This is a genomic window from Mesorhizobium sp. WSM4849 (genome assembly GCF_055811385.1).
The window spans coordinates 1-106362 of the sequence record NZ_JBVVPW010000026.1; the positions used below are offsets into that span (position 1 = coordinate 1).

Below are 106362 nucleotides of genomic sequence, written 5' to 3' on the forward strand. Positions count from 1 at the left end.
AGGCCGGGTGTGGAAGAGCGGCAACGCTTGAAGCTTACCGGTACTAATAGTTCGATCGGCTTGATCGTTCTCATTCCTTATGCCCATCGTGAAACACGATGGTCTTACCAGCGCTCACGCATGAGCGGCCCTTACGGGCCTATGCTCCGCGAGGGCGCCGGACGACCGGCGACGTGCAGTCGCACTTGCGGGCTTCGCCCGTAACGGACTGCAATGTTGCCTTGGCACAAAAACAGCTTCTCGAGCAACGTGCGCTTTGCCGACCTGGTGGTTATGGCGGAGCGGCTGCACCCGATCCCATTCCGAACTCGGCCGTGAAACGCTCCAGCGCTGATGGTACTTCGTCTCAAGACGCGGGAGAGTAGGTCGCTGCCAGGTCTGCAAAACGCACGTCGCAAAAATCCAAATCTTCTCCTTACCAACAGGCCCGCCAAACGGGAGCTCGGGCCGCGCAAGCGGCCCTTTCAGTTGGCGCAAGCTTGAATCCAGTGAGCCAAGGCTTACTTCTGAAGTTGACGCGGGGTGGAGCAGCGCCCCGTCCGCCCGCAAAGGCCGAAGGCCTCGAGGACGGACAAAACAAAAAGTCCGGGCTGCCCGGCCGGCATTCGCCGTCAAGTTGACGCGGGGTGGAGCAGCCCGGTAGCTCGTCAGGCTCATAACCTGAAGGTCACAGGTTCAAATCCTGTCCCCGCAACCAAATACACAAAACGGCCCGCCTCAGTGCGGGCCGTTTTGCGTTTGCGGCCTGGCGCGGCCAGTTTTGATCCTCGTCGGCGCCCGCAGAGGCAACTGGACAGAGAATGTCAGATCCTGTCCCGGCAATCAGTTTAACCCGCCGAACAAGAACCCGATTATCTTTTGGTGAAATCCAAGTTGAGTTATGGTGGCACTAGGGAAGAGCGCGATGCTCCGGTCAATTCTCCTCGCCACCATTCTTGCTGCCGCCACAGCGCCGGCCGCAGCCTACTCCAACGCCGCGAAATACCTGATCGCCGAACAGATCGCTTCGGCTTGCGAGGGCAATGTGGGAAAGATTGCCCCCGGCTCCGTGATCGAGCGCGATCTTACCGGCGACGGCAAGGCCGATCTCATCCTAAGCCATGAGGGCATAAGCTGTTCAGCAGGCGGGTCAACGAGCCGGAGCAGTTTTTGCGGTGCGCAGATATGCGCGGTGAACCCCTATGTGCGGCGGGGCGCGCTTCTGGAGCTCAAGACTGAAATGCTCGGGGCGCGCGTAAGCGTCGGCGAAGGGCAGGTCCCGCAAATCCGGATGCACGGGCATGGGGGCGGAGCGGCGACGCTCAAATGGGATGGGCGGGAGTTTCGGCTAAGGGGAGGCAACTGATGCGTGCTGGAATGCTCTTATGGATATGTTTCTGTTTGATTCCGCTGACATCACAGGCGGCAGCCATTCATGACGCTGCCAAGAAGGGCGATATGGCTGCCATTACGGCGGCCCTCGATGCAGGCGCAAATGTCAACGACCCTGATGGGTTTGCAACGCCGCTCTACTATGCAGTCAGCAGGCAGCATCTCGATGCGGCCAAATTGCTGATCGACCGCGGCGCAGATGTCAACGCCGGATCGAAGATAGGCGGTCCGCCCCTGAAGGTGGCCGTAGCGAAAAACAAGCTCGAACTCATCACGCTGCTGTTGGCGCATGGCGCCGACCCGAACTCAGCTGTAGGAGATCAGACTGTTCTTCACGAGGCCGTCCGGCACGGCTGCCTGGATTGCGTCAAGGCGCTGGTCGAAGCGGGCGCCGATCTCAACGCCCGAACAGCGGACTCCTTCGCCCGGACACCGCTCCATCTCGCCAGATTTAACGAATATTCCGAGATATCCGACTATCTCGTGGCGCATGGCGCCGCGCTACCTAAGCCCGCACCGATTGCCACAAACTTGGCTGCTGCCGATGTCGAGAAGGGCCGGATTTATTTCGGCAAAAATTGTGACGGGTGCCACAACAACGAACCAGGCAAGGGCAGCAAGACTGGTCCGAACTTGTGGGAGGTCGTCGGCCGCGACAAGGCATCGGTGCCGGAGTTCGGTTATTCCAAGACTTTGCGGGATTGGGAGGGCGCGTGGACTTACGAGGATCTGAACACCTTTTTCTATGATCCCGTCCTCACCACTCCCGGTGTCCGCATGGAAATTTCCGGCGTTCCCGATGAGACCGAGCGTGTTAATCTGATTGCCTATTTGCGTACGCTAAGCGACAAGCCGATCCCTCTGCCCTAAGTCCCGGCTGATGCGCGAGCGCGGCATGCAACTCGATGTGCTTCCACAGCTCCGCTTCGGTCTGCGTGACTCCAAAGAGCGTTCGCCGCGACCTCGCCGCTCCGGCCCCTTCACATGGGACCGGTCATGGCATCATTTTGGGATTGGCTAGCCCGAGTCCCCGGCGCATCGAAGAGTAGGTTAGCGCGGCTGCAGCGCAATCTGTTCGACCTGCCGCACGAGTTCGACCGTCCGGGCACCCGACGGCCGCTCTGCTTACCGGCCGCAAGGACAAGACGGTTGCGCGTCCCCGCAACCAAATATCAAAACGGCCCGCCTCGCGCGGGCCGCTTTGGCATTTGGGCCTAGCACGCTCGCCTTCCCGGCACGGAAGCAATCATGCCGTCGGGGTCAGACCGCGCCCTACCGCAGGCTTTCCAGCTCGCGGATGCGTTTGGCGCCGTCGGCCTCGAGCTGCCGGGTGACGGCGCCGATCAGCGTTTCGGCAACGACGAAAAGGGCCGCGGAGGAGTCCCAGGCCGAGGGTACGGCGGTGCGCCCGGCGATGACATGGCGGGCAAAGCGGGCGATCGGCGACAGCCACTGGTCGGTGAACAGCACGATCTGCACGCCGCGCTGATGCGCCGTCTCGGCGAAACGGACCAGGCTGTCCTGGTAGCGCCTGATGTCGAAGATCACCAGCACGTCGCGCTTGCCCATGTCGATCAGCCGGTCGCGCCAGACGCTTTCCTGTCCGGCGAGGTGAAAGACGTTGGGCTGGACGATGGCGAGGTGGGCGGCCATGTAGCGTGCCAGCGGGTCGGTGAAGCGGCCGCCGATCAGGAATGTCTTGCCGCGCCGGTCGGCAAGCTTTGCGACGATGTCGGCAAGCTGCTTGTCGGACAGATGCCTGAACGTCTCGCGCATGTTGTCGAGCGTCGCTTCCAGCATCGGCGACACCGCGCCGCCGTTCGGCGACGGCGGATTGAGCGTCCGTGACGCCGGCGACTGCAATTGCGCCGCCAGCTCGTCCTGCAGCGTCGACTGGAACTCCGGGTAATTCTGGAAGCCGAGCCGGGCGACGAAACGCAGGATCGTCGGCGAGGAGACGCCGGCGGCAGCTGAGAACTCGGCGACCGTCTTCAGGCCGATCAGCGGGTAGTTGGCGATCAGCGTGTGTGCGGCGCGACGCTCGCCTGCCGGCATCGTGCCGATGCGGTCCGAGATCAGTTCGGCAATGCTGGATATCATCTTTTCCCCACCCTGGCTGTTTTGCCGAAATCGCATTTGACCCGAAATCGCGTTGACAAAGCCGGTCAAACTGTATGAAATCATCCGCAGGGACGCAATGATGCAAAATACGTAACATACGATACAGCGCTCCCCGGGGACTGCAGACAATGGAGACAGCACGGCCCGCCAGCCTTGCATCGCCTGAAGCCGTGAGGGTGACGAACCCGGGCGGATCAAGCCCTTTCGTGCTGACCTGCGACCACGCCTCCAACTTCCTGCCGCCGGAATTCGGAACGCTCGGCCTTGCTGCCGAAGAGCTTTCCCGCCACATCGCCTGGGATCCCGGCGCGCTGCCGGTCGCCCGCCGCATGGCCGAGACGCTTGACGCGACGCTGGTCGAGACCCGCATTTCGCGCCTTGTCATCGACTGCAACCGGCCGCTGGATGCGCCGGACCTGGTGCCGCCGGTCAGCGAAACCACTGCCATACCCGGGAATGCCGGCTTGTCGGAAAAGCAGCGCGCCGCGCGCATTGCGCTGTCGTGGCAGCCCTTCCATGACGCGGTCGAGCGCATCATCGACAAAAGGCTGGCGCGCGGGCTGGAGACACGGCTGGTTTCGATCCATTCCTTCACCCCGGTTTATCATGGCAAGAGCCGGCCCTGGCATATCGGCATCATCCATGACGAGGACCGTCGGCTGGCCGCACCGCTGATCGCCGCGCTGCAGCGGCTCGCCGGCGTCACGGTCGGCATCAACGAACCCTATTCGCCGGCCGACCGCGTCTATTTCACGCTGGAACGGCACGCGCGCTCGCGGGCGCTGCCCTGCGCGATGATCGAAATCCGCAACGACGAGATCTCCGGCGCTGCCGGGCAGCGGAAATGGGCGGATCTGCTCACAGGCATTTTCACCGATCTCGGACTGGAAGAGGACCAAAAGGAGATCCGACAGCCGGCGACTGGTCATCCGGTTCAGCCGGTCAACTGACAGAGGGAAAAACAATGGCAGACGAAGCAAAAAAGCATGAAGGGGGCGTGTCCTATCACATCCCCGGTTCTGAATATTTCGAAAAACGCGGGCTGAAACGTCACGCCGGCGTCTTCTCGCTTTGGGCACTCGGCGTCGGAGCCGTCATCTCGGGCGACTTTTCAGGTTGGAACCTCGGCTTCGCCGTCGGCGGCTGGGGCGGCATGTTCATCGGGACCGTGCTGATCGCCATCATGTATCTCGGCCTGACCTATTCCATTGCCGAGATGAGCCCGGCGCTGCCACATACCGGTGGTGCCTATTCCTTCGCGCGCACGGCGTTCGGTCCGTGGGGCGGCTTCATCACCGGCATAGCGGAAAACATCGAATATGTGCTCACGCCGGCGGTCGTCGTCTATTTCATTGGCACCTACATGACGGCCATCACCGGCACCCCGGATGCCTGGCAGCCGATCTGGTGGCTCGTTGGCTATCTGGTCTTCGTCGGGTTGAACGTGCGTGGCGTCGCGCTTTCATTTGGAGTGACCGTGGTCGTCACGCTCATCGCTTTGGCGATCCTGGTTTTCTTCTTCGTCAGTGCATTGGCGTCAGGACAATTCGACTTCGCCAAGAATGCGATGAATATCGGAATCGGACCGGACGGGGCGGCAATGGCGCTGCCGGACGGGCACGGGCCGTTCCTGCCGTTCGGTCTCAGGGGCATTTTCGCGGCGATGCCGTTCGCGGTCTGGCTGTTCCTCGCCATTGAGCAATTGCCGCTTGCCGCCGAGGAATCGGTGGATCCCAAGCGCGATATGCCCAAAGGCATCATGCTCGGCATGTTCACCTTGCTCGCCACGGGTTTCCTGATCCTGATCATCAACCCGGCATTGCCCGACGGCGCGTTTGCGTACGGAACGTCCGGCGAGCCGATACTGGACGGCTTCAGGACGATCTACGGAGCGGGCTGGGCGAAAGTCCTCGCGCTGTTCGCCGTCGCCGGGCTGGTGGCGAGCTTCCACGCGATCATCTTCGCCTACGGGCGGCAGATCTATTCGCTCAGCCGCGCGGGCTATTTCCCGCATTTCCTCTCGGTGACCCATGGCGAGCACAAGACGCCCAACGTGGCGCTTGCCGCGGGATCGCTGGTCGGCTTCCTGGTGATGGTGGTGATCTGGTTCACCCAGGGCGGCGGGGCCGCTGGCACTTACATCGGCGGCACTCTTCTGAACATGGCCGTGTTCGGCGCCATGTTCTCCTATCTGCTGCAGGGGCTGACCTTCCTGCAACTGCGCCGCCGTTTCCCGCATATCGAGCGGCCCTACGAGAGCCCCTTCGGCGTGCTGGGCGCATGGCTGACCGTGATCATCGCCTTGATCACCATCGCCTTCCAGCTCACCGATCCGCTCTACCGGCAGGGCATCATCGGGGTGGCGGTCTGGTACGCGCTGGCGATCATCTATTTCGGCGCCTATGGCCGCAAAACGCTGGTCTACTCGCCGGAGGAGGAATTCGCCGTCAAGCAACGCGAAGGCGCTGCCTCTTTATAGGGTCCTTCCAACAACACGATACGACCCGGCCATATCCCACGGCCGGGTCGCCATTTTGAAATCCCAAAGTGTCCCCGAAAAGACGACGGAGTGCCAAAGGAATGGCCGGAAATTTCTCGTTCGATCAGTTGAAGAAAGCGGTCTCCAGTGGCGAGGTCGACACGGTGCTGGCCTGCATTGTCGACATGCAGGGGCGGCTGGCGGGAAAGCGGTTCCTGGCCCAGTATTTCGTCGATTCCGCCCATGACGAGACGCATGGCTGCAACTATCTCTTGGCCGCCGACATCGATATGGAACCGGTGCCCGGCTACAAGGCGGCGAGCTGGTCGAAGGGTTACGGCGACTTCGTCATGAAGCCCGATCTGTCGACGCTGCGGCGCATTCCTTGGCTGGAAAAGACGGCGCTGGTGATCTGCGACGTGCTCGACCACCACACCCATGACGACCTGCCGCATTCGCCGCGCGCCATCCTGAAGAAGCAGGTCAAGCGGCTGAGCGAGCGCGGCTATATCGGCTATTTCGCCTCCGAGCTCGAATTCTATCTGTTCAGCGAAACCTACGATTCCGCTCGCAAGAAGCATTGGCAAGGCCTCGACACGGCCTCGCCCTATATCGGCGACTACCAGATCGGCATTACCACCAAGGAAGAAGGCGTCATGCGCCGGCTGCGCAACGAGATGCAGGCGGCCGGCATTCCGATCGAGAACTCCAAGGGCGAGTGGGGACCCGGTCAGGAAGAAATCAATGTCCGCTATGCCGAGGCCCTCGAGATGGCCGACCGCCACGTCATCCTGAAGAACGGCGCCAAGGAGATCGCCGAGTCCGAAGGCAAGGCGATTTCGTTCATGGCCAAGTACAATTACGGGCTCGCCGGCAATTCCAGCCACATCCACAATTCGCTGTGGAGCGCCGACGGCGAGACGCCGCTTTTCTACGACAAGAAGGCCGACTGGACACTGTCGACGCTCGGCCAGCAATGGGCGGCGGGCCAGCTCAAATACGCCAAGGAATTCACCTGGTTTCTGGCGCCCTACGTCAACTCCTACAAGCGCTTCCAGGCCGGCACCTTCGCGCCGACCAAGATCATGTGGAGCGAGGACAACCGCACCGCCGGTTTCCGCCTGTGCGGCGAGGGCACCAAGGGCATCCGCATGGAATGCCGCATCGGGGGCGCCGACCTCAACCCCTATCTCGCCTTCGCCGCGCTGATTGCGGCCGGGCTTGCCGGCATCGACGAAAAGCTTGAACTGCAAAAACCCTTCGTCGGCGATGCCTATCAAGCCTCGCAGCTGCCGGAAATTCCGAAGACGCTGCGTGATGCCACCGAGACGCTGGCGAAATCGGAGATGCTGAAGCAGGCGCTCGGCGACGGCGTGCTCGAGCATTATGTCCATACGGCGCACTGGGAGCAGTTCGAATACGACCGCCGCATTACCGATTGGGAACTGCACAGGGGGTTTGAGCGGTACTAAACTACGCCAGCGTCGCCGTTCAGCTTTGCTGCCGGACGGGCGGGCGGCTCAAAACCGAGATTGTCATAAATTGCGAGGACCCAAGGAATGACCGAAACGGTCAAGATAAAATCTCCCGTCGATGGTTCGATCTATGCCGAACGGCCTGTGGCCACGGATCAGGCGATCAATGCAGCGGTCGAGCGTGCCAAGGCGGCGCAGGAGAAATGGGCTGAGACGCCGATCGTCGAGCGCGGCAAATACATGCTTGCCATGCTGGAAGCGCTGGTCGCCATGACCGACGAGATCGTGCCGGAGATCGCCTGGCAGATGGGTCGTCCGGTGCGCTATGGCGGCGAGTTCGGCGGCGTCAGGGAACGTACCAGCTACATGGTCGAGATCGCCGAAGCGGCACTCAAGCCGGTGATGGCCTCCGATCCCAAGGACGGGTTTCGCCGCTATGTGAAGAAGGTGCCGCTCGGCGTGGTCATGGTGATTGCGCCGTGGAACTATCCCTATCTCACCGCCGTCAACACCATCGTGCCGGCGCTGATGGCCGGCAGTGCCGTCATCCTCAAGCATGCGGCGCAGACGCTGCTGGTCGGCGAACGTTTTCAACAGGCCTTCGACAAAGCCGGCCTGCCAAAAGGCCTGTTTCAGAACCTCGTCATGAACCACGCCCAGACCGAAAAACTGCTCGGCTCGGGCAAGATCGACCATGTCAATTTCACCGGCTCGGTCGCCGGCGGCCGCGCCATCGAGAGAGCCGCGGCAGGCACCTTCATGACGCTCGGCCTCGAACTCGGCGGCAAGGACCCGGCCTATGTGCTGGCCGATGCCAAGATGGATCATGCCGTCGCCAACCTGGTCGACGGCGCCTTCTACAATTCCGGCCAGTGCTGCTGCGGCATCGAACGCGTCTATGTCCATGAGAAGGTCTATGACGAGTTCGTCGAAGGCTTCATCGCCGAAACCAAGAACTACGTCGTCGGCAACCCGCTCGATCAGGCGACGACGATGGGGCCGATGGCCCAGGCGCGCTTTGCCGACCTGATCCGCGAGCAGAAGGCCGAGGCGCTGCGCAAGGGCGCCAGGGCACACATCAACATGAAGGTGGCCAACGACGAGCAAGGCCCGCCTTACCTGGCGCCGGAAGTGCTGACCGGGGTCGACCACCAGATGAGCGTCATGCGCGAGGAGAGCTTTGGGCCGATCGTCGGCATCATGAAGGTGCGCAACGACGAAGAGGCGATCGCGCTGATGAACGACAGCCCCTACGGGCTGACGGCCTCGATCTGGACGCGCGACACCGACCATGCTGCGGCTCTCGGCGATCGCATCGAGACCGGCACCGTGTTCATGAACCGCTGCGACTATCTCGATCCGGCGCTGGTCTGGACCGGCGTCAAGGACACCGGCAAGGGCGCTGCCCTGTCGGCCATCGGCTACGACAATCTGACGAGGCCGAAGTCATATCACCTGCGTGAAGCCATCTGATTTTCTGAAAGATAAAAATGACAAAATTGATTTCCAAATGGAACTACCCGACAACCGTGCGCTTCGGCGCGGGGCGCATCAAGGAATTGCCTGATGTGCTTGATGCGACCGGCATCAAACGACCGCTCTTCGTTACCGATCCGGGGCTGGCCAAACTTCCGGTCGTCGCGTCTACGTTGAAGATCCTTGACGACGCCAAGGTACCCTATGGCGTGTTTTCCGAGGTCAAGCCGAACCCGGTGGACTCCAACCTGACCGCCGGCATTGCCGTGTTCAAGAAGGGCAAGCATGACGGCGTCATCGCCTTCGGCGGCGGCTCGGCGCTCGACCTCGGCAAGCTGATCGCCTTCCAGGCCGGCCAGGCGCGGCCGGTCTGGGATTTCGAAGATGTCGGTGACTGGTGGACGCGCGCCAACTCCGATGCGATCGCGCCGATCATCGCCGTGCCGACCACCGCCGGCACCGGATCGGAAGTTGGCCGCGCCGGCGTCATCACCAATGAAGCGACCCACACCAAGAAGGTCATCTTCCATCCGAAGCTTTTGCCGGCCATCGTCATCGCCGATCCGGAACTGTCGGTCGGCATGCCCGGCTTCATCACCGCCGGCACCGGCATGGACGCGCTTGCTCACTGCCTCGAGGCCTATTGCGCGCCGGGCTATCATCCGATGGCCGACGGCATCGCCGTCGAAGGCGTGCGGCTTGTCTTCGAGAACCTGCCGAAGGCCTTTGCCAACGGCAAGGATCTCGTCGCCCGCGCCCACATGATGAGTGCGGCCGCGATGGGCGCCGCCGCCTTCCAGAAGGGGTTGGGCGCCATCCACTCGCTGTCGCATCCGATCGGCGCGCTCTACGACACCCATCACGGCATGACCAACGCCGTGTTCATGCCTTATGTGCTGGCCTTCAACCGCGACGCCATCGAGGCGCGCATCGCCCGGCTCGCGGCTTATTGCGGCATCAAGGGCGGCTTCGACGGCTTCGCCAAGGCCGTCATCAAGCTGCGCAAGGAATTGAAGGTGCCGCACGCGCTGCCGGGCCTGATCAAGGGGCTCGAAATGGACAAGAAGCGCAAGGGCCTGATCGCCGACATGGCGGTGGTCGATCCGACCGCCGGCGGCAACCCGGTCAAGCTGACCAGGAAGGCGGCGCTGACGCTGCTCGACAACGCCATTGCCGGCACCGTCTGAGACGGTTTTTTGCGCCGAAAATTGATCTGGGAAATGAGGGCAAAGAAAGGGGAAGGGATGAAAGGTAAGACCGAAATTCGTTAGCCGGAAAAACAATCGCGGAGCGATTGCTACAGCCGGTTAAAAAGAGTTTACTTTTTCGTACTGCAGGGCGTCGCTTTCACGAAGCTTTCATCGGGCTGTCACACGAAAACGATACCGCATCGCAGGCGTCCAACGGCGTCAGTTCAACGGAGAGAACACATGTTCAAATTCACGGGAAAAGTGCTTTCCCTTACGGCCGTCGCCCTGATGGCGACCTCTGCCATCTCGTCGGCGCAGTCCATGGATGAACTGGTCGCCGCCGCCAAGGCGGAAGGCCAGCTCACCACCATCGCGCTGCCGCACAGCTGGTGCGGCTATGGCGACGTCATCGCCGGCTTCAAGGCGAAGTATCCGGAAATCACCATCAACGAGCTCAATCCCGATGCCGGTTCAGGCGACGAGATCGAGGCGATCAAGGCCAACAAGGACAACAAGGGCCCGCAGGCGCCTGATGTCATCGACGTCGGCCTGTCTTTTGGCCCGTCCGCCAAGGCAGACAGCCTGATCCAGCCCTACAAGGTGTCGACCTGGGATACGATTCCTGACAGCGCCAAGGATGCCGACGGCTACTGGTACGGCGACTACTACGGCGTGCTCGCCTTCGGCGTGAACAAGGCCGTCGTGCAGAACGCACCACAGGACTGGGCTGACCTGCAGAAGCCGGAATACGCCAACTCGGTGGCGCTCGCCGGTGACCCGCGCACGTCGAACAACGCCGTCATGTCGGTTTACGCTTCGGGCCTCGCGGCTCGCGGTACCGGCGGCCAGGACGCCGCAGCCAAGGGTCTGCAGTTCTTCAAGCAGCTCAACGATGCCGGCAACTTCGTGCCGGTCGACGGTGAAGCGGCAGCTGTCGCCCAGGGCACGACACCCATCGTGATGAACTGGGACTACAACCTGCTTGCCATGCGCGACAAGATGGCCGGCAATCCGGAAATCGAAATCGTCGTGCCAAAGGGAGCAGTGGTCGCAGGCGTCTATGTCCAGGCGATCAGCGCCTATGCACCGCATCCGAACGCCGCCAAGCTTTGGATGGAGTATCTCTATTCGGACGAAGGCCAGCTCGGCTGGCTGAAGGGCTACTGCCACCCGATCCGCTTCAATGATCTCGCCAAGAAGGGCGTGATCCCGAAGGAGATGCTGGACAAGCTGCCGGCCGCCGAAAACTACGAAAAAGCGGTTTTCCCAACCTTGGAGGAACAGAACGCTGCCAAGAAGGAAATCAGCACGAACTGGGATGCCATCGTTGGCGCCCTATGCCAGCTTCGGGAATTCCATGGCAGACTCCACAATATCCCAGACAGCCCGCGTCAGTCCTGGCGCGCCGGAGATCAGCCGCCTTCGGCTGCCACTGCATTGGTTAGGCGTAACTCCGTTCTTCGTTTTCGCCCTGGTCTTTCTGATCTTGCCCACGGTAGGGCTGATCGCGGGCGCGTTCAAAAATGCAGCCGGCGACTATACGTTCGACAACATCATAGCGTTGTCGCAACCCAAGCTCGCCGCGGCCTATTGGGTATCCATTCAGATCAGCTTTGTCTCTGCGGTCCTTGGCGCCTTGATCGGCCTGGCAATGGCGGTGGCAGTGGTTCGCGGAGGCTTGCCGCCGTGGTTACGCTCGGCAACCTTGACCTTCTCGGGCGTCGCCTCGAATTTTGCCGGCGTACCGCTGGCATTCTCGTTTATCGCGACGCTAGGTCGGCTCGGAGTGGCGACGATCCTGTTGCGAGACATTTTCGGCATTAACATCTATTCGCTCGGCTTCAGTATCTTTTCGTTTTGGGGCCTGATCCTCACCTACCTCTATTTCCAGATTCCGTTGATGATCGTCATCATCACGCCGGCGGTCGATGGGTTGAAGAAGGAATGGGGCGAAGCTGCCGCGACGCTCGGGGCAACCAATTGGCAATATTGGCGCATGGTGGTCATCCCGGTGTTATGGCCGAGTTTTCTCGGTACGACGGTCCTCCTCTTTGCCAACGCGTTCGGGGCGGTCGCGACGGCCTATGCACTGACGGGGCCGTCACTCAACATCGTGCCAATCCAGCTGTTCGCGCAGATTCGCGGCGACGTGCTTTACAATCCGAATCTAGGCTACGCACTTGCATTCGGCATGATCGTCATCACCGGCCTGGCCAACCTCTTCTATATCTTGTTCCAACGGCGAGCCGAACGGTGGCTGAAATGAAGCAAGGCAACCGCTTTTGGGCCTGGCTCGTTTTTGGCGTGGGAACCACTTATTTCGTCCTGCCGCTTGTGGCGACCTTTGAATTCTCCTTGCGTAAGCGGCGAGGGGAATACTCCTTTGACGCCTACCGCTCGGTCTTCGAAGATCCGAATTTCCAGGCGACATTTACCTATTCCGTCGTTGTGGCGGTATTCACCATCCTTTTGGGCGTGCTCCTCGTCGTGCCGACGGCTTACTGGATACGGCTGCGGCTACCGCATCTGCGGCCGGTCGTAGAGTTCATCACGCTGCTGCCGCTGGTTATCCCCGCTATCGTCATCGTCTTCGGCTACATCAGAATGTTCGGTTCGAATTCAACGCTGCCTTTTCTGGCGACAGCGCGCGGCACCGATGCTCTGCTGGTCATCGGCTATGCAGTGCTGGCGCTGCCCTATATGTACCGGGCGGTCGATACCGGTCTCAGGACCATCGACGTCAGAACGCTCACCGAAGCCGCACAAATCCTCGGCGCCGGCTGGACCACCATCATCGCCCGCATCATCCTGCCGAACGTACTGATCGCTGTCTTATCCGGCGCTTTCCTGAGTTTTGCCATCGTCATCGGCGAGTTCACCATGGCCTCGCTGCTGAATCGCCCGGCCTTCGGCCCCTATCTGCAGAACATCGGCGCCAACAGTGCCTATGAGCCGTCGGCACTGGCGCTTATTTCGTTCGCCATCACCTGGGGCTGCATGTCGCTGATCCAGATCCTGTCGCGTTTTGCGCCGCGATCGGCGAACCGGCCAAACTGATCGAAAAAGTACTGACCGAAAGAAAAGCCATGGCCGAGCCATTCCTCTCCATCCAGCAGGTTCGAAAAGCCTTCGGCGCCACCACCGTCGTCCAGGACTTCAATCTCGACGTCGAGCCGGGCGAATTCGTCTCGTTCCTCGGGCCGTCGGGCTGCGGCAAGACGACGGTGCTGCGCATGGTCGCCGGCTTCGAGGAGCCGAGCGCCGGCAAGATCGTCGTGGCCGGCAAGGACATCACCCGGCTCAAGCCCAACCAGCGCAATGTCGGCATGGTGTTCCAGGCCTACGCGCTGTTTCCGAACCTGACCGTAGCGCAGAACATCGGCTTCGGGCTGAAGGTCGCGGGCATGCCCAAGGCCGATGCCGACAGGCGCGTTGCCGAGATGCTCGACCTCATCAAGCTGCCGCAGATGGGCGACCGCTATCCCTACCAGCTCTCCGGCGGCCAGCAGCAGCGTATCGCGCTGGCGCGGGCGATTGCGCCGAAGCCGAAGCTCCTGCTGCTCGACGAGCCGCTGTCGGCGCTCGACGCCAAGGTGCGCGTGTCGCTGCGCGAGGAAATCCGCTCGATCCAGAAGAAGCTCGGCATCACCACTGTCTTCGTCACCCACGACCAGGAAGAGGCGCTGTCGATCTCCGACCGCATCGCCGTCATGTATGGCGGTAAGGCCGAGCAGGTCGGCACGCCGTTCGAGATCTACAACCGGCCGGCAACCAAGTTCGTCGCCAATTTCGTCGGCACACTGAACGTGCTCGAAGGTACCGTCACCGACGCGGCGTCGGGCAAGGTACGCGTCAACGCGCAAGAGATCTCGCTGCAGGGAAAGCTCAACGGCTCCAAGTCCGGCGACACGCTGTCGCTGGCACTGCGGCCCGAGGCGATTTCGCTCGGCCGCCATCCCGGCCGCGACGCGAGTCTTTCGGGCGAGATCACTGAAGTGCATTTCCTCGGCTCGGTGATCCGGGTTCGCGTTGGCATCGGCGGCAGCACGGTGTCGCTCGACACGTTCAACAGCCCGGCTGCCCCGCCGCCCGCCGTCGGCGAAAAGGCCGAGATTTCGTTCTCGTCGGGCGACATGCTGGTGCTGCATTAAAGCGGCAGACACCGGGATTTGGATCGCCGATCTATTCGGCGGGGCAACGGCCCCAAATGAACGGCATTCCAAGGTCGAAATCGACCTCAAGCAGGGTATTGGGTGTCATCATCAGCAATGCACTCGTCCCATTGGCATTTCTCAGAATTTGTTTGCCGTTTCCCCCTAACGTCCCGAGGACTTCCATTTGCTGTTGGATGTTCCATCGGTAGTTGTAGGACATTCCCGTTTTGAAAATATACTCTTTGTGGATCGCCTGCTTCGCCCGGGGAACGATAGGCGCGATGATTTCGAAGGAATAATCGGTCAATTTCTTGAAGGACTCTCCATACTTGAGACAGTATTTCTTCATACTGTCTTCGCTGGTCAGATCGGAATATCCAAGATCAACCCATTTCCCTTCTATGATGGAGAGCAATCTCTCATTCGTCTGCTGCGCCCAGAGTCCCATCCCTGGGTCCGGCCTCGAAGTTCCCAAAAGTTTGATCTTTGCCGCCAGCAATTCGTCGTATAGCGCGGAAGCCTTGGCGGCAGGTGAACAGAGTATCAACGCGCACAATGCTATGAATAGTCTTGGCACTGGGAGCTCCTCGCGCGGCTAAAAACCGGTATAAAGATTTGAATTCGGTGTCTGGTAGTAAACGACTGGTGTCATCGACAGGTCAAGCCGGCGGGATGAAAGGCTGCGAGATCGCCTGAAAGACAGGCAGTGCTTCCATCCGTTCGGCATGGGCGCCGAGCGCCGGGAAGGCGGCGAGCGAAGCCAGTCCGGGATGCGCCTCGCCAAGGAAGCGGAGCACGGCGGCAACCGCGATGTCGGCGTGACCGATGCGATCGCCGAACCAGTAGGTTTCAGGCTTTGTGCTGCGATCGGCTTCCAGTACAGCCATCACGCCTTCTATCTGCTTGCGGCAGCGCTCGACCCAGAGGTCGGAGACCGGCTGGTGGAGTAGCTTCTCGTAGAACAGGCTGACCGCCTTGTCGCCCAGCCCGGTTGCCAAGGCGGCGATCTTCAGCGCTTGGCGGCGCGCCGGCTCGTCGGTCGGAAACATCCTGCGATCGGCCGCTACAAGGCTGTCCAGATGGTCCAGCATGGCGTGGCTTTCGATCAGCACCTCGCCATCGTCCAGCACCAGGGTTGGCACGCGCGTCAATGGATTATAGGGCCTGATCTTGTCCGCATCGCTGAAAGTCGACCAGGGACGATGTTCAAACGGCAGGTTGTACAGGGTCAGCGCAATGCCGACGCGACGGACGAAGGGCGAGTCATATTGGCCGATGAGGATCATGACCCAAGCTTATACGCAGACAACCGCCTCAACGCATACTGCCAAGTCACGGTATACCGCCAAGTCAGGGCACCACGGCCAATCAACAGCAGCTTGTGGTTTTTGCGACTGCCAATAATCGCGCTTCGCCGCTACGATAACGCATGGCGCTTTTCGAGCTGACCCTTGTTCTCCTGCTGATCGCCGTCGCGCTGACGGCGTTGTCGCGACGGCTGGAGGTTCCTTATCCGTCCCTGCTGGCTCTGGCCGGGGTTGGGATTGCCTTCGTGCCCGGTGCACCGACCATCGAGATCGACCCGGAACTGGCTCTTGCCCTATTCATCGCGCCGGTGCTTCTCGATGCCGCCTATGACACCTCGTTGCGCGACCTGAAGCGCTACCGGCTGTCGCTGGCGCTGCTGGCGCTTGGCGCCGTTGTCTTCACCACTGGGGTCGTTGCAGTCGTGGGCTGGAAGATGGCCGGTCTGCCGATCGCGGCGGCGATCGCGCTCGGCGCCATCGTCGCACCGCCGGACGCGGTGGCGGCAAGCGCCGTGCTCGGGCAGTTCAAGGTGCCGCACCGCCTCACCGCCATCCTGCAGGGCGAGAGTTTGCTCAACGATGCCACTGCGCTGTTGATCTACCGAATCGCGGTTTCGGCTGCCATCGGCTCGGTCATGCTGAAGGACGCTGTACCTGTAATCCTGCTGTCAACGGTTGGCAGCGTTGTCGCCGGCTATCTGTTCGGCCGCTTCTCGCTGCTGACGCTCTCGCGCATCGAGGATGCGGCAAGCAGCACGGTGGTGCAGTTTGCCGGAACCTTTGCCGTCTGGATCATTGCCGACAAGCTCGGCCTTTCAGCCATTATCACCATCGTCGTCTACGCCATCACCATCGCGCGCAGGGCGCCGCGCCGCATGTCGGCCAGAAGGCGCGTCAGCACCTATTCAGTCTGGGAGTCGGCGGTGTTCGTGCTCAACGTGCTGGCTTTCGTGCTGATGGGCCTGCAGGCCCGATCGATCGTCGGCCGGCTCTCCGGCGAAGGGCAAGGCGATGCATTTCTCTTCGCCGCAACGGTACTCGTAGTCGTCATCGTCGCGCGCCTCGTCTGGGTAACGAGTTACGTTGCGATCATAAGATGGTTTGCCCGCTTCGACGGCGAAGACAAAAGGCAAGATATGCCGACGTTTCGCGGCGCCGTGCTCGTCGGTTGGTGCGGCATGCGGGGGCTGGTGACGCTGGTGGTGGCCATTGCACTGCCGGCCGACTTCCCCGGCCGCGATCCGATCGTGCTTGCCGCCTTCGCCGTCGTGCTCGGCACGCTGGTGCTGCAAGGCATGACGCTGAAGCCGCTGCTGCGCCTGCTCAACTTCGATCCAGACACGACAGTCGATCGCGAAGTGGCGCAGGCGCGTGTCGCCATCATGCAGGCCGCGCTCAACGTGCTGAGCGGCAAGACATCGAATGCCGCTGCCGCCGTGCGCGAGCAATATACGGCCCAGCGCACGATCGCCGAAAACCCTGGGAACGCGCAGGCGGCGACGGAGTATGACCGGCTGCGCCTCTATGCCATCAACAGCCAGCGCGATGCACTGGAGGAACTGCGCCGGAACGGGACGATCGGTGACGAAGCCTATCATCGCCTGGAGGAAGAGATCGACTGGTCGGAACTGGCGGCGTCGCCGGCCGGGCGGTTCCAGCCGCTGACGACCTAGGGTGTGCTGATATTCAGGTGATGTCGGCCTGACCTGAATCTGAACACACCCTGGCCGGGGAGGGAAGCTGATTGCTGACTATCCGTGCTTGGCCCATACCCACCACCGTAGCGGTCCATTGCCAGGCTGCCGCCGTACCACTACTGCCACATCGAAATTGAGCCGGGTAAGCAATGAAGCTGGTCAGCTACAACATCCAGTACGGCTTCGGCAGCGACGGCCGCTACGATCTCGCGCGCGCGGCACGCGTCGTGGCCGGCGCCGACATCATCGCCTTGCAGGAAGTGGAGCGGCACTGGCAGCGCAGCAACGATGTCGACCAGCCGGAACTTCTTTCGCGACTGCTGCCCGAATACTATTGGGTTTATGGGCCGGCCTTCGACATGGACGCCAGCGAGCGGCGTGACGGCCGCATCGTCAACCGGCGGCGGCAATTCGGCACCATGGTGCTGTCCAAGCTGCCGATCGTCTGGTCGCGCCTGCACACGCTGCCGCTGCGCCGCACCGTGCGTCCGCTCAACACCCGCAACGCAGCGCTGGAATGCATGATCCACACCCCTGCCGGTCCGGTGCGGGTGCTGTCGCTGCATCTCGCGCATATCGCCGCCGAAGAGCGGCTGGAGCAGATCGACTATCTGCTCGCCGAGCATCGCCGGGCGCCGTCCGACGGCGGCCCGTGGAGCGGCGCCGACGATGAGCCCGTGCGCAACTGGAGCAATGGCCAGCCGGAGCCGGAAAACCCGCTGGCGGCGATCTGGATGGGCGATTTCAACATGGAGCCAGGCAGCGTCGAGTACCGGCGCATCGTCGGCAGCACGCCCTATCATCGCGGTGCCGCCTATCTCGACGGTTTCGTCGATGCCGCCGCCGTCGCCGGCGAACCAACGTCGGATTTCCACACCCATGTGAAAACCATCGACGGCAGGCTGACAAAGCGCCGGCTCGATCATTGCTTCGTCGGCGGGATGTTGGCGGGACGCGTGCGCTCGGTCAGCGCCGATATCGGCGAAGTCGCTTCGGATCATTTTCCGCTGCGGGTCGACATCGACATGGAAACGCCGTTCGCGACAGGGATCGGAGGCGCATGAGCCACCGATGACCCTGTCCGTCTTCTTCGCGGTGCTTGCCGCCGCTGCCATGCACGCGATCTGGAACGCGCTGGTCAAGGTCCATCTCGACCGCTTCCTGTCGATCACGCTGATGACGCTCGGCATGGGCGCCGTGGCGCTTCTGGCGCTGCCTTTCGTCGAGGTGCCGAGGGCGGAAGTGTGGCCGTACATCATCGCCTCGGTGATCTTCCATATGGGCTATAGGACGTTTCTGATCGGCGCCTACAAGGCCGGCGATTTCGCCCAGACCTATCCACTGGCGCGCGGCACGGCGCCACTGCTGGCTGCACTTGGCGGCATGGTGGTCGTCGCCGAAGTTCCGGCGCCGCTCGCCATTCTCGGCATTGTTCTCCTGTCGGCCGGCACGCTGGTGCTGTCGTTTCGCGGCGGCGCGCGCTTAGAAAGGCTGAACCTGCGCGCGGTCGGCTTTGCGCTTGGCACCTCGATCTTCATCGCCGGCTATACGCTTTCCGACGGCAGCGGCGCGCGGCTGGCCGCGACGGCGTCCAGCTATGCCGCATGGTTGTTCGTCTGCGATGCCCTGTGGGCGCTGGTGCTGTGCCTGATCTTTCGCGGACCAAAGGCGCTGCCGGTGCTGGCGCACGACTGGAAGGCGGGCGTGTACACCGGCGTGCTCAGCGGCGCCGCCTACTGGATCGTGATGTGGGCGATGACCAAGGCGCCGATCGCCTCGGTCGCGGCGCTGCGCGAAACCTCGATCCTGTTCGCCATGATGATCTCGGTGTTTGCGCTCGGCGAGAAGATGACGGGATGGCGGGGTGCCGCCGTGCTCAGCATTGTTGCCGGCGTCGTCGCGCTGAGGCTTGGATAGGCTAAGCGCCTATCTCGAGGTCGAACACCATCAGCCCGTCGGTTCCGCCTTCAAGCGCCGCGACCAGCCGAGCGCCGGCTCGGCTGTGAGCCTCATGCGCCAGGTAGGCGTCGCGTGCGGCGGCATCGCGGAAGTCGATGGTGAAGCCGTGCGTGAAGCCGCGCGCGAACGGCTCTGGGCTGGTGTTGGCGCTGAATTCGACCTTGCCAATACCGTCGATCACCCGCCGCAGCGCCTCAAGATCGGCATGGATTGCCGCGCGCTCGGTGGCGTCGACGTCATTGCGGAATCGAACGAAAACACAGTGCCTGATCATTCTTGCGATCTCATGCCGCTTGGTTGGTGGAAAACACGGCCGGCGGCAGTGGTTCGCGGCCAAGGATCAGATCGGCGCCCTTTTCTCCGACCATGATCGTCGGCGCATTGGTGTTGGATGAGGGGATGCGCGGCATCACCGAGGCGTCGCAGACGCGCAACCCTTCGATACCACGCAGCCTGAGATCCGGCGTCACCACGCTCATCGCATCATGGCCCATACGGCAGGTGCCGACAGGGTGGTGGTCGGTCTTGGAACTGCGGCAGGCATAGTCGAACAGCTCGTCGCCGCTGGTGAGTGTCGGTCCCGGCAGCACCTCGCGCAGCACGTAAGGGGCAAGCGCCTTCTGCCGCATGATCTCGCGTGCCAGCCTGAGCCCCTTGATCGACATGTCGCGATCGTAGGGGTCGGACCAGTAATTCGGATCGATCAGCGGGCTGTCGGCCGGGTCGGCGCTGTTCAGCCGCACCGTGCCGCGCGAATGAGGGCGCAGGAAGGCCGAGTTCAGCGTCACGCCCGGATTTTTCAGTTTCTCGACACCGGCCTCGATGCCGGAGCCGAGGCCGAGATGGAGCTGGATATCGGGCGAGGCGGCGGTCGGGTCGGCGTACCAGAAGCCGCCGGTCTCGAACAGGCTGGAGGCAACCGGGCCTTTTTTCAACAGCAGGTACTGCAGGCCGGCCCACACCGTCCGGTGCAGCTTGGCGTAGTTGTCGTAGGTGTGGTCCCCGGTGCATTCGGCAATGACGAACAGGTCGAGATGATCCTGCAGGTTGGAGCCGACGCCGGGCAGGTCGTGGACTGGCGTCACGCCGACCGACTTCAGATGATCGGCCGGGCCGATGCCCGATTGCATCAAGAGCTTCGGCGAGCCGATGGCGCCTGACGAGACGATCACTTCGCGCTCGGCACGCAGGGTCGTCGGCTGGCCGCCCGGCCTGTCGACGATCTCGACACCGACGGCGCGGCCTTTCTCGACGACGATGCGCGTCACCAGCACGCCGGTCCTGACGGTCAGGTTCTTGCGCTCGCGGATCGGTCTGAGATAGGCGACCGAGGCGGAGGAGCGTCTCGCGTCCTTCTGCGTCAATTGGTAATAACCGACGCCTTGTTGGGCTATTCCGTTGAAGTCCGGATTGAAGGGTATGCCCATCTCCTGTCCGGCGCGGAAATAAGCCTCGCAGATCGGCAGCGGCGCAATCGGGTTCGACACGCCGAGCGGACCCTGGTCGCCGTGAAAATCGTTGGCGTAGCGCTGGTTGTTCTCGGCCCGCTTGAAATAGGGCAGCACGTCGCGATAGCCCCAGCCGGCAAGGCCCTCTTCCTTCTCCCAGGCGTCGTAATCGCGGGCGTTGCCGCGTGTATAGATCTGGGCGTTGATGGAGGAGCCGCCGCCGATCACCTTGGCCTGTGTGTACCGGAAGACGCGGTCCTTCATGTGCTTTTGCGGCACGGTCGACCAGCCCCAGGCGGCGATGCCCCTGGTCATCTTGGCGAAACCGGCCGGCATGTGGATCAGCGGGTGCCAGTCCTTGCCGCCGGCCTCGAGCAGCAGCACCTGATGCGACGGATCTTCGCTCAGCCGGTTGGCCAGGACGCAGCCGGCCGGGCCGGCGCCGACGATGATGTAGTCGGTCATGGCGTCACCTGTTCACAGCCTCGGCACCGACAGCGCACCGTCGACATTGATGATCGAGCCGGTCGAAAAACCGAGCTTGCCGCCGGCGAGTGCCGCCACCGCGGCCCCGACATCGGCGGCTTCGCCCCAGCGCTTCGCCGGCACCAGACCGCCGTCGATCAGCGCGTCGTATTTGGCGGTGACGCCTGATGTCATGTCGGTGCGGATGATGCCCGGCCGCACCTCGAACACGCCGATATTTTCGGCGGCGAGCCGCAACCCCAGGGTCTTTACCCACATCGAAAGTCCGGCCTTGGAGATGCAATAGTCGGCACGTTCCGGCGAGGCCATTTCGGCGCTGACCGAGGTGATGGTGATGATCGATTTTGCACGATCGGCCGGTTGGCCGACCATCGCCTTGGCAACGGCCTGGCTGAGGAAGACGGTGCCGCGCAGGTTGATGCCCAGGATCCGGTCGAAGTTCTCCGGTTTCAATTCCAGTAGGTCGCCGCGTATGACGGCGCCGATGCCGGCATTGTTGACCAGGCAGTCGATGCGGCCGAAGGCGCTTATCGCGGCATCGACCAGTGCTGCATGGCGGTCGAGATCGGCGATGTCGCCGCAATGATAGGCGAATTTCGCGCCGCGGGCGGTGATGTCAGCGGCAAGCCCGTCGCCGGCTTTTTCGGCAAGGTCCACGACAAGGATATCGAAGCCCGCATCGGCCAGCGCTTCGGCGCAAGCAAGGCCGATGCCGCGCGCGCCGCCGGTAACGATGGCTGCCGGGCGGCTCATGCGACAAGCTCCGTCTTGCGGATGTGATCGGCGACGCGCAGCGCTTGTGCTGCGATCGACAGTGCCGGATTGACCGCGGCCGAGTTCGGCAGGAAGCTAGCGTCGACGACAAACAGGTTGTGGTGGTCGAACGAGCGGCAGAACGGGTCGAGCGGCGAGGTTGCCGGATCGTCGCCCATCTTGACCGTGCCGCACTGGTGCGATGGCGTGCGCTTGTCGAAAGGCCGCGACAGGACGATCGGATAGCCGCAGGCGCGGAAATTCTCGCGCATCACCTTGGTCAGCCCGTCGAGCGACTGCATATTGGAGCGCCGCCACTGCATGACGATGTCCTTGCCGTCGACCATGAAGCGGCTTTCGGGATCGGGCAGGTCCTCGCACATCAGGTACCAGTCGACGGCGTGGCCGGCCAGGAAATCCAGCGCGAATTTGGGTGCAAGCTTGACGTTGGCCCTCAGGATATAACCGTCGATCTTACCGAGAAGCTGGACGTTACCGAGCGGCTTGCCACCCTTGCCATCGGACAGGTAGTAATCGTTGAGCATCAGCGTCTTCTGGTAGACAGATGTGTTCCTGCGGCGCGGGTCGATCGCCAGCATGGCGCTCGAATTGTGGTTCATGAAGTTGCGGCCGACCTGGTCGGAACGGTTGGCGAGGCCCTTGCCGTCGTGAGATGGCGAGCGCAGCAGGATGACCGCCGAATTGACCGCGCCGGCCGAGAGGATGACCAGCTTCGGCGTCACTTTCTTCAGCGTGCCATTCTGGCGATAGTGAACGGCGGCGATCGTCCTGGCATCCGATGCCGCTTCGAGATATTCGACATGGGCACCGGTCTCGAGCTTGATGTTCCGGTCGGTAAGTGCCGCCGCGAGCGGCCCCGTTTGGGCGTCGACCTTGCCGGTCCCGGTGTTGGGAAACGCGTCCCAGCCTGTCTTGCCGTCCTTTAGCCAGGCATCGATGTCGACGCCGAGCGGCAGCGATGCCGGGTGCAGGCCGAGCCCCTTGAGTTCGGCGCGGGCGCGGGCGATCGGCGGCTCGTCGGGCACCGGCCCGAAGGGATAGGGGATCGAGTGGAACGGCTCGGTCGGGTCTTCGCCGAGTGCGCCGCGCACGCGAAAAAGCTGCTCGGCCTTGGAATACCAAGGCTCGAATTCCTCATAGGAGAACGGCCAGGCCGGCGAGACGCCGCCATAGTGCTCCATGGCCGAAAAGTCTTCCCTGCGGTAGCGGATCAGCACCGCGCCATAGAATTTCGAATTGCCGCCGACATAGTAGTAGTTGCCGGGATTGAACGCAGCACCCCCGGCCTCGAGCCACATTTCCTTCGGCCGATAGTGGCCGTCGACGAAGATGGCGCGCGTGTCGCGCGTATGCGGCGTCGCCGGCAGCGGTTCGCCGCGCTCCAGCATCAGGATCGAGGCGCCACTGCCGGCAAGGCCGGAAGCGATCGTGGCGCCGCCGATGCCGGAGCCGATGATGACGATGTCCGGGTTTGTCATGGCTGTCAGAGGATACGGTTCTCGGTCGCCGGATCGAAGAACACCGCCTTGGTCAGGTTGAAGGCGAGCGGCGTGACCGTGCCCGGCTGGATATTGGCGTCGGCGCGCAGCCGCGCCACCACCGCCTTGCCGCCGAGATTGGTGACGGCGAAGGTATCGGAGCCGGCCGGTTCCACGACTTCGATGTGACAGTCGGCGGTGGCGATGTTCGATGCGTTGCGTTCGGCTCCTTCAGGATCGGTCAGGGCCTCGGGGCGGACGCCGAAGATTATCGGCTTGCTGTGGAATGCCGACAGACCCGTCGGCGCATCGGCCAGCGGCAGCGAGATCGGCTCGCGCGCCTCGCGCTGCAGCACCACGGAAAGCGCATTGCCATTGCCGCCGATCGTCGCCGGAATCAGATTCATCGCCGGCGAGCCCATGAAGTCGGCAACAAACAGGTTAGTCGGGTTGTTATAGATTTCGGCCGGCGTGCCGAACTGCTGCACCTCGCCGTCGCGCATCACCGCGATCTTGGTGGCCAGCGTCATCGCTTCGATCTGGTCGTGGGTGACATAGACGATTGTCGTGCCGGTGGTCGCGTGCAGCCGCTTGATCTCGATGCGCATGTCGACGCGCAGCTTGGCGTCGAGATTGGACAGCGGCTCGTCGAAGAGAAAGAGCTTGGGGTCGCGCACCAGCGCGCGGCCCATGGCGACGCGCTGGCGCTGGCCGCCGGAAAGCTGGCTCGGCTTGCGCTGCAGGAGGTGGCCGATCTGCAGCACCTTCGCCACCTTGTCGATCGCCTTCTGGCGCTCCGCTGCCGGCACGCCGCGCATCTCCATGCCGAAGGCAATGTTCCCCGCGACGGTCATGTTCGGATAGAGCGCGTAGCTCTGGAACACCATGGCGATGTCGCGTTTCGAGGGGTGGAGATCGTTGATCGTCCGTCCATCGACACGGATTTCGCCTTCGGTGATGGTTTCGAGGCCGGCGATGGTGTTGAGCAAGGTCGACTTGCCGCAGCCGGACGGGCCAACCAGCACCAGGAAGCCGCCCTTTTCGAGATCGACGTCGATGCCCTTCAGGATCTCGACCGATCCGAACCGCTTCCTCAGCCCATTAATTTCGAGAAAAGCCATTCGATTATCCTTTGACGGCGCCGGCCATCAGGCCGCGCACAAAATAGCGGCCAGCGACCACATAGACGAGAAGGGTCGGCAGTGCGGCGATCATCGCTGCCGCCATGTTGACGTTGTATTCGACGACACCGGTCGAGGTATTGACGACGTTGTTCAGCGCCACGGTCATCGGCATCGCGTCACCGGTGCCGGCATAGGCCGAGGCGAACAGGAAGTCGTTCCAGATGTTGGTGAACTGGTAGATGACGGTGACGACGAAGATCGGCATCGAATTCGGCAGCATGATGCGCCGGAAGATCTGGAAGAAGCTGGCTCCGTCGACCTGTGCCGCCTTGACCAGTTCGGTCGGGAACGCCTCGTAATAATTGCGGAAGAACAAAGTGGTGAAGCCGAGCCCATAGACGACGTGGACAAAGACCAAGTTGACTGTCGGATTGCCCAAGCCGAATGAAAATCCCGTGGCGTTTCGCAGCGTCACGCCGAAGCGGCCGAGGCTGCCGAGGATCGTTGCCATCGGCAACAGCACCGACTGGAACGGAATGAAGCAGGCAAACAGCATCAGCCCGAAGACCAGCGTGTGGCCGCGGAAGCGCCATTTGGTCAGGACATAGCCGTTGAGCGCGCCGAGCAGCGTCGAGATCAGCACCGCCGGAACCACCATCTTGATGGAATTCCAGAAATAGCCCTTGATGCCGGCGCAGGTCAGGCCGACGCAGGTCTCGCCCCACGCCTTCAGCCACGGCTCGAAGGTCGGCGCCTGCGGCAGCGCCAGCATGTTGCCGTTCTGGATCTCGTCCATCGTCTTGAACGAAGTCACCAGCATGACGAACAGCGGCATCAGGTAGAACAGCGCGAACAGCGCCAGCAGGCCGTAGATGACGATGCGGTTGACGGTCCTGGCGCTGATGCCGCCAGTGCGAGCGGGCGAGGCAATGACGCTCATCGCGGTCGCTCCCTGAGCTCGGAATAGAGATAGGGCACGATGATCGCGGTGATGGTCATCAGCATGATCACGGCGCTGGCCGAGCCGACGGCCATTTCGTTGCGCTTGAAGGTGTACTCATACATGAAGTTCGACGGCAGCCAAGCTGAGCCGCCCGGCCCGCCGCTGGTCAGTGCTACGACCAGATCGTAGGACTTGATGGCGAGGTGCGCGAGCACGATGAAGGCCGAGAGGAACACCGGCCGCAGCAGCGGGATGACGATGCGGCGATAGAGCTGGAACGTGGTTGCGCCGTCGATCTGCGCCGCCTTCATGATCTCCCCGTCGATGCCGCGAAGGCCGGCGAGGAACATCGCCATGACGAAGCCCGAGGCCTGCCAGACGCCGGCGATCACCACGGTGTAGATGACGAAATCCTTGTTCTTGATCCAATCGAAATGGAAGCTCGTCCAGCCCCACTGGTGCAGCGTTTGCTCGAGGCCGAGGCCGGGATCGAGGAACCATTTCCAGGCGACGCCGGTGACGATGAAGGATAGCGCCATCGGATAGAGATAGATCGGCCTCAACATGCCTTCGCCGCGGATCTTCTGGTCGAGCAGGATGGCCAGGAAAAGGCCGAGCGCCAGGCAGATGAAGATGTAGAGAAAGCCGAAAATGCCCATATTGGTGATCGACGTGTACCAGCTCGACGGCGGGTCGCTCTCGAAAGTCCAGCGCCATAGCCGCTGATAGGCCCGCGGCCCGGTGAGCGCATAGGACGGGAAGGTCTTGGAATTGGTGAACGACAGATAGACCGTCCACAGGATGAAGCCGTAGACGAAGACGATTGTGATCGCAAAGCTTGGCGCCAGTACGATCTTCGGCAGCGCGTCCTGCAGGCGCGAACGCATGGAGACACCCGGGCGGGCATTATGCTCCGGCGTCAGCTTGATCTGGGTCGCGACCGTAGTCATGGGCTCCTCCCTCTCGGGTCCCTTCACCGCCAGGCGGGGAAGGATAGCCCCGTCGAGACGGGGCGTGTTGGTTGATCGCCGGCGCCATTCCGACCAGAGGCCGACCATCCTGGCTTGGTGGAACCTTCCCCACCGGAGCGGGGAAGGGTCCTTTCATGCCGGTTCTTATTTGGCGTCTTCGATTGCGTTAACCAGCTGGGTCACGGCCTCGTCCGAGGTCTTGATCTGGCCGTGGACGAACTTCGAGACGACGTCCTTATAGGCATTGGCGACAGCCGGCGGCGCGCCATAGCCTTGCGCCAGCGAACCGAACAGCGTGCCGCCTTCGTTGGCGGCCTTCAGGTCGGCCATGCCCTTCTTGCCGCAAGCGTCGAAGTCGGTGTCGGGCACGTCGGTGCGGGCCGGGACCGAGCCCTTGACGACGTTGAAAGCCGACTGGAAGCTCTTCGACAAAGTGGCGGTGGCCAAGGCGGCCTGAGCGGCCTTGCGGTCCTCCGGAACGTCGAACATGCCGAACATGTCGGAGTTGTAGACCACGCTGCCGTCGGTGCCCGGGAAGCGGTAGCACAGGAAGTCGGTGCCCGGGGTCTTCTTGGCGGCGTTGAATTCGCCCTTGGCCCAGTCGCCCATGACCTGCACCAGCGCATCGCCCTTGATGACCATGGCGGTGGCAAGGTTCCAGTCGCGGCCGGAGAAGTTCGGGTCGACATAGGTGACGAGCTTGGCAAGGTTGTCGAACGACTTCTTCATCGTGTCGGACTTCAGCTGCTCCTCGTCGAGGTCGTTGAAGGCCTTCTTGTAGAACTCAGGTCCGCCGGTCGACAGCACGACCGAATCGAACATGGTGGCTTCCTGCCAGTTCTGGCCGCCGAGCGCGAGCGGGATGACGCCCGCCGCCTTGGCCTTGTCGAGCAGCGCGATGAATTCGTCGAAGGTCTTGGGCTCGGTGCCGCCGATCTTGTCCATCACCGCCTTGTTGATCCACAGCCAGTTGACGGAGTGGACGTTGACCGGAGCCGCGACCCACTTGCCGTCATAGACCGAGAATTTCTGCAGGGCGGCCGGAACGGATTTGTCCCAGCCTTCCTTTACCGCCGTCTCGGTCAGGTCGCCCATCACGCCGGCCGCGGCATAATCGAGCACGGTATAGCCGAGCATCTGGGAGGCGGTCGGGTAGTTGCCGGCCGCGACCATCGCCTTCAGCGCGGTCATGGCGGCGTCGCCGCCGCCGCCGGCCACGGGCACGTCCTTCCAGGCAAAGCCTTGCTTGGCCAGATCCTCCTTGAGCACGTTCAAGGCAGCCGCTTCGCCGCCAGACGTCCACCAATGCAGCATCTCGACTTCCTTGACGTCCTGGGCATGGGCTGCGAACGCAAGACCCGAGCCGAGAGCCGTTCCGATAAGCAATTTGCGCAACATGTACTTCCTCCCTTGTTGCAGCTACACGACCGGCGATTGTCCGCCGGGTTCTTCCCAACTCAGCCGACCCACCATCCGGTGCGCTGGCCGCGATGAAACTGGATTGTCTTTTCTTCGGTATAGTCCTCAACGGCGCGCTTGCCGAGTTCGCGTCCGAGACCGGACTGCTTGTAGCCTCCGAAAGGCAGCTCGGGATAACCTTCCATGAACGTGTTCACCCAAACGGTTCCCGAACGCGCATTCCGCGCCACCGACATGCAGGTGTCGATGCTGGCGCTCCACACGCCCGCCGATAGACCATAAGGCGTGTTGTTGGCGATGCGCAACGCCTCTTCAATCGATCCAAACGTCAGCACCGACAGCACCGGTCCAAACACTTCTTCACGCGCAATGGCCATGTCTTCGGTGACGCCGCGAAGGATGGTCGGATCGAGATATTGACCGGCACTGGAGGCGATTTGCTTGCCGCCGCTATAGATGCTGCTGCCGTCGTTTGCCGCCGCCGCCACGTAGCCGGTCACCTTGGAAAGGTGCTCGGAAGAGATCATCGCGCCGACCTTGGTGCTGATATCGAGCGGATCGCCGACGGTGACCCGTGCGGTGAGCGCCTTCACTGCGCCGAGGAAGTCGTCGGCTATCGCCTCGTGGACGATTAGCCGGCTGCCGGCGTTGCAGCATTCGCCAGCGTTGAAAAAGCCGCCGAACACCGCCGCGTCGGCGGCGGCATCGAGGTCGGCGTCTGGAAAGACGATCTGGCCGTTCTTGCCGCCGAGCTCCATCGAGACTTTCTTCAGCGAGTTCGCAGCCGACGCCATGGTCATCTTGCCGACCCGGGTGGAGCCGGTGAACGACACCATCTCGACCAGCGGATGGCTGACCATTGCGGCGCCGACATCGGCGCCCAGACCAGCGAGGATGTTGACAACGCCATCCGGCAAGCCGGCCTGCATCAGGATGTCGCCGAGCACGAAGGTGGAGGCCGAGGTCATCTCGCTCGGCTTGACCACCGCCGTGCAGCCGGCGGCGAGCGCGAACGGTAGTTTCTGGCTGACGATGAGGAAGGGAAAATTCCACGGCGTGATGATCGAGACGACGCCGATCGGTTCACGCAGCACGACGCCCAGCATGGCGTCGCCGAGGTTGGCGTAGGTTTCGCCATGGAGCGTGCGGGCAAGCGCCGCGGCATAGCGCCAGATGTCGACGGCGCCGCCGATCTCGCCGCGCGCCTGGGCGATCGGCTTGCCGGATTCCAGCGCGTCGAGCCGGGCAATCTCCTCGAGCCGCGCCTCGATCAGGTCCGCCGCCTTGAGCAGGATCGCTGCGCGCTCTGCTGCCTTCATGCGCGGCCAAGGGCCGGTCTCAAAAGCCTTGTGCGCGGCGGTCACCGCCGCCTCGACTTCGGCCGCGCCGGCTTGTGCATAGCGCGAAACGGTGAAGCCGTGGCCGGGGCTGTTGCGCTCCAGTGTGCGGCCGTCGCGCGCATCGACGAACTTGCCGTCGATTAGCAGCCGGTAGGTCTTCGGCGTCGCGGCTGCCTCGGCGGGCATGGCGATGGTGAGGGGCAAGTTCATGTGATTTCCAGGTTCCGCTCGCATTCTATGATCTTGAAAACGCTGGTTTCTGCTTGGCCTTGAAAGCGTCGACACCAGCCTTGAGATCGCCGGTCAGCGCGATGAAGCCACTGGCCAGCGCCTCTGTCGCGGCAGCACTTTCCTCGCCCTCGGCGACCGCGATCATCAGCTTGGCGGCCTGCGTTGCCAGCGGGCCGCGCTCGGAGATCTTGCCGGCCCAGGCCTTGGCCTCGATGAACGCCTTGCCCGTGTCGACCACCCGGTCGACGATGCCCAGAGCGAGTGCTTCGGCCGCCACGAACGTCTCGCCGCCGATTGCCATGCGCCGCACCGTCTGCGCGCCGAAGCGGCGCACCGCGCGCTGCGTGCCGGACCAGCCGGGCACCACGCCGATCGAGGTTTCCGGGAAGCCTAATTTCACCTGCGCCTCGGCGACCCGGAAGTCGCAGGCGACCGCCAGTTCAAGCCCGCCGCCCAGCGCATGGCCGGACAGCACGGCGATGGTCGGCTGCCGTAGCCGCGCCAGCCGGTCGAAGACGCGGTGGCCATAGCGCACCCATTGCACCTGGAAATCGGCGGCACTCATTCGCGACCACGCTTCGACGTCGCCGCCGGCGCAAAAGCCCTTGCCTTCGCCACACAGCAGCACGACGCGGACGCCGTCCGCGGCCTCGGCCGTATCGAGCGCGGCTTCCAGCGCGCGCAGCATCGGGATGTCGAGCGCGTTGAATTTCTCCGGCCGGCGAAGCGTGACGATGCCGAGGTCGCCGTCGGTTTCAAAGGTGACGAGACGCTCAGCCATGCGCGCCTCCAAGCGAGGCGCCGCCATTGAGCGACAGTCCGATCGGCCGGTCACGGTAGAGCGCGTCCGGCGTGACTTTCAGGTCGTTGGCGACGGCGAGCGGAATCTCGGCCTGCGCCAGCACGTCGCGCTGAAGATCGATACCGGGTGCCAGCTCAGTCACCATCAGCCCATCCGGCGTCAGCTTCATCACGCAGCGTTCGGTGACATAGGTGATGTCCTGTCCTTGCGCGACCGCGCGCTTGCCCGAGAAGGAGATGTGCTCGACCTCGCCGACCACTTTCTTGACCTTGCCTTCCCCGTCGATACTGATGCCGCCATCGGCCAGCGACAGCTTGGCGCCGGCATTGAAGAAGCCGGAAAACACGATCTTCTTCGCTCGCGCAGTGATGTCGACAAAGCCGCCGGCGCCGGCGGTGACATGCGGCCTCGCCGAAAGCTTCGACACGTTGACCGAGCCGTGGCGGTCGATCTGCAGGAAGGACAGCAGCGAGGCGTCGAAACCGCCGCCCTGGAAGTAGATGAACTGGTGTGGCGAAGGCATGAACGCGTCGGCGTTCGACGAGCAGCCGAACTTGAAGTCGAGCAGCGGCACGCCGCCGACCGCGCCCTGTTCGATTACCCAGGTGACCTTGCCGTGCTGGCCTTCCTCGATAAGGATGCGCGGCACGTTGGCCGAGATGCCGAAGCCGATATTGACGGCCATGCCGTCGGCAAGCTCCATCGCGACGCGCCGCGCGATCACCTTCTGGACGCTCATCTCGGCATTGCGGAAGGTCGACAGCGGCCGGAAGATCTCGCCCGAGATCGCCGGATCGTAGGGCGTCAGCGTCGTCTGCAACTGGTCGGGCGCCACCACGATATGGTCGACCAGCACACCGGGCACGCGCACGTCATGCGGCTTCAGCGTGCCGTTCTCGACGACGCGCTTGACTTGCGCGATGACGATGCCGCCATTGTTGCGAGCGGCGAGCGCCTGTTCCAGCCCACCGAGATAGGCGCCCTCATGCTCATAGGTGAGGTTGCCGCGCTCGTCGGCTGTTGTCGCCCGGATGATTGAGACGTCAGGCACGATAGAGCGGAAGTAGAGCCATTCCTCGCCGTCGAACTGCTGCACCGAAACGATCGGCTCGCCGGCCGCCGCATTCATGGCGCAGCCCTGGTGACGCGGGTCGGCGAACGTGTCGAGGCCGACCTTGGTCAGCACGCCGGGGCGCTTGGCGGCGGCTTCGCGGTGCATGTCGAACAGGATGCCGGAGGGCACGTTGTAGGCGGCGACCGAATTGTCGCCGATCATCTTCCATATCTGCGGCGGTTCCGAAGAGGACGGGCCGGACGGATAGGAGCCGCACAGCGTGCGCTTCAACAGGCCGGGCTTGGCCAGATGGTCGATACCCCTAATGCCGTACATGTCGCCGGCGGCGATTGGATGCAGCGTCGTGATGTCCTTGGGATGGCCTTCCGCTTCGAAGCGCTCACCGATGGAGGCGAGCACCGCATCCGGGCAGCCGAGGCCGCTCGACGACGACACGGAAACGACCATGCCGTCCCTGATCAGGCTGGCGGCTTGCGCTGCGGAGACGAGCTTGCTCACCCTGCGCCCCTTAGATTCGGATCGATCGGGGTTTCGGATCGATCGCGGCTGATTTGCCGGACTTGGCGGATTGCAATGCCGCCTCGGCTGATGTCAGCGACCAGACGCCGTCCTCGCCAGTGGCCGACGGCTGGCCTTCGCCACGGATTGCCGCATGGAACTGGCGCAAGGACCTGACATAGAGATCTTCGCGGTCGAAGCTCAATTCCTCCTCGCCTTTTGCCGTGCGCAGCAGCACAGAGCCGATCGGCTTCTGCGTCATCACATCTTTTGCGATCAGGGAGCCTTCGCTGCCATGCACCTCGAAGCCGGTACCGGCGAATTTGGTGGTGAAGCCCTCATGCGACTGGGCGATGATGCCCGATTTGAAGCGCCAGATGCACATGGCGCCGTCCTCCAGGCCGCCGGCGGCCATGCCAGCGGCCTGGGTGAACGCCGAAACCTCGAGCGGATCGTCATCGAGCACGAAACGCAGCGTGTCGGCATCGTGCACGGTGATGTCGAGCACGACGCCGCCGCCGGCTTCCGGCCTGGTGATGCGCCAACCCTGCAAATTCTCAGGCAGATAGACGGAGTGAAAGACGCGCGCAGCGATCGGCTTGCCGATGCGGCCGGCGGCGATGGCTTCGCGCATCGCCCGGTGCGAGCCGGCATTGCGCAAATGATGGTTGGTGCCGAGCACGACGCCGGCCGCCTTGGCGACGGCGACCATCTTGCGCGCATCGGCGCTGGTCAGCGCGAGAGGCTTTTCGCACAGCACATGTTTTCCCGCCCTGATGGCGGCTAGTGCCTGTTCGAGATGCAGTTCGTTGGTGGTCGAGATGTAGACGGCGTCGATGTCGGAGCCGAGCAATTCATCGAGTGTCGAGACGGCAAGCGGAATGCCGTTCTCCCTGGCATAGGAAGTGGCGCGCTCCGTGCTGGAACTCATCACCGCCGTGATCTCGCTGTTCGGTTGCGCGCGGATGGCATTGATCATGAATTGCCTGGCGATCGTGCTTGCGCCGATCAGTCCCCATTTGACGGTCATGCCGCGTCTCCCATTCCAGCGCGGCGATCAGGACCGCAACTGTCCCTGACGACGAGGTTGACGGCGCCGATATGATCCTCGGCGCGCGTGGTGCGCGACTGGATCATCTTCAGCATGACATGGGCGGCGCGCTCGCCCAGGCCTGCCGAATCCACCGCGACGCTGGTCAGCGCCGGCATGTAATGCTGGGCTTCGATCACGTCGTCGAAGCCGACGACGGCGAAATCCGCGCCGGGCTCGAGGCCGCGCTTGCGCAGCGCCAGCATGACGCCGAAGGCGACCGCATCGTTGAAGCACAGCGCCGCGGTCGGGGGCTCGGCCATGGCGAGGGCCGTCTCCAGGCAGGCAATGCCGCCCTTGCGGCTGGTTTCGCCTTCGACGACGAGCGTATCGCGTTTGGCGATGCCGAGCCCCTCGCAGGCCTCGCGAAAACCGCCCAGCCGCTCGTGATAGACCACCAGATCCGATGAGCCGCCGAAGAAGGCCAGCCGGCGATGCCCTTTGCCGATCAGATGGGCGGTGGCGAGCCAGGCGCCGCGATGATTGTCAGGCGCGATCACCGGGATGCGGCTTTCAGGAAGCCGTCGCATGGTGAAGACGATCGGAAGCCCCGCCGTCTCGATGCGGCGGAAAGCACCAGGGGTCGTGCCGCGCGCCGGCGACACGATCAGCCCGGCGACACCTTGCTCCATCAGCGATTTCAGCACCTCTTCCTGGCGCACCGGGTTCTCCGCCGTGTTGGCGATGAACGGCACGATGCCCGCCGACTGGAAGACACGCTCCATGCCGACCGCCATTTCGGCGAAAAACGGGTTGGTAAGGTCGTTGATGACCATGCCGATGACGTTGGAATGGGCCTTGCGCAGATTGGCGGCGCCGCGGTTGTAGACATAGCCGACATCCTCGATCGCCTTGCGAACCTTCAGCGCGGTCTCAGGCCGGATCAAGCCGCTGCCCTGCAGCACGAGCGACACCGTCGACTTGGACACGCCCGCCTCACGGGCAATGTCGAGTATCGTCGCCTTGGGCCTGCTGGCCATCCCGATCGTCCTCCGGTATTTTCTGGTCGAATTTATTGGAACGTTCTAATTCCGTGCTGCATTTGAGTCAATCAGGATTTTCTCGAATCCAGAAAGCGAGTACCCCGCAGCTGAAGGCGGTGCACTCAAAGGGCTTTGTCACTGCGAGGCAGCATTTCGGGGCATGGATTGAGAATCAAAAGGTTCTTGATTTATTGGAACGTTCCATTTATAGGCGCGATCAAAGGGAGAGACCGATGGACATTGCCTTGCCCGGGGAGGGCGGTCGCAGCACTCGCTACCGCCTTGTCGGCCAGCCGGCACAGCCGGTGATCGGCGCGCGGTTTTCGCGCATCGCATATGCCGCCGCCCATGTCGTTGCCGATCCCCTTGAGATGACCGATCCATGGGCTCATCCAGCGGTCGACTGGGAGCGCACGATGGCGTTTCGCAATCATCTGTGGCGGCTCGGCTTCCGCATCGCCGAGGCGATGGATACCGCACAGCGTGGCATGGGTTTCGACTGGACAAACGCCAGGGAATTGATCCGCCGCTCGATCGCCGAGGCGCGAACCGTCGAGGGCGCCGACCTCGCCTCAGGTGCCGGAACAGACCATCTGGCGCCAGGCGCCGTCAGGACACTCGACGATGTCATTGCGGCCTATGAGGAGCAGTTCGATTTCATCGAAGGCCTGGGCGGCACGGCGATCATGATGGCCAGCCGCGCGCTGGCGGCTGTCGCCAAGGGTCCCGACGACTATATAAGCGTCTATGATCGCATCCTGTGCCAGGCATCCGGCAAGGTCATCCTGCACTGGCTGGGCGGCATGTTCGATCCGGCGCTGAAGGGTTATTGGGGCAGCCATGATTTCGACACCGCGCTCGACACGGTCGTCGCCATCATCGAACGCCACGCCGGCAAGGTCGAGGGGATCAAGATATCGCTGCTCGATGCCGGCAAAGAGGTTGCCCTGCGCAACCGGCTGCCGGAAGGGGTCGTCATGTTCACCGGCGACGACTTTAACTACCCCGAGCTGATCGCCGGCGACGGCGAAAGACATTCGCATGCGCTGCTCGGGATTTTCGACGCCATTGCGCCGGTCGCCAATGCCGCGCTGGCGAGGCTGGCCGACGGCGACCGCGCCGGTTATGACGCGCTGATGGCGCCGACGGTATCTCTGTCGCGGAAAATCTTCGAGGCGCCGACCGAGTACTACAAGGCCGGTATCGTCCTCATGGCCTGGCTGAACGGCCACCAGGACCATTTCTCGATGATCGGCGGCATGCAGTCGGCGCGCGGCATTAGCCACTATGCGGATGTGTTCCGTCTTGCCGACCAGGCCGGATTGCTGGCCGACCCGGAACTTGCCGTCGCAAGAATGAAGAACCTGTGCGCCGTGGCGGGCGTCTGAGCGCCAACCGCAAGAAGAGCTCGCCCGAATCTCCGATTTGCCTTGTCCGGGCAAATCTGTATGCGCTATGCGTCCGACGCAGGACCATCTGGCGCGGCGACGCCAGTGGTCATAGCGACCGTTCTGCATAGGGATACGCCAATGGACTTCGACCTAAGGGGCAAGCGCGTTTTCGTGGCCGGGCATCGCGGCATGGTCGGATCGGCCATATTGCGCAGGCTGGCGGACGAGGACTGCGAGGTCCTGACCGCATCCCGCGATGAACTCGACCTGATGGACCAGGCCGGCGTGCGGCGCTGGATGGCAGACCACAGGCCGGATGCGGTGGTGATGGCGGCGGCCAAGGTCGGCGGTATCCTGGCAAACAACAGGTTGCCGGTCGATTTTCTGCAGGACAATCTCATCATGCAGACCAATGTCATCGAGAGCGCTTTTCGCAACGAGGTGCAGAAATTGCTGTTTCTCGGTTCGTCCTGCATCTATCCGAAGTTTGCGGCACAGCCGATCTCCGAGGACGCTTTGCTGACCGGTCCGCTCGAACCGACCAACGAATGGTACGCGATCGCCAAGATCGCTGGGCTGAAACTGTGCCAGGCCTATCGGCGCCAATACGGTGTCGAGTACATCTCGGCGATGCCGACCAACCTCTATGGCCCCGGCGACAATTTCGACCTCTCCACCAGCCATGTCGTACCAGCCCTTATGCGCAAGGCGCACAAGGCCAAGCGGGCCGGCGACAAAACCCTGGAGGTCTGGGGATCGGGCACGCCGATGCGCGAGTTTCTGCATGTCGACGACGCCGCCGACTCTCTGGTCTGGCTGCTGAAAAACTATGCCGGCGACAGCCACGTCAATGTCGGCTCGGGCGAAGACATCACCATTGCCGAACTGGCCCGCACCATGCTCTCCGTCGTCGGAGCCGAGGCGGTGCTCACATTCGATGCGACGAAGCCGGACGGCACGCCGCGCAAGCTGATGGACGTGTCGCGCCTGTTTGCCACGGGCTGGCGCCCGCGGTACTCGCTTCAGAGCGGATTGGAGCAGACCTATGCGTGGTTTCTCCAGCATATTGAGACAGGTGATCTCCGCCTCGGCGCAGCCTGATCTCAATCGACGCTGATTGCTGCCAGCAGACATGACGGCTTGGGCGGCCGTCTCTTGGCCGTGTCCAATGCAAAATCGCTCGCCGACACGCTTGGTTTAGCGTTTCGGATTCACCTGGAGGAGCGATGCCCCCCACCAAATTTCATGATTTCATGTCGTCGATGCGGTCGAAAAGATATTCTCTGCCGACTTCATTGAGAAGCATTGGCTGGGCAAGAAAATCGAGGCGTCCGATTTTGGCATTCTCGAAAATGCGGCATTCACGCGGTCCAGCTTGGACGCGCCCGTAAATCTGCCGGTACGAGAGACGGCGGATTGTCTGGATGGTGGGCGTGACAGGGATTGAACCTGTGACCCCTGCAATGTCAATGCAGTGCTCTCCCGCTGAGCTACACGCCCATCCGAAGCCGCGCATACACCATTTTTGCCACGGCGCGTCAATAGGAGGAAAAGGGAAAGAACGGTTCGCCTCGCCACGCCGCTGAAGGGGTGCCGAAGGCCTGCCAGAATCGGTTCAGGCCGCCTGCAGCATCTTTTCGACTTCGTTGACGAGGTCACGCAGATGGAACGGCTTCGACAGCACCTTGGCGTCTTTCGGCGCCTTGGAATCCGGATTGAGCGCAACGGCGGCGAAGCCGGTGATGAACATGACCTTGAGGTCGGGATCGATCTCGGTGGCGCGGCGGGCGAGTTCTATGCCGTCCATCTCCGGCATGACGATGTCGGTCAAGAGCAGCGAGAAAGGCTCTTCGCGCAGCCGCTCATAGGCGCTGGCACCATTGTCGAAGTCGCTGACCTGGTAGCCGGCACGCTCCAGCGCCTTGACGAGGAACCGGCGCATGTCATCGTCGTCTTCCGCCAGTAGAATGCGTGCCATCTTATCCCGTCCGAATCACCCGTCCGAGACTGCCGTGGGGCAGCCCGTTAACCATCCTGTATATGAGGAGGTGACGGTAAACATCAAGTGAACGATAAAGGCCCGATCGGCCTTTAACAAAGCGGTCCGGACGCCGAAACGCTGGACATGCGGCCGGGGAGGTGGCACCTTTCCAACCATGATGCATTGGTGTTTCCGGATTCGTTCAAATTGAAAACGGCAGCCGAGGATTTTTCGGTCGTTCCCCCCTTCGAAATCCGGTCGGGCGCCGAACAGCGCGTCCCCTTCCTCTTCAACTCGCCGCATAGCGGTCGTCACTATCCGGACCGGTTCCTGGCCATGGCAAGGCTGGACCGAAACGCCATCCGCCGCTCCGAAGATTGCTATGTCGACGAATTGTTCGGCGGCGCCGTCGCGCTCGGCGCGCCGATGCTGGCGGCAAACTTCCCGCGCGCCTATCTCGACGTCAACCGGGAGCCGTGGGAACTCGATCCGCGGATGTTCGCCGAACCCGTGCCGTCGTTCTGCAACATCCGCTCGGCGCGCGTAGCCGGCGGGCTTGGCACCGTGCCCAAGCTGGTGGGAGAGGGGCTCGAAATCTATGCCGGCCGCTTGCCGCTGGCGGAAGCTGTCGCGCGCATCGAGGCTGTCTACAAGCCTTATCACGAGACGCTAAAACGGCTTTTGACCAGGACCCATGCGCGGTTCGGCTTTGCCGTGCTGATCGATTGCCACTCGATGCCGGCGAGCATCAGGGTCGGCGACAGCGGTGTCAGGCCCGACTTCATCGTCGGCGACCGTTTCGGCATCTCCGCCTCGGCAGCGTTGACCGAGACGGCGATCGGCCTGCTGATCGGCATGGGCTACACCGTCGCCCACAACAAACCCTATGCCGGAGGCTTCATCACCGAGCATTATGGCCGCCCCGTGCGCCATCTTCATGCACTGCAGATCGAGGTCAATCGCGGGCTTTACATGAACGAGCGGACGTTCCAGAAATCCGCCGGCTTCGATGCGCTCGCCGACGATCTGGCGCAATTCTCGGCCGACCTGATGGCGATGCCCGACCACAATTTTGTCGATCTGCCGCTTGCCGCCGAATGATGCCGAAAATCGGAAGCGATTTTTACGTGGGATTCTGCGCGTGCGGGTCGGGGACGCGCGATCGGCTGGATGCTGCGCTGAAAAAAAGACCGCATCGTTTGCACGACACGGTCGAAGTCTAGGGAGGAAACGCCCAAGGAGGGCATGGACAGGAAAGCCTGTCCGAGAACAAATCTATTGTGCGATGCACAAATGTCAAGCCGTCGACCGGCGTTTTTAATTCACTATGATGTGGAAACTGAATTCGAGGGCGCCAGCGTTGCATTCGAGCAACAGTTGACGATGCGCAAAAGTTCCGCACGCCCTTGTTTTGGCGGAAAACCACAGGCAAACGACTGTTCCAGCACCGTACAACGCGGGAGAATCAGTTGGACATCAGCATCGATTTCATGCGGCGCATTGCGCATGCCGCCGCAGCCGAAACCTTGCCGCGCTTCCGCAGCCAAGGCGCGGTCGCCAACAAGGAGCAAGGCAGCTTCGACCCGGTCACCGAGGCCGACCGCGAGGCCGAGCGGGTCATCCGGGCGCTTATATCAGCGGAATATCCCGATCATGGCATCCTCGGCGAGGAGCATGGCAGCGAGAACATTTCCAGCAGGCATGTCTGGGTGATCGATCCGATCGACGGCACCCGTGCCTTCATTTCCGGCCTGCCGGTGTGGGGAACATTGGTCGGGCTGACGGTCGACGGCGATGCCGTTGCCGGCATGATGTCGCAGCCCTTCACCGGCGAGCTTTTCTATGCCAACGCGTCCGGTGCCCATTATGAAGGCCCGGGCGGACCGCGAAGGCTGACGACACGCAAGACGGCAAGCCTCGCCGAGGCGACGCTGTTCACCACCACGCCGGCACTGTTCAAGGGAGACGCGCGCCTGCGCTACGACCAGTTCGAGCAGCAGGTCCAGCTCGCCCGCTACGGCACCGACTGCTATGCCTTCGCCATGGTCGCGGCGGGAAGCGTCGACATCGTCGCCGACCCCGGTTTAAAACCCTACGATATCGTCGCGCTGATCCCAATCATCGAGAAGGCCGGCGGCGTCGTCACCACCTTCGAAGGGGGACCGGCGGAAAGAGGCGGCGACATCCTGGCTGCGGCAACGCCGGAGCTTCATGCCGCCGCGATGGCGGCGCTGCGTGGCTGAACCGGCTGGGCAACTGGCCATTACGGACCAGGGTGCCCACGGGCGATGTAGCCCACGCTCCTGACAGGAGGATGTCAGCAGCTCTCCGCTATGCAGATGATGTCACGGGAGGGATTCACATGCCAACGCTATCAACAACCAGCCAATCCGAAGATGCGCCGGCAGAAAATGCTCCAGCAGACGGCCGGGCCGATTTCGATTTCTTCTTCGGACGCTGGAACGTCAGCCATCGAAGGTTGCAGAAGCGCCTGCAAGGCGACACGAACTGGGACGTGTTTGGCGGGACGTGCGAAGTGCGCCCGATCCTTGGCGGCCTCGGCAATGTCGACGACAATGTGATTGAATTGCCCGGCGGCGCCTATCGCGCCGCCACGCTGCGGACGTTCGATCCGGCGACGAGACAATGGTCGATCTGGTGGATCGACGGCCGCAACCCGGCGACCATCGATATTCCGATGCGCGGCACCTTCGAAGCAGCTGTCGGCACGTTCCTGTGCGAAGACGTCTTCGACGGACGCCATATCCAGGTTCGCTTCCTATGGTCGCGGATCACTGAAAAATCGGCGCGCTGGGAGCAGGCTTTTTCACCGGATGGCGGCAAGACCTGGGAGACCAACTGGATCATGGATTTCGCCCGGCAGGGATAGGCCGACGATCGAGGTTGGCAGGCATTTTTCAAGCCAAGGGGCATGGACTTCAATGACTTGGAGCGCTCTTGGAGCGTCCGGAGGGAGTGCGGCACTCAATCAGGCCGTGTCGTCGCTTCCCGGGATGAAGGCATCGAAGGCGGCAAAGAACTGCTCGCGATAGAAGTCGGCTTCCTGCAATATTTCATGGCGTGCGCCATCGATCACCAGCAGCGAACCGAGGCGGAGACGTCTAGTGTAGGTTTCCACCGCCTTGGTCGAGACGACCTGGTCGGCACCGGCGGCGATCACCAGCAAGGGTACCTGGATCCTGGCCATGAAGTCGGGATCGCTGATGGCCTCGGAGGCCTGCGCCGCCGCTTTCAGCCAGCGTATCGTCGGGCCGCCGAGCGCCAGTTGCGGGTAGGTTTCGTAGATCAGCGTGTTGCGTCGATACCGCTCTGGATCTGATGTCACCATGTTGGCGGCAAACGGAATGATTCTTCTGGGCCGCGGACCCCAGGCGGCATAAAGCTTGCCAAGGCCCAGCAGACAGAACAGCGAGCACAGGCGGCGAACGGTGGTTGTCGAGACCGGCAGGTCGGGAACGGCCAGGAATGGCGCGATCAGCACCATGCGCCGTACGCGGTTCACCATCGACGGTGCGGCAAGCAGCGTAATCACCGCCCCGGCCGAATGGGCCAAGATATAATACGGCCCCCGGCAGTCGGGCAGCACGATCTCCTCGAAGAACTGTTCCAGGTCGCCGGTATAGTCGAAGAAGCTCCGGACATAGCCGCGCTCGCGGTCGCTGATCAGCCGGTCGGAACCGCCCTGGCCGCGCCAGTCGAGGGTGGCGACGCCGAAGCCGCGATCGGCAAGGTTGCGGATGGTCTCGAAATATTTTTCGATGCACTCGTTGCGGCCGGTCAAGACGACCACGGTGCCCTTCATCGGGCGGGCAACGGCGGGAAAGAGGCCGTAGCGGATCTTCTTGCCATCGCGCGTCGTAAAGAAACCACCGGCCGCATTTTCCGGTAGCGGATTGCCCGGAATTTCGCGGAAGAGGGGAATTTCGTTGAGGAGGTCCGTCATTCGGCGCTGCGTTTGTGTGTCGCTGCCTGCATGGCGCAAGCTTTGGTAGGCATAGACGCCCATGCAGCAAAAGCAAAGGAATTCCGGACGCGTTGGAAAGGCTGAACGAGGCAGCCAGCGAGTGAGGCCGAAAGCAGCTTGCGGCATGCTTCCGGCCCCCCGTCGATCCGGGAGGAAGGGACGTTACACCCGGTCGGCCCCGTTGCGGCATCTCGCACGTGACCCCGAAAATCGGACCCGATTTTCGCTGTGAATCATGCGCAATCAAAGTGTTACAGCGTCCTTTGCGTGTCCGAGAGGACGCGCGACGCCGTAACCGCCGCCTGTTCCTTGATCCTGGAAGCAGTCTAGCTCCGCTTAGCTGAACGCCCGCCGAAGCCGCGGTTCATCTGCCGTTCATCGAAAATCTTGAAATGCTTTCACGTGTTCCCCAAATGTCTGCTGCGGCCGCCAATGTCGGGGCCGCTGGCCTATTCGGAACGCCGTCACGGGTTTCGCACCGGCCACACGCAAACCTTGTTGCTCAACAGGAGAACACACTATGCGTCACGTTGATTTTTCCCCGCTCTATCGTTCGACCGTCGGTTTCGACCGGCTGTTCACCATGCTCGATTCGCTTGCGCAGCCCGAAAGCGCGCAGACCTATCCGCCCTACAACATCGAGCGCACCGGCGAGGATGCTTATCGCATCTCGATGGCGGTGGCCGGCTTCTCGGACGACGAGCTCTCGATCGAAGCTCACCGCAATGTGCTGACCGTCAAGGGTGAGCGCAAGGAAGAGGGTAATGGCGAAGGCTCCGAACTGCTCTATCGCGGTATCGCGTCACGCGCCTTCGAGCGCCGCTTCCAGCTTGCCGATCACGTCGACGTCGTCGGCGCCACGCTTAAGAATGGCCTGCTCTTCGTCGACCTCAAGCGGAACATTCCCGAGGAGCTGAAGCCCCGCAAGATCGCGATCACCGCGGCTTCGGCGAAGGCCAAGCAGATCGAGGCCAAGACCGCTGCTTGACCTCAGCAACTAAAAGCCCATCTCCTCCTAGACGAGAGCGGCGCCGAAAGGCGCCGCTTTTTGTTTGCCTGTGCCATCCAGGACCACAGGTCCTGGCTCTTTCGTGGCAAGCGGCGCTGCGTCATCCTGCGGCCTGAGCCATCTCGATCGCCGAGACCATCAAGGACGCGATGTCTGATTTTTCTTTGACGCTGACAGGCACAATCGCCACCACCTTCCTGCTGGCCGGTATCGTCAAGGGCGTCACCGGCATGGGGTTGCCGACGCTGGTGATGGGGCTGCTGGGTACGATCATGCCACCGGTCGCCGCCGCCTCGCTGCTTGTTGTTCCGTCCTTCGCGACCAATGTCTGGCAGTTGTTCGCCGGCCCGAGTTTTGCGTCGATCCTGCGCCGGCTGTGGCTGATGATGATGGGCATCTTGATCGGCACCGTGGCGGGCTCATGGCTGCTGGCCAGTGACAACGTCAAGTGGACGACCGCCGGTCTTGGTGCCGCTTTGATCGCGTATGGCGCCTACACCTTGCTGGCCCCGCCAATTGACCGTCCCGGTGCCAGCCGAGGGCTGGTCGTCACCCGCAGTCGGTTTCATCACCGGCATTGTCACGGGCGGCACGGGGGTCTTCGTGGTTCCCGCCGTCCCCTATATCCAGGCATTGGGACTGGGCAAGGATGACCTGATCCAGGCGCTCGGTCTTTCCTTTACCGTGTCGACCATTGCGCTAGCGGTCGGCCTAGCCTCGCATGGGGCGTTCCAGCTTGAGCATATCGCGATGTCTTCGCTGGCCGTTGCTCCAGCCTTGCTTGGCATGTGGCTCGGGCAGGTCCTCAGGCAACGGATCAACCCAAAAACCTTCCGGCGCTGGTTTCTGATTTTTCTGATCCTGCTCGGCTTCGAGCTTCTGGTGCGGCCCTTCCTGGCTTAGCCCTGAACGGACTACGCGCCGATCAAGGCCTCGAATTGCGCTATGTCCTCATCCGTGGTCGCGAAGCTGGTGACGAAGCGATGGATAGCCTCATTCTCGCTGAGATGGCCGTCGAAACCGTGCGGTACTCCCCATTCGTAGAATTTGGCGCCGGCGGCCTGCAACCGTTCGGCATTGTTGCGGCTGAGGATTGCGAAGACTTCATTGGCCTGGGGAAGCCAGGCGAGCCGGGCCGAAGCAGAATCCTCAATTGCTGCCGCCAGCCGAGCCGACATGGCGTTGGCGTGTCGCGCGGTTTCCAGCCACAGATTGTTGGCGAAATAGGCTTCGAACTGGGCCGAGATGAAGCGCGACTTGGAAAAGTTCTGGGCGGCGCGCTGGCGCAGCAGGCGCAAATCATGCCCCAGGTCTTGATTAAGAACCACGACTGCGTCGGCCATCCAGCAGCCGTTCTTGGTGCCGCCAAAGGAGACGATGTCGACGCCGCTCTTCCAGGTCATTTCCGCCACACTGGTGTCTATCGCGGCAATCGCGTTGGCGAAGCGCGCGCCGTCCATATGCAGAGGCAACCCGTGACGGTGGCTCACTTCGGAGATGGCTGTGATCTCGGCGACGGTGTAGACGGTGCCGACTTCAGTCGCCTGCGTGATCGTGACCGCCATCGGTTGGCCGGCGGGAGCCAGGTCTTGGGAATAGCGCATGATGGCCCGGTCGAGCGCCTGCGGATTGATGCGCCCCAATGGACCCGGCACCGGCGACATGCGCGCCCCTCCGGTGTAGAAGCCCGCCGCGCCGAATTCATCGACGGTCATATGCGCTTCGGAATGGCAGAAGGCGACGCCGCCAATTCGGTTGCACGCGCTCATGGAGAGGGCGTTGGCCGCCGTACCGGTTGCGACGAAGAACACTGCAACCTCGCGTTCGAAAATTTCGCTGAAGCGCCGATAGATGGCGCGGTCCAGGTCGCTGTCGCCGTAAGCAGTGGCAGCACCTGCGGCATGCCGGGATAAATTGGCTGAGATGTCGGGATGGGCGCCTGCCCAATTGTCGGAAGCGAAATTCATGCGTTTGCCTGTGCTGGGAAAATCGATGCACCTTGGCCGCTTTCGCATGCCGCTCGCAAGTGCCAAGCGCCGGAAAAGCGGTAAAGCCAGTGAGAGCGGAGAACCGGCGATACGATCGAAGGTTGCGTTTTGGCGTAGCTGTGCGTAATTTTCTGTCGCGAACAGCCCAAGATTGTTGTGAATCGGTCTTGTGCGCATCCCCAATTTCTGTCATAAAAATTTAGGACAGTAGTGCTGTCTTATTTTGTCGCACAAAACAGGCTGGATTGGCGTATCATTGGGCCTCTCCGGCCGTTGCCGCGAGCGACAGGTAGACAGCCCGACTCTGGCCTGTACGATTGCCGGTGCGAACCAGGCCGCCTGGTTCGGCAAGGATTTCGCAAGACGTGCCGCAAGGATGAGAGGGAAGCCCAGGCGCTTCCCGACGGAAACCAGCGCCCTGAGGGGCGCGGAACGGAGGACAGGATGATGACGGAAATGACGCCATCTGCGACGAACGGCCCGGCCGCGCAGACGAATGCGCCAGCCGTCAAAAATCCGTCCCTGACCAAGATTGGGCGAACCCATACCGGCTTCGCCGCCCACGGCCTTTACGATCCCCGCAACGAGCACGATGCCTGCGGCGTCGGCTTCATCGTCAACATGAAAGGCGTGAAGTCGCATCAGATCGTCAAGGACGGCCTTGCGGTGCTCGAAAACCTGACGCATCGCGGCGCCGTCGGCGCCGATCCGCTGATGGGCGACGGCGCCGGCGTGCTGGTGCAGCTTCCCGACCGCTTCTTCCGCGAGGAGATGGCCAGCCAGGGCGTCGAACTGCCCAAGCCCGGCCATTACGCCGTCGGCCATGTGTTCATGCCGCGCGATCCTCAGCTTCAGGCGCATATCGAAGGCATCATCGCCGAGGTGGCGCAGCTTGAAGGCCAGCCGCTGCTCGGCTTTCGCGATGTGCCGGTCGACAATTCATTGCTGTCAAAGGCACCTGATATCGCTGCTTCCGAACCGGTCCAGCGGCAGGTGTTTTTGGGTCGTGGCGCCGAGATCGAGAGCGACGATGATTACGAGCGGCGGCTCTACATCCTGCGCAAAGTCATTTCCGGTCGTATCCATGAAGAGACCAAGGGCGTCGACAATGGCTTCTACGTCGTGTCGATGTCATCGCGGACCATCGTCTACAAGGGCATGTTCCTGGCCTATCAGGTCGGCGCCTATTACAAGGATCTGACCGATCCGCGTTTCGAGACGGCGCTGATCCTCGTCCACCAGCGTTTCTCGACCAACACCTTCCCGTCGTGGAAGCTGGCGCATCCTTATCGCATGGTCGCCCATAATGGCGAGATCAATACGCTGCGCGGCAACGTCAACTGGATGGCGGCGCGGCAGGCCTCGGTCGATTCCGAATTGTTCGGCAACGACATCTCCAAGCTGTGGCCGATCTCCTATGAGGGGCAGTCGGACACCGCATGTTTCGACAACGCGCTCGAATTCCTGACGCAGGGCGGCTACTCGCTCGCCCATGCGATGATGATGCTGATCCCGGAAGCCTGGGCCGGCAACAAGTTGATGGATCAGGATCGCAAGGCCTTTTACGAATACCACGCCGCTCTGATGGAGCCGTGGGACGGACCGGCCGCAGTAGCTTTTACCGACGGCCGCCAGATCGGCGCTACGCTCGACCGCAACGGGCTGCGCCCGGCGCGCTACATCGTCACCGACGACGATCGCGTCATCATGGCTTCGGAAGCCGGCGTGCTGCCGGTGCCCGAGGAAAGGATTGTCAAGAAGTGGCGGCTGCAGCCCGGCCGCATGCTGTTGATCGACCTGGAGAAGGGCCGCATCGTTTCCGATGAGGAGATCAAGTCGGAGATCGCGACCAGGCATCCCTACAAGAGTTGGCTCGCCAACACCCAACTCATCCTTGAAGACCTGAAGCCGGTCGAGCCGCGCGCGCTGCGCAGGGACGTCAGCCTGCTCGATCGCCAGCAGGCGTTCGGCTACACCCAGGAAGACACCAAGCTGTTGATGTCGCCGATGGCAACCACCGGCCAGGAAGCGGTCGGCTCGATGGGCACCGACACGCCGATTTCGGCGATGTCGGACAGATCGAAGCTGCTCTACACCTATTTCAAGCAGAACTTCGCCCAGGTCACCAACCCGCCGATCGACCCGATCCGCGAGGAACTGGTGATGAGCCTGGTGTCCTTCATCGGGCCGAGGCCCAACATCTTCGACCTCGTCGGCAATTCGCGTCGCAAGCGGCTCGAAGTGCGCCAGCCGATCCTGACCAATGGCGATCTGGAGAAGATCCGCTCCATCGGTCACACCGAGGACCGTTTCGACACCAAGACGATCGACATCACCTATGCTTCGAACGAAGGCGCGGCCGGCATGCAGGGCGCCATCGACCGGCTGTGCGAGCGCGCTGAAGCGGCGGTCGCCGGCGGCTACAACATCATCATCCTGTCCGACCGTCAGCTCGGGCCGGACCGCATCGCCATTCCGGCACTTCTGGCCACGGCGGCGGTCCACCATCATCTGATCCGCAAGGGATTGCGCACGTCGGTGGGGCTCGTCGTCGAGTCCGGCGAGCCGCGTGAGGTGCATCATTTCTGCTGCCTTGCCGGCTACGGCGCCGAGGCGATCAACCCCTATCTCGCCTTCGACACGCTGCTCGACATGCACAAGCGCGGCGAGCTGCCGGCCGAGGTCGACGCCTACGAGGTCGTCTCCCGCTACATCAAGTCGATCGGCAAGGGCATTCTCAAGGTGATGTCGAAGATGGGCATCTCGACCTACCAGTCCTATTGCGGCGCGCAGATCTTCGACGCGATCGGGCTGAAGACCGATTTCGTGCAGAAGTATTTCACCGGCACCGCGACGCTGATCGAAGGCGTCGGGCTGGAAGAGATCGCGGCCGAGACGGTCAGCCGCCACGCCGACGGCTTCGGCAACGACCCGGTGCTGCGCAACAGTCTCGAGGTCGGCGGCGAATACATGTTCCGCATGCGCGGCGAAGCGCATATCTGGTCACCCGATGCCGTGGCCACCCTCCAGCACGCCGTGCGCCAAGGATCGTGGGAGACGTTCAAGGACTATTCCGCTCAGATCGACAGCGAGGCGGCGCGGGCGCAGAGCATTCGCGGCCTGTTCAAGATCAGGTTCGCCGAAGAAACCGGCCGCAAGAAGGTCGCGCTCGACGAGGTCATGTCGGCGGCCGATATCGTCAAGCGGTTCTCGACCGGTGCGATGTCCTTCGGCTCGATTTCCAGGGAAGCGCACACCACGCTGGCGCGCGCCATGAACACGATCGGCGGCAAGTCGAACACCGGCGAGGGCGGCGAAGAGGCCGACCGCTACCTGCCGCTGCCGGGCGGCGGCAAGAACCCCGAGCGGTCGGCGATCAAGCAGGTCGCTTCCGGGCGGTTCGGCGTGACGGCGGAATATCTGGTGAATTCCGATGTGATGCAGATCAAGGTCGCGCAAGGCGCAAAGCCCGGCGAGGGCGGTCAGCTGCCCGGCCACAAGGTCGATGCCACCATTGCCAAGGTCAGGCATTCGACGCCCGGCGTCGGCCTGATCTCGCCGCCGCCGCACCACGACATCTATTCGATCGAGGATCTGGCGCAGCTGATCTTCGATCTCAAGAACGTCAATCCGGCGGCTGATGTCTCGGTCAAGCTGGTGTCCGAAGTCGGCGTCGGCACGGTTGCGGCCGGCGTCGCCAAGGCGCGCGCCGATCACATCACCATTTCCGGCTATGACGGCGGCACCGGCGCATCGCCGCTGACCTCGCTCAAGCACGCCGGCAGCCCGTGGGAAATGGGCCTTGCCGAGACGCACCAGACGCTGGTGCTCAACGGCCTCAGGTCGCGCGTTGCGTTGCAGGTCGATGGCGGCCTGCGCACCGGTCGTGACGTCGTCATCGGTGCATTGCTTGGCGCCGACGAATTCGGCTTCTCGACCGCGCCGCTTATCGCGGCCGGCTGCATCATGATGCGCAAGTGCCATCTCAACACCTGCCCGGTCGGCGTAGCGACGCAGGATCCGGTGTTGCGCAAGCGTTTCAAGGGCACGCCGGAACACGTCATCAACTTCTTCTTCTATGTGGCGGAAGAGGTGCGGGCGCTGCTCGCCGAGATGGGCTACACCCATCTTGACCAGATCATCGGCGACACCGAACTCTTGGAGAAGCGGGCGCTGATCCAGCACTGGAAGGCGCGGGGGCTCGATTTCAGCAAGATGTTCTTCAAGCCGGATGCCCCGCATGAGGCGGTGCACTGGACCGAGCGGCAGAAGCATCCGATCGACGACGTGCTCGACCGCAGGCTGATCGAGTTGGCCAAGCCGGCGCTCGAGGCCAGGCAGCCGGTCAGCATCGAGCTGCCGATCCGCAATGTCGACCGTTCCACCGGCGCCATGCTGTCCGGTGAAGTGGCAAAGCGCTTCAAGCACAAGGGCCTGCGTGAGGACACGATCTCGGTGAAGCTCACCGGCACCGCCGGCCAGTCCTTTGGCGCCTTCCTGGCGCGGGGGGTTTCGTTCGAACTGATTGGCGCCGGCAACGACTATGTCGGCAAGGGCCTGTCGGGTGGACGCATCGTCATCCGCCCACCGGAGAACACGAAGATCGTCGCAGCGGAGTCGATTATCGTCGGCAACACGGTGCTCTACGGCGCGACCGAGGGCGAGGCCTATTTCTGCGGCGTCGCCGGCGAGCGTTTTGCAGTTCGCAATTCGGGCGTGGCCGCCGTCGTCGAAGGCGTTGGCGACCATGGCTGCGAGTACATGACCGGCGGCATTGTCGTCGTCATCGGCCAGACCGGCCGCAACTTCGCCGCCGGCATGTCGGGCGGCGTCGCCTATGTGCTCGACGAGGAAGGTGATTTCGCCGAGCGCTGCAACATGGCGATGGTCGAACTGGAACCCGTTCCCGAAGAAGACGACCTGATGGAGAAACTGCTCCATCATGGCGGCGACCTCGACCACAAAGGCCGCGTCGACGTGTCCGGCGACATGACCAGCCATGACGAGGAGCGGCTCTATCAGCTGATCTCGAACCACGTCCATTACACGGGTTCGGTGCGCGGCCGCGAGATCCTCGACAACTGGGCGACTTTCCGGCCGAAATTCCGGAAGATCATGCCGGTCGAATACCGCCGCGCGCTGATCGAAATGGAACGCATGCGCATGAGCGTGGCGGCGGAATAGGCTTTGGGAGTTGCCGGGAAGCCAGGCTTCCCGTCGGCGCCTTCATCAACAATCCTGGCCTCGGACTGAAGGTTGCCATGGCTGCCTTATGAGGTTAACGGGTGCGTCGTCGAGCGCGCCATCTGGACAGCAGGGACTGGACTATGGGCAAGGTAACAGGGTTTCTCGAGATCGACCGCCAGGTGCACAAGTACCAGCCGGCTTCCGACCGCATCCGGCATTTTCGCGAGTTCACGCTGCCGATGTCGGATAAGGAGGTCGAGAAACAGGCCGCGCGCTGTATGGATTGCGGCATTCCGTACTGCCACGGGCCGACCGGCTGCCCGGTCCACAACCAGATCCCGGACTGGAACGACCTCGTCTACAATGGCGACTGGGACAATGCGATCCGCAACCTGCACTCGACCAACAATTTCCCGGAATTCACCGGCCGCATCTGTCCGGCACCTTGCGAGGAAGCCTGCACGCTGAACCTTGAGGACATTCCGGTCGCCATCAAGACGATCGAGCAGGCGATCGCCGACAAGGCCTATGAAACCGGTCATATCCGGCCCTACCCGCCGGAAAAGAAGACCGGCAGGCGCGTCGCCGTCATTGGCTCGGGGCCGGCCGGCATGGCCGCCGCCCAGCAGCTTGGCCGCGCCGGCCACGACGTCCACGTCTTTGAGCGCGAGAGCCGGCCGGGCGGGCTGATGCGCTACGGCATCCCTGACTTCAAGATCGAGAAGCACTATATCGACCGCCGGATCGAGCAGATGCAAGGCGAGGGCGTGAGCTTCCATTGCGGCGTCAATGTCGGCGTCGACAAACCGGTAGCGGAGCTGCTCGCCGAATACGATGCGGTGCTCTATTGCGGCGGTTCGGAAACGCCGCGCCCGGCCAACATTCCCGGCGACGATCTCGACGGCGTGCATGACGCGATGCCCTATCTGGTGCAGCAGAACAAGCGCATCGGCGGCGAGCCGATCCAGTCGGTGGCGTGGCCCTCACCGCCGATCGTCGCCGGCGGCCAGCATGTCGTCGTCGTCGGCGGCGGCGACACCGCATCCGACTGCGTCGGCACCGCCTTCCGCCAGGGCGCCGTTCGTGTCACCCAGCTCGACATCCGGCCGCAGCCGCCGGAAAAGGAAGACAAGCTTTCGGTCTGGCCCTACTGGGCAACGAAGATGCGCACCTCGTCCTCGCAGGCGGAAGGCGCCGAGCGCGAGTTCCAGGTGGCGACGCTCGAATTCATCGGCGAGGACGGCGCGTTGACCGGCGTCAAATGCTGCGAGGTCGATGAAAAGCGCAAGCCGATCGCCGGCACGGATTTCGTCATCCGCGCGGATCTCGCCTTCATCGCCATCGGCTTTGCCGGGCCGGCTACCGTCGGCCCCGTGTCGGAGCTGGCTGGCCAGATGAAGGTCGCCATCGACAGCCGCCGCTCGAACAACGTCGAGGCCAATGACCGCGACTACAAGACCAGCGTCGAAAAGCTCTATGCGGCGGGCGATGTGCGCCGCGGTCAATCGCTGGTCGTCTGGGCGATCCGCGAGGGCCGTCAGGCAGCGCGTTCGATCGACGAGACGCTGATGGGATCGAGCGTGCTGCCGCGCTGAGACTGTCTCGATCGCTACTCCTGCGGCTATCTGAAGGCGCTTTCTGCCCTTCCGGTGCCCGGGGCAGGTTTACGGAGTGATCGCCGTGGTCGTTTCGGGTGCCGCCGCCGCCGCAGGCTGCTTCCTTGGCGGCCAGGAAAAATCGTCGGCGCGGCCGGGCGAAGCAGCTGATGCCTTGCCCTCGACGACGAGTTTTTCGCCGGGCCCGTCCGCCTTTGCCGGCGCTGCGGCGCCGAGAAGTTCCGAGCCGCCGTCGAGTGCCGGATCGTTGAGCAGCATCGGCACGGTGCGATCGACGGCCATGGGTGTCGGCGCCGGCGCCCCGACGGGAGCGCCGGCTGGCGCATAAGCTGCCAGTGTGCCAGGGGGAGCGGTCATTCCAAGGATCTTCATCAAGGGTTTTTCGGCATAGAAGGCGAGCTTGCGTTTGCCGGCTTTCGAGACATAGATGCCGTCGTCGGTGCGCAGGCGCACCGGCTGGCCGTTGATATCAGGCCCGCTGGTGACAAAGGCGCCGTCCTCGTCGACGAAACCGTCCCAGATGTCGATGAATTCGCCGCCGTGACTTTCGGCCGTCGAGCGGTAGATGTCGTTGAAAGCCAGCATGTCGGAGGTCATCTTCGGCGCCTTGAAGGCCGGCACGCCGACCCACAGATATGGCACCTTGGCCGACGCAATGGCCTTGCCGAACGATTCGGTGCGGCGCTCGTATTCCTTGGTCCAGGCTTCGGACCGCGGCTGTTCGCGTTCACCGTTCACGCGCATTTGCTGCCGATCGTTGGAGCCCAGCATGACGATCACGGCCGCGGGCTTTTCGGTCTCGATCAGCGACTTGATCTGTTCGGGCCAGTTGTAGAAATCGTCACGCACGAAACCCGACGAACCGTTGCTGCGGACGACGATCCTGACCTTGGTGTTTTCGGCAAAGGCGGTGTCGAGACCTTCGGCGAGGCCGCTCGCCATGAAATCGCCGACCACCAGAACGGTGCGGGCATCCGGCGCCTTCTCGACAATCGGGGTTGCCGGCTCAGCCGGCCGGCGCGGCGCGGCGCGGGGCTTTCTTGCTTTTGGCTTCCGTGGCCCGATCCTCTGAATCCGTCGCGGCTGAATCAGTCGCGGCGGTTCCACCCGCTCGCTTCGGCGCAGAAACAACAAGTCGCGCAGCGACCAGCCACGCCTTTGTTCTTCCTGCGCCATGGCCGGCGCCTGAAAGACGGCGGCAGTGCTGACGGCCAGAACGGCAATAGCCAGAATCAGGATCGGCACGCGACGAAGGATCACACGGATACGCGCAGCCGAAACCAATTACCGTCTCCATCCCTTAAGAGCGCCGGACCCTCAAATCCAACCGTGCCGCCGCTCTATCTTTTTTTGAGCATCGGATTCCCCAAAACCGGTTTGGGTCCGATGCTCCAGGTCAGCCCCTATGCGAGGCTAGTTCTGCCTGAGCCATTTGAGCACTTCCATGCTCGGATGTCCGTCCTGGGTCAAGCCAGCCTTCGCCTGGAAGGCCATGATGGCGGCTTTCGATCCCTCGCCGATCTTGCCGTCGAACTTGCCGTCATAGTAGCCGTACTGGGAAAGCCGCTGCTGAAGCTCTTGCCTCTCCTCGAAGGAGAGCTTCGTGAAAGGCCGCTTCCAGTCCTGCACAAGCCCACCATAGCCGGCGATTCCGTCGGCAAGAAGGCCAACAGCAACCGCGTATTTGTCGGCATTGTTGTACCGCTTGATGACCGAAAAATTCTTGATCATCAGGAAAGCCGGGCCGCCGCGGCCGCCTGGCACCTTCAGCGTGGCCTTCTCCGCGCTATTCTTGAACGGCTTGCCGTTGACACGCGTGACACCCAGCGCTTGCCATTGCGATAGTGACTTCGATCCGGCCGGGAACTTCTTTCCGTCGGGAAGGCTGACTTCATAGCCCCAGGTCTTGCCGGCCTGCCAGCCGTTCTTCTTGAGCAGATTGGCGGCCGTTGCCAATGCATCGGGAATCGAATTCCAGATGTCGCGCTTGCCATCGCCGTCCATATCGACCGCATAGGCCTGATAGCTGGTGGGAATGAATTGGGTATGGCCCATGGCGCCGGCCCATGAGCCGCTGAGGTGGCTTTTGTCGATGTCGCCCCTTTGCAGGATTTTCAGCGCCGCGATCAACTGAGTGCGGGCAAACTTCGATCGTCTCGAATCGGCATAGCCAAGTGTTGCCAGCGAACGCACGACATTGCGCATGACATCGTCGCGCTTGAGGATTTCGCCGTAATTCGATTCCATCGACCAGATGGCCAGCAGGATGTGACGGTCGACGCCGTATCTTGCCTCGATCCTGTCTAGCCACGGCTTCCACTTCCTTGCCATCTGCTGGCCAACAGCGACCGACTGGTCGTGGACGCGGTTGTCGAAATAGTCCCAGGCGGGCGCGGTGAATTCGGGTTGATAACGCGCTTTTTCCAGCACGACCGGGTCGGCATCGCTGATGCCCTCGAATGCCCGGTCGTAAACGGCGCCGGAAACGCCGCTCCGCACCGCGGTGGCGCGGAAACTCGCCACCCATTGCCGGAAACCGGCGTCGGCAAAAGCCGATCCGGTGGGCAACAGCAAGGCAAGCGACAGGCTGGCGGCCGCAACGAAGCTTGTGAAGCGCGTTGCGGCGTTGCGAACGGTCATCTTTTCCTCCTTCTTCATCACAGGAAGATCATTCATCGCCGAACCCGGTTAGCATTTAGTTTACCATAGGTGCCGTTGGGAACGAAAAGGCGGGTTGGTGCTTTACGGACTACAAATTTTTTTCTGACCAGCCGTTCCATAATCCTAGATTCCGGCACGAAAATGTCTCGAGGCGGGATTGCCGAACAGGCTTAGAAGCGGATAATTGACAGCATGAAGAGAGTTCGCAAGGCAGTTTTCCCGGTCGCCGGTCTCGGCACGCGTTTTCTCCCGGCCACCAAGGCCATACCCAAGGAAATGCTGACGGTCGTCGACAGGCCAGTCATCCAGTATGTGGTCGACGAGGCACGCGAAGCCGGCATCGAGCATTTCATCTTCGTGACCGGCCGCAACAAGGCGGTCATCGAGGACCATTTCGACGTCCAGTTCGAACTCTATGACACGCTCGCCCAGCGCGGCAAGGACGACGAGCTCGCCCGCCTGCAGCGGCTGCAACCCTCGCCGGGGCAGACCAGCTTCACGCGCCAGCAGGTACCGCTTGGCCTCGGCCATGCCGTCTGGTGCGCCCGCGAGCTGGTCGGCGACGAGCCCTTCGCGCTGCTTTTGCCTGACATGATCATGCAGTCGGAAAAAAGCTGCATGAAGGAGATGGTCGAGCTTTATGCCGAGACCGGCAACAACATCGTCGCGGTTCAGGAATGCGACCCCGCCGAGGCCCATAAATATGGCATCGTCGGCCGTGGCGAGGATACGCATCACGGTTTCCGCATCACCGGCATGGTGGAGAAGCCGAAGGCCGGCACGGCGCCCTCCAACCTATACATCAACGGGCGCTACATCCTGCAGCCGGAGATATTTGGGATTCTCGAGGGCCAGGAGAAGGGCGCCGGCAACGAGATCCAACTCACCGATGCGATGCTGAAGCTGGAGAAGCAACAGCCCTTCTACGGCTGCCACTACCAGGGGCGCACCTTTGATTGCGGATCGCCGGAAGGCTTTGTCGAGGCCAACGTCGCCTTCGCGCTGTGGCGCAGCGACATAAACGGCCGAATGGCGGGCGTTATCCGCAAGCTTCTCGACGAGATGAAACCGTCAGAGCAACGGGGCGCGGCGTTCTAATTTAGGTATATCGATAGTCAGCCGGCCGGGGAACGGCGGTTTTCCTGCGCTTCCGGCACTCGCATACCTCGATGTAGGCTGCGTTCAGGTGATCGAAGCCATCATTCTCGCCACCGCCTGACCCGAAAACTCGAGATACCCCAAACCTTTAACGGCTGCCTTACGGCTGCAGCTTCACCCCGACGAAGATGCTGTGGGCGGTGTAGTCGCGGCCCTCCAGGTTGCTGGTCTGTTTTTCAGTTCTGGCGCGGGTGGTCAGTCCGGCATACCGGTTCAGCCACCATGTCAGTCCGGCCTCGGCGCTCAGTATCAGATCATGGCCGTCGGACCCGACGTAGTCGCGCCAGCCCACGCCGAGAGCTGCGTTCCCGATCAGGTTGGCACGGATTTCGCGCTCGCCCGTCAGGAGGCCGGAGTAAAGGATGTCGCCGCTTTCGTCGGGGGTTGTCGTGCCCTCGACGGTCGTTTGTCCGATGAGGCCGATCGTGGTGCCGCGTTCCGGCGACCATCTGAGGTCGGCGTTCACCGTGGCACCCGAAATTGCCGGCAGCCGGTCGTCGTCGATCGCCTCCCGCAGCCAGCCGGCCGAGAATTCGCCGGCAAGCTTCTCGCCGAGGTCGAGCTCGGCGCCGGCCCGAACCCCAAGCCCCGTCGAGGATCGTTCGAACCCATTGGCGTCGACGCGCAAATCATAGACCCGGCGGCCGATTTCGACTTCGGTGAAGGGGGTGATAGCGGGGGAAATCTCGTAGCCGGTGCGCAAGGTGGCGGTATAGAGCGTCGAGTCACGGTCTTTCTGCGACAGCGTTCCGCCCGTCGAAAGCTTGGCGTCGCCGTAGATGTCGTGTTCGACTGCGCCGGTCAGGGCGAAGCGCATCTTGCCGGCATCCTTCTCGACCGCGAGGCTGCCGTTAATGCTCTGGCGCACCGGCTGCTCGACGGTGCCTTCGATGACGACCGGCGACGAAGCCGATTCCGGCGCCGCCTCGTAACCAAGGCTGGCGATAGCGCGCAGATCGTTGTCGAGGTCGACATTGAGCGTGCCGTCGACACGGCCCCGTGCCTCCTGAACCTCGTCGCCCGATATGGTCTTGAGAAAGATGCCATAGCCGTCGATGACAGCCGAATTCTCCCGCCAGTCGGAGATGGCATTGAAGCGCAGCGCCGTTTCGGACAGCAGGGCCGGTTTGCCTTCGGTGCTTGAATCGGCATTCGACGACGCCGTCAGGCCTTGCTCGAGCGTCGGCCTGATCACGAAGGAGCCGAGTTTGATGCCGGTGGCGGCGAACGGGTCGTCCTCGGCACTCTCGTCCTGACCTTCGATAGCTTCGGCGCGCTCGGCGCCCGGATCGAGCTGCTGCCTGTCGGCGGAATCAATGGTCACGGCACGGGGATTGGTGGCGTCCTGGTCAGTTTCGCCGGTGTCCGTGTCATCCGTCGTGGCTGCAGTCGCGGCGGCGGCCTCGGCGGCCAAGTCTTGATCGTTCGCGCGTTGCGTTTCGCTCGATGGCCGGCGCGGCGGGATTGGAGCGGGCGTGTCCGCAAACGCATCATCGGTGGCTTCCAGCGGATCAAAAATGCTGCCGGTCGCGGGTGCCGTGTCGTCGTCCTGCACGGCGCCCGGGCTGGCCGGCTGATAGGTCGGCGCCGGTGCATTGCCCTGGATGGCTGCGTCGGCCCGTGCCGTCTGATCCTGGGCGCTGGCCATGCTCAATTGCCTGGTTTCGCGCTGCTGGTCGTCCAGAATCGCTGATTCCGAAACCTCGCCGCGCAGCTCGGCTACCTGGGCATAGGGCTGCGCAGGCCGCAGCAAGGCGAAGACGCTGGTCGCCAACAGCAAGGCGTAGACCGCCTTGCCGTTTCGCCTTCCTTTCTTTTCATGCTGGGCCCCGGACATTGCCACCACTGCTTGCGCGGCGCCCGCGCGCCATACTTACCGAACCGTAAATAGGGATGGTTAATGGAGGGTTGAGGCGGCGTTGGTTTAAAGCCCCGCTGGATGGCAATTCCGTTGGACAGGCGCGCAGCAAAGCGCTAATCGCATCAGCCATGCATGCGGGATCCCAAGACAAGAAGCGGTTCGACGGGCAAGCTTCGATCGCCTCGGCGCTCAGAACGGTAGCGACCGAGCAGGCCGGTGTCGCGGCGCTGGCGGCCGCGCTCGAAAACGGATTGACCGAACCGTTCGCGCGCGCCGTCGACATGGTGTCGCAGATCGAGGGCCGCGTCATCGTCACCGGCGTCGGCAAGAGCGGCCATATCGGCTCAAAGATCGCCGCGACGCTCGCCTCGACCGGCACGCCGGCTTTCTTCGTCCATCCTGCCGAAGCCAATCACGGCGACCTCGGCATGATCGCCAGGGACGATGCCATCATCGCCATGTCGTGGTCGGGCGAGAGCCGGGAACTCAAGGGCATCATCGCCTATTCCAGGCGCTTCTCGATTCCGCTGATCGCGGTCACCGCCGGAGAGCGATCGGCGCTGGCGCGCGCGGCCGATGTGGTGCTTTTGCTGCCGCGTGCGCCGGAAGCCTGCCCGCATGGCTTGGCGCCGACGACATCGACGCTGCTGCAACTGGTGATCGGCGATGCGCTGGCCATCGCGTTGCTCGAAGCGCGCGGCTTCACGCCGGATCATTTCCGCACCTTCCATCCCGGCGGGCAACTTGGCGCCAATCTGACGCAGATCCGCGACATCATGCATGTCGGCGACAGGCTGCCGCTGGTGCCTTCCGGCACTGGAATGCGCGAAGCGATCCTCGAATTGTCGCGCAAGGGGTTTGGCTGCGTGGCAATAACCGCTGCGGATGGTGCGCTGATCGGCATCGTCACCGACGGCGATATCAGGCGCCACATCGGCAGCAATCTTCTGGCGATGAGTGTCGATCAGGTCATGACCAAGGAGCCGAAGACGGCCGGTCCAGATACGCTGGTGGCGACGGCGCTGCAGACGATCAACAATTCGGCCATCTCCAGCCTGATGGTTGTCGAGGGCGGACGGCCGGTCGGACTTGTCCATCTGCACGATCTGCTGCGCATCGGCGCGGCCTGAGAGCCCGTTTGGAAACTCTACTCTGGCGGCCATCTGATGGCGTTTTCTGCGCTTCCGGCCTTCGCCGGCCGAAGCACTTATGAGCGGTCGTGGCAGTTAAAGCTACGGCCGGCGTAGGCCGGTGCTCACGGACCAGCGCATGACCCCGGAAACCGATTTCGGTTTCCCGGAAAGGATCATGCGCAAATGCAAAGTGTTAGAGCGTCCTTTGCGCGTCCAATTGGACGCGCAGCGCTCTAATGTCCGCTGCGCGCCGGTTCTCGAAACCACCACCATATGACTCGCCAGAGCGAATTTCGAAACAGTCTCTGACAGAGGCTCAGGCCTGTTTGAAAAGTCGCCCGCCGAGATCGGTGGGATCGGTCCTAGACCGCCTCGACCGTCAGTTCCAGATCGGTATCGGCCGCGCCCGTCACGCGCACCTGCGTGCCGGGCGGCAGATCGGGGCCGGAGACGCGCCATAGCGTGTCGCCCAGCTTTATGCGGCCGCGGCCGTCCTTGATGGGCTCGGCCAGTGTCGCCATCCTGCCGATCATTTGTTCGCCGCGGCGGTTGAGCAGCGGCTGGTCTGTCGGGTCGTGACGCCCGCCCGCCAGTCTCTTGCCGACATAGGTTGAAACCAGCGACATCGCCAGGAAAGCGAGAACCTGGACCTGCCAAGTCCAAAAACCTGCGTCCCAGATGAGCAGGGAGACTGCACCGATCAGCAGCGCGGCGATGCCGATCCACAGCATGAAAATGCCCGGTGCGACGACCTCCATTACGAGGAGAAGGAAGCCGAGAACCATCCAGTTCCAAGGGCCGAGTTCGGAAATGATGCGGTCGAACATGGGACCGGCCTCAGCTCTCGCTCGGGCGAACTACGGGCGGGCGGGCGGCTTGCCGCGGCGTGCCGGCAGTGCCGTCGCCCCTAAAGACTTCCTTGGCGATCTCGCCGATGCCGCCGAGCGTGCCGATCAGCGACGAAGCTTCCATCGGCATCAGCACAACCTTGCTGTTTGTGGCGGAGCCGATCCTGGTCAGCGCTTCGGTGTATTTCAGCGCGACGAAGTAGTTGAGCGCCTGCACGTCGCCCTTGGAGATCGCTTCCGACACCACCTGCGTGGCGCGGGCCTCCGCCTCGGCGGAGCGTTCGCGCGCCTCGGCGTCGCGGAAGGCGGCTTCCTTGCGGCCCTCGGCTTCCAGGATCTGCGACTGCTTGAGGCCTTCGGCGTCAAGGATCTGCGCGCGCTTGTTGCGTTCGGCCATCATCTGGCGACCCATCGATTCGACGAGATTGGCCGGCGGGTTGATGTCCTTGATCTCGACACGAGTGATCTTGATGCCCCAGGGGTGCGCCGCCTCGTCGACGACGCGCAGCAGGCGTTCGTTGATGGCGTCGCGGTTCGACAAAAGCTCGTCGAGGTCCATCGAACCCATCACGGTACGGATGTTGGTCATCGTCAGGTTGAGGATGGCGTTCTCCAGCCCAGCGACCTGGTAGGCGGCCTGCGCGGCGTTGAGCACCTGGTAGAAGGCAACGCCGTCGACGGCGACGGTGGCGTTGTCGCGGGTGATGATCTCCTGGGTCGGGACATCGAGCACCTGCTCCATCATGTTCAACTTGGCGCCGATGCGATCGACGAACGGCACGATGATGTTGAGACCGGGGCTCAATGTCTTGGTATAGCGGCCAAAGCGTTCGACGGTATAATTGTAGCCTTGCGGGATTGTACGGATGCCTTTGAAAAGCACGAGCACGACAAGAGCGACAAGAACAAGAAGCGCGATATCGAAACCACTGAAATCCATTTGGCTCTCCCTCAGATGCCGAGCACATTGATGCGACGCGCGTCCACTGGACGCACAAAGTACGCTTTAACCTTTGTACCTGCGCATCGTGCTTTCCAAAAATCGAGTCCGATTTTCCGGCCGATGCAGTAGACGTTTCAACGCAACCGACTTCACCAAACACTTAAGTGTGTTTCAGAAATGTTACAATCAGGTGATCGCGGATTGTCGGTGCATAGACAGCCGGGCTTGCGGCGCTCGATTATGTCCGCTTCAGATCCAGCCCGACAGTTCGCGCCGCACCATCGCCTCGATCACCGCCATGCCCTCGGCACTGTCGTTGAGGCAGGGGATGTGTGCGAACTTCTCGCCGCCGGCATGATGGAAGGTCTCGGCCGCCTCTCTGCCGATCTCGTCCAGCGTCTCGATGCAGTCGACAGAAAAGCCCGGATTGACGATGGCGATCGATCTCACACCTTCTCCGGCTAATTTCTCGACCGTCTTGTCGGTGTAGGGCTGCAGCCATTCCTGCGCACCGAAGCGCGACTGGAATGTGGTGATCAGCCTCTTCTCATCCCAGCCGAGCTTTTCACGCAGCAGCCGGGTCGTCTCCAGGCAATGGGCCTGATAGGGGTCGCCCTTGTCGGAATAGGATTTCGGAATGCCGTGATAGGAGGCGATGACCACTTCCGGCTCGAAATCGAGGCTCGCCAGATGGCGCTCGATCGAACGGGCAAGCGCCTCGATATAAACCGGTTCGGCATAGTAGGGCGGCACGCTGCGGATTGCCGGGGCGCGGCGCATCTTCATCAGCGCGCGAAATAACTGGTCGTTGGCGGTCGCGGTGGTGGTCGCGGAATATTGCGGATAGAGCGGAAAAGACAGAATGCGGTCGCAGCCTTGCGAGACCAGCCTCTTGGCGACGCTCTCGGTCGAAGGTTTGCCGTAACGCATCGCCCAGTCGACGATAGCGTCGGGCAGGTCGCGCAGCGCCTCGGTCAGCTTTTCGCTCTGGGCGCGGGTGTAGGTGCGCAGCGGCGACTCGTTGCGCTGCCGGTTCCAGATCCTGGCATAGTTAGCGCCCGACTTCTTCGGCCGCGTGGTGAGAACCAGCCCGTAGAGGATCGGGTACCAGATCGCCTTGTTGAGCTCGATGATGCGCGGATCGGACAGGAATTCCCTGAGATAGCGCCACATCGGCCTAAACTCGGTGCCGTCGGGCGTGCCGAGATTAACCAGCATGACGCCGATCCTGCCCGCCCCGACCGGCGGCTGTCCTGCCGGCTGCGGGCCGAGGCCCTTCGCCGCCTCGGCCTTGGGATCGACAGGGTTGGAAAGCGTCATTAGGGATCTCCGGACACCGCGCGAAACTAGCGATGCCGCGCCGGTTTTCAATGCAGCGTCTGGCCGCACCTTATCTTACCTCGCCGGAAAGCAGAAAACCCGCCCGGTTCCCCGGACGGGTTTTCCAGCAACGACGGAAGAATTTAGTTTGCGGCCGGGATGGTCAAGGTTGCGCCGACGGGAAGGCGGCGCGGCTCATAGTCCTTGTTGGCGTCCGAGATCGTTTTCCACTTGGTGCCATCGCCATAGGCCTTCTCCGCCAGGTCCCAATAGGTATCGCCGGCAACGATCACATGGCTGCTTTCGGCCGGTGTTGCCTCGGCCGGCTTTGCCGGCTCGGCAGGCGCAGCCTCGGCTGGTTTGGCCGGTTCCGCCGCAGGAGCCGGTGCCGCAGGCGCCGTCTCGGCCGGTTTAGCCGGCTCGGCAGGTGCCGGCGCTGCCGGGGCGGGTTCCGCCGGGACGGCTGGCGGCGTCGTGGCGATATCGTCCGAACCGGTCGGCAGTTCGGGCATCGCGGGCTCCGCGGTTGCGGCTGGAGCCGTTTCTGCTGGTTTTGCCGGCTCGGCCGGAGCTGGCGCGGCTTCAGCCGGCTTGGCCGGTTCCTGGACCGGTTCCGCCGCGGCGGCCGTCGCGGTCTCGGTGATGCGGCCATCGAGCTTCGGCGTGTAGGGCCGATGCGCGCCGAGATAATCGGCGACCACCTGTTCGAGGCCCGGACCGTAATCATAGGCGTTCTTGGCCTTGTCGGCGAAGACCTTGTAGCCGTCGCCGCCCTGGCGCACATAGTTGTTGGTGGCGACCAGGTAATCCTTGTCCGGATTGATCGGCGTCCACGCGCCGCCTTGCATGACTTCGACCGACTTGACGCGCCCGGCATTCGGGGCGGCCGATTTGTCGAATGAATACTTCAGGCCGGCAACTTGCGGGAAGCGGCCGGCGCCGTCCTCGATCTGGCTGAGACCGTTCTCTAGCCCGGCAATCAGATCCTTGCCGGAAATCTGGAAGGTCGCCACTGTGTTCTGGAATGGCAGCACGTTCAGCACCTCGCCCATGGTGACGGTGCCCTGGTCGATCGAGGCGCGCAGACCGCCGCCATTCGTGATGACGATCTCGACACCCTGGTCCTTGACGCGGTCAAGGACGGCATCGGAGACGAGATTGCCCATCTCGCACTCGCGGGTGCGGCAGTTCTCGCGGCTGCCGTCGATCGCCTTGGTGGTTTCGGCGACCTCCTGGTTCTTCAACGCCTCGATCGGAGCGCCGAGCTCCTTGATGCGGGCAAGCACGGCGGGATCCGGCGTGATCGACTTGTCGAGGTAGATCGGGTCGCCGCTGGCTTGCTTGACGACGCCGTTGTCGTCGAACACGACCTTGAACTCGCCGAGATATTTCGAATAGGACGCTGCCTGGACGACCGGCACCTTATAGCCGTCCGGATTGTCGACCATCGTCGGGTAGGGGCCTTCAGCCTTGGGGTCGGTGTTGGACAAAAGCGAATGGCTGTGGCCGCCGACCACCACGTCGACACCCGGAATCTTGGCGATGACGTCGCGCTCGCGCTTGTAACCGATATGGGTAACCGCGATGATCTTGTTGACGCCTTCTCCCTTCAGCTTCTCGACCTCTAATGTGATCGACTTGACGTCGTCCTCGATCATGACGTTAGGGCCCGGCGAGGCGAGCTCCGGCGTGTCGTTGGTGACCGCGCCGACGACGCCGATCTTCTGGCCGCCGACCTCGATCACGATCGACGGTTTTACACGGTCACCGAGCTTGGATTGCGCGTCGGCCTTCACATTGGCGCCGAGCACCGGAAACTTGATCATGTCCAGGAACGGCGCCAGCGCCGCCTCGCCATCGTCGAACTCGTGATTGCCGACCGCCATGGCGTCGAATTTCATCTGGTTGAGGAATTCGCCTTCGGTCTTGCCCTTGTAGGTTATGTAGAAGAGCGATCCTTGGAAATTGTCGCCGGCGCTGAGCAGCAGCACGTTCTGGCCGTCGAGCTTCTTGCGCTCCTGGGCGATCGCCGTGATCAGCCGCGCCGCGCCGCCGATGCACTCGCCCTTGGTCTCCTCCTCGGCCGAGCAGGTCGATTCATATTTGTTGTTGCTTTCGATGCGGCTGTGCCAGTCGTTGATGTGCAGGATGTTCAGCGTGTAGTCGGCAAAGGACACGCCGGCCGACAGGCCGAGCGTGGACGCCGACAGGGCGGCAATGGCGGCGATCTTCTTCATCTTCGTCTCCCGGATGACCTGAGTACAGCGCCGCGCGTCATTTTGGACGCGCAAAGGACACTGTACCAATTTGCGCATGATCCTTTCCGAAAATCGATTCCGATTTGGGGTCATGCGCAGAGGTGTTTAACGCCTTTGCTTGACTGGAGCATAACAGCCAGCTTTTGCCCATATACACATCGCGTTTCAGCAAGCGGAATCGGGGACAGCTTTGCCGGCGCAAAAAGGACGGCGGCCTCAAGCCGCCGTCCTTTGCAAAAGCAATCAGTATGGGCTCAGGTGCGTCGCGTCAGCACGAAGTTCTGCCCGCTCGCGCTGGTGCAATTAAGTTGGGAGGTGGAGATCAACAAGCAGTTGAAGCTGATCGGCGTCTGGCGGATCAGCGAAGTGCCCTGGATCTCGACCGAGGTACCGCCGGTCATGGTGTAGCTGCCGTCGGCAAGTTTCTGGCCGGTGTCGGTCGCGACGGTGTTGAAGCTGCCGCCGGCGAAGGTCGACAGGCCCGTGCCTTGCGCGTCGATCCATGAGCCTTCGACCGGGCTCCGCGTGGCCAAGGGCGGCCCGCCCGGGCCGGCGGTGGTGCACGCCGCCGAGGCAGCAGATGCCGCGACAATGCCGGCCGAAAGCAATTTACGCGCAATCGTCATCATCAAAATCCTCTCCTCTCGCATCGGCCCGAAAATCGATCCGATTTTTCGGAAAGCACGATGCGTACATTTCAAGCGCTGGAGCGCACTTTGTGCGTCCAAATGGACGCACGTCGCTCTGGGCCACCTTCCTTCAATCGCCCGATTTCCAGGCGATTGCAAGGCAGTGAGACATTGCTATCGAACGAGGATGTTGCACTATCGAACGAGGATGTTGCGGAATTGCCATGGGTCGTTCTTGTCGAGGTCTTCCGGGAACAGACCAGGGCGGTTATCGAGCGGCGTCCAATCGGTGTAGTAGCCCTTGATCGGCCCCAGATAGGGGGACTGCACTTCCAGGCAGCGCCTGTAGTCCATCTCGTCGGCCTCGACGATGCCGGCCTCGGGATTTTCCAGCGCCCAGACCATGCCCGCCAGCACTGCCGACGTGACCTGCATGCCCGTCGCGTTCTGGTAAGGCGCCAGCTTGCGCGCTTCCGTCAGCGACAGTTGCGAGCCGTACCAATAGGCGTTCTTGTCGTGTCCGTAGAGCAGCACGCCGAGTTCGTCGACACCGTCGACCAGTTCGTTCTCATCGAGCACGTGATGTACGGATTGCGGCTTGCCGGCGGCACCGAACATCTCGTGCAGCGACAGTATGGCGTCGTTGCAGGGGTGGTAGGCGTAGTGGCAGGTGGGGCGATATTGAACCTTGCCCTTCTTGCCGCGCAGGGTGAAGAAGTCGGCAATCGAAATCGACTCGTTGTGCGTCACCAGGAAGCCGTATTGCGGGCCCGGCGTCGGGCACCAACTGCGCACACGCGTGTTGGCGCCCGGCTGCTCCAGGTAGATCGCGGCCTTCGAGCCATGCTTGTGCTCCTTGGCGTTCTTCGGCATCCACTTCTCATGCGTGCCCCAGCCGAGCTCTGCCGGCTGGAGGCCTTCCGAGATGAAGCCTTCGACCGACCAGGTGTTCCAAAACACCTCCATCGGCTTCGGCTTCTTGGTGCGCTGTGTGTCGCGCTCGGCGATGTGAATGCCCTTGACGCCGGCCTTCTTCATCAGCCTGGCCCAGCCTTCGCGATCGTGCTGCGCTGGCTCCGAGAACTCGAGGCCAAGATCGGTGGCGAGGTTGACCAGCGCCTGTTTGACGAACCACGAGACCATGCCTGGATTGGCGCCGCAGGTGGAGATTGCGGTCGCCCCGCCGGGATGCGCGTGCTTTTCTTCGATCATGGATTCACGCAGCGCGTAGTTGCTGCGGCTGGCATTGTCGGCCTTGGGGTCGAAATAGAAGCCGAGCCATGGCTCGACGACGGTATCGATGTAGAGCACACCAAGCTTGCGACAGAGCCGCATCAAATCCACTGAGCCGGTGTCGACCGACAGGTTGACGCAAAAGCCCTGGCCGCCACCTTTGGTCATCAGCGGCGTCAGCAGCTTCTTATAGTTCTGCTTGGTCACCGCATCCTGCATGAAGGTGATATCGCGCTCGTCGAGCAACTTGCGGTCGGTATCGCGTGGGTCGATGACCGTCATGCGCGACTTGTCGAACTTGAAATGGCGCTCGATCAGCGGCAGCGTTCCCCGTCCGATCGAGCCGAAGCCGATCATCACGACAGGGCCGGTGATCTCACCGTAAACGGGCCAGTTTTCATTCGCCATTTTATCGATTACTCCCTCAGATAGGCTGAAAAGCCGGGCAAACAGACGCAAAGCGGAGCATTTTTTTTGCCCGACCGCCACGCGCTACAACCACAGATCATTGTCATAAACCAGCGAAAAGCGCCAACCTCGGCTACGCTCAGTTGGCTACGTGGTTAAGGCCAAAATCGTGGATGGCGAAGCTCAAGCAAGGCTCTCCTCAAAGATTGCCGGCGACTCGCGATGACGTGATCGCAATGCCAAATCAAAGGGAGTGGATCAAAATGGCGAGCCGATTGAAGTGCATCACCGGGAGATGCACCGGAAGCTGGCGGATGGAACTTGGGCCTTTTTATCGACCATCCGTCGAAGCGGACCCTCTCGCTTTGCGCTATGCATGCGCGCAAGCCTCGCAGAGACCCGAAAGCTCCACCGTGGCCGACTTGGTTCGGAAGCCCTGCCGTCGGGCAATCCGGCGCAGCACCCGCTCCAATGCCGGGTCATGAACTTCACTTGCCCGCCCGCAATTCGCGCAGATTGCAAAAGCGGCGCGCCCGTGGGTGCCGCATTCGCTGGGGAGGCAGAGCGCAAACGCGCTCAGGCTCTCGATCCTGTGAACCAGGCCCTCCTCGATGAGCCGATCCAGAGCGCGATAGATCTGTAGCGGTGAGCGGAGCCCTTCCTGGCGAAGAAGTTCAAGCAGTTCGTAGGCCCCCATCGGCCTCTCGGAGCGCGTCAACGCGTCGATAATCAACTTCTGGTTGCATCCAGCATCCACTGTTCCCTCGTGCTCCAGGTAGCTTTGAGCACAACGGTGATCGTTAGTTATAATATAACGTTTTCGATTGACGAACGTGATAACATAACATAACGGATCGTCAAGAGCTGGGCTGACTTTGATGGCTCCCGCGGAGATGGATCGAATGGCTGCCTGTGTGATCTTTCAAGACCTGACGCTGGGCCACAACAGCCATCCCGCCGTGCATCACCTCGATGGGATCGGCCGGCCCGACGATCATCTGTCGGCGGGCGCGATCTACGTTTTCTTCCATCTCTGCCGGGATGCGCGGCTGCTCGCCACGAGTCCGGCACATCTCCCACAGAACCGCTTGAACAAAGGAGTTGATCGAATGTCCAGGACGCTGAAGCTCGCCGCCGTGATGGGCGTCATAACATCGTTGCCAATCATCCCGTCGGTGGCCGCGGCCGAGAACCTCAAGGTTGTCGCCAGTTTCTCGATCATTGCCGATTTCGCCAAGAATGTCGGCGGTGACCGTGTCGACATCATCACGCTGGTCGGCCCGAATGGTGACGCCCATGTCTACGAACCGAAGCCGGCCGACGCGGCCACTGTCGGTTCTGCCGACGTGGTGCTGGTCAACGGCCTCCAGTTCGAGGGCTTCCTCCAGCGTCTCGTCGAAGCGAGCGCGACGAAAGCGCCGGTCGTGGAATTGACCAAAGGCGGCGAGGTGTTGCGCAACACCGAGGAAGAAGGTCACCACGATCAGGATAAAGCCGCCAAGGGCGAGGCAGGGCACGCCGCGGAGGCGAAAGAGGGCCATGAGGAAGGGCACCATCATCACGGCGAGTCCGATCCCCATGCATGGCAGTCGGTGCACAATGCCGAACTCTATGTGAAGAACATCGCCGATGCCTTCTGTGCCGCCGATGCGGCCGGCTGTGACACTTATCGGGCCAATGCCGAATCATACGGCCAGCAGCTCGAGGCACTGGAAGAGGAGATCAAGGCTGCTGTAGCTGAGATCCCCGAGGACAAGCGCACGATCTCACTTCCCACGACGCCTATGGGTATTTCGAGCACGAATACGGCATAAAATTCCTCGCACCGGAGGGCGTCTCCACCGAATCTGAGGCCTCAGCCGCGGACGTCGCGGCCCTCATCAAACAGATCAGGCAAGACAAGGCTTCGGCAATCTTCGTTGAAAACGTCACCAACCCCCGCCTGATCGAGCAGATCGCCAGCGAGACGAGTCTGAAAATCGGCGGTGAACTCTACTCCGACGCCCTGTCGGACGAGAACGGCCCGGCGGCGACCTATCTTGAGATGATGCGGCACAACATCACGGCGATCAAAGGCGCGATCCTCGGAAGCTGATCGCCGCGCCACGACGGAAAGGCGGAGCAATCCGCCTTTCGTCGACCGCAATCAGTTATGTAATAACATCCAAGGGAGAATACCGTGAAGACAAATTTGGCGTCAGCCACGGCCATCGCGCTGCTTCTGTCTCTATCAACAAGTGCGGCCCTTGCCGAGGAGGTGACCGCCTGGCGCCTCTTCATCTCGGATCACGCGGATCCGAAGGTGATCGTAATCGATGCGGTCGATGGCGGAAAGCTCGACACGTTTAAGATCAAAGGGCCGACGTCGCTCCATCGCAGCGAAAGCGGCCGGACCGTGTTCGCCGTGCAGGGCTCGGCCGGCGTCGTTACCGGGATCGCGAGCGGCATTTCCTTCGAGGACCACGGCGAACACGGCGACATCGACGTCGAAGCGCCGAAGCTTGCCGGCGTCGAGATTATAGGCAAGAAGCCGTCGCATTTCGTCGAGCATGACGGAGACTTCGCCGCTTTTTTCGACGGCGAAGGTGTCGCGCGTATCATCTCTGAGAAGGTCGTCCTGGAAGGCAAATCGGACTTCAGGGAAGTGAAGACGGACGCGCCGCAGCACGGCGTCGCAGTTGCCTATGGCTCCCATGTCCTCCTCTCGGAGCCGAACAGGGAAAAGCCGGACGAACTCCCGGTCGGCATCAGGGTCGCTGACGAAGCCGGCGCGCCGATCGGCGGCATCCACGCCTGCCCCGACCTCCACGGCGAGGCGTCTTCCGCCAATATCCTGGCTTTCGCCTGCGCGACCGGCCTGCTTGTCGTCAGCCATGGCGACGGCACCCCGGCGATCCGTCATCTGCCCTATGCCGACAGCCTGCCGGATGGCAAAACGACGACGCTGATCGGCGGCAGGGGCCTGCAATATTTCCTCGGCAACTACGGCGCCGACAAGGTGGTGCTGATCGATCCGACGGTCGAAAGCGACGCATTCCGGCTGATCAGCCTTCCGACGCGCCGCGTGCATTTCGCGATCGATCCGGTTCGTCCGAAGTTCGCCTACGTCTTCACTGAGGACGGCCAGCTTCACCAGCTCGACGTGGTCAAGGGGGAGATCGCAAACTCGCTCAAGCTGACCGACCCCTATTCGATGGATGGTCACTGGAGCGAGCCGAGGCCGCGTGTTGCGGTCGCCGGCGACAGGATCGTGGTTACGGATCCTCTGCAAGGTGTGCTGCATCTCGTTGACGTGACGTCGTTCGAGAAAACCGGCGACGTTGCCGTCGAAGGCAAACCCTTCAACATCGTTTCCGTCGGCGGCTCCGGTCAGACCCACGAAGGCGAATAGTCGCTCCTCCCAAGCGGCTGCCGCGCGTCCGGCCCATTCTTTCTCGGGCCGGACGCATCTTCTCCAGCTCGCAAGGGGAAAACCATGCTTGAGACACAGCCAAGGGCGTGTCGTCGATATCTTTTCGGTTGCATTTCAGCCCAGCCGCGCCGGGATCAATCCGCGCAGGGAATTGCCGACGAACAGCGCTTTGGCCGACTTCAGATCATCCAAGCTGTAGATTGCCTCGTGGGCGCGGCCTTCGTCCAGCAATTCGCCACGCAATACGCCCGGCAGCAGGCCGCAATCGAGCCGCGGCGTCGCCAGCGCGCCGTCGCCGAAATCGGCAAAGAGATTGGTGATCGTGCCCTCACAGATTTCGCCACGCTCGTTGGCCAGCAGCACCTCGTCGGCCCGGCTGATCAGATATTCGGCTCGCGCCCGCTGATAGGTGTCCCGGCGGCTCGTCTTGTGGCGCAGCAGCGTGTCGCTTGAATCGAGCCGCACCCGCGCCAGTTGCAGCCTCCACACCTTGTCGGCTGCATGCGGCTCATAAGGCAGCGCCGAGACCGTCACCTTGCCGCTGCGCGACAGGACGAGGCGTGTGCGCAAGGCTATGTCCGGCCGGTCGACGGCGTTCCTGAGCATCTCGCCGACCTTCTGCGGATCGCAGGCAAAACCCAGTTCGGCTGCCGAGCCATAAAGGCGAGCCAAATGGCGGTCGAAACGGAGGAAGCCCTGGCCCGGCTGCCAACGCATGGTTTCGATCAACTCGAAATCGGCGGTGTTCCCGTCGCGTAGCGCGCTTTCAGCAGGCACTCTTGATACTCCTCCTCGGCCGTCGAATCGAAGACGACGCCACCACCGATATTGTAGACGGCTTCGCCACTGGAAAAGAGCGATATGGTGCGGATCGCAACCGAAAAGCGCATCGTGCCGCCGGGCGCGATCCAGCCGATGGCGCCGCAATAGACGTCGCGTGGTGTGGCTTCCAGATCGTGCAGGATTTCCATGGCGCGGATTTTTGGGGCGCCGGTGATCGATCCGCATGGAAACAGCGCAGCGAAGATCTGGCGGATGGTGAGGTCGGGCAAGAGCTTGGCCCGCACACGGCTCACCATCTGGTGGACGGTCGGGTAGCTCTCGATGCGGAAAAGCTCCGGCACTTCCAGCGTGCCGACCTCGCTGATCAGCGAGATGTCGTTGCGCAGCAGATCGACGATCATCCGGTTCTCAGCCTGGTTCTTCTCATCATTTAGCAAGAACGCCTTCAGCCGCTTGTCCTCCGCCTTGGTCGCGCCGCGCGGGGCGGTGCCTTTCATCGGATGGGTCTCGATGATGCCTTCGGCGTCGACCTCGAAGAACAGTTCCGGCGAACGCGACAAAACGACCGGATCGCCGAGCGCGATCAGCGCGCCGTATTTCACAGGCTGGCGCTCGGTCAGCGCGTCGAAGGCGGCCAGCGGATCGCCCGACCACTGCGCATGAACCGGAAAGGTCAGATTGCCCTGATAGCAATCGCCCTTTCGAATGTGATTGTGGAGCCGCGCAAAGCGTTTTGCGTAGTCTTCTGAAGACCAGGCAGCCCTTGCATCGAAGATCGGACCGTTGGTCGCCGGCGCGTTGCTGGGCACGACCGCCTGTTCGACAGGCGCGTCGAAGATCCCCAGGCAGACAAGCGGGGCGCGGCGTTCGCCCGGCAGCAGCGGAACGAGCTTCGGTTCGAGCAGGTAGCCGGCCTCGTACGAGAAATAGCCGGCCAGCCATTTGCCGGCGTCATGCGCTGCCTGCGCAATTTCCAGCGCCGGCAGGAAATCCTCCGCCTCATGCGCCACGATGATGCCGGACGGACGGTCGAAAACGAGCTGATGCGCGCGCTCGTCATTCCTGAAAATTGCGGAGGGCAGGGACATGGGGCTCGGATGCTGCGATCAAATGACGCCAGCTATCGCTCTATATGGGGGCTCGATCGGGCGCAATCGAGAGAGCGGCGTCTCAGGACGCAAAGGCAGCCTTGGTGTAAAAGCAAACTGGCGGCACCTCGCGGGCGCCGCCAGTCTGTTACGTGCTCGATGCCGGCAGCCAGTTCAGGTGTTGCTCGCGGTCCCCGCGGTCGGGAAGCGGCGCGCGAATTCCTTCTCGTCGCCGGCGGCAAGCAGTTTCGCCTGCTCGATCCAGCGCTCACGCTCGATGCGGCCGTCGAACTGGAGAACGTCTTCGATCCGCTTGATATCCGCCGCCGTCCAGGCGGCGATCTGAGCGTAGGTTCTAACCCCCAGGTCGTGCAGCTTCCGCTCATTGACCGGGCCGATGCCGATCAAGCGACGCAGACTGTCGGTCTTATCAGCTGCTGCCGCTGTTGCCTTGCCGGCAGTGGCCTTCTTTGCCGCCGGCGCAACCTTCCTGGCTGTGGCGCTCGTTTCCGACGCGGCCGCTTTCGACGCACTGGCCTTTGGCGCGGCTGCCGCCTTGGCGGCCGCCGGTTTCTTGGACGCGGTCTTGGCCGGTGACGACTTGGCCGGCGCGGTCTTTGCTGGCGCGGACTTTGCTGGCGCGGACTTGGCCGGCGTGGGCTTGGCCGGCGCGGATGTCGACATCAACGCCGACGGTGCCGGGATTGCTGCCTTTGTCGCGCCGGTCTTGGCGCCTTGTGCCTCGGCCAACTGGCGCTCCAGGTCGGCGCGGGCGCCGCGGCATACTTCGAGCTCACCGGTCAGGCGGTCTGCGTCGGCGCGCAGCCTGTCGCGCTCGCTGCGCGTGCGGTCCATGTCACCGCGCAGGCTGTCGAGCTCGCCACGCAGGCGTCCCCAGATGAACCAGCCAACCAACACACCTACCAGGAACGCCAGGAGCATGTAGAAAAAAGTGCCCATTGTCTCTCTCTCCAGTCCGATCCATCTGCCACGGCCTGGAGTGGTGACCTTGGCACAAGGACCATTCAATGGTGGCTCCGCTGTTCGCGGAACAGCCGGCTTAGATCGAGCTGTCGGCGACCGGCTTTTCCTGCCATGGCCAACGGCCGCTGTCGCACTCGCCGAAGCGCCGTGACCGGCCGAAGATTTTTTCCTGGCCTGAGCCCCGCGCCCGACTGAGCTTGAGGCGGGACGCTATCATACAGCTTCCGGAAAGCTAACGGAAAAATTCCACGGAGAGTTATTTAAGAACAGATATTTAGGGCAAGAATAGAACGGCCTCAATATGCATAGCGGCTAAACTGTTCTGTCAGCCCCGGATGTTCAGCGCTGTGCGTCAATTGTCCAAAGCTTCGAGCTCGTCGATCAGCCCGCCGATCACGCCAAGTCCAATCTGCCAGAAGGCAGGATCGGTGGCGTCAAGACCGAAGGGTGCCAGGAGCTCGGAATGATGCTTGGTGCCGCCGGCGCGCAGCATGGCAAAATATTTCTCCTGAAAGCCACGCTCCGCATTCTGATAGACCGCATAGAGCGAATTCACTAGGCAGTCGCCGAAAGCATAGGCGTAGACGTAGAAGGGCGAATGGATGAAGTGTGGAATATAGGTCCAGAAGACCTCGTAACCTTCGCGCAGCTTGATCGCCGGCCCGAGGCTCTCCGCCTGCACTTCCAGCCAGAACTGGCCGAGCCTGTCGGATGTCAGTTCGCCGTTCTTGCGCTCGGCATGCACCTTGCGCTCGAACTCGTAGAAAGCGATCTGGCGCACGACCGTGTTGATCATGTCCTCGACCTTCTGGGCGAGCATGGCCTTGCGCTCGCGCTTGTCCGTGGTCTGGTCCAGCAGCGAGCGGAAGGTCAGCATCTCGCCGAAGACGGATGCCGTCTCGGCCAGCGTCAGCGGCGTCGAAGCCATCAGCGCGCCCTGGCCTGCGGCCAGCACCTGATGCACGCCGTGGCCAAGCTCATGCGCCAGCGTCATCACGTCGCGCGGCTTGCCCATGTAGTTGAGCAGAACATAGGGATGCGCCGACGGCACAGTCGGATGCGCGAAGGCGCCCGGCGACTTGCCCGGCCTGACCGGCGCGTCGATCCAGTTGCGGTCGAAGAAAACCCGGGCGATCTCCGCCATGTCAGGCGAAAAGCGCTGATAGGCGGAAAGCACCGTGTTCTTGGCCTCGTCCCAGCCGATGATCGCTTGCGGGGTTTCTGGCAACGGCGCGTTGCGGTCCCAGTGGTTCATCACCTCCACGCCGAGCCAGCGCGCCTTCATCGCATAGTAGCGGTGCGACAGGCGCGGGTAAGCGTCGCGAACGGCTGAGGCCAGCGCATCCACCACGCTGCGCTCGACGCGATTGGCGAGATGGCGCGAATCGGCGATGTCCTCGAAGCCGCGCCAGCGGTCGGAAATCTCCTTGTCCTTGGCCAGTGTGTTGGTGACCAGCGTGAACGTGCGCAGATTCTTGCGGAAGGTTGCGGCCAGCGCTTCAGAGGCCCGGCGGCGCACCTCGCCGTCGGCGTGCTGGAGGCGGTTCAGCGCCGGCTCCAGGGTAAGCTCCTCGCCATCGATGTCGAAGCGCAGATCGGTCATCGTCTCGTCGAACAGGCGGTTCCAGGCGCCGCGTCCGGTAATCGACTTCTCGTGGAAAAGCTGCTCGACCCGATCCTCGAGCTGATAGGGCTTGTCCATGCGCAGATCGAGCACCCACGGCCGGTAGTGAGCGAAGGCGGGATCGGCAGCGAGCGCGGTTTCGATCGCGGCATCATCGATGAGATTCAGTTCGAGCGCGAAAAACAGAAGATGCGCGCTGGCGTCAGTCATCTTCTCCTGAATGTCACCATAGAGCTTGGCGCGCTGCGGATCCGCGGTGTTGCCGGCATAGATCAGTCCGGCATAGGAGACGATCCGGCCGATCAGTTCCTCCAGCGCCTCATAGGCGGCAAGCGCCTCGCCCAGCCTGCCGCTGTCGGCACGCTCCGCCTCGGCGGCGAGCGTGCCTTTCCAGCGGCTCTCGAAGCTGATGGCATCGGCCGCCGCCCTGGCGATGTCGCGCTTCAGCTCGGGGGCGTCCATGCCAGAATAGAGATCGGCGAGATCCCATTCCGGCAGATTGCCAAGCTCCGCCGCGCCCTGACCGGACGCCGCCGCCGCAAGCTGCCGACCAAAAACCATGCGCATTGCCGATACTTTCCAGATTGCGGGACCCAAACGGCCAGACTCAAAGATTCAAGAGGGGGATGAGAAAGCCGCTCAAATCCTAAGGAATTCGTTCACCGGGTTTTTTGAAACCTTATTTAGAACCCTGTGCCAGGATGATCCATAGGGTGGATTGCCCTTGGGTGGGCATATTGGGCGAGCATCGTTGAACCAGTCATGACAGGTTCCATACTCATAGTCGATGACGATCCCGTGCAGCGCAGGCTGCTCGAGGCGGCCGTGACGAAATTCGGCCACAGCGCGATCATTACGGATGGCGGCGAGGCCGGTCTCGACGCCCTCGACGGGCCCAATGCGCGCGACGTGTCGGTGGTCATCCTCGACCTCGTCATGCCGGGCCTCGACGGCATCGGCGTGCTGAAGGCGATGCGTGAGCGCGGCATCCAAGTTCCGGTCATCGTACAAACCGCCCAGGGCGGCATCGAGACCGTCGTTTCGGCCATGCGTCACGGTGCTTTCGATTTCGTCGTCAAGCCGGCCTCTCCCGACAGGCTGCAGGCATCGATCGGCAATGCGCTCAAGGTCGAAGCGGTCGAGGGCGAAGTGAAACGCACGTCGCGGCGGCGCGGCGGCCATCTGACCTTCAAGGACATGGTCACCCACAGCCCGGCGATGGACCGGGTGATCCGTCTCGGCCAGAAGGCGGCCGCGTCCAACATCCCGATCCTTATCGAGGGCGAATCCGGTGTCGGCAAGGAGTTGGTGGCGCGCGCCATCCAGGGCAGCGGCGATCGCCGCTCAAAACCCTTCGTTACCGTCAATTGCGGCGCCATCCCCGACAATCTGGTCGAATCGATCCTGTTTGGCCACGAGAAGGGCTCGTTCACCGGCGCCACTGAAAAACACACCGGCAAGTTCGTCGAGGCGCATTCGGGCACGCTCTTCCTCGACGAGATCGGCGACCTGCCGCTCGACGTGCAGGTCAAGCTGCTGCGCGCCGTTCAGGACGGTGAGGTCGATCCGGTCGGCGGGCGTTCGACCGTCAGGGTCGACATCAGGCTGATCTCGGCGACACACCGCAATCTTCTGCAGCAGGTCAAGGACGGCAAGTTCCGCGAGGATCTGTTCTATCGCCTGAATGTCTATCCTATCTTCGTGCCGCCGCTGCGCGATCGTCGCGACGACATCCCGTATTTGGTCGAGCACTTCCTGGAGAAGGTTGCGCCCACCGATCCACGTCACCGCCTGCACGGCATTTCGGCTGCGGCGCTCGCCATGCTGCAGGCCTACGACTGGCCGGGAAACATCCGGCAGCTGGAAAACGCCGTCTTCCGGGCCTCAGTGCTTTGTGAAGGCGATGTGCTGACCGAAGAGGAGTTTCCGCAGATCCGGGCGCAGGTCGAGGGCACCGTCAACCTCGATGCGGATGGCGCGTTGCCCGCCTCGCCTTTGGTCATCGAGCCGCCTGGCGAGGACGCCCCGGCCAATAACGGCATCGCTGCGACCGAGCGCGATCCGCCGGCCTGGCCGCAGCCCCGCTTCGGCACGCTGCGGGCACTCGACGAACGCGGCAATGTGCGGGCGCTGGCCGATGTCGAACTCGAAATGATCAAGCTCGCCATCGACCATTACAACGGCCAGATGAGCGAAGTTGCCCGCCGCCTCGGCATCGGCCGCTCTACGCTCTACAGGAAGCTCAAGGAATACGGCATCGATCCGGAAACAGGCCGTATCGACCGGCTTGCTTCCTGACAAAGCAAGTGCGGACCAGCTTGTCAGCCTGGCATCAGGACAATCGACAGTCATCGATCGGGCGTGACGTGTGTCGGGCGACGCGCTTGCGGCGGTGTTCACGCATTGAGGCGACCGGTAACAGATCGTGTTCATGGCAAAGGCCGAAACATGATCTAAACCAGCAGTTTACCAAGAAACCCTGCGCAATATTTTTGACAGGATATCGCCACGGTGTTACCGCATTTCGGCTTCAATAAGCGATGATTAACCATTAGGATCGATATTCGGATGCGAACACCACGGCATCCGTTGGTCAAATCCGGGGACAAACGGCAGCCTGCAAGGCCTTTTGATTTGAACAAAGTCGAACGACACACAAACGGGCGGCATTATCACATGAGCGTCTGGCCGAGATGGCTGGCAGCGGTGATCCTCGCCTTTGGCTTCCTTACAGCGGCTGCGACCGGCGCCAGCGCCCAGACGCGTTCGCTGAAACTCTATAACCTCCACACCAAAGAGAAGGCGGAGATCGTCTTCAAGCGCGGCGGCCGCTACGACCAGGCGGGTTTGAAAAAGATCAACGTCATCCTGCGCGACTGGCGCCGCAACGAGCCGACCAAGATGGATCCGCGCCTGCTGGACCTGGTCTGGGAGGCTTACCGGCAGAGCGGCGCCACCGACTTTATCCAGGTCGTGTGCGGTTATCGCTCGTCGTCCACCAACTCGATGCTGCGCAGCCGCAGCAGGGGCGTCGCCAAGAAAAGCCAGCATATGCTCGGCAAGGCCATGGACTTCTACATTCCCGGCGTGCCGCTGAAGAAACTTCGCGACATCGGTCTGCGGATGCAGGGCGGCGGCGTCGGCTATTATCCGAGATCCGGCTCGCCCTTTGTCCACATGGATGTCGGCAATGTGCGCCACTGGCCGGGCATCAGCCGCCAGGAATTGGCGCGTGTGTTCCCCAATGGCAAGACGCTGCATGTGCCGAGCGACGGCAAGCCGCTGCCCGGCTATTCACAGGCGCTCGCCTCCTACAAGGCGCGCAAGGGCGCCGGCGCTCCCGCCATCGAACTGGCCAGCGCAGGTGGCGGTTCCAAAAGATCCGGTGGTCTGCTGGCGGCTTTCTTCGGCGGCGGTGAGGACGAGGCGGATGACAGCGCCGATGTCGCAGCCGCGCCAACGCCGAAGTCAATCAACGTGAAGCCGGCGAACGTGAAGCTGGCGAACGCGAAGCCGGCGCCGGCCGCCAAGAGCAGCAAGCTTCCGGGCATTGCCATCGTGTCGCCTCAGGATGCAAAACGCGCCGAGATTCCGCAAATCCCCGATGCGCCTGCTCCGGAACCGGAGGAGGACACGCCGGAAACGATCATTGCGGCGCTGCCGGCGCGCAGCGTGCCGCTGCCTGATTTCGCCCCGCGTCCGGAGACCGATGTCGGCGCTCAGCCGCCCGAAAACGTTCCGTTCGGCGTGGCGGATGCCACCGCCACCACCGAACAAGCGCCGGCTCCCTTCGGCATGGCCGAACCGTCCACTGTCGCCGATGCGGCGCAGGTTGCAGCCAACGACATTCCGTTGCCGACCTGGCGTCCCGATCACTCGCTGCCGGCCGACCTTGCAGCGGCCGACCTTGCGCCGCAGGACAAGGCTGTGCTTTTGGCGCTCGCGGATACGGCCGGCCACGGCAAGACCGCTACCGATGCGTTCTCGGTGCTGCCCTCGGCTCGGCCCGACTTGGTGCAGCCCGCCCAGGTCCAGCCCGACCAGGTCCAGTCCGACGCGGCCCAACCCGATGCGGTCAAGGCCGTCCTCGAGCGGGTCAGCGCAACCGACGAGTACCAGGTCGCTTCGCTGTCCCAGCCGAGTTCGGTCCTCAGCGATCCGGCGAACATCAACGCTGCATCGCCGCGCGAGGCTGTCTTTGCCCGCCCGCCGGGCTCCGATCCGGCCGCGGCGATCGGTGCGGGTGTGAAGACCACCCGCAAGGCAGCCAGGGCAACCGCCCGTGACCTGAAGCCTGGTCCCAAGTCCGTAGTCGTCGCCGCCGAGCCTCAGGCGGCGCGCTGGGCGTTGAACAGCGACGAGAATGTCGCCACCGTCTCCAGCGCGACGACGGCACCGCGCTATGCCTACAATATCGTGCACACGCCGCCGACCGAGGTCTACACCGCCGGCTTCCAGTCGAACGATCAACTGGCCGAAGCCAACCGGTTCACCGGCAATGCCGTCAAGTTCCTGTCGGTCGCCCGCTTCCAGACCAAGTAGCGGATCGACCAGCAATACAAAGCCGCGCCGGGTAACCCGCGCGGCTTTTTGCTGTTCGCAAACAAACACGCCGCGATGCTGCCAGTCCACTTGGGGATAAGAGTTTCTCTACCGCCCGAGCTTGCTCGCCGCGCGCGCCAACGCCTCGATTTCGTCCCACCTGCCGGCCTTGACCAAATCGTCCGGCGCCACCCAGGAGCCGCCGACGCAGATGACGTTGGGCAAGCTCAGATAGTCGGCGGCGTTCTTGCCGGTGATGCCGCCGGTCGGGCAGAATTGCACATCGGCGAGCGGCGAGGCGAATGCCTTGAGCGACGCAATGCCGCCCGACTGTTCCGCTGGGAAGAATTTCAGGAAACGCAAGCCTGCCTCGCGGGCGGCCATGATCTCACCCGGCGTGATGACGCCGGGCAGCAAGGGAACGTCGCTGTCCTTCGCCGCCGCCAGAAGCTCGCAGGTGATGCCGGGGCTGACGATGAACTTAGAGCCGGCTGCTGCCGCCTCGCCGAACTGGCGGGCGTCCAGAATGGTGCCGGCGCCGACGATGGCGTCCTCGACTTCGCTTGCCACAAGCCGGATCGCCTCCAGCGCGTCAGCTGTCCGCAGCGTGATCTCGATCGCCGGCAGGCCGCCGCGCGCCAGGGCACGCGCCAGCGGCACGGCATCGGCGACGTTGGCGACCTTCAGCACCGGGATAACCGGTTGGCCGTTGAGGAGCGACAGAAGCTTTTCGGTCTTGCTGGGCATTTGTCGTCTCTCCGGTATTGATCCGTTCAACCGGTTAGCAGAAGGCCGTTTTTCTGTCCACGAAACCAAGCGTGTCGCGATGTCACGCACTGCCGGCAATTCCGGCAGCCCGGACAACAAGAAGAGGCAGTTCCACGCGTCAGCCTTGAATCGGCTTTCATGAGCGTTTAGTGGCTTCGGCGATGACACTGCCCAATCAACCTTTCCGCGTTGCCGCGCTCTATAGGTTTGCCCGTCTCGACGACTTCGAGGCATTGCGCGCGCCGCTCGCCGCCTTCTGCTGCGGACGCGGTATCAAGGGCACGCTGCTTCTGGCGCATGAGGGCATCAACGGCACGGTCGCCGGCAGCGAAGCTGACATCGCCGCGCTCATCGATCATCTCGGATCCATCGAAGGTCTCGCCGGTCTCGAGGTCAAGTACAGCAGCGCCACGCAGATGCCGTTCCACCGCATGAAGGTGCGGCTGAAGCGCGAGATCGTCACCATGGGCGTTAGGGATATCGATCCGACGGCAAGCGCCGGCACCTATGTCGCACCGGCCGACTGGAACGCGTTGATCTCGGATGCGGACACGATCGTCATCGACACGCGCAATGCCTACGAGGTATCGATCGGCACCTTCAAGGGCGCGGTCGATCCCGCTACGGCGAGCTTTCGCGAATTCCCGGCCTGGGTCGAGCAGCACCAAGCCGAGCTCGTCGGCCGGAAGGTGGCCATGTTCTGCACCGGCGGCATACGCTGCGAGAAGGCAACGGCCTATGTGAAGTCGCTCGGCTTCAAGGATGTGTTCCATCTCAAGGGCGGTATCCTGAAATATCTCGAAGAGGTGCCCGCCGAACAGAGCCTCTGGCAGGGCGAGTGCTTCGTCTTCGACGAGCGCGTCTCGGTGTCGCACGGGCTGGTCGAGGGTGAGGCGGAACTGTGCCGCGCCTGCCGGCATCCGCTGATCGGGCAGGACCTGTTATCGCCGAAATACGCCGCCGGCATCTCATGTTCGCATTGCTTCGATGCCCGTTCCGACGAGGATCGCGCGCGCTACGCCGAGCGTCAGCGCCAGGTCGAGCTTGCAGAAGCGCAAGGCAGGGCTCCGCACGTCGGACGTTAGAGCGACGTGCGTCCGCTTGGACGCACTTGGACGCACGAAGTACGCTCTAACACTTTGAATCTACGCATCGAATCTACGCATCGTGCTTTCCGAAAATCGATTCCGATTTTCGGGCCGACACTGCAGATCCTGACATCACTTGTTTTCGCCATCATTGGCAAAGCGCTCATCCGTCATTGTAATGTCAATGTGCGGGGCCTACCTCTTCAACGTCCGAAAACCTGCCCGTCCACGTTCGGCCGGGCCAATTCTGGAGGCATTGATGTTCGATCCCAAGAAGCTCCTCGACGATCTGCTCGGCTCGCAAATTCCCGGAACGGGGTCGACCGTCCGCGACAAAGGGAGTCAGGCCGTGCAGATGGCCAAGGACAATCCGCTGGCGGCCGGCGCGCTGGCCGCGGTGCTGCTCGGAACCGGCGCTGGCCGTCAGATCACCGGCACTGCGGTGAAGCTCGGCGGCCTGGCCGTGGTCGGCGGCCTCGCCTACAAGGCCTACCAGAACTACAAGAACGGCAAGGCGCCGGCTGAAACGCAAGTTGCCGGCGAACCGGAATTGCTGCCGCCGCCCGCCGACACCAGCTTCCATCCCTCGCAGGCGCCGCAAGGCGAGGACGAATTCACGCTGACGCTGGTGCGCGCTATGATTTCGGCGGCGAAGGCCGACGGCCATATCGATGACGACGAACGGCAAAAGATCGCAGGCAAGCTCAGCCTCGCGGGCATCGACTCCGACGCGGAGAAATTCCTGATGTCGGAACTGGAGACGCCGCTCGACCTGGATACGCTGGTCGCCGGCGCCCAAACCGACGCGCAGAAGCTCGAGCTCTACACCGCCTCGCGCCTCGCCATCGATCCGGATACACGTGCCGAACGCGGCTATCTCGATCTGCTCGCCGGCCGCCTCAGCCTGCCCGATGCACTGCTCGACCATGTCGAGGCGACGGTGTCGGCGGCAAAAGTGCCGGCGCCAGAGGTGCCGGAGTCAGGGGTGCCGGCGTCGGGCAAGGCAACCGCCGGTTCGCGCTGGTAGGCTTCCGGGCCGCGGAGAGCGGGAATCCGGGCACCGCTCTCGCGTTAATGTCTCGTTTACCTAGGAAGCGCATGATTTTAGGTAGTCGGATCGGCTTTCCTCCTCCCAAGCCGGTTCAGATCAGGGCGGCCGCCAATGGCCGCCCTTTTGTCGATGCCGTTAGCGCATGAGCCGAAATCGGAATCGATTTTTGGAAGCGATCATGCACAAAATCAAATTGCTCGATATCAAGGTGCTATGGCGTCCTTTGCGGACACGCGGCGCTGCAGGAGGACAGTTATGACAGACTACAAAACAGCCATCGTCACTGGCGCCGGCACCGGCATCGGCAAAGCCGTCGCTACGGCGCTGCTCAGGGCCGGCTGGAACACGGTGTTCTGCGGACGCCGCAAGCCGGTGCTGAACAAGGCGATCGCCGATGCCGGATCTACACAAGCCAAGGCGCTGGCGGTCGCCTGCGACATCAGCAAGGCCGATCAGGTCGACGAGATGTTCGAGACGGTGGCGGCGGCCTTCGGCCGTGTCGACCTGCTCTTCAACAATGCCGGCACAAGCTACAAGTCGACATTGATCGACGAGATTCCCGTCGAGGTGTGGAACGAAGTTGTCGGGGTCAATCTCACCGGCTCGTTCCTGTGCGCCCGCGCCGCCTTCGGCGCCATGCGCAGGCAACAGCCGATGGGTGGCCGCATCATCAACAACGGCTCGGTGTCTGCCTACGCGCCGCGTCCGGGCTCAGTGCCCTATACCGCGACCAAGCACGCTATTACCGGGCTGACCAAGACGCTGGCGCTGGACGGCCGGCCTTATGACATCGCCTGCGGCCAGATCGACATCGGCAACGCCTTGACCGACATGGCGCAGGCGATGACGGTCGGGGTACCGCAAGCCAATGGCTCTATCGCCGCCGAAGCGGTGATGGATGTCCAGCAGGTCGCCGATGCCGTCGTCCATATGGCCAGCCTGCCGCTCGACGCCAATGTGCTGTTCATGACAGTGATGGCGACGAAGATGCCGTATGTCGGGCGAGGGTGAGCGGTTGGTTCGCGTAAGCGAATTCATCGTGCCAGTGGCACGATGAAGGCCGGCGAACGCCTGGACGCTGCGCAGCAGCGGGGACCCGGCCGGGCCGCGATCAATTTTGGCTAGGACTGCATAACCGAAAGCGGCACGCCGGGAAGATACAGCGAAATGGGGCGGATTTCGTAGACGGCGGTCGGATTGACGCGGCGAAGGTCGCGCGCAATCGCGATCGCGGCATCGCGCGTGGCGCAGTCGACGACGTAGAGCCCCAACAATTGTTCCTTGGTCTCGGCGAAGGGTCCGTCAATGACCATTCCGGCGCCCGGCCCGCGCAAGGTACAGGCGTCTTGGGTCGCCCCGAGCCGCGCCGCCGGGCCAAGGGTGCCTTCGCGGTATAGCCGTTCGTTTATCTGGAGCAGGTCGGTCATCAGCGCCGCATCCTCGTCCGGAGTCAGCGCAGTGATCACTTCCTCAACGTGATAGGCGAGGATGGCATAAAACATCTGACGTCACCTTTCTTCGGTCGTGAATTCTATCGCCGACGACAGCGATCTCCTCGTTGAGACAGTGCCGCGCGTTCTATCGGGCGCAAAGGACGCCGTAGCACTTTGATTTGCGCCTCCGCGAAAATCGATTCCGATTTCGGGGTAATGCGCTTGTTCTCACTTGCCCAGAAACGCCTCGATCCGCTCCAGCGCGCGCAGGATGTTCTCTTCGGAATTGGCGTAGGACAACCTGATATAGCCTTCGCCCAGGATGCCGAAATCGGGTCCGCCGATCAGCGCTACGCCGGCATCCTCAAGCAGGGCAAACGCCAGCTTCTTGGCCTTCCAGCCGGTTTTTGAGACATTGGGGAAGGCATAGAACGCGCCCTTCGGTGTGATGCAGGAAACGCCCGGCAAGGCGTTCAGCCCTTCGACCACGACTTTCCTGCGGCGGTCGAAGGCGCGCATCATCTTGTCGACGTCGTCCTGCGGACCGTCGATGGCCGCGATACCGGCATACTGGCTCGGCGCGTTGACGCATGACCAGCAATTGACCGCGAGCTTGCGCACCTTATCGTAGAGGTGGGCGCCCTTGTCGCCGTTCGGCCAGATCGACCAGCCCATGCGCCAGCCGGTCATCGCCCAGGTCTTCGACCAGCCATTGAGCACGATCAGCCGGTCGCGGATCTCGGGAAAGTTGAGCAGCGAGCAATGCGTCTCGCCGTCATAGGTCATCACGTCGTAGATCTCGTCGGAGAGGATGGCGACATCAGGGTGCGCTTCCAGCCCATTGACCAGCTTCTCGATCTCGGCGCGGGGGGTGACCCCGCCGGTCGGGTTGGCCGGCGAGTTTAAGATCAGCAGCCTGGTCTTCGGCGTGATCAGCGCCAGCGTCTCCTGCGCCGAGAAGGCAAAGCCGTTCTCCTCGCGCATCGGCACCGGTACCGGAGCAGCACCGGTGAACTCGATCATCGAGCGATAGATGGGAAAGCCGGGATCGGGATAGAGGATCTCGGCGCCCGGTTCACCGAACATCAGGATCGCGGCAAACATGGTCGGCTTGCCGCCGGGCAGGATCATCACCGCCTCGGGCGAAACCTCGACGCCGGTGGTGGTCAGCGCGCGGCGCACCACCGCTTCTCGTGTCGCCAGCAGGCCGTTAGCCGGCGTATAGCCGTGGTGGCCGTCGCGCAGCGCCTTGATCGCCGCCTCGACGATGTGCTGCGGCGTCTTGAAGTCGGGCTGGCCGATGCCGAGATTGACGATATCGCGGCCCTGATGGGCGAGCGCGGTGGCACGAGCCAGCACCGCGAAGGCGTTTTCCTCGCCGAGACGATCGAAGGCCGAAATCGTGTGGAGCATTTTTCCCGTCCGTGTGGTTCTTTCACCGAGCGAGCGTTTTTGTGAGCGTCCTTTCGCAAAAGTCAAACGGATTGGAGCTTTGGGTGTCGGAAAACCTCAAGAATTGGCAACCGCGCCCGCGGCCCGAACGCAAAGTCCTGGAGGGGCGCTATGCCAGGCTGGAACCGCTCAACGCCGAAAAGCACGGCGACGGCCTGTTCGAGGCGTCGTCGGTGCCTGACGTCGATGGTCGTTTCGCCTGGCTGTTCGACTATCCACCGCAGACCCGCGCCGCCTTCCAGCCATGGCTGGACAAGGCCGAAGCCAGCGAGGACCCGCTGTTCTTCGCGGTCATCGACAAGGCCAGCGGCAAGGTCGCCGGACGCCAGACGCTGATGCGAATCGATCCGGCCCATGGCGTGATCGAGATCGGCAACATCTATTGGGGGCCGCTGATCTCGCGCAAGCCGGCGGCGACGGAAGCGCAGTTCCTGTTCATGAAATACATTTTCGATGAGCTTGGCTATCGCCGCTACGAATGGAAATGCAACAACCGCAACGAGCCGTCGAAGCGCGCGGCCGAGCGTTTCGGCTTCAAGTTCGAGGGCATTTTCCGCCAGCATCTTGTGGTCAAGGGCGAAAACCGCGATACCGCGTGGTACGCGATCATCGACAAGGAGTGGCCGGCACTGCGCAGAGCCTATGAGGCATGGCTCGATCCGGCCAATTTCGATGGCGACGGTCGCCAGAAGCGACGGCTCGAGTATTTCCGCGCCGAGTTCGGCGCCTGACCACGATCCCGAAAAGTGGAGGCCGGTTTTCGGATAAGATCATGGTCAAACAACAAGGACCATGATCCCGAAAAGTGGAGGCCGGTTTTCGGGCAAGATCATGGTCAAACAACAAGGATCATGATCCCGAAAAGTGGAGGCCGGATTCGGGCAAGATCATGGTCAAACGAGATTGAGCCTCCATCCTGATTCTGCCGGGATGGATCAGGCTCTAACAGGAGTTTGCAGATGGCGCATGACCATGGTTCGCAAGGGCATGACCACAGCGACGGCGCCGGTCATGTGCACGGCTCGACCGACAAGAAACGGGTGCTGATCGCAGCCTGCCTGACCGCCGGCTTCATGGTCGTGGAAGCGCTTGGCGGTCTCTTCACCGGATCGCTGGCGCTGCTGGCGGATGCCGGCCACATGCTCGCCGACTGTATCGCGCTCGGTCTCGCCTGGTATGCTTTTCATCTGGCCGGCCGGCCGGCCACCGTTCGCCTCACCTATGGTTTCGGCCGGGTCAAAACGCTGGTCGCCTATACCAACGGCATCGCCATCTTCGTCATTGCGCTGTGGATCATCTATGAGGCTTGGGAACGCCTGCTGACGCCTGCGCCCGTGCTCGGCGGGCCGATGCTGGTCGTCGCGATCGCCGGTCTGCTGGTCAATATCGGCTCCTTCTTCGTGCTGCATGGCGGCGACCGCGACAGCCTGAACATGCGCGGTGCCATCCTGCACGTGCTCGGCGACCTGCTTGGCTCGGCGGCGGCGATCATAGCTGCGCTGGTCATCCTGGCAACGGGCTGGACGCCTATCGATCCGATCCTGTCCGTCCTCGTCTCGCTGCTGATCCTGTCCACGGCCTGGTCGCTGATGCGCGAAGCAGCCCATGTCCTGCTCGAAGGCGTGCCGGCGAGCCTCGATCGCGACCTGATCGCCAGGGACATAGAAGCGACAGTCAAGGGCGTGCGCGAGGTGCATCACATGCATGTCTGGTCGCTCGACGGGTCAAGCAACATGGCGACCTTGCATGCTTGCCTCTACGATGGCGTAGATGCCCACAAGGCGGTCAGCGCCATCAAGAAGCGGCTTGCCGCCGAGCATGGCATTGCCCACGCCACCGTAGAACCGGAATTCGGCCATTGCGCCGACAGCCATGATGGCCACGATGGCGAGCACGACCATGGGCACGATGCGGCTCCGCATCATGGCCACTATCACTGATACCGGGAGTTCCATGGCATTGATAACGAACTTGATGAATTCCCGCCGCGTCAGGGCCGCGTGATGGATCGCGACACGCGCAACGCGGCGATAGGCGCCCTCTGGGTGCTGCTGCTGTTCGGCATCGCCGCCTACTATTTGCCAACCGTGATGCTGGCGGCCGGCCGTGTCTCGACCATTCTTGCCGCTGTAATTGCCGCTGTCTTCATGGTGGCCATTTTCGTCGTGTTTTGGCTGCGTGGCCGCAGCCAGCGCAAAAAGGATCATTGATATGCGTATTTTGATTACCGGCGCGGCAGGCATGGTCGGCCGCAAGCTCATCGCCCGGCTGGCGAAGGACGGAACGCTCAGCGGCCGGAAGATCGCCGCGCTCGACCTTCACGATATCGTGCCGCCGCAGGCGCCGGCGCTGGAAGGCGTCGGCGTCACCATCCATACAGGCGATCTCGCCGCGGCGGGCGGGATGGAACGGCTGGTCGCGTCGCGCCCCGACGTGATCTTCCATCTCGCCGGCGTCGTGTCGGGCGAGGCGGAAGCCAATTTCGATCTCGGCTATCGCGTCAATCTCGACGGCACAAGGGCGCTGTTCGATGCCATAAGGCTGGCGGGGTTTGCGCCGCGCGTCGTCTTCACCTCGTCGATCGCCGTGTTCGGCGCACCGTTTCCGGACATCATCCCCGACGAATTCCACCCGACGCCGCTAACCTCCTACGGCACGCAGAAGCTGATGGGCGAAGCATTGCTCGCCGATTATACGCGGCGCGGCTTCTTCGACGGCATCGGCATCAGGCTGCCGACCATCTGCGTCAGGCCAGGCAAGCCCAACAAGGCGGCTTCGGGCTTCTTCTCCGGCATCATCCGCGAGCCGTTGAGCGGCCAGGAAGCAATATTGCCGGTGCCGCGCTCTGTCGTGCACACCCACGCCAGCCCGCGCTCGGCGGTGAATTTTTTGATCCACGCAGCAGGGATCGACGGCAGCGCCGTCGGGCCGCGCCGCAATCTGACGATGCCCGGCGTCGCCGTCACGGTCGGCGAGCAGATCGAGGCCTTGGAACGCATTGCCGGCGCCAAGGCGGTGAAACTGATCCGCGAGGAGCCCGACGATACGATCTGGGCGATCGTCAAGGGCTGGCCGACACGGTTCGAGGCGCGGCGGTCGAGGGAGCTTGGCTTTGCCGCCGAAACCAGCTTCGACGACATCATCCGCGCCCATATCGAGGACGAGCTGGATGGGAAGATCGCGGGTTAGGTGTCGATATTCGGGCCAGCGGCGACACACAAATTGCCGATCTCGGCGCTGCCCCTCACCTGCCTGCCGGCATCCTCTCCCCGTAAACGGGGCGAGGGGCGCTCTCATCGGTGATTTCGCCAATGGCCGGCGTTGCCGGCAGGGCGATGAGGGGCGGCGCCGAGGTCGACAATTCCTGGTTCAGTTTGGAGGCTGCGCGTCCGATCGAGGCGCTATCCGCCAGTCAGGCTGGCCGACAACAGCAGCAACCCGAACAAAAACACGAAGGCTGCGCCGCCGATCTCGACGATCGAATGGATGCGGTTGCCCATGCGGCCGTCACCGGCGAAATAGACTGCCCAGTTCTTGGCCGTCACCGCCAGCGTCGCCAAGATCGAGACCGTGATCGCGGTGCCGAGCGCCATCGCCAGCACCGACAGGATGCCGCCGAACCACAGCCCGTTGAGCATGGCAAAGCTCAGCACGATCAACGCGCCCGAGCAGGGGCGGATACCGACCGCAGCCACCGCCGACCAGGCGGTGCGCCAGTCGAAGCGGTCGCCGGAAAGCAGCGCCGGGTCGGGCGCGTGTGAATGTCCGCACGTCTCGCAGACCTCGCCCGCATGGTGATGATGATCGTGCCCGCCATGGTCATGGTGATGGTCGTGTGCGCCATGATCATGGTTGTGGCCATCATGGCCATGTGCGTGAAGCGCATGGGAATGCGCCGAATGAGCATCGGCGGAATGTGAGTGGCCTGTTTGCGAATGGCCGGCATGGGCCGCCGACAGGCTGTAGGCAGGGTTCGCGCCGAACAGGCGAAGGATAGCGGGGCCGGCCTTGCGCCACAAAAGCCAGGCGCCGAACAGGGTGACGAAGACAAAACTCATGACTTCGAGGAACCATGCCGCGTCGGTCATCGATATGGTGGTGCCGCGCAGGACGAAGTAGGCGAGCATCATTACGAGGATCGCCGTCAGCGCCTGCAGCAGGGCCGAGACGAAGGACAGCATGATACCGCGCTTGAGCGCGACTTCGTTCGCCACCATGTAGGACGAGATCACCGCCTTGCCGTGACCGGGGCCGGCGGCATGGAAAATGCCGTAGGCGAAGGACAGGCCGATAAGCAGCCACAGCTTGCTGCCGTCCTCGCGCATTGCCTTCATCGCGCCGGCAAGCGCGCGGTAGAATTCCTGCTGACGCAGATTGATCCACATCAGGATATGGGCGAACGGCCCGGTGGTGGGAGCTATCCCGTCATTGGTGCCGATGCCGAGCGAGCTCTGTGCGTGGGCGGAGCCGAGGACGTGCGTCATCACAAGGGCGGCTGCCAAAAGGCCGAAAGCCAAACGCAGGGACGGTTTCGTCACCGGATTATCCTTCTGGCTGACAGTTCAGTTCGAGCTTGGTCGCAAAGATCTTGCTCATATCGGTGCCTGTCGGATCGTTGAAGAAGGCGTCCGTCAGGGTCTTCTGGTTCTCGGCGAGCGCCTCGTCGGGGTTCGGACGAACGACCTTGCTCGTGCATGTCGACGGCAAGCCGGCGACCTGCAGATTGGCGTCCTCGGTGAAATCGATCGCTGTGTAGAAGGTCGGGTCATAGACGCCGATATCGATCTTGCCGGCCAGCCTGGTCGGCGCCTTCGGTTCGGATTCGAACAGGATGATGAGCTGGTCGTTGTCGAAATTTGCCATCAGCTGCGGCGGCGGGTTCATCGCCTCGTCCTTGCCGTCGACGGTGACGAGTTGGAAGTAATTGAACTCCGCCAGCGAAGCATGGACGGTGTCGGCGACTTCCTTCAGCTCCTTGTCGTCGAGCTTCAGGTCGGAATTCTTATCGAACTCCATCATCACCGTGCTCGAAAACAAATCGTCGAAGCGCCAGACATGGCGCAAGGCCTTCACACTTTGGTGATCCGGGCTGAGGATCACTTCGAGGCGAGCCTCGGCGAAGACGTGGGGATGCACATTTGCTGGCCCGACCGTGGCAAATGTCGCCGCCATGGCCGAAGCCATCATGATTGCTTGCCGTTTCAGGTGCATTCTCGGTCGCGATTCCATCAGCTTGGGTAAATATCGAGAGTTACCAGAAAGGGGGCGAAAATGGGACTCCCGGCGGCTAAAAGCTCATGCATTGTCAATCGTCTTGAACCACTGCACCAGGAAATCGACAAAGACGCGAACTTTCGCAGGCAAATAGCGTCGGTGCGGATAGACGGCGAAGATGCCGCCACCCAGCAGGATGCGGTCATTCAGCGCGGTCACTAGCCGGCCACTTTCGATGTCGGGCGCGGCGATGAAATCCGGCAGGATGGAAAATCCCAATCCCGCCACGGCGGCGGCCCTTGCCGCCATCGGACTGTTGACCTCGATCGGACCGGAGACCGAAACGGTTACCGTGTCGCCGCTGTCGCCCTTGAACGGCCAGTTGGTCAGCCAGCGGCCATTGGTGTCGATGATGCAGGGCACGCGGCCAAGGTCCTGCGGCCGCACCGGCATGCCGTGCTTGGCAATCAGCTCGGGCGATGCGCAGAGCCGCACCGAGAACGGCGCCAGACGCCTGGCGATCAGCGAGGAGCTTTCCAGCCGCGAAATGCGCACAGCGAGATCGAAACCTTCCTCGACCAGATCGACGAAGCGGTCGTCGAGATGAATGTCGAGCACGATGTCGGGATGTTGTTTGGCGAAGTCGATCAGCGATTGGCCGATCGGTGCGTCGGCAAAAGTGCGCGGTGCCGACAGCTTGATCCTGCCGCGCACGTCGCCGGAGGATTCGCGCACCGCATCGGCCAGGCTGTCGACCTCGCGGACGATTTCCGAGGCGCGGCGGTAATAGGTGTGGCCGGCCTCGGTTAGCGAGAACTGCCTGGTGGTGCGGTTGAGCAGCAACGCGCCGAGCTCGTCCTCCAACTCGCGCACATATTTCGACAGCAGCGCCTTGGAGCGGCCGATCTTGCGCGCTGCCGCCGAAAAACCTTCGGCCTCGACCACGTCGATGAAGGCGCGCATGCGGGTCAGCGTATCCATGTCATGCGCTCCTTTGGTGGGCTGAAAGGATGCGCGCGGCAAGCGCCATCAACTGCCGGTCGCTGTTCTCAGGTCCGAGCAGCGAGAGGCCGAAAGGGGCGCCGTCGACATGGCCCAGCGGCAGGGTGATCTGCGGAAAGCCCGACACGCCGGAGAGGCACAGCAGCCTTAGCGCGCGTTCGCGATAGGTCTGCAAATCATCGAAGGAATCGGTCTTGAGCGGGGCGGCACCCGGAACGGTCGGCAGCACAAGGACGCCGTCATCGCCAAGCAGGTCGACAAGTTCAAGACGAAACGAAACGCGACGTTCCGTTTCACGTTGCGCGATTGCGACGTCGATGGTCGCGCCATGCTCGAAACGCCCCTTGACGCCGGGGCCGAGCATCCGGTCACCCTGCGAGATCCAGGCACCATGATTTTGCCACGCCTCGTACCCCTGCAGCGTGCGGAAGCACCAGTAAAGTTCGTCGGTGGAATGCGAGAGCGGCGCAATGACCCGCGGTGTGCCCATTACCGAAGAGACATGGCGGACCATGCCGCGGTATTCATCCGCCTCCCGCGGGCCGAGCACGAGCCCGTCCAGCACATCCAGGGCGAGCGGACTCTGCAATTCGTCGCGATGCAGATCATTGCCAAGCAGCACCGCGCCGACCTTGTCATAGGTGGCCATATCCTTGGCAAACCACCCGAACGTATCGAGGGAGGGGGCCAGCGGCATGGTGCCGTCGAGCGAGATGCGGCCATGCGTGACCCTGAGGCCGATCAGGCCGCAAAAGCTTGCCGGCGCGCGGATCGAGCCGCCGGTGTCGGATCCGATGGCGATGTCGGCCAGCCCGCCGGCGACCGCGGCGGCGGAACCGGAGGACGAGCCGCCGGTGATGCGGTCCGGCGCTGCTGGATTGACCGGCGACGGAAAATGCGCGTTCAGCCCCATCAGGGAGAAGGCCAACTCGTCGGTTTGCGTCTTGCCGACGAAGCGCGCGCCCGAATCAAGCAGCGCCTGGACGGCCGGCGCTGTCGCCGAAGCGGGTGAAGCCTCCTGGTATTTCTGTGGATTGCCGCAGCCGGTGCGGTAGCCGGCCACGTCGTAGATATCCTTGACGGCCAGCCGCAGGCCGGCAAGCAGGCCGGATTGCGCATTGGATACCGGGATATCGTCGAGGTCGAGAAAAGCGTTCAGGGGGCCGCGAGTGCCTGTCATGCGTTCGATATCCGGATACAGTTGTTGCAACATTGTTCGGTGCCAGGAATTTTACAACCTGCCATACGATTTTTATTGATTGTGAAACCCTTCGCTCTTATATCGCGCTTGCCCAAAGTCGCACGTGCCTGTGGGTGTCCGCCGATCCTCAAAATGGTGAGGGATATCGGTAAGGTAACTGGAGCTAACCCCTCCAGTCGGTTTAGCGGCCAACCGCCAGACCGAGGACACCTTGAAGCAACGACGGTGCGGGCCTTTCTGGTGTTCTGCCGGTCGTCCAAAGACCGGGGTTACTGAAGAGGCACACCTTCATTGCCGGCAGTGCGGACGGGTCTCCCATCCAAGCCAAGGCAGACAAAGCGAACCGAGGCCGGGCAAGGCCAAGGTTCACCGCCGCGAGACGGCGCTTCATGGTTCCGGGGTCTCCACCGGCTGGTTCCATGGATTGACGTCCCGCCTTTGTCCACCGCGTGTTCGCGAGGTCGATGACCCGCGTCCCGCAGCCTTTGTGCGCGCCGAAAGGCGCTGATGGAGAGACCCCGATGGCTACCCAGCGCATCCTTGACTTCCTCGCCACCCGACGTCCGAACGGCCCTTGCCTCGTCGTCGATCTCGACGTCGTGCGCGACAATTTCCGCGCCTTCGAGAAGGCGCTTCCCGATTCGAAAATCTACTATGCGGTGAAAGCAAATCCGGCGCCGGAAATCCTGCGCCTGCTTGCTGCGATGGGCTCGTCCTTCGACACCGCTTCCGTTGCCGAAGTCGAGATGGCGATGGACGCCGGTGCGCCGGCGGACCGCATCTCCTTCGGCAACACCATCAAGAAGGAGCGCGACATCCAGCGCGCCTATCAGCTCGGCATCCGGCTGTTCGCGGTGGACTGCGTCGAGGAGGTCGAGAAGATCGCCCGCGTTGCATCCGGCGCCCGTGTGTTCTGCCGCGTGCTGACCGACGGCGAAGGCGCCGAATGGCCGCTGTCGCGCAAGTTCGGCTGCGTGCCGGCGATGGCGGTCGACGTGCTGCGCCATGCCAGGACGCTCGGCCTCGACGCCTATGGCGTGTCGTTTCATGTCGGCTCGCAGCAGACCGACCTGACCGCTTGGGACCGCGCCCTCGGTGACGCCAAAAAGGTGTTCGCGACGCTCGCCGAGGAAGGCATTGTGCTCAAGATGGTCAATATGGGCGGCGGCTTCCCGACCCGTTACCTCAGGGATGTGCCGGTGGCACAGGCCTATGGCCAGGCGATCTTCTCGGCACTGCGCAAGCATTTCGGCAACGCGATTCCCGAGACGATCATCGAACCGGGCCGTGGCATGGTCGGCAATGCCGGCGTCATCAAATCGGAAGTCGTGCTGATCTCGAAGAAGGCCGACAACGACAATGTGCGCTGGGTCTTCCTCGACATCGGCAAGTTCGGCGGTCTCGCCGAGACGATGGACGAGGCGATCCGCTACCCGATCGTGACCGCGCATGACGGCACCGAGACTGCTCCGTGCGTGCTCGCCGGCCCGACCTGCGATTCGGCCGACGTGATGTACGAGAAGACGCCGTATCCGCTGCCCCTGTCGCTGACCATCGGCGACGAGGTGCTGATCGAGGGCACCGGCGCTTACACGACGACCTACGCCTCGGTCGCCTTCAACGGCTTTGAGCCTCTCCGATCCTACGTGATCTGACGGCTCGCAAGAGCCGGTCAGATCACCCGGTGCGGGCGACGAGATCGCCCGCTTCGGTTCGCCTGTGGAACAATCCGCTCGTGAAGGATCGCGGAAATGGACGTTTTGGATTTCATTGTTGAGGGCGGCGTGAGCCGGCAAATTTCCCCCCTTGTGGGGGAGATGGCCGCAAAGCGGCCAGAGAGGGTCGGCTCAGCTGTCGCGACCTCTCTCGGACTGTGTGGGGCCGGCGCTTCACGCGCGGCGACCCCCTCTGTCGCCCTTGGCGACATCTCCCCCTCGAGGGGGGAGATTGCTGGCGCTTTCGTCATCGCCGCCGAAACCGCTGCTGACGTTTCGGCGCGCGAGGCTTTGCTCGATCGCGCCATGGGGCCGAAGCGCCGGAAAAAATCGTCGGAAAAGCTGCGGCGCGGCCGCCGGCCTTCGGAAGGCCTGGCCTTTGTCACACGTGATGCGACGGGTGCCGTCACCGGCACCGTACGGCTCTGGGACGTGGTGCTGGGCGAGGGCGGTCGGGCAGCCCTTTTGCTTGGCCCGCTCGCCGTCGATCCCACAATCAAGAATGCCGGCATCGGCTCGGCGCTGATGCGCCATGCGATCACTGAAGCCGCGCGTCTCGGTCACGCCGCGATCCTTTTGGTCGGCGACGCGCCCTATTATGAGCGCTTCGGGTTCTCGGCGGAAAAAACCGGCTCGCTTGCCATGCCGGGCCCTTATGAGCGGCACCGCCTGTTGGCGCTGGAGCTGGTGGAAGGCGTACTCGCCGGCGCGCAGGGCACGCTGAAGGCGACGGGGCGCAAGCTGAAGTCACAGCGACTGCCGCTCGCGGCCTGACGGATCGGAAACAAGCCGCCGCCCATCGGGCGGCGGCTTGTTTCCATCCCGATTGGTTGGATCAGCCGATCAACTGGCTCAGCGCCATGGCGACGCTCATGTCGCCTTCGACCTTTATCTTGCCGGACATGAACGCCATGGTCGGGTTGAGATCGCCTGATATCAGCGACTCCAGGTCGTCGAGCGAAAGCTTTATGGTGCAGTCGGCCGGCGCGTCGGTGGTCGAGATGGTGGCGCCGTCGATGACAATGACACCGTCGCCGCCGGTATCGAATTTCACCGAACGATCGAACCCGGCACTCGCCACGCGCGCACTGATCTTGTCGGCAATTTCCTGAACGCCCATGGCCGTTCTCCTCGTCTCGTTGCGTTTGTCGCAGATTGGCACTTCGGTCTGGCCGAAGTCGCCGTCTTGCCCATTTCGCGATCACGGTCGCTGGCGCATATAGCTTTGGGTTGACGTTTACGTCAACGCGGTTCCCCGAGATGAGAATGGGTTTTATCGCCGCAGCGAAGCTGCCCCGTCGATGCTGCCCGGTGCGCGTTTGCGTGGCTGGAGAGATAAGGTCGCGCAGGGCATTACCTGTTTTACGAGGATTTCGGCTGCCCAACAGGTTCTCGTCGTGCGGCGGCCCTTATCGTTTCGAATGTATCCATGATCACTGTAGCAAGCGTGTCTGTTTCGGGCTGGCGAGCCTCCCGTGCCTTGACTAACAAGACGGCAGTCTCCGGCAGGTCGGGCAGGCCCTCGTCGCTCCCTACAGCCCGCAGTCCGGGCACCAGCGTTGCTTCCGGCAAGATCACCACGGCGAGACCCGCCAAGGCAGCAGCCTGCTGACCTTCGACTGTTGTGGCCGTAGACACGATTTTGTAACGCCGGCCGGCTCGTTCAAGAGCGCGAAGAGCGGTGCCGCGCCACAAATACCCATCCAGCCATGGTGGCAGCCATGGACAGTCCCCTGGAGAAAGGGCCAACGGGAGCGGTCTTGCAAATGGGCCGAATGCTGTGCGGACATGATCCACTTCAACGGACCGCGCCACAATTCGGAGACCGGCCACTGGCGTGGCTCGTGGCCCCCGACACAGAGCAGCAAATCGATGTTACCTGCCTTGAGCTGGGGTACGAGCTGGCACGACGGCGCATGAGAAAGTTCGATTGTCATTGTGGGGTTGGTCGCCGCGAAACGGGCGAGAACCTGTGGCACAAAGAGATGCGCGTAGGCTTCGGGAGCCCCGAGGCGGACCGAACCGTGCGTGCCCCGCGCGTGCAAGGTCGCGAATATTTCGTCATTCAGCTCCAGCAACATCCGCGAACGCTCTATCAGAAGTCTACCGCCCTCAAGGCCGGCGAAATGGCGGTCTTCGACAATCGCCGGGTGCTTCACGGCCGCCAATCGTTCAACCCAAACACGGGCTGAGACATCTGCGGGGATGCTATGTCGATCGGGGTGAGTTTCAGAGCCGCATTCGCGTCCTCTCCCGATAGCGGCACGACGATGATCGCGGATGCGCGGTCAGTAGCTGTCGGTACCCAAGGTCTTGAACTCCGGCGGACGTTCCTCCGGAGGTTGTTGTTTGCCCGAAAGCCGGCGGCAATCAGGGCAGTTACAGTTTGCATCATTCAAACAGACGAGGACAGTGGCCAAGCCTGTCCCTAGCGTGGACTCGGCCTCTTGCGCTCAGGGTGGTGTAAACGGGACCATGACAGCAGGTTCAAGAGCGGTCGTCTCACGCGGCGACCGCGTCAGGGGAGGTAGGATGAACCCGTATCCGGCAGGCGAGGATCAAGACTCCGTGGTGGCGCTAGAAGGGGGGGACGTTCAGTCATGAGAATCAAAAGTCTGATCAAGCGTGCCGAGAAGGTGGACAGAGCATTCAAGGAGCTCGAAGCCGATTTGGCGGATGCATTCGATGAGTGTCTGAACCTAGACTACCAATCGCCGTTGAATGACGTCCCGGATGAGAATCTCGCGGCAAAGAATGACAACTCTCAGCCTGAGGACGATGCGGATACTCCCGAGATCGCATTACGGCTGACTTCCCATACACAAACCCGACTGGCTGCGTTAAATGCCGTTGATGGGCTCTTTGACGATGCACGGGAGTATCTGGAGGAGATCAACACGAAACTGTCGGAAATCGCGACCTCGCATCATCTGACAGGCGAATTCCTGAAGCTGCTTCACGGGGACATTCTTCGCGCCAACGAGCTGGAACTGGCAAATGTCAGCCTGACCACACAGCAAAGAGTGCTGTCGGAGCAGCTCCACGACGCGACCAGAAAGCAGCGCGAAGGTGAAAGCGCTGTCGAGGCCCTGCAGCAGCGCGAGATAAGCCTGGTCGACGACAAGGAGGCACTTCGCGGTGCGCTGGCTGCAGCAAGGCTGGAACTCGTCAGGGCAGGCAATGCGAGCGCAGAACGCGAAGCGGAGTTCGGCGACCTCGTCAAGACGCTTTCGGCCAGAACGGCCGAGGCCAACAGATGCGCACGCGAGAACGAGATACTGAGGGAAAAACATGTCAGCCTGTCGATCGATCTCGACAAGGCGCTGAAACGGGAAGCTGAGGCGCGGCACAGGCTGGATGAACTCTCGACGATTCATGCCAATGACGCGGCGCGACTTTCGGAACTGCTGGCTGCGCTTGGCAAGAGCGAGAAAGAGGAAATGCGGCTGCAGAAATCGCTCGATGTCGCGCAAGCGAAGCTGTCGGAAATGACGGAAGCGGCCCGTATCATGGAAGGTGACAGGGAAGCCGAGCGTACGCGCAGTTTCACGGAGATCGGCGGCCTGCGTTCTGAAATTCGCAACCTCCAATCACGATTGGAAGTTGCCTCGAACGAGAACAGTCAAGCCGCCAGCGAGATCGCCAATCTCAAGGCTCAATGCAGCGACGCTGTGGCCGAAAAGCAAATTGCGGAGGAAAGGTTGTCCGCTCTCAGAAAGGAGAACGAAAACGACAAGATGCACCTCTCGACGGTGAGCGCGAATTTTTCGCAGCTTTCCCTGCAGCAGGCATCCGAACAGATACAGCTCGATGTCCAGAGGCAGGAATGCGAGGATCTGCGAGCCGAAGTCGCGTTGCTCGATGCTCGGGTCAAGGAACTGTTGCCCTATGAGCGTCTCCACAAGGTCACAAACGCCAGGCCGCATGAGAACGGCGTGGTCGAGATCACCGGTGTCGTGGCGGAGAAGACCCGCGCCACAAGCAGGCGGCGCGTCCGTACGAGCCTGCGCGCTGCATCCTAAGGCGTGGGTGGGGGCTGCGCCGACTAGTGTACGGTGTTACCCATCAGCTTGGCGCATGGATTGGAGCGTCATGTGTTCATCCAACTGGACACACCGGCACGGCCTAATGCTCGATCGGTCCTTTCGGCATGACGATCGTGGTGCCGGCGGTTGTCGGACGCTCGATCATGCGACGGACGCGCGGCGGCTCGTCGCCGCTGTGCAGCGCCCGTACGCGCTCGCCGATTACAGCGTCGGCATGGGTGGCCCGCTTGTTGTGGCGGATGTATTCGAGCCATGTCGGCGTGTGATAGTGCTCGATCCATATTGCGGGATTTTCGAGATCGCGCGCCAGCGTCCAGTTGCGGGCGCCGTCACGGCGGCGGATGCGGCCGCGTTCAGCCATGGTGGCTAGGAATTCCGGCACGTCCTCCTCGCGGATAATGTACTCGATCATGATGGCGATGGGGCCGCTGCGCAGTTTTAGGTCGAGCGCAAGATGCGGCTCCTTGAAACGGTTCAGCGGATCGAGGTTGAGCACCGCCTGCTGCGGCAACGGCAACAAAAGGCCAACCGCGCCGCCCGCCAGCATCGCGACAGCGGCCGCGATCAGCGCGAATTCGGCGCCATGCGCATCGGCGACGACACCCCAAATCCAGCTGCCGAGCGCGATGCCGCCGAAGGTCGCCGTCTGATAGACCGAGAGCACCCGGCCGACCACCCAGCGCGGCGTCGACATCTGCACGGTGACGTTGAAATGCGACAGCGCGATCACCCAGCAGGCGCCGCCGATGAACAGCCCGAGCGACGTCTGCCAGGCGTGGTCGCTGACGGCGGCATTGAAGGCGCAGAGCGCGAAGCCGGCGAATGCCATGCGCACCATCGCCTCGCTGGACAGGATCTGCCTCAGCCGGACGCTGATCAGCGCGCCGCCTACTGCACCGATACCGAACGCACCGAGCATGATGCCGTAGGTCAAGGCATCGCCCTTGACGACATCGCGCGCCACCAGCGGCAGCAGCGCCAGAACCGCGCCGGCGCTGAAGCCGAAAGCCGCACCCCTGACCAGCACCTTGCCGATATTGGGCGACATGGCGACGTAGCGCAGGCCGGCGCCCATCGCCGCGCCCAGCGTCTCGCGCGGCAGTGTCGAGGCCGGCAGATCCGGCTTCCAGCGGGCAAGCACGATGAGGAGCCCGACATAACTCAAAGCGTTGGCGGCAAAAGCCGCTGCAGCACCTGCGGCGGCAACGATGATGCCGCCGATCGCCGGGCCGACGCTGCGCGTCAGGTTGAAGCCCAAGGAGTTGAGCGCGACGGCCGCAGGCAGCTTGGCGCGCGGCACCATGTCACCGACAGAAGCCTGCCATGACGGGTTGTAAAGCGCCGTGCCGCTGTTGATCAGGAAGGCGAAGGCGAGCAGCGTCCACGGCGTCATCAAGCCGAGATAGGTGAACACGGTCAACAGAACCGAGACGACCAGCATGAAGATCTGGGCAATCAGCATGACCTTGCGCCGATTGAAGCTGTCGGCGATGGCGCCGGCAACGAGCGCAAACAGCATGATCGGCAAAGTGGTCGACGCCTGGACCAGCGCAACCTGATAGGACGAGGTGGCGATCGTGGTCATCATCCAGGCGGCGCCGACGCCCTGGATCAAGCCACCGAAATTCGAGACCAGACTGGCGGACCATACGGCGCGGAAAATGCCGTGCCGGAACGGCGCCAGCGCCGAGACGCGTTCGCTGTCCGGCTCGTCGTCGATCATGGATGCTTCCCCGACTTCAAATGCTGCGTTCTTCCAGAATCGTTGCCCTCATGCCGTCCCCTAGAAGTAGAGCATGACTTCACAAAGGGCGAACGCCTTTTCAAAGAAGATCATGGTCCAACAATAAGATAGCGGTGGCTGGAACAGGTCAGCGGCCATTCTTGCAGGCCGCGTGAAGCGCTTCGGTGAGGTGGCCGACTTTCTGCCCGCCGCGCCCCGCTGCCTTCTGCCGTGAACCCATAAAACGCGTACGGCTGAGATTGGTGGGAAGCGGACTGGCGGCTTCAGGAATTTGTCTTCGATTGCAGGCATCGGCCTGCGCTCGCATCGCTGCGAGCAACTTCCCAGCGGACTCGGCAACGGAAGCCGCCTGCTCCAAGAACTCGGCGCGTTGGGCAAAAAATACTTAGCGACTTGACGAAGTTTTCGCTTGCGCCACCGGCAGATTGGGCGATAGTTAGCGACATGGCTAAGCATGATCCTGCTCTCTCGCTGCTCTTCCATGCGCTCGCTGATCCGACCCGCCGGTCGATCCTGACCAGGCTCGCCGAAACACCTGCGCGGGTGACGGATTTGGCTGGCCCCACGGGACTACGGCTGCCCACGGTGATGCGGCACCTTTCCGTGCTGGAGGAGGCAGGGTTGATCACCACGTCCAAGGACGGGCGGATACGCACCTGCGCCATCGTACCCGAGGCCCTGGATCCGGTGCGGACATGGCTCGATGAACAGCGCGCCATCTGGGAGGCTCGGCTCGACCGGTTGGATGCATTTGTGATGAATGTGATGAAGGAAAGCGAAGAATGACACAGAACCTCGTTACAAACAGTGCGACCCGTGCGGCGCCTGATGATAGGAAGGGCCGCTTTGCGACGCTCACCTTCGAACGGGACGTGGCCGCGCCATTGGCCGTGCTGTGGGAGGCATGGACGGCGCCGGCCGCGCGGGCGATCTGGGCTGCGCCATCGCCCTCGGTCACCGTGGAGTTCCTGGAGGCCGATACCAGGGTGGGTGGACGCGAGGTCTCGCTCTGCAAGGTAGAGGGCCATCCGGACATCCGCTGCGAGTGCGGCTGGCTGGCGTTGCAGCCGGCGCTGTGCAGCGTGAACTACGAGGTGATCTCATCCGAAGGCGTGACGCAATCGATCGCGCTGGTGACGGCGGATATCTCGGGAACGCACGAGCGCAGCCGGCTGGTCGTGACGGTGCAGCTTTCATCGCTGGCGCAGGACATGGAGGCAGGCTACCGGGCAGGCTTCGGTGCCGGCCTGGACAACCTCGCGGGCGCGGCCGAACGGACCATGGTGCTGCAGCGGGTAATCCAGGCGCCGCGGTCCATCGTGTGGGGCGCGTGGATGAACCCTGAAACGCTGCCGCAATGGTGGGGGCCGGAAGGCTTCTCCTGTCGAACGAAGAGGATCGACTTGCGAGCGGGCGGCGAGTGGGTATTCGACATGATCGCGCCTGACGGCACGGTCTTCCCGAACCACCATCTCTATAACGAGGTCCGGCCCGAGGAGAGGATCGGCTATACGCTGCATTGGGGCGAAAACGGGCCGAAACATGCCGACGCCTGGGCCTCGTTCGAGGATCAGGACGGGGCAACGAAGGTAACGCTGGGCATGGTATTCAGCACGGCTGCCGAGTTCCAGGAGGCGAAGGGCTTCGGTGCCGTGGAACTGGGACTGCAAACTCTGGGCAAACTGGAACGCTTCGTCTCATCCCGCTGAAATGCTGCGACTTCCCGTCGGCCCGAATTAGGTTATGGACGAGGTCCCCATCCATGTCGCGCCCGTCCTCATCGGCGACGGCATCCGCCTCTTCAGTCAGGAGGGCATGGAGCCGGTCAGGCTGGAGAAGACCGAGGTCTCGGAAGCGGGGCAGATCACCAACATGCGCTTCCGCTTTGGCGGGATGGGGCCGAGAATTCACAAAGGGATACACGAAGAGAAGGGTTCTATGAGAAAACTGATCATATGGGACATGGTGACCGTCGACGGCTTCTTCGAAGGTCCGGACAGGGACATCAGCTGGTTCGTCTTCGAAGAAGAACTCGAGAACAACATTCGTGAGACCCAGGAAAAGGCCGACACGCTGATCTTCGGCCGCGTGACCTACGAGCTCATGGCAGCCTATTGGCCGTCCGAGCAAGGCTGGATCGCGGACTTCATGAACAAGATCGAGAAGGTGGTCTTCTCGCGCACGCTGAAAAGCGCCGACTGGAACAACACGAAGCTCTTCAACGGCAATGTCGCGGAAGAAGTCTCCAAGCTGAAGACCAGGGACGGCGGAGACATCTTCGTGTTCGGCAGCGCCGACCTGACGGCGACCCTGATGGAGCACGGCCTGATCGACGAGTATCACCTCGGGATCAACCCCGTCATTCTCGGGAGAGGCACGCCGCTCTTCAAGGGCGGCCCGAACCGGATACCCCTGAAGCATCTGGAGACGAAGACGCTCAAGTCAGGTGTTGTCATCCTCCATTACGCGCCGGAGAGCAGACAATGACGATCGATCCGCTCTTTCCCGTCAACTAGGCTTGTCGAAATGGGAGGTCTTGGGGAAGCGGCGCGCTCCAGACGATCGACGGCCAAGGGGCGTAGCTGCCATCACCTTAAATTGTGATTGACCGCTTATGGGTTTGGCGCGGCCAGCTCGGAACAGCTGAATTGGGGGCGTTGCCGACTGGCTGCTTTCACATCGCGCCGGATTCTGATTCAGGGCTCACCATGAGCCGATATTACCTGACTGACTTCGAATGGCGCGTGATCCAGCCGTTGCTACTCAACAAACCGATAGGCACTTTCCGCCATGATCCTGAACTTGATCATGTGGCCGCACTTGTAAGGACCATGAGAGCCAGTTTCGCGAAGAAGGCGACGACGCCGACCCCGGCACCGATCACGATCCAGCGCTAGGTCGTGCGACGCACGCCGAAGGCCGTCCAGGACCGGATGCGCAGCAGGAAGGCCGCGAAAAAGCCAGCCATGCCGCCAACGCCTGAAAGCGCCGTCAGAATCAAGCCGAGCACCACCGGGTCAAGATCCAGCCGAACCAGGCCGTCACCCCCGCCGATAGCCAGTACGGTCAGGCAGACGGGGCAAGCGATGATTTCAGGCCAGCCGGGCCCAGCGGGTGCAGCTTTTCCGTTCATCGCTTCTATATCTGAATGGCAAGTGCCGTGGGATGACGAGGCACGATGCGTGTTCAACTTCCTTGCGACGCATCGTTCTGAATGCTCTTCATCCCTATTCAGATTAGCTCGCGGCGCTCGGCACCGGCGTGTTGAGCAGCTGCTGTTCCCAGAGGTACGCGATGCCGCTGCCGCCGAAGTGCTGGATGAGAATCTCGGTCAGCTCCTCGACATGCTCGGTGCGCGCCCAATCGCGTTGCCATTCGCCAGCGAGCGCCATCACGGTCATCACGTTCGCGCCGGCCGCGGCCATGCGCTGGATGGCAACTTCGTGAGACTCCTTCGAAATCCCGCCCGACGCGTCGGTGATCACGGTCACGTCCCAGCCTTCGCCGGCGGCCTGGATGACAGGCATTGCGACGCAGACCTCGGTCCACAGGCCGGCGATGATCAGTTGCTTGCGGCCGGTCGCCTTGACGACGTTCACCACATTCTCGTCCTGCCAGGTGTTCACCCAGGTGCGATCGATGACTTCCTGGTCCGGAAATACGTCGGTGATCTGCTTAAAGAGAAGTCCACCGCGCGCCGCGATCACGCTGGTGAGAATGGTCGGAACATTGAAGGCTTTTGCTAGCTTCGCCAGCGCGGTCGTGTTGTTGACCACCATATGCGGATCGTGGCTGTTCAGGTTCGCGAGTTGATAAGGTTGGTGATCGATCAGAACGAGGACCGAATCTTCGGGACGAAGAAGCGAATCGAGGCCGTTACGAGGGGTCATCAAAACTTCCTTTCTCTGCCGCTATGGACGGCAATGGGTTCACGGGAGACATGCGCCAGCGGGCGACGTTGCCTGGACGCAATTTGCTGTTCCTTTTGGCGATGCGGTAGTGCCATAGTCGGGCAAGCTGTGTCGCGAAACGAGGAACGCCGAATTGGACATCGAAGATCTACAAACATTCGTCGCAGTGGCCGATGCAGGGGGCGTATCGGCCGCCGCGCGCCGGCTCGGCGTCTCCAAGTCAATCGTCAGCCGGCGACTCTTTCGGGTCGAAGCGGAGCTTGGCGTCCAACTGCTTGCACGAACGACACGCGGGGCAGCGCTTACGGAAGCAGGGATCACGTTCAGGGACCATGCGGCCCGAGCCAGCGCCGAGATCGACACAGCCAGGGAAACGATCCTCCCGACAGGTGAGCTGCGCGGCCGCCTGAGAGTTGCCATGCCGCTTTCTTTCGGCCCGACTCACTTCGCCCCCGTGCTCGCGGACATGGCGCGACACCACCCGCACCTCCACATCCATGCCTCCTACAGCGATCGCTTCGTCGATCTCATCACCGAAGGTTTTGATTGTGCGATCCGGGTTGGCTACCTTCAGGATTCCAACCTGATCGCGAGACGTGTCGGGCCGATCTATGGGAAACTGGTCGCCAGCCCGGACTATATCAGTGCGCACGGTTCCCCTGAGACGCCGGCTGAGCTCGCTGCCCATCAGTCCCTCATGCAGGGAACCGAAGCCTGGCAACTCATGGATGGCGACAAGATCGTCACGGTTCAGCCGCAGGGCAGGTTCAAGGCCGACAACGCTACGGCGCTCGCCGCCGCCGCAGCAGCAGGACTCGGCATCGCCTGGCTCCCCGATTGCATCACCTATGACTATGTGGCCTCCGGCGCGCTCGTTCCGATCATGTCACGCTATCCGCCACCGCCGGCGGGTGCATATGTCATCCGACCGCCGGGGCAGCACCCGGCACGCAAGATACGCACAGTCACCGAAATGCTGATCAAGCATTTCGAACGAAATCCCCACCTCTGGGGTCTCGACCGTTAAAGCACTGACATCCGCGAAGCCTTGGCAGACGACGCGCTCGCCTGCGGGCCACCGGCCTCGGCGGCATTATTGCCTGCACGTTCGACCCGCTCACGCTGTGCAGATTGGCGGAGACCGGGCATGCGCCTTCTCATCGGCGAGGGGCGAGGCTGCCCCGATGAGGTTGGCCTCGACGCGAATCGAAACCCTCATCGTTCCGCGTTTCCGCGACCTTGGCGGTTTCGAGGTTCGGCGAGGCATCTACATCGTCGAAGGCTCGATACCGATCGCCGGCCAGGATTACGAGGCACCTCAGATGATGGTCTTCGCCCGGGCGACAGGATCACGGTCGCGGCCGGCCGCCAAGGCGCGCAACTGATAATCCTCGGCGGCGCAACGCTCAGCGGACCGCGCTATATCTGGTGGAACTTCGTCGCCTCGTCCCGGGAGCGAATCGAAGAGGCCAAAGGTCGAATGGCGCGCTGAGAACTGGGGCATGGGACGCTTCGATCTCCCGATCGATGACCGCATATTTCTCTTCGGGACTGACCGGCGCTGATAAGGTGATCGCGCGGACGCTGCTCGGGCGGTCGAGGACGACAAGAACGATCTCGCGTGCCGATTGAATGCAGGATGGAGACAGCGAAAATGAGCAACAAGTGGCCCCACCTCGACTACCTCAGTTGGCGCGAGACGTGTTCCGCACTGCATCTATACTTGCAGATCGCCGGCAAGTATCGGCTGGCTCATACCCCGTGGCTCAACCATTCCTGGAACGCGACTTTCTACGTCACGCCTCGTGGCCTGACATCCTCGCCGATCCCCGACGGCCCTGGCATCGATATCCTGTTCGACCTTCGAGACCACATGGTCGTGGGCACGAGCGGCGACGGCCGCAAGGCGTCCTTTGCGCTCGGGCCGACTACGGTCGCAGCGTTCCACGCCAGTTTCGTCCGGCTGGTTTCCGAACTCGGCGGCACGCCGACCTTCAACGGCCAACCGAACGAAGTGCCGAACCCGGTACCCTTCGCCGAAGATCATCGCGACCGGCCCTATGATCGCGACGCCGTTCAACGCTTCCATCACGCGTCGATTGCGGTCGACAGGGTCTTCAAAACGTTCCGGACCTCCTTTCTCGGCAAATCCAGCCCGGTTCACCTGTTCTGGGGCGCTCTCGATCTGGCCGTCACGCGCTTCTCAGGGAGGCGTGCTCCTCTCCATCCGGGCGGCATTCCGGCATTGCCGGACGAAGTGACGCAGGAGGCCTACGACCGCGAGGTCTCCTCGGCAGGCTTCTGGCCGGGCGGCGGCGGCATCGATTATCCCGCCTTCTACGCTTACGCCTATCCGACGCCGAACGGCTTTCGAGGCGCATCGGTCAGGCCGGATGCCGCGTTTTGGCATGACGGCCTGTCGGAATTCATCCTGCCCTACGATGCCGTGCAGTCGGCGGCCGATGGCGACGAGACCCTATTGGCGTTTCTCGTCTCGACCTACGAGGCCGCCGCCGATCTCGGGGGATGGGACCGCGATCTGCTGGAGTGCATGCAAGGGCGGCCGGGGCAGGTGCGGCCGCCACACGCCGAGCTGCCGAAGAAGGCCCCTTCATCGACCGACGAAAAGGTTGAACGGGCGGACGGCGCATCCAAGGGACGCTACCGGATGGTCATCGATGGCGTCGAAGCCGAGATGACTTATAGCCGCGCCGGCGAGGGACTGATCATCATCGACCATACAGAAGTTCCAGCAGCCTTGCGCGGCCGAAAGGTCGGCGAGCAAATGGTGCGCCAGGCAGTCGAGGATGCACGACGCGAAGGGGTCAATATCATTCCGCTTTGTCCGTTCGCAAAAGCGCAGATCGACCGTCATCCGGAATGGCAGGATGTGCTTCCTCGGTCATAGGCTGCCAACAGCACTAATCCGACCACTCGCATTGCGGCGCATGCTGAACGGCATCTTCTGGGTGCTGCGATCTGGTGCGATAGTGTCCTGAAGGTTCTGCAAAAAGCTTTGGAGAGAGAACGGCCCTTGCTCTGAGGCGAGGGGCGGCCATGGCACGCTGGTGATGTTACGACCACCGATTCCCGTGGAAGGGGAGTGCCATGACCAAGCGAGACGTTAGACTGAGCAGAGGCGGGTTGAAAGCGTTGCTGTTGTCGGATGAGGACGGCTTCCGCAGAGTTTTGCAGACTGTGGTGCAGGAGACTTTGGAAGCCGAGATGACGGAGGCGATCGGGGCCGAGAAGGGCGAGCGGACGACGGAGCGGGTTGGTTACCGGTCCGGCTATTACGAACGCAAGCTTGTGACGCGGGTTGGCGTGCTGGAGCTTCGGGTTCCGCAAGATCGGGCCGGCCGGTTCTCGACGGAGTTGTTTGAGCGCTACCAGCGCTCGGAGAAGGCATTGGTGTCGGCGCTGGTCGAGATGTACGTGCAAGGCGTGTCGACCCGGAAGGTCAAGGCGATCACCGAGGAGCTGTGCGGCCATTCCTTCTCGGCCTCGACGGTGAGCCAGGCGACGGCGCGGCTGGATGAAGCGCTGAAGGCGTTCTTTGAGCGGCGGCTTGCCGAACCTTATCCCTATCTCATTCTGGACGCGCGCTACGAGCGGGCGCGCGAGGCCGGCGTGATCGCCAGCCAGGCGGTCTTGGTGGCGATCGGGGTCGACTGGGAGGGCCGGCGCCAGGTGCTCGGTGTCGAACTGGCCAACCGGGAAAGCCATTCGAGCTGGCGCGCGTTCGTGGCAGGGCTCAAGCAGCGCGGGCTCGCCGGCGTCGAGTTTGTCGTCTCCGACGACCAT

General features: G+C 62.6%; 89 protein-coding genes, 2 tRNA genes, 1 rRNA gene and 5 pseudogenes. 51 read left to right on the forward strand and 46 right to left on the reverse strand.

Features of this window, described 5'->3' with window-relative positions; all coding sequences use genetic code 11:
* Positions 1-263: 263 nt before the first annotated feature.
* The 4 genes from rrf to AC0L3L_RS25575 all read left to right on the forward strand — a co-directional run bounded on the left by rrf (position 264) and on the right by AC0L3L_RS25575 (position 2241).
* Positions 264-378 (forward strand): 5S ribosomal RNA (gene rrf / locus AC0L3L_RS25560).
* Positions 379-620: 242 nt separating this feature from the next.
* Positions 621-697: transfer RNA gene (locus AC0L3L_RS25565), tRNA-Met, on the forward strand.
* Positions 698-904: 207 nt separating this feature from the next.
* Positions 905-1345, forward strand: coding sequence for a hypothetical protein (locus tag AC0L3L_RS25570; RefSeq protein WP_473639669.1), 441 nt, complete (start codon positions 905-907; stop codon positions 1343-1345).
* Positions 1345-2241 (forward strand): ankyrin repeat domain-containing protein, encoded by an 897-nt coding sequence (locus AC0L3L_RS25575; RefSeq protein ID WP_473639671.1) that lies wholly within the window; start codon positions 1345-1347, stop codon positions 2239-2241. The genes AC0L3L_RS25570 and AC0L3L_RS25575 overlap by 1 nt, the downstream gene beginning before the upstream one ends.
* Before the next feature lie 402 nt (positions 2242-2643).
* Here the strand turns inward: AC0L3L_RS25575 and AC0L3L_RS25580 are convergent, their stop codons facing one another.
* Positions 2644-3471 (reverse strand): MurR/RpiR family transcriptional regulator, encoded by an 828-nt coding sequence (locus AC0L3L_RS25580; protein WP_473639673.1) that lies wholly within the window; start codon positions 3469-3471, stop codon positions 2644-2646.
* A 149-nt stretch (positions 3472-3620) separates the two neighbouring features.
* Here AC0L3L_RS25580 and AC0L3L_RS25585 point away from each other — a divergent pair, with 149 nt between their 5' ends.
* The 9 genes and pseudogenes from AC0L3L_RS25585 to AC0L3L_RS25625 all read left to right on the forward strand — a co-directional run bounded on the left by AC0L3L_RS25585 (position 3621) and on the right by AC0L3L_RS25625 (position 14263).
* The gene (locus AC0L3L_RS25585; protein WP_473639675.1) at positions 3621-4442 is read left to right on the forward strand and encodes an N-formylglutamate amidohydrolase; all 822 of its coding nucleotides are present in this window, start codon (positions 3621-3623) and stop codon (positions 4440-4442) included.
* A 14-nt stretch (positions 4443-4456) separates the two neighbouring features.
* Positions 4457-5971, forward strand: coding sequence for an amino acid permease (locus AC0L3L_RS25590; protein ID WP_473639677.1), 1515 nt, complete (start codon positions 4457-4459; stop codon positions 5969-5971).
* 101 nt (positions 5972-6072) lie between these two features.
* On the forward strand, positions 6073-7443 hold the full coding sequence (locus AC0L3L_RS25595; RefSeq protein WP_287339505.1) for a glutamine synthetase family protein: 1371 nt from the start codon (positions 6073-6075) through the stop codon (positions 7441-7443).
* An 87-nt stretch (positions 7444-7530) separates the two neighbouring features.
* On the forward strand, positions 7531-8919 hold the full coding sequence (locus tag AC0L3L_RS25600; protein WP_473639678.1) for an aldehyde dehydrogenase family protein: 1389 nt from the start codon (positions 7531-7533) through the stop codon (positions 8917-8919).
* Positions 8920-8936: 17 nt separating this feature from the next.
* Positions 8937-10109: an iron-containing alcohol dehydrogenase gene (locus AC0L3L_RS25605; protein WP_473639680.1), complete on the forward strand. Its 1173-nt coding sequence runs from the start codon at positions 8937-8939 to the stop codon at positions 10107-10109.
* A gap of 243 nt (positions 10110-10352) precedes the next feature.
* A pseudogene (locus tag AC0L3L_RS25610) lies at positions 10353-11456 on the forward strand (ABC transporter substrate-binding protein); the annotation flags it as partial.
* Positions 11457-11469: 13 nt separating this feature from the next.
* Positions 11470-12378, forward strand: a complete 909-nt coding sequence (locus AC0L3L_RS25615; protein WP_473639773.1) for an ABC transporter permease — start codon at positions 11470-11472, stop codon at positions 12376-12378.
* Positions 12375-13169, forward strand: a complete 795-nt coding sequence (locus AC0L3L_RS25620) for an ABC transporter permease (RefSeq protein WP_473549300.1) — start codon at positions 12375-12377, stop codon at positions 13167-13169. Before AC0L3L_RS25615 ends, AC0L3L_RS25620 begins: the two co-directional genes overlap by 4 nt.
* A gap of 29 nt (positions 13170-13198) precedes the next feature.
* A complete protein-coding gene (locus AC0L3L_RS25625; protein WP_473639682.1) occupies positions 13199-14263 on the forward strand; it encodes an ABC transporter ATP-binding protein in 1065 nt (354 codons plus the stop codon).
* Between the two features lie 31 nt (positions 14264-14294).
* On the opposite strand, the gene AC0L3L_RS25630 is transcribed toward AC0L3L_RS25625, so the two are convergent.
* Positions 14295-14843: a hypothetical protein gene (locus AC0L3L_RS25630; RefSeq protein ID WP_473639684.1), complete on the reverse strand. Its 549-nt coding sequence runs from the start codon at positions 14841-14843 to the stop codon at positions 14295-14297.
* A gap of 82 nt (positions 14844-14925) precedes the next feature.
* Complete coding sequence (locus tag AC0L3L_RS25635; protein ID WP_473639686.1) at positions 14926-15552, reverse strand: glutathione S-transferase family protein; 627 nt, start codon at positions 15550-15552, stop codon at positions 14926-14928.
* 143 nt (positions 15553-15695) lie between these two features.
* Here AC0L3L_RS25635 and AC0L3L_RS25640 point away from each other — a divergent pair, with 143 nt between their 5' ends.
* From AC0L3L_RS25640 to AC0L3L_RS25650, 3 genes are all read left to right on the forward strand, one after another.
* Positions 15696-17246: a cation:proton antiporter gene (locus AC0L3L_RS25640; protein ID WP_123149680.1), complete on the forward strand. Its 1551-nt coding sequence runs from the start codon at positions 15696-15698 to the stop codon at positions 17244-17246.
* A 173-nt stretch (positions 17247-17419) separates the two neighbouring features.
* Positions 17420-18334: an endonuclease/exonuclease/phosphatase family protein gene (locus AC0L3L_RS25645; RefSeq protein ID WP_473639688.1), complete on the forward strand. Its 915-nt coding sequence runs from the start codon at positions 17420-17422 to the stop codon at positions 18332-18334.
* Positions 18335-18341: 7 nt separating this feature from the next.
* Complete coding sequence (locus AC0L3L_RS25650; RefSeq protein WP_473639690.1) at positions 18342-19187, forward strand: EamA family transporter; 846 nt, start codon at positions 18342-18344, stop codon at positions 19185-19187.
* Between the two features lies 1 nt (position 19188).
* On the opposite strand, the gene AC0L3L_RS25655 is transcribed toward AC0L3L_RS25650, so the two are convergent.
* The 13 genes from AC0L3L_RS25655 to AC0L3L_RS25715 all read right to left on the reverse strand — a co-directional run bounded on the left by AC0L3L_RS25655 (position 19189) and on the right by AC0L3L_RS25715 (position 33888).
* Positions 19189-19503, reverse strand: coding sequence for a Dabb family protein (locus AC0L3L_RS25655; RefSeq protein ID WP_473639692.1), 315 nt, complete (start codon positions 19501-19503; stop codon positions 19189-19191).
* Positions 19504-19513: 10 nt separating this feature from the next.
* Complete coding sequence (locus AC0L3L_RS25660; protein WP_473639694.1) at positions 19514-21142, reverse strand: GMC family oxidoreductase; 1629 nt, start codon at positions 21140-21142, stop codon at positions 19514-19516.
* A gap of 12 nt (positions 21143-21154) precedes the next feature.
* Positions 21155-21916, reverse strand: coding sequence for a 3-ketoacyl-ACP reductase (locus AC0L3L_RS25665; protein ID WP_473639696.1), 762 nt, complete (start codon positions 21914-21916; stop codon positions 21155-21157).
* On the reverse strand, positions 21913-23415 hold the full coding sequence (locus AC0L3L_RS25670) for a GMC oxidoreductase (protein ID WP_473639698.1): 1503 nt from the start codon (positions 23413-23415) through the stop codon (positions 21913-21915). The genes AC0L3L_RS25665 and AC0L3L_RS25670 overlap by 4 nt, the downstream gene beginning before the upstream one ends.
* A gap of 5 nt (positions 23416-23420) precedes the next feature.
* Positions 23421-24536, reverse strand: a complete 1116-nt coding sequence (locus AC0L3L_RS25675) for an ABC transporter ATP-binding protein (RefSeq protein WP_123149673.1) — start codon at positions 24534-24536, stop codon at positions 23421-23423.
* 4 nt (positions 24537-24540) lie between these two features.
* Entirely contained in the window at positions 24541-25479 is a 939-nt protein-coding gene (locus AC0L3L_RS25680) for a carbohydrate ABC transporter permease (protein ID WP_123149672.1), read from the reverse strand.
* Complete coding sequence (locus AC0L3L_RS25685; protein ID WP_473639700.1) at positions 25476-26432, reverse strand: carbohydrate ABC transporter permease; 957 nt, start codon at positions 26430-26432, stop codon at positions 25476-25478. The genes AC0L3L_RS25680 and AC0L3L_RS25685 overlap by 4 nt, the downstream gene beginning before the upstream one ends.
* 165 nt (positions 26433-26597) lie before the next feature.
* On the reverse strand, positions 26598-27851 hold the full coding sequence (locus AC0L3L_RS25690; protein WP_091600411.1) for an ABC transporter substrate-binding protein: 1254 nt from the start codon (positions 27849-27851) through the stop codon (positions 26598-26600).
* A 59-nt stretch (positions 27852-27910) separates the two neighbouring features.
* Positions 27911-29422, reverse strand: a complete 1512-nt coding sequence (locus AC0L3L_RS25695; protein WP_473639702.1) for an aldehyde dehydrogenase family protein — start codon at positions 29420-29422, stop codon at positions 27911-27913.
* 25 nt (positions 29423-29447) lie between these two features.
* On the reverse strand, positions 29448-30224 hold the full coding sequence (locus AC0L3L_RS25700) for an enoyl-CoA hydratase/isomerase family protein (RefSeq protein WP_473639704.1): 777 nt from the start codon (positions 30222-30224) through the stop codon (positions 29448-29450).
* Positions 30217-31818 carry an acyl CoA:acetate/3-ketoacid CoA transferase gene (locus AC0L3L_RS25705; RefSeq protein WP_473639706.1) on the reverse strand — a complete coding sequence of 534 codons (1602 nt, stop codon included), beginning with the start codon at positions 31816-31818 and terminating at the stop codon, positions 30217-30219. The genes AC0L3L_RS25700 and AC0L3L_RS25705 overlap by 8 nt, the downstream gene beginning before the upstream one ends.
* A gap of 10 nt (positions 31819-31828) precedes the next feature.
* On the reverse strand, positions 31829-32848 hold the full coding sequence (locus AC0L3L_RS25710) for a Gfo/Idh/MocA family protein (protein WP_473639708.1): 1020 nt from the start codon (positions 32846-32848) through the stop codon (positions 31829-31831).
* Positions 32845-33888 (reverse strand): LacI family DNA-binding transcriptional regulator, encoded by a 1044-nt coding sequence (locus AC0L3L_RS25715; protein ID WP_077380352.1) that lies wholly within the window; start codon positions 33886-33888, stop codon positions 32845-32847. Before AC0L3L_RS25715 ends, AC0L3L_RS25710 begins: the two co-directional genes overlap by 4 nt.
* A 236-nt stretch (positions 33889-34124) precedes the next feature.
* On the opposite strand from AC0L3L_RS25715, the gene AC0L3L_RS25720 reads away from it, so the two are divergent.
* Together AC0L3L_RS25720 and fcl are read left to right on the forward strand one after the other, a co-directional pair.
* A complete protein-coding gene (locus AC0L3L_RS25720; protein WP_473639710.1) occupies positions 34125-35279 on the forward strand; it encodes a dihydrodipicolinate synthase family protein in 1155 nt (384 codons plus the stop codon).
* Between the two features lie 141 nt (positions 35280-35420).
* A complete protein-coding gene (fcl, locus tag AC0L3L_RS25725; RefSeq protein WP_473639712.1) occupies positions 35421-36383 on the forward strand; it encodes a GDP-L-fucose synthase in 963 nt (320 codons plus the stop codon).
* Between the two features lie 324 nt (positions 36384-36707).
* Here fcl and AC0L3L_RS25730 read toward each other — a convergent pair.
* Both AC0L3L_RS25730 and cpdR read right to left on the reverse strand, forming a co-directional pair.
* Positions 36708-36782, reverse strand: a tRNA-Val gene (locus tag AC0L3L_RS25730).
* A gap of 115 nt (positions 36783-36897) precedes the next feature.
* On the reverse strand, positions 36898-37260 hold the full coding sequence (gene cpdR / locus AC0L3L_RS25735; protein ID WP_006199474.1) for a cell cycle two-component system response regulator CpdR: 363 nt from the start codon (positions 37258-37260) through the stop codon (positions 36898-36900).
* Positions 37261-37407: 147 nt separating this feature from the next.
* On the opposite strand from cpdR, the gene AC0L3L_RS25740 reads away from it, so the two are divergent.
* The 3 genes from AC0L3L_RS25740 (at position 37408) to AC0L3L_RS25750 (ending at position 40153) form a co-directional block, all read left to right on the forward strand.
* Entirely contained in the window at positions 37408-38364 is a 957-nt protein-coding gene (locus AC0L3L_RS25740) for an N-formylglutamate amidohydrolase (protein WP_473639714.1), read from the forward strand.
* A gap of 368 nt (positions 38365-38732) precedes the next feature.
* Positions 38733-39506 carry a histidinol-phosphatase gene (gene hisN / locus AC0L3L_RS25745; RefSeq protein ID WP_473639716.1) on the forward strand — a complete coding sequence of 258 codons (774 nt, stop codon included), beginning with the start codon at positions 38733-38735 and terminating at the stop codon, positions 39504-39506.
* A gap of 119 nt (positions 39507-39625) precedes the next feature.
* Positions 39626-40153, forward strand: a complete 528-nt coding sequence (locus AC0L3L_RS25750; protein WP_473639717.1) for a DUF1579 family protein — start codon at positions 39626-39628, stop codon at positions 40151-40153.
* Between the two features lie 99 nt (positions 40154-40252).
* Here AC0L3L_RS25750 and AC0L3L_RS25755 read toward each other — a convergent pair whose 3' ends face one another.
* Positions 40253-41227 carry an alpha/beta fold hydrolase gene (locus AC0L3L_RS25755; RefSeq protein ID WP_473639719.1) on the reverse strand — a complete coding sequence of 325 codons (975 nt, stop codon included), beginning with the start codon at positions 41225-41227 and terminating at the stop codon, positions 40253-40255.
* 541 nt (positions 41228-41768) lie between these two features.
* Between AC0L3L_RS25755 and AC0L3L_RS25760 the strand changes: the two genes are divergently transcribed.
* Positions 41769-42236 (forward strand): Hsp20 family protein, encoded by a 468-nt coding sequence (locus AC0L3L_RS25760; RefSeq protein ID WP_473639721.1) that lies wholly within the window; start codon positions 41769-41771, stop codon positions 42234-42236.
* A gap of 170 nt (positions 42237-42406) precedes the next feature.
* Positions 42407-43160, forward strand: a pseudogene (locus tag AC0L3L_RS25765) (sulfite exporter TauE/SafE family protein).
* 11 nt (positions 43161-43171) lie between these two features.
* On the opposite strand, the gene AC0L3L_RS25770 reads toward AC0L3L_RS25765, so the two are convergent.
* Complete coding sequence (locus tag AC0L3L_RS25770) at positions 43172-44224, reverse strand: threonine aldolase family protein (protein WP_473639723.1); 1053 nt, start codon at positions 44222-44224, stop codon at positions 43172-43174.
* Between the two features lie 468 nt (positions 44225-44692).
* On the opposite strand from AC0L3L_RS25770, the gene gltB reads away from it, so the two are divergent.
* Together gltB and AC0L3L_RS25780 are read left to right on the forward strand one after the other, a co-directional pair.
* Complete coding sequence (gltB, locus tag AC0L3L_RS25775; protein WP_473639775.1) at positions 44693-49429, forward strand: glutamate synthase large subunit; 4737 nt, start codon at positions 44693-44695, stop codon at positions 49427-49429.
* Between the two features lie 143 nt (positions 49430-49572).
* A complete protein-coding gene (locus AC0L3L_RS25780) occupies positions 49573-51027 on the forward strand; it encodes a glutamate synthase subunit beta (RefSeq protein WP_473639725.1) in 1455 nt (484 codons plus the stop codon).
* Between the two features lie 69 nt (positions 51028-51096).
* On the opposite strand, the gene AC0L3L_RS25785 is transcribed toward AC0L3L_RS25780, so the two are convergent.
* Together AC0L3L_RS25785 and AC0L3L_RS25790 are read right to left on the reverse strand one after the other, a co-directional pair.
* Positions 51097-52332 carry an SGNH/GDSL hydrolase family protein gene (locus AC0L3L_RS25785; RefSeq protein ID WP_473486419.1) on the reverse strand — a complete coding sequence of 412 codons (1236 nt, stop codon included), beginning with the start codon at positions 52330-52332 and terminating at the stop codon, positions 51097-51099.
* Positions 52333-52461: 129 nt separating this feature from the next.
* A complete protein-coding gene (locus AC0L3L_RS25790; RefSeq protein WP_473486420.1) occupies positions 52462-53688 on the reverse strand; it encodes a lytic murein transglycosylase in 1227 nt (408 codons plus the stop codon).
* A gap of 213 nt (positions 53689-53901) precedes the next feature.
* Between AC0L3L_RS25790 and galU the strand changes: the two genes are divergently transcribed.
* A complete protein-coding gene (gene galU, locus AC0L3L_RS25795; protein ID WP_287211435.1) occupies positions 53902-54807 on the forward strand; it encodes a UTP--glucose-1-phosphate uridylyltransferase GalU in 906 nt (301 codons plus the stop codon).
* A gap of 160 nt (positions 54808-54967) precedes the next feature.
* Here the strand turns inward: galU and AC0L3L_RS25800 are convergent, their stop codons facing one another.
* Complete coding sequence (locus AC0L3L_RS25800; RefSeq protein ID WP_473639727.1) at positions 54968-56704, reverse strand: outer membrane beta-barrel protein; 1737 nt, start codon at positions 56702-56704, stop codon at positions 54968-54970.
* 152 nt (positions 56705-56856) lie between these two features.
* On the opposite strand from AC0L3L_RS25800, the gene AC0L3L_RS25805 reads away from it, so the two are divergent.
* On the forward strand, positions 56857-57858 hold the full coding sequence (locus AC0L3L_RS25805; protein ID WP_473486422.1) for a KpsF/GutQ family sugar-phosphate isomerase: 1002 nt from the start codon (positions 56857-56859) through the stop codon (positions 57856-57858).
* A 365-nt stretch (positions 57859-58223) separates the two neighbouring features.
* On the opposite strand, the gene AC0L3L_RS25810 is transcribed toward AC0L3L_RS25805, so the two are convergent.
* The 7 genes from AC0L3L_RS25810 to AC0L3L_RS25840 all read right to left on the reverse strand — a co-directional run bounded on the left by AC0L3L_RS25810 (position 58224) and on the right by AC0L3L_RS25840 (position 66233).
* Positions 58224-58688 (reverse strand): NfeD family protein, encoded by a 465-nt coding sequence (locus AC0L3L_RS25810; protein ID WP_473639729.1) that lies wholly within the window; start codon positions 58686-58688, stop codon positions 58224-58226.
* A 10-nt stretch (positions 58689-58698) separates the two neighbouring features.
* Entirely contained in the window at positions 58699-59649 is a 951-nt protein-coding gene (locus AC0L3L_RS25815) for an SPFH domain-containing protein (RefSeq protein WP_473639730.1), read from the reverse strand.
* Positions 59650-59901: 252 nt separating this feature from the next.
* Complete coding sequence (gene hemH, locus AC0L3L_RS25820) at positions 59902-60972, reverse strand: ferrochelatase (RefSeq protein ID WP_473639732.1); 1071 nt, start codon at positions 60970-60972, stop codon at positions 59902-59904.
* 143 nt (positions 60973-61115) lie between these two features.
* Positions 61116-63209, reverse strand: coding sequence for a 5'-nucleotidase C-terminal domain-containing protein (locus AC0L3L_RS25825; RefSeq protein WP_473639734.1), 2094 nt, complete (start codon positions 63207-63209; stop codon positions 61116-61118).
* Positions 63210-63484: 275 nt separating this feature from the next.
* Complete coding sequence (gene omp10 / locus AC0L3L_RS25830) at positions 63485-63856, reverse strand: outer membrane lipoprotein Omp10 (protein WP_473527267.1); 372 nt, start codon at positions 63854-63856, stop codon at positions 63485-63487.
* Positions 63857-64054: 198 nt separating this feature from the next.
* The gene (locus tag AC0L3L_RS25835; protein ID WP_473639736.1) at positions 64055-65500 is read right to left on the reverse strand and encodes a homospermidine synthase; all 1446 of its coding nucleotides are present in this window, start codon (positions 65498-65500) and stop codon (positions 64055-64057) included.
* 370 nt (positions 65501-65870) lie between these two features.
* Positions 65871-66233, reverse strand: a complete 363-nt coding sequence (locus AC0L3L_RS25840) for a Fur family transcriptional regulator (protein ID WP_473639738.1) — start codon at positions 66231-66233, stop codon at positions 65871-65873.
* A gap of 376 nt (positions 66234-66609) precedes the next feature.
* On the opposite strand from AC0L3L_RS25840, the pseudogene aztC reads away from it, so the two are divergent.
* Together aztC and aztD are read left to right on the forward strand one after the other, a co-directional pair.
* Positions 66610-67595: pseudogene (aztC, locus tag AC0L3L_RS25845) on the forward strand (zinc ABC transporter substrate-binding protein AztC).
* Between the two features lie 84 nt (positions 67596-67679).
* Positions 67680-68891, forward strand: a complete 1212-nt coding sequence (gene aztD, locus AC0L3L_RS25850) for a zinc metallochaperone AztD (RefSeq protein ID WP_473639740.1) — start codon at positions 67680-67682, stop codon at positions 68889-68891.
* 135 nt (positions 68892-69026) lie between these two features.
* On the opposite strand, the gene AC0L3L_RS25855 is transcribed toward aztD, so the two are convergent.
* From AC0L3L_RS25855 to AC0L3L_RS25865, 3 genes are all read right to left on the reverse strand, one after another.
* Positions 69027-69689, reverse strand: coding sequence for an aminotransferase class IV family protein (locus tag AC0L3L_RS25855; protein ID WP_473486429.1), 663 nt, complete (start codon positions 69687-69689; stop codon positions 69027-69029).
* The gene (locus AC0L3L_RS25860) at positions 69638-70783 is read right to left on the reverse strand and encodes an aminodeoxychorismate synthase component I (protein WP_473486430.1); all 1146 of its coding nucleotides are present in this window, start codon (positions 70781-70783) and stop codon (positions 69638-69640) included. Before AC0L3L_RS25860 ends, AC0L3L_RS25855 begins: the two co-directional genes overlap by 52 nt.
* Positions 70784-70957: 174 nt before the next feature.
* Complete coding sequence (locus tag AC0L3L_RS25865; protein ID WP_473639742.1) at positions 70958-71191, reverse strand: hypothetical protein; 234 nt, start codon at positions 71189-71191, stop codon at positions 70958-70960.
* Here AC0L3L_RS25865 and AC0L3L_RS25870 point away from each other — a divergent pair.
* Positions 71181-71729 carry a pentapeptide repeat-containing protein gene (locus AC0L3L_RS25870; RefSeq protein ID WP_473639743.1) on the forward strand — a complete coding sequence of 183 codons (549 nt, stop codon included), beginning with the start codon at positions 71181-71183 and terminating at the stop codon, positions 71727-71729. The two genes, AC0L3L_RS25865 and AC0L3L_RS25870, sit on opposite strands and share 11 nt — an antisense overlap.
* 390 nt (positions 71730-72119) lie before the next feature.
* On the opposite strand, the gene AC0L3L_RS25875 is transcribed toward AC0L3L_RS25870, so the two are convergent.
* Positions 72120-73958: a M3 family oligoendopeptidase gene (locus AC0L3L_RS25875; protein ID WP_473527145.1), complete on the reverse strand. Its 1839-nt coding sequence runs from the start codon at positions 73956-73958 to the stop codon at positions 72120-72122.
* Positions 73959-74153: 195 nt separating this feature from the next.
* Here AC0L3L_RS25875 and AC0L3L_RS25880 point away from each other — a divergent pair, with 195 nt between their 5' ends.
* Entirely contained in the window at positions 74154-75689 is a 1536-nt protein-coding gene (locus AC0L3L_RS25880) for a sigma-54-dependent transcriptional regulator (RefSeq protein ID WP_473527146.1), read from the forward strand.
* A gap of 378 nt (positions 75690-76067) precedes the next feature.
* The gene (mepK, locus tag AC0L3L_RS25885) at positions 76068-77933 is read left to right on the forward strand and encodes a peptidoglycan L,D-endopeptidase MepK (protein WP_473639745.1); all 1866 of its coding nucleotides are present in this window, start codon (positions 76068-76070) and stop codon (positions 77931-77933) included.
* Between the two features lie 108 nt (positions 77934-78041).
* Here the strand turns inward: mepK and AC0L3L_RS25890 are convergent, their stop codons facing one another.
* Entirely contained in the window at positions 78042-78680 is a 639-nt protein-coding gene (locus AC0L3L_RS25890) for a 2-dehydro-3-deoxy-phosphogluconate aldolase (protein WP_473639747.1), read from the reverse strand.
* Positions 78681-78862: 182 nt separating this feature from the next.
* Here AC0L3L_RS25890 and trhO point away from each other — a divergent pair, with 182 nt between their 5' ends.
* From trhO to AC0L3L_RS25905, 3 genes are all read left to right on the forward strand, one after another.
* On the forward strand, positions 78863-79786 hold the full coding sequence (gene trhO, locus AC0L3L_RS25895) for an oxygen-dependent tRNA uridine(34) hydroxylase TrhO (RefSeq protein ID WP_473639749.1): 924 nt from the start codon (positions 78863-78865) through the stop codon (positions 79784-79786).
* A 262-nt stretch (positions 79787-80048) separates the two neighbouring features.
* The gene (locus tag AC0L3L_RS25900) at positions 80049-80816 is read left to right on the forward strand and encodes a tellurite resistance TerB family protein (protein ID WP_473639751.1); all 768 of its coding nucleotides are present in this window, start codon (positions 80049-80051) and stop codon (positions 80814-80816) included.
* A 279-nt stretch (positions 80817-81095) separates the two neighbouring features.
* Positions 81096-81851, forward strand: coding sequence for an SDR family oxidoreductase (locus AC0L3L_RS25905; RefSeq protein ID WP_473486438.1), 756 nt, complete (start codon positions 81096-81098; stop codon positions 81849-81851).
* Positions 81852-81961: 110 nt separating this feature from the next.
* Here AC0L3L_RS25905 and AC0L3L_RS25910 read toward each other — a convergent pair whose 3' ends face one another.
* Entirely contained in the window at positions 81962-82342 is a 381-nt protein-coding gene (locus tag AC0L3L_RS25910; RefSeq protein ID WP_473486439.1) for a YciI family protein, read from the reverse strand.
* A 159-nt stretch (positions 82343-82501) separates the two neighbouring features.
* A complete protein-coding gene (locus AC0L3L_RS25915; protein WP_473639753.1) occupies positions 82502-83686 on the reverse strand; it encodes a pyridoxal phosphate-dependent aminotransferase in 1185 nt (394 codons plus the stop codon).
* Between the two features lie 83 nt (positions 83687-83769).
* Here AC0L3L_RS25915 and AC0L3L_RS25920 point away from each other — a divergent pair, with 83 nt between their 5' ends.
* From AC0L3L_RS25920 to denD, 4 genes are all read left to right on the forward strand, one after another.
* Positions 83770-84456 carry a GNAT family N-acetyltransferase gene (locus AC0L3L_RS25920; RefSeq protein WP_473486441.1) on the forward strand — a complete coding sequence of 229 codons (687 nt, stop codon included), beginning with the start codon at positions 83770-83772 and terminating at the stop codon, positions 84454-84456.
* A gap of 228 nt (positions 84457-84684) precedes the next feature.
* Positions 84685-85665, forward strand: a complete 981-nt coding sequence (locus AC0L3L_RS25925) for a cation diffusion facilitator family transporter (protein WP_473639755.1) — start codon at positions 84685-84687, stop codon at positions 85663-85665.
* 63 nt (positions 85666-85728) lie between these two features.
* Positions 85729-85935: a hypothetical protein gene (locus tag AC0L3L_RS25930; RefSeq protein WP_123149641.1), complete on the forward strand. Its 207-nt coding sequence runs from the start codon at positions 85729-85731 to the stop codon at positions 85933-85935.
* A gap of 1 nt (position 85936) precedes the next feature.
* Entirely contained in the window at positions 85937-86914 is a 978-nt protein-coding gene (gene denD, locus AC0L3L_RS25935) for a D-erythronate dehydrogenase (protein WP_473486443.1), read from the forward strand.
* 212 nt (positions 86915-87126) lie between these two features.
* Here the strand turns inward: denD and AC0L3L_RS25940 are convergent, their stop codons facing one another.
* The 4 genes from AC0L3L_RS25940 to AC0L3L_RS25955 form a co-directional block, all read right to left on the reverse strand.
* Positions 87127-88263, reverse strand: coding sequence for a nickel/cobalt transporter (locus AC0L3L_RS25940; RefSeq protein WP_473639757.1), 1137 nt, complete (start codon positions 88261-88263; stop codon positions 87127-87129).
* 4 nt (positions 88264-88267) lie between these two features.
* A complete protein-coding gene (locus tag AC0L3L_RS25945) occupies positions 88268-88936 on the reverse strand; it encodes a DUF1007 family protein (protein ID WP_473486445.1) in 669 nt (222 codons plus the stop codon).
* A gap of 84 nt (positions 88937-89020) precedes the next feature.
* A complete protein-coding gene (locus AC0L3L_RS25950) occupies positions 89021-89920 on the reverse strand; it encodes a LysR family transcriptional regulator (protein WP_473639759.1) in 900 nt (299 codons plus the stop codon).
* 1 nt (position 89921) lies between these two features.
* Positions 89922-91121 carry an amidase gene (locus AC0L3L_RS25955; protein WP_473527152.1) on the reverse strand — a complete coding sequence of 400 codons (1200 nt, stop codon included), beginning with the start codon at positions 91119-91121 and terminating at the stop codon, positions 89922-89924.
* A 542-nt stretch (positions 91122-91663) separates the two neighbouring features.
* Here AC0L3L_RS25955 and odc2 point away from each other — a divergent pair.
* Positions 91664-92797 carry an ornithine/lysine decarboxylase gene (gene odc2, locus AC0L3L_RS25960; RefSeq protein ID WP_473639761.1) on the forward strand — a complete coding sequence of 378 codons (1134 nt, stop codon included), beginning with the start codon at positions 91664-91666 and terminating at the stop codon, positions 92795-92797.
* A gap of 270 nt (positions 92798-93067) precedes the next feature.
* A complete protein-coding gene (locus tag AC0L3L_RS25965) occupies positions 93068-93631 on the forward strand; it encodes a GNAT family N-acetyltransferase (RefSeq protein ID WP_473639777.1) in 564 nt (187 codons plus the stop codon).
* Positions 93632-93692: 61 nt separating this feature from the next.
* On the opposite strand, the gene AC0L3L_RS25970 is transcribed toward AC0L3L_RS25965, so the two are convergent.
* Positions 93693-93977, reverse strand: a complete 285-nt coding sequence (locus AC0L3L_RS25970) for an SCP2 sterol-binding domain-containing protein (protein ID WP_095492699.1) — start codon at positions 93975-93977, stop codon at positions 93693-93695.
* Between the two features lie 454 nt (positions 93978-94431).
* Positions 94432-94836, reverse strand: a complete 405-nt coding sequence (locus AC0L3L_RS25975; protein WP_473639779.1) for a LysR substrate-binding domain-containing protein — start codon at positions 94834-94836, stop codon at positions 94432-94434.
* Here AC0L3L_RS25975 and AC0L3L_RS25980 point away from each other — a divergent pair.
* Together AC0L3L_RS25980 and AC0L3L_RS25985 are read left to right on the forward strand one after the other, a co-directional pair.
* Positions 94774-95049: a TauD/TfdA family dioxygenase gene (locus tag AC0L3L_RS25980; RefSeq protein WP_473639783.1), complete on the forward strand. Its 276-nt coding sequence runs from the start codon at positions 94774-94776 to the stop codon at positions 95047-95049. The two genes, AC0L3L_RS25975 and AC0L3L_RS25980, sit on opposite strands and share 63 nt — an antisense overlap.
* A gap of 408 nt (positions 95050-95457) precedes the next feature.
* Complete coding sequence (locus AC0L3L_RS25985; protein ID WP_473527153.1) at positions 95458-96879, forward strand: coiled-coil domain-containing protein; 1422 nt, start codon at positions 95458-95460, stop codon at positions 96877-96879.
* Between the two features lie 103 nt (positions 96880-96982).
* Here the strand turns inward: AC0L3L_RS25985 and AC0L3L_RS25990 are convergent, their stop codons facing one another.
* Positions 96983-98626, reverse strand: coding sequence for an MFS transporter (locus tag AC0L3L_RS25990; RefSeq protein ID WP_473639763.1), 1644 nt, complete (start codon positions 98624-98626; stop codon positions 96983-96985).
* A gap of 465 nt (positions 98627-99091) precedes the next feature.
* Here AC0L3L_RS25990 and AC0L3L_RS25995 point away from each other — a divergent pair, with 465 nt between their 5' ends.
* The 4 genes and pseudogenes from AC0L3L_RS25995 to AC0L3L_RS26010 all read left to right on the forward strand — a co-directional run.
* On the forward strand, positions 99092-99433 hold the full coding sequence (locus AC0L3L_RS25995) for an ArsR/SmtB family transcription factor (protein ID WP_123149632.1): 342 nt from the start codon (positions 99092-99094) through the stop codon (positions 99431-99433).
* Positions 99430-100356 (forward strand): SRPBCC family protein, encoded by a 927-nt coding sequence (locus AC0L3L_RS26000; protein ID WP_473639765.1) that lies wholly within the window; start codon positions 99430-99432, stop codon positions 100354-100356. The genes AC0L3L_RS25995 and AC0L3L_RS26000 overlap by 4 nt, the downstream gene beginning before the upstream one ends.
* A gap of 229 nt (positions 100357-100585) precedes the next feature.
* The gene (locus AC0L3L_RS26005) at positions 100586-101134 is read left to right on the forward strand and encodes a dihydrofolate reductase family protein (protein ID WP_473639781.1); all 549 of its coding nucleotides are present in this window, start codon (positions 100586-100588) and stop codon (positions 101132-101134) included.
* A 221-nt stretch (positions 101135-101355) separates the two neighbouring features.
* Positions 101356-101442: pseudogene (locus AC0L3L_RS26010) on the forward strand (IS5/IS1182 family transposase); the annotation flags it as partial.
* Positions 101443-101540: 98 nt separating this feature from the next.
* Here AC0L3L_RS26010 and AC0L3L_RS26015 read toward each other — a convergent pair.
* Together AC0L3L_RS26015 and AC0L3L_RS26020 are read right to left on the reverse strand one after the other, a co-directional pair.
* A complete protein-coding gene (locus AC0L3L_RS26015) occupies positions 101541-101780 on the reverse strand; it encodes a hypothetical protein (RefSeq protein WP_473639767.1) in 240 nt (79 codons plus the stop codon).
* Positions 101781-101883: 103 nt separating this feature from the next.
* Positions 101884-102537, reverse strand: a complete 654-nt coding sequence (locus AC0L3L_RS26020; RefSeq protein WP_473549350.1) for a hydrolase — start codon at positions 102535-102537, stop codon at positions 101884-101886.
* A gap of 154 nt (positions 102538-102691) precedes the next feature.
* Between AC0L3L_RS26020 and AC0L3L_RS26025 the strand changes: the two genes are divergently transcribed.
* From AC0L3L_RS26025 to AC0L3L_RS26040, 4 genes and pseudogenes are all read left to right on the forward strand, one after another.
* Positions 102692-103585, forward strand: a complete 894-nt coding sequence (locus AC0L3L_RS26025; RefSeq protein WP_473527161.1) for a LysR family transcriptional regulator — start codon at positions 102692-102694, stop codon at positions 103583-103585.
* A gap of 232 nt (positions 103586-103817) precedes the next feature.
* Positions 103818-104123, forward strand: a pseudogene (locus AC0L3L_RS26030) (pirin-like C-terminal cupin domain-containing protein); the annotation flags it as partial.
* A gap of 89 nt (positions 104124-104212) precedes the next feature.
* Entirely contained in the window at positions 104213-105466 is a 1254-nt protein-coding gene (locus AC0L3L_RS26035; protein ID WP_473639769.1) for a DUF5996 family protein, read from the forward strand.
* Between the two features lie 200 nt (positions 105467-105666).
* A partial coding sequence (locus AC0L3L_RS26040; RefSeq protein WP_473639771.1) for an IS256 family transposase occupies positions 105667-106362 on the forward strand: 696 nt, incomplete at its 3' end.

Bases quoted from the DNA above. Each gene is read 5' to 3' on its own strand.
- AC0L3L_RS25570 (WP_473639669.1), top strand. From the start codon at position 905: ATGCTCCGGTCAATTCTCCTCGCCACCATTCTTGCTGCCGCCACAGCG.
- AC0L3L_RS25575 (WP_473639671.1), top strand. From the start codon at position 1,345: ATGCGTGCTGGAATGCTCTTATGGATATGTTTCTGTTTGATTCCGCTG.
- AC0L3L_RS25580 (WP_473639673.1), bottom strand. From the start codon at position 3,471: ATGATATCCAGCATTGCCGAACTGATCTCGGACCGCATCGGCACGATG.
- AC0L3L_RS25585 (WP_473639675.1), top strand. From the start codon at position 3,621: ATGGAGACAGCACGGCCCGCCAGCCTTGCATCGCCTGAAGCCGTGAGG.
- AC0L3L_RS25590 (WP_473639677.1), top strand. From the start codon at position 4,457: ATGGCAGACGAAGCAAAAAAGCATGAAGGGGGCGTGTCCTATCACATC.
- AC0L3L_RS25595 (WP_287339505.1), top strand. From the start codon at position 6,073: ATGGCCGGAAATTTCTCGTTCGATCAGTTGAAGAAAGCGGTCTCCAGT.
- AC0L3L_RS25600 (WP_473639678.1), top strand. From the start codon at position 7,531: ATGACCGAAACGGTCAAGATAAAATCTCCCGTCGATGGTTCGATCTAT.
- AC0L3L_RS25605 (WP_473639680.1), top strand. From the start codon at position 8,937: ATGACAAAATTGATTTCCAAATGGAACTACCCGACAACCGTGCGCTTC.
- AC0L3L_RS25615 (WP_473639773.1), top strand. From the start codon at position 11,470: ATGGCAGACTCCACAATATCCCAGACAGCCCGCGTCAGTCCTGGCGCG.
- AC0L3L_RS25620 (WP_473549300.1), top strand. From the start codon at position 12,375: ATGAAGCAAGGCAACCGCTTTTGGGCCTGGCTCGTTTTTGGCGTGGGA.
- AC0L3L_RS25625 (WP_473639682.1), top strand. From the start codon at position 13,199: ATGGCCGAGCCATTCCTCTCCATCCAGCAGGTTCGAAAAGCCTTCGGC.
- AC0L3L_RS25635 (WP_473639686.1), bottom strand. From the start codon at position 15,552: ATGATCCTCATCGGCCAATATGACTCGCCCTTCGTCCGTCGCGTCGGC.
- AC0L3L_RS25640 (WP_123149680.1), top strand. From the start codon at position 15,696: ATGGCGCTTTTCGAGCTGACCCTTGTTCTCCTGCTGATCGCCGTCGCG.
- AC0L3L_RS25645 (WP_473639688.1), top strand. From the start codon at position 17,420: ATGAAGCTGGTCAGCTACAACATCCAGTACGGCTTCGGCAGCGACGGC.
- AC0L3L_RS25650 (WP_473639690.1), top strand. From the start codon at position 18,342: ATGACCCTGTCCGTCTTCTTCGCGGTGCTTGCCGCCGCTGCCATGCAC.
- AC0L3L_RS25655 (WP_473639692.1), bottom strand. From the start codon at position 19,503: ATGATCAGGCACTGTGTTTTCGTTCGATTCCGCAATGACGTCGACGCC.
- AC0L3L_RS25660 (WP_473639694.1), bottom strand. From the start codon at position 21,142: ATGACCGACTACATCATCGTCGGCGCCGGCCCGGCCGGCTGCGTCCTG.
- AC0L3L_RS25665 (WP_473639696.1), bottom strand. From the start codon at position 21,916: ATGAGCCGCCCGGCAGCCATCGTTACCGGCGGCGCGCGCGGCATCGGC.
- AC0L3L_RS25670 (WP_473639698.1), bottom strand. From the start codon at position 23,415: ATGACAAACCCGGACATCGTCATCATCGGCTCCGGCATCGGCGGCGCC.
- AC0L3L_RS25675 (WP_123149673.1), bottom strand. From the start codon at position 24,536: ATGGCTTTTCTCGAAATTAATGGGCTGAGGAAGCGGTTCGGATCGGTC.
- AC0L3L_RS25680 (WP_123149672.1), bottom strand. From the start codon at position 25,479: ATGAGCGTCATTGCCTCGCCCGCTCGCACTGGCGGCATCAGCGCCAGG.
- AC0L3L_RS25685 (WP_473639700.1), bottom strand. From the start codon at position 26,432: ATGACTACGGTCGCGACCCAGATCAAGCTGACGCCGGAGCATAATGCC.
- AC0L3L_RS25690 (WP_091600411.1), bottom strand. From the start codon at position 27,851: ATGTTGCGCAAATTGCTTATCGGAACGGCTCTCGGCTCGGGTCTTGCG.
- AC0L3L_RS25695 (WP_473639702.1), bottom strand. From the start codon at position 29,422: ATGAACTTGCCCCTCACCATCGCCATGCCCGCCGAGGCAGCCGCGACG.
- AC0L3L_RS25700 (WP_473639704.1), bottom strand. From the start codon at position 30,224: ATGGCTGAGCGTCTCGTCACCTTTGAAACCGACGGCGACCTCGGCATC.
- AC0L3L_RS25710 (WP_473639708.1), bottom strand. From the start codon at position 32,848: ATGACCGTCAAATGGGGACTGATCGGCGCAAGCACGATCGCCAGGCAA.
- AC0L3L_RS25715 (WP_077380352.1), bottom strand. From the start codon at position 33,888: ATGGCCAGCAGGCCCAAGGCGACGATACTCGACATTGCCCGTGAGGCG.
- AC0L3L_RS25720 (WP_473639710.1), top strand. From the start codon at position 34,125: ATGGACATTGCCTTGCCCGGGGAGGGCGGTCGCAGCACTCGCTACCGC.
- fcl (WP_473639712.1), top strand. From the start codon at position 35,421: ATGGACTTCGACCTAAGGGGCAAGCGCGTTTTCGTGGCCGGGCATCGC.
- cpdR (WP_006199474.1), bottom strand. From the start codon at position 37,260: ATGGCACGCATTCTACTGGCGGAAGACGACGATGACATGCGCCGGTTC.
- AC0L3L_RS25740 (WP_473639714.1), top strand. From the start codon at position 37,408: ATGCGGCCGGGGAGGTGGCACCTTTCCAACCATGATGCATTGGTGTTT.
- AC0L3L_RS25750 (WP_473639717.1), top strand. From the start codon at position 39,626: ATGCCAACGCTATCAACAACCAGCCAATCCGAAGATGCGCCGGCAGAA.
- AC0L3L_RS25755 (WP_473639719.1), bottom strand. From the start codon at position 41,227: ATGACGGACCTCCTCAACGAAATTCCCCTCTTCCGCGAAATTCCGGGC.
- AC0L3L_RS25760 (WP_473639721.1), top strand. From the start codon at position 41,769: ATGCGTCACGTTGATTTTTCCCCGCTCTATCGTTCGACCGTCGGTTTC.
- AC0L3L_RS25770 (WP_473639723.1), bottom strand. From the start codon at position 44,224: ATGAATTTCGCTTCCGACAATTGGGCAGGCGCCCATCCCGACATCTCA.
- gltB (WP_473639775.1), top strand. From the start codon at position 44,693: ATGACGGAAATGACGCCATCTGCGACGAACGGCCCGGCCGCGCAGACG.
- AC0L3L_RS25780 (WP_473639725.1), top strand. From the start codon at position 49,573: ATGGGCAAGGTAACAGGGTTTCTCGAGATCGACCGCCAGGTGCACAAG.
- AC0L3L_RS25790 (WP_473486420.1), bottom strand. From the start codon at position 53,688: ATGACCGTTCGCAACGCCGCAACGCGCTTCACAAGCTTCGTTGCGGCC.
- galU (WP_287211435.1), top strand. From the start codon at position 53,902: ATGAAGAGAGTTCGCAAGGCAGTTTTCCCGGTCGCCGGTCTCGGCACG.
- AC0L3L_RS25800 (WP_473639727.1), bottom strand. From the start codon at position 56,704: ATGTCCGGGGCCCAGCATGAAAAGAAAGGAAGGCGAAACGGCAAGGCG.
- AC0L3L_RS25805 (WP_473486422.1), top strand. From the start codon at position 56,857: ATGCATGCGGGATCCCAAGACAAGAAGCGGTTCGACGGGCAAGCTTCG.
- AC0L3L_RS25810 (WP_473639729.1), bottom strand. From the start codon at position 58,688: ATGTTCGACCGCATCATTTCCGAACTCGGCCCTTGGAACTGGATGGTT.
- AC0L3L_RS25815 (WP_473639730.1), bottom strand. From the start codon at position 59,649: ATGGATTTCAGTGGTTTCGATATCGCGCTTCTTGTTCTTGTCGCTCTT.
- hemH (WP_473639732.1), bottom strand. From the start codon at position 60,972: ATGACGCTTTCCAACCCTGTCGATCCCAAGGCCGAGGCGGCGAAGGGC.
- AC0L3L_RS25825 (WP_473639734.1), bottom strand. From the start codon at position 63,209: ATGAAGAAGATCGCCGCCATTGCCGCCCTGTCGGCGTCCACGCTCGGC.
- omp10 (WP_473527267.1), bottom strand. From the start codon at position 63,856: ATGACGATTGCGCGTAAATTGCTTTCGGCCGGCATTGTCGCGGCATCT.
- AC0L3L_RS25835 (WP_473639736.1), bottom strand. From the start codon at position 65,500: ATGGCGAATGAAAACTGGCCCGTTTACGGTGAGATCACCGGCCCTGTC.
- AC0L3L_RS25860 (WP_473486430.1), bottom strand. From the start codon at position 70,783: ATGTCCCTGCCCTCCGCAATTTTCAGGAATGACGAGCGCGCGCATCAG.
- AC0L3L_RS25870 (WP_473639743.1), top strand. From the start codon at position 71,181: ATGCCGATCAAGCGACGCAGACTGTCGGTCTTATCAGCTGCTGCCGCT.
- AC0L3L_RS25875 (WP_473527145.1), bottom strand. From the start codon at position 73,958: ATGCGCATGGTTTTTGGTCGGCAGCTTGCGGCGGCGGCGTCCGGTCAG.
- AC0L3L_RS25880 (WP_473527146.1), top strand. From the start codon at position 74,154: ATGACAGGTTCCATACTCATAGTCGATGACGATCCCGTGCAGCGCAGG.
- mepK (WP_473639745.1), top strand. From the start codon at position 76,068: ATGAGCGTCTGGCCGAGATGGCTGGCAGCGGTGATCCTCGCCTTTGGC.
- AC0L3L_RS25890 (WP_473639747.1), bottom strand. From the start codon at position 78,680: ATGCCCAGCAAGACCGAAAAGCTTCTGTCGCTCCTCAACGGCCAACCG.
- trhO (WP_473639749.1), top strand. From the start codon at position 78,863: ATGACACTGCCCAATCAACCTTTCCGCGTTGCCGCGCTCTATAGGTTT.
- AC0L3L_RS25900 (WP_473639751.1), top strand. From the start codon at position 80,049: ATGTTCGATCCCAAGAAGCTCCTCGACGATCTGCTCGGCTCGCAAATT.
- AC0L3L_RS25905 (WP_473486438.1), top strand. From the start codon at position 81,096: ATGACAGACTACAAAACAGCCATCGTCACTGGCGCCGGCACCGGCATC.
- AC0L3L_RS25910 (WP_473486439.1), bottom strand. From the start codon at position 82,342: ATGTTTTATGCCATCCTCGCCTATCACGTTGAGGAAGTGATCACTGCG.
- AC0L3L_RS25915 (WP_473639753.1), bottom strand. From the start codon at position 83,686: ATGCTCCACACGATTTCGGCCTTCGATCGTCTCGGCGAGGAAAACGCC.
- AC0L3L_RS25925 (WP_473639755.1), top strand. From the start codon at position 84,685: ATGGCGCATGACCATGGTTCGCAAGGGCATGACCACAGCGACGGCGCC.
- AC0L3L_RS25930 (WP_123149641.1), top strand. From the start codon at position 85,729: ATGGATCGCGACACGCGCAACGCGGCGATAGGCGCCCTCTGGGTGCTG.
- denD (WP_473486443.1), top strand. From the start codon at position 85,937: ATGCGTATTTTGATTACCGGCGCGGCAGGCATGGTCGGCCGCAAGCTC.
- AC0L3L_RS25945 (WP_473486445.1), bottom strand. From the start codon at position 88,936: ATGCACCTGAAACGGCAAGCAATCATGATGGCTTCGGCCATGGCGGCG.
- AC0L3L_RS25950 (WP_473639759.1), bottom strand. From the start codon at position 89,920: ATGGATACGCTGACCCGCATGCGCGCCTTCATCGACGTGGTCGAGGCC.
- AC0L3L_RS25955 (WP_473527152.1), bottom strand. From the start codon at position 91,121: ATGACAGGCACTCGCGGCCCCCTGAACGCTTTTCTCGACCTCGACGAT.
- odc2 (WP_473639761.1), top strand. From the start codon at position 91,664: ATGGCTACCCAGCGCATCCTTGACTTCCTCGCCACCCGACGTCCGAAC.
- AC0L3L_RS25970 (WP_095492699.1), bottom strand. From the start codon at position 93,977: ATGGGCGTTCAGGAAATTGCCGACAAGATCAGTGCGCGCGTGGCGAGT.
- AC0L3L_RS25980 (WP_473639783.1), top strand. From the start codon at position 94,774: ATGAGAAAGTTCGATTGTCATTGTGGGGTTGGTCGCCGCGAAACGGGC.
- AC0L3L_RS25985 (WP_473527153.1), top strand. From the start codon at position 95,458: ATGAGAATCAAAAGTCTGATCAAGCGTGCCGAGAAGGTGGACAGAGCA.
- AC0L3L_RS25990 (WP_473639763.1), bottom strand. From the start codon at position 98,626: ATGATCGACGACGAGCCGGACAGCGAACGCGTCTCGGCGCTGGCGCCG.
- AC0L3L_RS25995 (WP_123149632.1), top strand. From the start codon at position 99,092: ATGGCTAAGCATGATCCTGCTCTCTCGCTGCTCTTCCATGCGCTCGCT.
- AC0L3L_RS26000 (WP_473639765.1), top strand. From the start codon at position 99,430: ATGACACAGAACCTCGTTACAAACAGTGCGACCCGTGCGGCGCCTGAT.
- AC0L3L_RS26005 (WP_473639781.1), top strand. From the start codon at position 100,586: ATGAGAAAACTGATCATATGGGACATGGTGACCGTCGACGGCTTCTTC.
- AC0L3L_RS26015 (WP_473639767.1), bottom strand. From the start codon at position 101,780: ATGAACGGAAAAGCTGCACCCGCTGGGCCCGGCTGGCCTGAAATCATC.
- AC0L3L_RS26020 (WP_473549350.1), bottom strand. From the start codon at position 102,537: ATGACCCCTCGTAACGGCCTCGATTCGCTTCTTCGTCCCGAAGATTCG.
- AC0L3L_RS26035 (WP_473639769.1), top strand. From the start codon at position 104,213: ATGAGCAACAAGTGGCCCCACCTCGACTACCTCAGTTGGCGCGAGACG.